Source organism: candidate division WOR-3 bacterium (genome assembly GCA_016867815.1).
Classification (GTDB): Bacteria; Hydrothermota; Tepidihabitantia; order Tepidihabitantales; family Tepidihabitantaceae; genus UBA2258.
Genome location: VGIR01000001.1, coordinates 1 through 115,343, shown reverse-complemented (window position 1 = coordinate 115,343; position 115,343 = coordinate 1). Strand labels below are relative to the sequence as shown.

General features: G+C 62.4%; 93 protein-coding genes and 1 tRNA gene (1 of these 94 running past the window's edge). 41 read left to right on the top strand and 53 right to left on the bottom strand.

The genetic code is table 11. The features are described from left to right. The 3 genes in view from rdgB to FJY68_00460 are tightly spaced (at most 41 nt apart) and all read right to left on the bottom strand, a layout consistent with a single transcriptional unit that may run on beyond the window. On the bottom strand, positions 1–363 hold the 5' portion of the coding sequence (gene rdgB / locus FJY68_00470; protein ID MBM3330307.1) for an RdgB/HAM1 family non-canonical purine NTP pyrophosphatase. It extends 192 nt beyond the left edge of the window; 363 of the gene's 555 nt are visible here — the first part of the coding sequence; the start codon lies at positions 361–363; the stop codon falls past the left edge of the window. A 41-nt stretch (positions 364–404) separates the two neighbouring features. Then, positions 405–1,478, bottom strand: coding sequence for a mannose-1-phosphate guanyltransferase (locus tag FJY68_00465; protein ID MBM3330306.1), 1,074 nt, complete (start codon positions 1,476–1,478; stop codon positions 405–407). Continuing rightward, positions 1,475–2,146: a DUF3108 domain-containing protein gene (locus FJY68_00460; protein MBM3330305.1), complete on the bottom strand. Its 672-nt coding sequence runs from the start codon at positions 2,144–2,146 to the stop codon at positions 1,475–1,477. The genes FJY68_00465 and FJY68_00460 overlap by 4 nt, the downstream gene beginning before the upstream one ends. A 289-nt stretch (positions 2,147–2,435) precedes the next feature. Here FJY68_00460 and FJY68_00455 point away from each other — a divergent pair, with 289 nt between their 5' ends. The 6 genes from FJY68_00455 to FJY68_00430 all read left to right on the top strand — a co-directional run bounded on the left by FJY68_00455 (position 2,436) and on the right by FJY68_00430 (position 8,225). Continuing rightward, entirely contained in the window at positions 2,436–3,587 is a 1,152-nt protein-coding gene (locus tag FJY68_00455) for a fibronectin type III domain-containing protein (protein ID MBM3330304.1), read from the top strand. Between the two features lie 84 nt (positions 3,588–3,671). Then, entirely contained in the window at positions 3,672–4,370 is a 699-nt protein-coding gene (locus FJY68_00450) for a hypothetical protein (GenBank protein MBM3330303.1), read from the top strand. 96 nt (positions 4,371–4,466) lie between these two features. Beyond that, on the top strand, positions 4,467–5,291 hold the full coding sequence (locus tag FJY68_00445) for a hypothetical protein (GenBank protein MBM3330302.1): 825 nt from the start codon (positions 4,467–4,469) through the stop codon (positions 5,289–5,291). Positions 5,292–5,376: 85 nt separating this feature from the next. Beyond that, positions 5,377–6,003 carry a hypothetical protein gene (locus FJY68_00440; protein ID MBM3330301.1) on the top strand — a complete coding sequence of 209 codons (627 nt, stop codon included), beginning with the start codon at positions 5,377–5,379 and terminating at the stop codon, positions 6,001–6,003. Then, positions 6,004–7,386 (top strand): Tol-Pal system beta propeller repeat protein TolB, encoded by a 1,383-nt coding sequence (gene tolB / locus FJY68_00435; protein ID MBM3330300.1) that lies wholly within the window; start codon positions 6,004–6,006, stop codon positions 7,384–7,386. Beyond that, a complete protein-coding gene (locus FJY68_00430) occupies positions 7,383–8,225 on the top strand; it encodes a PIG-L family deacetylase (protein ID MBM3330299.1) in 843 nt (280 codons plus the stop codon). Before tolB ends, FJY68_00430 begins: the two co-directional genes overlap by 4 nt. 3 nt (positions 8,226–8,228) lie before the next feature. Here FJY68_00430 and FJY68_00425 read toward each other — a convergent pair whose 3' ends face one another. The 7 genes from FJY68_00425 to FJY68_00395 all read right to left on the bottom strand — a co-directional run bounded on the left by FJY68_00425 (position 8,229) and on the right by FJY68_00395 (position 14,082). Beyond that, positions 8,229–9,467, bottom strand: coding sequence for a glycosyltransferase family 4 protein (locus tag FJY68_00425; protein MBM3330298.1), 1,239 nt, complete (start codon positions 9,465–9,467; stop codon positions 8,229–8,231). A gap of 302 nt (positions 9,468–9,769) precedes the next feature. After that, positions 9,770–10,342, bottom strand: coding sequence for a PDZ domain-containing protein (locus FJY68_00420; protein ID MBM3330297.1), 573 nt, complete (start codon positions 10,340–10,342; stop codon positions 9,770–9,772). Positions 10,343–10,350: 8 nt separating this feature from the next. Further along, entirely contained in the window at positions 10,351–11,418 is a 1,068-nt protein-coding gene (locus FJY68_00415; GenBank protein ID MBM3330296.1) for a hypothetical protein, read from the bottom strand. Next, a complete protein-coding gene (locus FJY68_00410; protein ID MBM3330295.1) occupies positions 11,418–11,987 on the bottom strand; it encodes a hypothetical protein in 570 nt (189 codons plus the stop codon). The genes FJY68_00415 and FJY68_00410 overlap by 1 nt, the downstream gene beginning before the upstream one ends. Before the next feature lie 132 nt (positions 11,988–12,119). After that, positions 12,120–12,662, bottom strand: a complete 543-nt coding sequence (locus FJY68_00405; GenBank protein MBM3330294.1) for an RNA polymerase sigma factor — start codon at positions 12,660–12,662, stop codon at positions 12,120–12,122. 155 nt (positions 12,663–12,817) lie between these two features. Continuing rightward, complete coding sequence (locus FJY68_00400) at positions 12,818–13,546, bottom strand: hypothetical protein (protein ID MBM3330293.1); 729 nt, start codon at positions 13,544–13,546, stop codon at positions 12,818–12,820. A 2-nt stretch (positions 13,547–13,548) separates the two neighbouring features. Beyond that, on the bottom strand, positions 13,549–14,082 hold the full coding sequence (locus FJY68_00395; protein MBM3330292.1) for a hypothetical protein: 534 nt from the start codon (positions 14,080–14,082) through the stop codon (positions 13,549–13,551). 112 nt (positions 14,083–14,194) lie between these two features. Between FJY68_00395 and FJY68_00390 the strand changes: the two genes are divergently transcribed. The 3 genes from FJY68_00390 (at position 14,195) to FJY68_00380 (ending at position 18,361) form a co-directional block, all read left to right on the top strand. Beyond that, positions 14,195–14,267 (top strand) — tRNA-Thr (locus FJY68_00390). Positions 14,268–14,565: 298 nt separating this feature from the next. Continuing rightward, a complete protein-coding gene (locus FJY68_00385; GenBank protein MBM3330291.1) occupies positions 14,566–16,518 on the top strand; it encodes a PAS domain S-box protein in 1,953 nt (650 codons plus the stop codon). 25 nt (positions 16,519–16,543) lie between these two features. Next, the gene (locus tag FJY68_00380) at positions 16,544–18,361 is read left to right on the top strand and encodes a hypothetical protein (GenBank protein MBM3330290.1); all 1,818 of its coding nucleotides are present in this window, start codon (positions 16,544–16,546) and stop codon (positions 18,359–18,361) included. On the opposite strand, the gene FJY68_00375 is transcribed toward FJY68_00380, so the two are convergent. The 15 genes from FJY68_00375 to FJY68_00305 form a co-directional block, all read right to left on the bottom strand. Next, positions 18,191–18,631, bottom strand: a complete 441-nt coding sequence (locus FJY68_00375) for an OmpA family protein (GenBank protein MBM3330289.1) — start codon at positions 18,629–18,631, stop codon at positions 18,191–18,193. The genes FJY68_00380 and FJY68_00375 overlap by 171 nt on opposite strands. A gap of 865 nt (positions 18,632–19,496) precedes the next feature. Continuing rightward, the gene (locus FJY68_00370) at positions 19,497–21,257 is read right to left on the bottom strand and encodes a PorV/PorQ family protein (protein MBM3330288.1); all 1,761 of its coding nucleotides are present in this window, start codon (positions 21,255–21,257) and stop codon (positions 19,497–19,499) included. Between the two features lie 3 nt (positions 21,258–21,260). Next, positions 21,261–24,458 carry a VCBS repeat-containing protein gene (locus FJY68_00365; GenBank protein ID MBM3330287.1) on the bottom strand — a complete coding sequence of 1,066 codons (3,198 nt, stop codon included), beginning with the start codon at positions 24,456–24,458 and terminating at the stop codon, positions 21,261–21,263. Positions 24,459–24,488: 30 nt separating this feature from the next. Then, positions 24,489–25,325: a metal ABC transporter permease gene (locus tag FJY68_00360; GenBank protein MBM3330286.1), complete on the bottom strand. Its 837-nt coding sequence runs from the start codon at positions 25,323–25,325 to the stop codon at positions 24,489–24,491. Further along, positions 25,318–25,995 (bottom strand): metal ABC transporter ATP-binding protein, encoded by a 678-nt coding sequence (locus FJY68_00355; protein ID MBM3330285.1) that lies wholly within the window; start codon positions 25,993–25,995, stop codon positions 25,318–25,320. The genes FJY68_00360 and FJY68_00355 overlap by 8 nt, the downstream gene beginning before the upstream one ends. 133 nt (positions 25,996–26,128) lie before the next feature. Further along, positions 26,129–27,631: a leucyl aminopeptidase gene (locus FJY68_00350; protein ID MBM3330284.1), complete on the bottom strand. Its 1,503-nt coding sequence runs from the start codon at positions 27,629–27,631 to the stop codon at positions 26,129–26,131. Positions 27,632–27,717: 86 nt separating this feature from the next. After that, on the bottom strand, positions 27,718–28,710 hold the full coding sequence (locus FJY68_00345; GenBank protein MBM3330283.1) for a hypothetical protein: 993 nt from the start codon (positions 28,708–28,710) through the stop codon (positions 27,718–27,720). A 4-nt stretch (positions 28,711–28,714) separates the two neighbouring features. Further along, positions 28,715–29,467 (bottom strand): UDP-2,3-diacylglucosamine diphosphatase, encoded by a 753-nt coding sequence (locus FJY68_00340; GenBank protein MBM3330282.1) that lies wholly within the window; start codon positions 29,465–29,467, stop codon positions 28,715–28,717. After that, a complete protein-coding gene (locus FJY68_00335) occupies positions 29,394–31,118 on the bottom strand; it encodes a hypothetical protein (protein ID MBM3330281.1) in 1,725 nt (574 codons plus the stop codon). Before FJY68_00335 ends, FJY68_00340 begins: the two co-directional genes overlap by 74 nt. Continuing rightward, positions 31,111–31,671, bottom strand: a complete 561-nt coding sequence (locus tag FJY68_00330) for a 2-oxoacid:ferredoxin oxidoreductase subunit gamma (protein MBM3330280.1) — start codon at positions 31,669–31,671, stop codon at positions 31,111–31,113. The genes FJY68_00335 and FJY68_00330 overlap by 8 nt, the downstream gene beginning before the upstream one ends. A 4-nt stretch (positions 31,672–31,675) precedes the next feature. Then, a complete protein-coding gene (locus tag FJY68_00325) occupies positions 31,676–32,536 on the bottom strand; it encodes a 2-oxoacid:ferredoxin oxidoreductase subunit beta (protein ID MBM3330279.1) in 861 nt (286 codons plus the stop codon). A 125-nt stretch (positions 32,537–32,661) separates the two neighbouring features. Beyond that, complete coding sequence (locus FJY68_00320; GenBank protein ID MBM3330278.1) at positions 32,662–33,768, bottom strand: 2-oxoacid:acceptor oxidoreductase subunit alpha; 1,107 nt, start codon at positions 33,766–33,768, stop codon at positions 32,662–32,664. Then, positions 33,765–34,076, bottom strand: a complete 312-nt coding sequence (locus FJY68_00315) for a 4Fe-4S dicluster domain-containing protein (GenBank protein MBM3330277.1) — start codon at positions 34,074–34,076, stop codon at positions 33,765–33,767. Before FJY68_00315 ends, FJY68_00320 begins: the two co-directional genes overlap by 4 nt. A gap of 149 nt (positions 34,077–34,225) precedes the next feature. Further along, positions 34,226–35,284, bottom strand: a complete 1,059-nt coding sequence (locus FJY68_00310; protein MBM3330276.1) for a DUF2254 domain-containing protein — start codon at positions 35,282–35,284, stop codon at positions 34,226–34,228. A gap of 402 nt (positions 35,285–35,686) precedes the next feature. Next, positions 35,687–36,304, bottom strand: a complete 618-nt coding sequence (locus FJY68_00305; protein MBM3330275.1) for a TonB family protein — start codon at positions 36,302–36,304, stop codon at positions 35,687–35,689. 111 nt (positions 36,305–36,415) lie between these two features. Here FJY68_00305 and FJY68_00300 point away from each other — a divergent pair, with 111 nt between their 5' ends. Together FJY68_00300 and FJY68_00295 are read left to right on the top strand one after the other, a co-directional pair. Next, on the top strand, positions 36,416–38,686 hold the full coding sequence (locus FJY68_00300) for a glycosyltransferase (GenBank protein ID MBM3330274.1): 2,271 nt from the start codon (positions 36,416–36,418) through the stop codon (positions 38,684–38,686). Beyond that, the gene (locus FJY68_00295) at positions 38,683–39,621 is read left to right on the top strand and encodes a glycosidase (protein MBM3330273.1); all 939 of its coding nucleotides are present in this window, start codon (positions 38,683–38,685) and stop codon (positions 39,619–39,621) included. The genes FJY68_00300 and FJY68_00295 overlap by 4 nt, the downstream gene beginning before the upstream one ends. Positions 39,622–39,854: 233 nt before the next feature. Here the strand turns inward: FJY68_00295 and FJY68_00290 are convergent, their stop codons facing one another. Together FJY68_00290 and FJY68_00285 are read right to left on the bottom strand one after the other, a co-directional pair. Further along, positions 39,855–41,735, bottom strand: coding sequence for a zinc carboxypeptidase (locus FJY68_00290; GenBank protein MBM3330272.1), 1,881 nt, complete (start codon positions 41,733–41,735; stop codon positions 39,855–39,857). A gap of 215 nt (positions 41,736–41,950) precedes the next feature. Continuing rightward, positions 41,951–44,194, bottom strand: a complete 2,244-nt coding sequence (locus tag FJY68_00285; GenBank protein MBM3330271.1) for a T9SS type A sorting domain-containing protein — start codon at positions 44,192–44,194, stop codon at positions 41,951–41,953. A 268-nt stretch (positions 44,195–44,462) separates the two neighbouring features. Between FJY68_00285 and FJY68_00280 the strand changes: the two genes are divergently transcribed. From FJY68_00280 to FJY68_00240, 9 genes are all read left to right on the top strand, one after another. After that, on the top strand, positions 44,463–45,614 hold the full coding sequence (locus FJY68_00280) for an acetyl-CoA acetyltransferase (GenBank protein ID MBM3330270.1): 1,152 nt from the start codon (positions 44,463–44,465) through the stop codon (positions 45,612–45,614). A 9-nt stretch (positions 45,615–45,623) separates the two neighbouring features. Beyond that, positions 45,624–46,784 (top strand): thiolase domain-containing protein, encoded by a 1,161-nt coding sequence (locus FJY68_00275; GenBank protein MBM3330269.1) that lies wholly within the window; start codon positions 45,624–45,626, stop codon positions 46,782–46,784. A gap of 8 nt (positions 46,785–46,792) precedes the next feature. Next, positions 46,793–47,356 carry a Zn-ribbon domain-containing OB-fold protein gene (locus FJY68_00270; protein ID MBM3330268.1) on the top strand — a complete coding sequence of 188 codons (564 nt, stop codon included), beginning with the start codon at positions 46,793–46,795 and terminating at the stop codon, positions 47,354–47,356. Positions 47,357–47,365: 9 nt separating this feature from the next. Continuing rightward, a complete protein-coding gene (locus tag FJY68_00265; GenBank protein MBM3330267.1) occupies positions 47,366–47,830 on the top strand; it encodes a Zn-ribbon domain-containing OB-fold protein in 465 nt (154 codons plus the stop codon). A gap of 111 nt (positions 47,831–47,941) precedes the next feature. Next, positions 47,942–48,493, top strand: coding sequence for a hypothetical protein (locus FJY68_00260; GenBank protein MBM3330266.1), 552 nt, complete (start codon positions 47,942–47,944; stop codon positions 48,491–48,493). 126 nt (positions 48,494–48,619) lie between these two features. Then, entirely contained in the window at positions 48,620–48,982 is a 363-nt protein-coding gene (locus tag FJY68_00255; protein ID MBM3330265.1) for a GxxExxY protein, read from the top strand. Positions 48,983–49,148: 166 nt separating this feature from the next. Continuing rightward, the gene (locus tag FJY68_00250) at positions 49,149–49,586 is read left to right on the top strand and encodes an HIT domain-containing protein (GenBank protein MBM3330264.1); all 438 of its coding nucleotides are present in this window, start codon (positions 49,149–49,151) and stop codon (positions 49,584–49,586) included. Positions 49,587–49,604: 18 nt separating this feature from the next. Then, positions 49,605–50,693: a hypothetical protein gene (locus tag FJY68_00245; protein ID MBM3330263.1), complete on the top strand. Its 1,089-nt coding sequence runs from the start codon at positions 49,605–49,607 to the stop codon at positions 50,691–50,693. A gap of 101 nt (positions 50,694–50,794) precedes the next feature. Then, positions 50,795–51,586 (top strand): class I SAM-dependent methyltransferase, encoded by a 792-nt coding sequence (locus FJY68_00240; protein MBM3330262.1) that lies wholly within the window; start codon positions 50,795–50,797, stop codon positions 51,584–51,586. A gap of 115 nt (positions 51,587–51,701) precedes the next feature. On the opposite strand, the gene FJY68_00235 is transcribed toward FJY68_00240, so the two are convergent. Then, positions 51,702–53,030 (bottom strand): hypothetical protein, encoded by a 1,329-nt coding sequence (locus tag FJY68_00235; GenBank protein ID MBM3330261.1) that lies wholly within the window; start codon positions 53,028–53,030, stop codon positions 51,702–51,704. A 200-nt stretch (positions 53,031–53,230) separates the two neighbouring features. Here FJY68_00235 and buk point away from each other — a divergent pair, with 200 nt between their 5' ends. The 3 genes from buk to FJY68_00220 are packed head-to-tail and all read left to right on the top strand — an operon-like array spanning position 53,231 to position 56,869. Continuing rightward, positions 53,231–54,547, top strand: a complete 1,317-nt coding sequence (buk, locus tag FJY68_00230; GenBank protein MBM3330260.1) for a butyrate kinase — start codon at positions 53,231–53,233, stop codon at positions 54,545–54,547. Next, entirely contained in the window at positions 54,519–56,291 is a 1,773-nt protein-coding gene (gene iorA / locus FJY68_00225; protein ID MBM3330259.1) for an indolepyruvate ferredoxin oxidoreductase subunit alpha, read from the top strand. Before buk ends, iorA begins: the two co-directional genes overlap by 29 nt. Continuing rightward, positions 56,288–56,869, top strand: coding sequence for an indolepyruvate oxidoreductase subunit beta (locus FJY68_00220; GenBank protein ID MBM3330258.1), 582 nt, complete (start codon positions 56,288–56,290; stop codon positions 56,867–56,869). Before iorA ends, FJY68_00220 begins: the two co-directional genes overlap by 4 nt. A gap of 79 nt (positions 56,870–56,948) precedes the next feature. On the opposite strand, the gene FJY68_00215 is transcribed toward FJY68_00220, so the two are convergent. From FJY68_00215 to FJY68_00185, 7 genes are all read right to left on the bottom strand, one after another. Continuing rightward, complete coding sequence (locus tag FJY68_00215; GenBank protein ID MBM3330257.1) at positions 56,949–59,672, bottom strand: T9SS type A sorting domain-containing protein; 2,724 nt, start codon at positions 59,670–59,672, stop codon at positions 56,949–56,951. Positions 59,673–60,155: 483 nt separating this feature from the next. Then, a complete protein-coding gene (locus FJY68_00210) occupies positions 60,156–61,439 on the bottom strand; it encodes a hypothetical protein (protein ID MBM3330256.1) in 1,284 nt (427 codons plus the stop codon). Between the two features lie 126 nt (positions 61,440–61,565). Continuing rightward, positions 61,566–61,937 carry a hypothetical protein gene (locus FJY68_00205; protein ID MBM3330255.1) on the bottom strand — a complete coding sequence of 124 codons (372 nt, stop codon included), beginning with the start codon at positions 61,935–61,937 and terminating at the stop codon, positions 61,566–61,568. Beyond that, the gene (locus tag FJY68_00200; protein MBM3330254.1) at positions 61,934–62,617 is read right to left on the bottom strand and encodes a sigma-70 family RNA polymerase sigma factor; all 684 of its coding nucleotides are present in this window, start codon (positions 62,615–62,617) and stop codon (positions 61,934–61,936) included. The genes FJY68_00205 and FJY68_00200 overlap by 4 nt, the downstream gene beginning before the upstream one ends. 87 nt (positions 62,618–62,704) lie before the next feature. Continuing rightward, positions 62,705–63,133 carry a hypothetical protein gene (locus tag FJY68_00195; GenBank protein ID MBM3330253.1) on the bottom strand — a complete coding sequence of 143 codons (429 nt, stop codon included), beginning with the start codon at positions 63,131–63,133 and terminating at the stop codon, positions 62,705–62,707. Between the two features lie 12 nt (positions 63,134–63,145). Continuing rightward, complete coding sequence (locus FJY68_00190) at positions 63,146–63,532, bottom strand: hypothetical protein (protein ID MBM3330252.1); 387 nt, start codon at positions 63,530–63,532, stop codon at positions 63,146–63,148. Continuing rightward, a complete protein-coding gene (locus tag FJY68_00185; protein MBM3330251.1) occupies positions 63,525–64,064 on the bottom strand; it encodes a hypothetical protein in 540 nt (179 codons plus the stop codon). The genes FJY68_00190 and FJY68_00185 overlap by 8 nt, the downstream gene beginning before the upstream one ends. A gap of 716 nt (positions 64,065–64,780) precedes the next feature. Between FJY68_00185 and FJY68_00180 the strand changes: the two genes are divergently transcribed. From FJY68_00180 to FJY68_00155, 6 genes are all read left to right on the top strand, one after another. Continuing rightward, positions 64,781–66,865: a hypothetical protein gene (locus FJY68_00180; GenBank protein MBM3330250.1), complete on the top strand. Its 2,085-nt coding sequence runs from the start codon at positions 64,781–64,783 to the stop codon at positions 66,863–66,865. A gap of 175 nt (positions 66,866–67,040) precedes the next feature. Beyond that, positions 67,041–67,799 (top strand): hypothetical protein, encoded by a 759-nt coding sequence (locus FJY68_00175; GenBank protein ID MBM3330249.1) that lies wholly within the window; start codon positions 67,041–67,043, stop codon positions 67,797–67,799. A gap of 883 nt (positions 67,800–68,682) precedes the next feature. After that, entirely contained in the window at positions 68,683–71,004 is a 2,322-nt protein-coding gene (locus FJY68_00170; protein ID MBM3330248.1) for a T9SS type A sorting domain-containing protein, read from the top strand. Positions 71,005–71,383: 379 nt separating this feature from the next. Then, the gene (locus FJY68_00165; protein ID MBM3330247.1) at positions 71,384–72,571 is read left to right on the top strand and encodes a hypothetical protein; all 1,188 of its coding nucleotides are present in this window, start codon (positions 71,384–71,386) and stop codon (positions 72,569–72,571) included. Positions 72,572–73,077: 506 nt separating this feature from the next. After that, positions 73,078–73,572: a hypothetical protein gene (locus tag FJY68_00160; protein ID MBM3330246.1), complete on the top strand. Its 495-nt coding sequence runs from the start codon at positions 73,078–73,080 to the stop codon at positions 73,570–73,572. 317 nt (positions 73,573–73,889) lie between these two features. After that, on the top strand, positions 73,890–74,345 hold the full coding sequence (locus tag FJY68_00155; GenBank protein MBM3330245.1) for a GNAT family N-acetyltransferase: 456 nt from the start codon (positions 73,890–73,892) through the stop codon (positions 74,343–74,345). A gap of 229 nt (positions 74,346–74,574) precedes the next feature. Here the strand turns inward: FJY68_00155 and FJY68_00150 are convergent, their stop codons facing one another. Continuing rightward, positions 74,575–74,913, bottom strand: coding sequence for a cupin domain-containing protein (locus tag FJY68_00150; GenBank protein ID MBM3330244.1), 339 nt, complete (start codon positions 74,911–74,913; stop codon positions 74,575–74,577). 229 nt (positions 74,914–75,142) lie between these two features. Between FJY68_00150 and FJY68_00145 the strand changes: the two genes are divergently transcribed. From FJY68_00145 to FJY68_00120, 6 genes are all read left to right on the top strand, one after another. After that, positions 75,143–75,883, top strand: a complete 741-nt coding sequence (locus tag FJY68_00145) for a hypothetical protein (GenBank protein MBM3330243.1) — start codon at positions 75,143–75,145, stop codon at positions 75,881–75,883. 308 nt (positions 75,884–76,191) lie between these two features. Next, positions 76,192–77,223, top strand: a complete 1,032-nt coding sequence (prfA, locus tag FJY68_00140; GenBank protein MBM3330242.1) for a peptide chain release factor 1 — start codon at positions 76,192–76,194, stop codon at positions 77,221–77,223. Continuing rightward, positions 77,220–78,125 (top strand): peptide chain release factor N(5)-glutamine methyltransferase, encoded by a 906-nt coding sequence (gene prmC, locus FJY68_00135; GenBank protein MBM3330241.1) that lies wholly within the window; start codon positions 77,220–77,222, stop codon positions 78,123–78,125. The genes prfA and prmC overlap by 4 nt, the downstream gene beginning before the upstream one ends. Before the next feature lie 35 nt (positions 78,126–78,160). Beyond that, on the top strand, positions 78,161–79,021 hold the full coding sequence (locus FJY68_00130) for an NAD(+)/NADH kinase (protein MBM3330240.1): 861 nt from the start codon (positions 78,161–78,163) through the stop codon (positions 79,019–79,021). Between the two features lie 134 nt (positions 79,022–79,155). Beyond that, positions 79,156–80,913 carry a DNA repair protein RecN gene (recN, locus tag FJY68_00125; protein MBM3330239.1) on the top strand — a complete coding sequence of 586 codons (1,758 nt, stop codon included), beginning with the start codon at positions 79,156–79,158 and terminating at the stop codon, positions 80,911–80,913. A 118-nt stretch (positions 80,914–81,031) separates the two neighbouring features. Then, a complete protein-coding gene (locus FJY68_00120; GenBank protein ID MBM3330238.1) occupies positions 81,032–81,661 on the top strand; it encodes a hypothetical protein in 630 nt (209 codons plus the stop codon). Between the two features lie 70 nt (positions 81,662–81,731). On the opposite strand, the gene FJY68_00115 is transcribed toward FJY68_00120, so the two are convergent. From FJY68_00115 to FJY68_00090, 6 genes are all read right to left on the bottom strand, one after another. Then, entirely contained in the window at positions 81,732–82,832 is a 1,101-nt protein-coding gene (locus FJY68_00115; GenBank protein MBM3330237.1) for an alanine--glyoxylate aminotransferase family protein, read from the bottom strand. Between the two features lie 18 nt (positions 82,833–82,850). Next, positions 82,851–84,152, bottom strand: coding sequence for a phosphomethylpyrimidine synthase ThiC (gene thiC, locus FJY68_00110; GenBank protein MBM3330236.1), 1,302 nt, complete (start codon positions 84,150–84,152; stop codon positions 82,851–82,853). After that, on the bottom strand, positions 84,149–84,946 hold the full coding sequence (locus tag FJY68_00105) for a hypothetical protein (protein MBM3330235.1): 798 nt from the start codon (positions 84,944–84,946) through the stop codon (positions 84,149–84,151). Before FJY68_00105 ends, thiC begins: the two co-directional genes overlap by 4 nt. Positions 84,947–84,954: 8 nt before the next feature. Beyond that, positions 84,955–86,244, bottom strand: a complete 1,290-nt coding sequence (locus FJY68_00100; protein ID MBM3330234.1) for a GWxTD domain-containing protein — start codon at positions 86,242–86,244, stop codon at positions 84,955–84,957. A 40-nt stretch (positions 86,245–86,284) separates the two neighbouring features. Next, the gene (locus tag FJY68_00095) at positions 86,285–87,487 is read right to left on the bottom strand and encodes a GWxTD domain-containing protein (GenBank protein ID MBM3330233.1); all 1,203 of its coding nucleotides are present in this window, start codon (positions 87,485–87,487) and stop codon (positions 86,285–86,287) included. Positions 87,488–87,622: 135 nt separating this feature from the next. Further along, positions 87,623–88,570, bottom strand: a complete 948-nt coding sequence (locus tag FJY68_00090) for a GNAT family N-acetyltransferase (protein MBM3330232.1) — start codon at positions 88,568–88,570, stop codon at positions 87,623–87,625. Positions 88,571–88,804: 234 nt separating this feature from the next. Between FJY68_00090 and FJY68_00085 the strand changes: the two genes are divergently transcribed. Both FJY68_00085 and FJY68_00080 read left to right on the top strand, forming a co-directional pair. Further along, a complete protein-coding gene (locus FJY68_00085; protein MBM3330231.1) occupies positions 88,805–91,576 on the top strand; it encodes a hypothetical protein in 2,772 nt (923 codons plus the stop codon). Between the two features lie 269 nt (positions 91,577–91,845). Next, complete coding sequence (locus FJY68_00080; GenBank protein ID MBM3330230.1) at positions 91,846–92,682, top strand: hypothetical protein; 837 nt, start codon at positions 91,846–91,848, stop codon at positions 92,680–92,682. A 128-nt stretch (positions 92,683–92,810) separates the two neighbouring features. Here the strand turns inward: FJY68_00080 and FJY68_00075 are convergent, their stop codons facing one another. The 8 genes from FJY68_00075 to FJY68_00040 all read right to left on the bottom strand — a co-directional run bounded on the left by FJY68_00075 (position 92,811) and on the right by FJY68_00040 (position 101,554). Then, the gene (locus tag FJY68_00075) at positions 92,811–94,067 is read right to left on the bottom strand and encodes an adenosylhomocysteinase (protein MBM3330229.1); all 1,257 of its coding nucleotides are present in this window, start codon (positions 94,065–94,067) and stop codon (positions 92,811–92,813) included. A gap of 9 nt (positions 94,068–94,076) precedes the next feature. Next, a complete protein-coding gene (locus FJY68_00070) occupies positions 94,077–95,264 on the bottom strand; it encodes a methionine adenosyltransferase (protein ID MBM3330228.1) in 1,188 nt (395 codons plus the stop codon). Positions 95,265–95,512: 248 nt separating this feature from the next. After that, a complete protein-coding gene (miaA, locus tag FJY68_00065) occupies positions 95,513–96,460 on the bottom strand; it encodes a tRNA (adenosine(37)-N6)-dimethylallyltransferase MiaA (protein ID MBM3330227.1) in 948 nt (315 codons plus the stop codon). Positions 96,461–96,564: 104 nt separating this feature from the next. Continuing rightward, positions 96,565–98,175, bottom strand: coding sequence for a DNA mismatch repair endonuclease MutL (mutL, locus tag FJY68_00060; protein MBM3330226.1), 1,611 nt, complete (start codon positions 98,173–98,175; stop codon positions 96,565–96,567). 30 nt (positions 98,176–98,205) lie between these two features. Further along, complete coding sequence (locus FJY68_00055) at positions 98,206–99,075, bottom strand: MBL fold metallo-hydrolase (protein ID MBM3330225.1); 870 nt, start codon at positions 99,073–99,075, stop codon at positions 98,206–98,208. A 316-nt stretch (positions 99,076–99,391) separates the two neighbouring features. Further along, positions 99,392–100,138, bottom strand: coding sequence for an MCE family protein (locus FJY68_00050; GenBank protein MBM3330224.1), 747 nt, complete (start codon positions 100,136–100,138; stop codon positions 99,392–99,394). After that, complete coding sequence (locus tag FJY68_00045) at positions 100,119–100,817, bottom strand: ATP-binding cassette domain-containing protein (protein MBM3330223.1); 699 nt, start codon at positions 100,815–100,817, stop codon at positions 100,119–100,121. The genes FJY68_00050 and FJY68_00045 overlap by 20 nt, the downstream gene beginning before the upstream one ends. Beyond that, the gene (locus tag FJY68_00040) at positions 100,814–101,554 is read right to left on the bottom strand and encodes an ABC transporter permease (GenBank protein ID MBM3330222.1); all 741 of its coding nucleotides are present in this window, start codon (positions 101,552–101,554) and stop codon (positions 100,814–100,816) included. Before FJY68_00040 ends, FJY68_00045 begins: the two co-directional genes overlap by 4 nt. Positions 101,555–101,687: 133 nt before the next feature. Between FJY68_00040 and asnS the strand changes: the two genes are divergently transcribed. The 3 genes from asnS to FJY68_00025 all read left to right on the top strand — a co-directional run bounded on the left by asnS (position 101,688) and on the right by FJY68_00025 (position 109,448). Beyond that, complete coding sequence (gene asnS / locus FJY68_00035; GenBank protein ID MBM3330221.1) at positions 101,688–102,977, top strand: asparagine--tRNA ligase; 1,290 nt, start codon at positions 101,688–101,690, stop codon at positions 102,975–102,977. Between the two features lie 174 nt (positions 102,978–103,151). Next, complete coding sequence (locus FJY68_00030) at positions 103,152–106,085, top strand: hypothetical protein (protein MBM3330220.1); 2,934 nt, start codon at positions 103,152–103,154, stop codon at positions 106,083–106,085. Further along, positions 106,086–109,448 (top strand): hypothetical protein, encoded by a 3,363-nt coding sequence (locus FJY68_00025; protein ID MBM3330219.1) that lies wholly within the window; start codon positions 106,086–106,088, stop codon positions 109,446–109,448. It begins immediately after the preceding gene. Between the two features lie 59 nt (positions 109,449–109,507). Here FJY68_00025 and FJY68_00020 read toward each other — a convergent pair whose 3' ends face one another. The 3 genes from FJY68_00020 to FJY68_00010 all read right to left on the bottom strand — a co-directional run bounded on the left by FJY68_00020 (position 109,508) and on the right by FJY68_00010 (position 113,714). After that, positions 109,508–110,548 carry a hypothetical protein gene (locus FJY68_00020; protein MBM3330218.1) on the bottom strand — a complete coding sequence of 347 codons (1,041 nt, stop codon included), beginning with the start codon at positions 110,546–110,548 and terminating at the stop codon, positions 109,508–109,510. A gap of 229 nt (positions 110,549–110,777) precedes the next feature. Beyond that, entirely contained in the window at positions 110,778–112,289 is a 1,512-nt protein-coding gene (locus tag FJY68_00015; GenBank protein ID MBM3330217.1) for a response regulator, read from the bottom strand. A gap of 156 nt (positions 112,290–112,445) precedes the next feature. Then, a complete protein-coding gene (locus FJY68_00010) occupies positions 112,446–113,714 on the bottom strand; it encodes a HAMP domain-containing histidine kinase (protein MBM3330216.1) in 1,269 nt (422 codons plus the stop codon). 114 nt (positions 113,715–113,828) lie between these two features. Between FJY68_00010 and FJY68_00005 the strand changes: the two genes are divergently transcribed. Next, the gene (locus FJY68_00005; GenBank protein ID MBM3330215.1) at positions 113,829–115,250 is read left to right on the top strand and encodes an exo-alpha-sialidase; all 1,422 of its coding nucleotides are present in this window, start codon (positions 113,829–113,831) and stop codon (positions 115,248–115,250) included. Positions 115,251–115,343: the final 93 nt, after the last annotated feature.

Sequence of the window (115,343 nt, the reverse complement as noted above, 5' to 3'; positions counted from 1 at the left end):
TCCCTCGAAACAACTCTCGCTGCCGGCGGGGTCGACAACGCACATCAGGCAGCGGAACCGAGCCGTGCGCTGCTCGTCCCGGACCGATACGAGCTTGCCAAGCACCTTTCGCATCAGCTCGGCATCGGTAGCCCCTGCGCCGGCATAACGGGCAGACATCACTCCCGGCTCTCCCCCGAGCACGTCTATCTCAAGACCTGAGTCTTCAGCCAGGGTCCAGAGATGGCAGTACTCGGCCGCGCTACGAGCCTTCTTGACGGCATTCTCACGGAGCGTGGCCCCATCCTCTTCGACGTCGGGCGCATTGACGATATCTGAGAGCGTTGTCACCTGCCAGACCGTGCCCTCAAGCGCCTGCCGCATCTCGATCACCTTGCTCCGATTCCGAGTTGCCAGTAGCAGTTTCACAGGAACCGCTTGCCCTTTGGCAGCGCGGCGATGTCGGCCAGCAGTTGCTTGATATCCCCAAGGCTCTTCTTCTGCGCGACGACAACCGCGTCGCCGGCGCGGACGATAACCAGGTCCTTGACACCCAGCGCGGCGACGATGCCGTGGTCCGAATCCACGACACAGCCCGACGAACCTCTGGCCACGAGCAGACCGTTGGCCACGTTCCCCGCTCTGTCGGGCTTGTTATGACGGCCAAGCGCGAGCCAGGAGCCGACATCGTCCCAGTCGAAAGAGCCGCGGACGCAAGCCACGTTTCCCGCCTTCTCCATCACCGCGTAGTCGATCGAGATGGACGGCACCCCGCGGTAGAGGCGGGCGAGAGCCTTCCTCTCTCGGGGCGTCCCTATCGCCCCGCGGAACCTCTCGAGTTCGGCATAGAACCCGGGCATGAACTCCCTGAACGCGGCAAGTATGGCGTCCACCCGCCATATGAACATGCCGCTGTTCCAGACATACTTCCCGGTCGCGAGGTATGACCGCGCCATGGCTGGACCGGGCTTCTCTCTGAACCCCATGACCCTGTGCGCGGTCAACCGCCCTTTGCCGAGAATTCGACTGCCGAGCTGGACATAGCCATATCCGGTGTCAGGCCGCTCCGGCCGTATGCCGAAGGTCACCAGCGACCCTTTCCGGACAAGTTCCATCCCCATCTGAACGGCCCGGAGGAAAGCGGCGCGGTCCTCAATCAGGTGGTCGGCAGGCAGAACCAGCATGGAGGCATCGGGGTCCTCGTGCCTCAGATACTGGGCAGCGAGTCCGATAGCGGGGGCCGTGTTGCGGCCCATCGGCTCGAACACGAGCCGCGCCGAGGCACCCAGCTGGCTGCGCAAGACCGGTTCGAACTCGGCCGGAGCAACGAAGAGCTGCCGCTCCGCCGGGCAAATGGGCAGGACCCGCCTGCTTGTCTCTTGCGTCAGCGACCGACGGCCGAACAAGGTTATGAACTGCTTGGGCAGGGCGCGTCGGCTCTTGGGCCAGAACCGTTCTCCCCTGCCGCCGCACAGGACGACCACGTACAGGTTCACTATTCCTCCTCAAAAGAGACCGAGCGCAGGAAAGCGCTCACAACCAGACCCCCGACCCGGGTCCGGATCGAGACCGGTATCCGTTCCGAGTCATCGGTCAGATAGACTGTGCCCAGCGGACCTCCGGCATTGGGCACAACCGCGATGCAGTCGAAAGCACCCGCCGGAGTGCTGACCGCCTTCGCGGCCCGGGCAACCGCGACCAGTTGGTAGTTACGCCGGTCAACGTGCAGCGCGGTTCTGACCGTATCCCCGGCCGCGAGCGACAGGGTGCGGAAGTAGTACCAGGTCGACAGCAGGTCGCGGGCGCCAGACTCAACGGAGGTGGTCCTGCCATCCGAGTAGTTGGCCACCGACTGGACCAGGTCGTAGTCCGCAGTCCACTCGGCCCGGTAACGAGGCTCGCGAGTCCGCTTGTATGACCGGAGCGTCACCATGTCCGAAGTCCGGCACCAGGTTTCCAGTCGGTAGTTGGCCCAGAAGACCCACGAAAACGACCGGGTCAGTTCCAGGTCTGCCCGGAAATGCCAGCACTCCTCGGTCCCGAGCGTCTCTGGTTGCAGCGTCTCGAGCCGGAGCCGGCCGATGGAAACCGGGCCGTAGCGCAGCCCGTAGTCGAGCCGTTCGCCCGGAACAAGGGCAACGGCCAACGCGGCGAGAACCGCTAGCATCGGGCTATCATAGAGGCGGATGAGGAATAGTCAAACATGGTAGACTGGCTCAAGCTCGAAACCGAAGATCCAGTGACGGTCGCAGCCCGAAGGACAGAGGCAGGTTTCCGCCCACGTTTCCCGTTTCCGAATCTCCCGTCGTCCGGGATTGGCTCGCTATCCGGGTTTCGAGCTTCAGTGTTCGGTCTCGCAAATACCTTCGAGACTTCGGTGCCGGTTCCGGGCCCGCCACATCCCTGCGAGGCAGGATTGACTCTCAGACCTCCGCCGCTAAGCTAGAGGCCGTCCTGTGTTGACTCTTCCAGGTCTCCTCCTCGCCGCCATTGTCGGACTGATGCCGCCGGCATCGTTGAAGGCGGTTGACGCGCCGAACGACCAAGGGCAGTCCATCATCCTGACCTGGACCGCTCCTGAGGGTGAATCGGTTCCAGTAACAGGCTACACGATTCTCCGCTCGTGCGCACCGGACACCGGATTCGCCGAAGTTGGAACCGAGCCCGCGGCCACCAGCGAGTACACCGACAATGACGTGATCGACGGCACCAAGTACTGGTACGCGGTCCAGGTGAAGAGCGGGGCGGATTCGGCCCGCAGCGCGGCGGTTGGCCCGGTCACAAGCAAGGCCCAGTGGTTCAATACCGCGCGCGTGAACATCCTCGTGGTCACCGTCGTGATCTGCGGGTTGTTCTTCTACTATCTGCAGCGGGCGCGCAAGGGCGCGAAGATGTACATCCGCAAGATCGCCGGGCTCGATGCGATTGACGACGCGCTGGGCCGCGCGACCGAGATGGGCAAGCCGATCCTCTTCAGCTTCGGCCTTGGCTACATCACCGACATGGTGGTCATCGCCGCCCTGCCGCTCTTGCGGAAGATCGCCAAGAAGTCGGCCGAGTACTCGACTCGGCTCATCGTGCCCAACTCCGACCCGATCGTGATGACCGCGGCGCAGGAAACGGTGAAGGAAGCCTACACCGAAATGGGCCGGCCCGATTTCTACAACCCGGACAACGTGACGTTCCTGACTTCGGACCAGTTCGGTTACGCGGCGGGCGTGGACGGCATCATCCTGCGCGAGAAGCCGGGCGCCATCTTCTGGTTCGGCTACTTCTACGCCGAATCGCTCATCATGGCCGAGACCGGCCACTCGGTCGGAGCCATCCAGCTTGCCGGCACCACGGAGACAACCCAGCTTCCTTTCTTTGTTGCCGCTTGCGACTACACGATGATCGGCGAGGAGATCTACGCGGCGTCGTGCTATCTGCGGCCCGAGCCGATAATGCTCGGTACGCTCAAGGGCGAGGACTTCATCCGTTTCTGGCTCATCGTGCTCGTCACCGCCACCGTCGTGCTGGGCACGGTCGCGGCGGTGCTGTCGAAACAGGCGCCGGTCCTGAACCAGGTATTCGAAACCGTGGTCCGCTGGGCGACGCCGGCGTACTAGAGTGAAGACAGGGTTCAAGGGTTCGCGGGTTCAGGGGTTCAGGTGCCGAACCACAACCAACCCCTCCAGCCAGAACCCCTTACTGTGAAACGCACGGTCCCGCTGGTTCTCGTCTTCTCGACCGCGCTGATGCTCATCGTGGCGTTCTTCATCCCGCACAGGCCGTTCGGCGACCTCGAATCGCGCTTCCTGAACTGGTACACGATCGTATCCGGGTTCACATTCCTGCTCGGGATCGACTCGCTTACCCGGCACCACCTGACCCGGGTCTTCCGCCGCGGTCAGGGATGGGGCTACAGTCTCGTGCTGGTACTCGCCCTGTTCGGCACAATGGCGCTCGGGTTCTACTCCTGGTTCAAGTTCCAGAGCCCGTTCGCTCTGCGAGCGCCGTTCATGTGGCTGTACACCTACATGATCATACCGCTCCAGTCCACGATGTTCGCGAGCCTCGCATTCTTCATCGTCTCCGCCGCGTACCGCGCGTTCCGCATCCGCAACTTCGCGGCCACGTTGCTGCTCGTGGCGGCAGTCCTGGTTATGATCGGTAACGTGCCTTTGGGCGGCTCGATCTGGCGTAGCATCGGTGCCCTGGTCCACGCGATAGTGCCCGCTGTTGACCTGGTGAAGTTCGGCAGGCTCGAAGCATTCGCGGCCGTCAAGGACTGGCTGATGTCAATCGCCACCGCCTCGGCCATGCGCGGCATCGGCATCGGCCTGGCCCTCGGCGGCATCGCCATGTCGCTCCGCATCATCCTCGGGATCGAACGCACCTACATGTCGTGAAGAGAAGTGCATGGTAGTGGTCAAGTGGTCTAGTGCTCCAGTGCGGGACGTCCGACACTTGAACACTGGACCACTGGAACACTCGACCACTCTACTATGAGATTCTGGCAACGCCTCTCCTCTGTCGACAGCCGCATCCTGTACCTGCTGCTGGCCCTGGCGGTCGCCTTGCCGCTCGTAATCAAGCCTAAGACCAGTATCCGCGTCTCCGAGCCGGTGCGCTCCGCATTCGAGGCAGTAGACAGGCTCGCACCCGGCTCGGTCGTCATGATTTCCATTGACTTCGATCCCTCCTCCGCGCCCGAGGTCCAGCCGATGCTCATCGGCATCCTGCGCCACGCGTTCAAGAAAGACCTGAGGGTCATCGTCACCGGCCAGCTCGCGCTCGGCCTGCCGCTGGCCGAGATCGCGCTGAACCAGGTCGCACCCGAAATGGACAAGGTCTACGGAAGGGACTACGTGAACATCGGGTACCGGCCCGGCGGCAGCGCGATGATGGTCGGTATCGGCCGGGAGATACGCGATTACTTCCGCACCGACTACCGCGGCGTGCCACTCGACTCGTTCGAATTCATGCGCAGAGTGCACAACTACAAGGACATCGGCCTCCTGGTCTCGCTCGCCCACGGCGCCGTCGCCGACATCTGGATTCAGTTCGTGGGTGGCCGGTACAACCAGGACATCATCGTCGGCTGTACGGGCGTCAACGCACCCAACCTGTACCAGTACCTGAACGCGGGTCAGATAGAGGGCATAATCGGCGGGTTGCAGGGCGCGGCCGAGTATGAAACCCTGATCGAGAAGCCGGGTTCGGCCACGCTCGGCATGCCGGCCCAGTCCTGGGGCCACGGCCTGATAATCCTGCTTCTCATCATGGGCAATGTCGGCTTCCTGCTCTCGCGGAAGAAGAAAGACAAGTGATGGTAGTGATCAAGAGGTCTAGTGGTCAAGTGACGGACGTCCGGCATTCCTACACTGGACCACTGGACCACTGGACCACTCTAAGATGCTCTTGAACATCATCGGCACCTGGGTCGCCGCCAGCCTGACCCTGGCCATTCTCTCCTTCCTCTACAAGGATAACCCCTTCTACAAGGTCGCCGAGCACCTTTACGTGGGCATCTCGGCCGGGTTTGCGGTCATCTACGCCTGGTCGTTCGACGTCTACCCGATGCTGGTGGACGCCTTCCGCAACAACCTGGCCCAGAAGAACTACCTGGAGGCCTGGATTCTCATCGTGCCGACGATTCTCGGCATCATGATGCTCTGCCGCTCGATTCCGAAGATCGCCTGGATCTCCCGCTGGCCGATGTCGTTCACGGTCGGGATCGGCTCCGGCCTCGGGTTGGTGGCCTCAGTCCAGGGCTACCTGCTGCCGCAGATATCCGCTACTCTCCGCCCGCTGATCACCGTCAACAACTTCGTAGTCTACGTCGGCGTCATTGCGACACTCTTCTACTTCTACTTCTCGAAGGAGCACAAGGGCGGGCTGGGCGTGGTGTCCCGCGTCGGCATCATCTTCATCATGGTGGCGTTCGGCGCGTCTTTCGGCTATACCGTGATGGCGCGTATCTCGCTGCTCATCGGCCGGTTCTACTTCCTGCTCCACGACTGGCTGCCGATCATACGCTGAATGGGAGTTAGCAGGTTAGCAGTTAGTAAGTTAGCAGTAGGACTCCTCACTGCTAACTGCTTACTCCTAACTGCCAACTTCGTCCTCGCCCAGGACCAGCCGCCGCTGACCCCGGCGCCCGCGGTCGAAGTGCCGGCCGAAGAACTCTGGTTGAAGCTGACCTCGAGCAGCGGCAGAAAGAAGCTCTCCCTTGTCATTGCCGACTTCAAGTCTCCGCCGGGCACCGACGCGCAGACCTCTGCCCGAATCAGAGACATCCGCTCGGTGCTCGTCGCCGACCTCAGGTTCTCACTCCACTTCACATTCGAGGAACCCGACTCCGGCAAGGCCTTCAACTTCTCGACCGACGAGAAGAAGCTGGACTACAAGGGCTGGGGCACGACCGGCGCCCAGATTCTCGTCTGCGGTGAACTGGTCACGAAACGGTCGGGTCCGCAGGTGCAGCTCCGCCTGTATGACCTCGACGTGAACCGGTTGATAGCCACGAAAGCATACGCCCTCTCTGAGCAGTGGCGCTGGCTCGCACACCAGATGGCCGACGAGGTCATCAAGCTGCTCACTCCGGACGACGGAGTGAACCGCACCCGCATCGCCTTCTCCCGCGCCATCAACCGTGAAACCAAGGACCTCTGCATTGCCGACTACGACGGCGCGGGGCCTGAGCAGCTGACACGCTCGGGCGGGCTCAAGCTCTTCCCCGACTGGGCTCCATCCGGAGCAGCTCTTGCCTACTGCACCTACGGCACCAGCACGCTCAACATCTACACCTACGCTCTCGGCTCGGGCAAGTCCGTGCTGGTCAGCGCGCGCACGGGACTTAACACCACACCTGCGTTCTCGCCTGACGGCCGCAGAATCGCCGCGTCCCTTGGATTCGAGGGTAACTCAGAGATCTACGTGATGGAGCCGAACGGCAAGGGCCTGAATCGGCTGACCAACAGCAAAGGCATCGACATATCGCCCTGCTGGTCACCCAACGGCCGCCAGATCGCCTTTGTTTCCGACCGCACCGGCACGCCGCAGATCTACGTGATGAATGCCGACGGAACCGACGTGCGGCGCCTGACATTCGAGGGTAGCTACAACACATCGCCGGCATGGTCGCCGCGCGGCGACCTCATCGCCTTTGTCCAGCGCCAGCCTGGCGGCACCAATCAGATCTGCGTAACCGACCTTGCCGGCGACACCTACATGCGCCTGACCTCGGGGATGAACAACGAGGACCCCTGCTGGTCGCCGGACGGCCTGCACATCGCCTTCGCCTCGAACCGCACCGGCCCGTTCGAGATCTACACGATGGACTGGACCGGCGCGAACCAGCACAAGGTCACGAACGTCGGTGGCGCCTATTCCCCGGCCTGGTCGCCCCGCTTGAGTCGTTGAGCGCCGAAGCGCCATCGGTCTCCGCCCTCCGCCTCAATCCGAACGAACGCATCATCGTCGTCGCTCCGCATCCGGATGACGAGGTGCTCGCCTGCGGCGGGATGATTCAGCAGGCACTCGCGCTTGGCAGTGCCGTCTGGGTCGTCTACGTGACTTCAGGCGAAGGGTCCTGGCCGGCCGCGTGGCGCGTCACCGGCCACATGCTCCCCGGCCCCGACGACTACCTGCAGCTTGGCCGTACCCGCATTGAGGAAGCCAAAGAAGGTGCGCGTGTGCTCGGTCTCGACCCGGGTCAGCTTAGCTTCCTTGGCTATCCTGACCACGGGCTCGCCCGTCTGCGCAGGCAGAATTGGACCACCCCCTATCGGTCAGCCTACACCCGATTGGACGCTGGCCAATACGGCGGAACCGGTCACGCATACACAGGCAGACAACTGCTGAGCGACATCGAATCTATCCTCGGAAACGTGAAGCCGACACGGGTATTCGCGCCGCACGCCCGCGAAGCGCATGCCGACCATCGCTCCACAGCGGCGCTTGTGGCTATGGCCTTAGAAGCCGGGCGGAGAACCGAGGGCGGCATCGGTCCGGAAGTGTATTCCTACCCTACCCGCCGACTGCCGTTTCCCCCTACTGGCACCGGCAGGAACGGTCATCTTTCACCGCCTGCTGACCTGGTCGGCACGGGACACCACTGGTTCACCTTCAGCCTCAACAGCGCCCAGCAACGCATCAAGAAGTCCGCCCTGCGCTGCCACAGGAGCCAGCGCGAAGCTTTCGGGAGCGCCCTTGGCGCTTGCCTGGCCGCCAACGAGCTGTTCGATCGCCCCGACTCCTGACCCCTAACTCCTGACTGCCCTCCGCTCGATGAGCGCCTGATAGAGATCGACCGTCTCGGCCGCGATGCGCGGCCACGAGAACTTCTCGTGAACGCTCACAAGCGCGGCCTGTCCCAGTTGCTTTCGTAGCGTTCTGTCTGATGTCAACAGCCCGAGCTTCTCCGAGAACTCGGCCGGGCTGCCCACAAGCAGGCCGGTCTCTCCGTCATCGACCAACTCCTTGACACCCCAGCGCCCGAATGCGACCGACGGAAGCCCGCAGGCCATCGCCTCCAGCAGCGATATGCCGAACCCCTCGCCTTTCGATGGGAATGCGTAGACGTCGAGCGCATTGAGCAGGGGAGCAACCTTGTCGAACGGCTGCGGCTCAAGCAAGGTGATCGCTCCGGATGAGGTGCGCGCCCGTTCTTCGACCGCGCCGCGCAGAGGCCCGGGCCCGGCCAGCAGCAGCTTCAGCCTCGAATCCTCCCGACGCAGTTGCTCGAACACCTCCAGTAGCAGTGGAATGCCCTTCGTCGTGTGCAGTCTGCCGACGAAACCGAGTACGATATCGCTGTCGCCAAATCCCAACTCTGAGCGCAGCCGCTGCCGTTCCGACGGCGCCGGCCGGAATTCGGTGGTGTCCACGCCGTTGGGTATGACCCGGATGGCGCCCGGGAACCCTGCTGACTCTTCGGCACAGGATTGGCTGACGGCTATCAGACCGTCTGCCCGCCTTGCCAGCAACTTCGTCAGGGACATCAGGAAAGGGCGGAATATCGCGGGCTTGTTCCGGACCATCGAATGCCTCGTCAGTACCGTGGCAATTCCGCGCCGTCGCGCTGCAGCCAATGCCTCGTAGACGAGGTACGAACCCTCGCTCTGACCGTGCACGATGTCGAACCGCGGCGCAGGGACATGACCGCAACGTCCGACATTGCGGATCGTATCCCGAGCCTTCGGACCCGGTTCCAGGCCGTCCAACAGCCGCTTGAACGATGAAACCATGCGTGGGTCGATGGCGATGTCGTGCTCGCGGTACACGAGCAGCCCGCCCGCCAAACGCTGAACCGGCACCGGCGACTCCACCTGGCGGGCAGCATGGTCTTGAACCGGCGGGAGTTTGTGAGTCACCACGACGACGTCGTGCCCCAGCCGTTTGAGCTCAGCGGAAAGGTACAGCACGTGGTTCTCCACCCCGCCAATCGACGGGAGGTACGCGTCGGTAACTATGCAGATGCTCAGTCGTTCGGGCATCGACATCCCTGCAATCCTACGCCCCACGGCTTGATAGTCAATCCGACTTCACCGCACAGATTCGGCAGTAGATAGTCACCACGCACGGAATAGAACTGACTCGCGACATGCTCCGCCCCCTCCTTTTCGTTCCCTCCCCCTTGAGGGGGAGGGAAGGGCGAGGGTCGCGGCATGTTCGCCTCGTGCCGGCAGCCGAGAGAGCCACTGCATGTAGGTGCTTGCTCTCGTGGACTAGCTACCGGCTCTGGGGCGGTGCACAAATGGAACGGGGCCCGATGGCCCCGTTCCTGACACAAGGAGGCGGACTTCTATTCGCCCTTCTGCTTCTCTGTCAGTTTCCTGCGCAGCTCGTTCAGTTCTTTCCTCAACTCATCCATCTGCTTGCGCAGGGAGTCAAGAGACAGGTCGGAGCGTTCGAGTTCGCGTTTGAGCTCCGGCCCGGCCTCGCGCAGGACCCGCTTGGCCTCCCGAAACGCTTCCTGGGGAATCGCCTGCCACTCGAAGTCGAATGCCTTCTCGGCTCCCTCCCGGGTCCCAAGTGTCACGTCCAGCTTCTTCTCTTTGCCGCGACGATGAACCTTGATTACCACATTCTTGTCCGGGCGGTCGCGCACTGCCCAACGCAGAGCCGAGCCGTCGGTCGTGGACTGCCCGTCGAGCAGGGTGATGACATCACCGGTTTCTATCCCGGCCTTCGCGGCCGGAGACCCCTCGGCAACGTCGGTCACGAGCACGCCGTGGTCGATGTCCAACGCCACCAGCATCGGCTTGCTCAGCTCGTCGGTGTAGACTCCAAGCCAGCCCCGTTTGGCTTCAGTTGAGTCACCGGCTGCGTACGCCAGAACGGGTACAAACACCGCCAGAAGACGCACAATCTTCACTGCCGCACCTACCTTTCAACGGTCGGCGCGTCCGGCGCAGGGTCGGACACGTCCCCGTGGATTACCAAGTCACTCCAGACACCCTGGATATCGATCTGCGGCCCGCCTGCGCCCTGCCGGGCCGACACTTCTTGAGCCGTACCCACGCTGCGGACCTCAAACGGCAGGCCTGAGACAATCCGCCCCTGCCGGGCCGTCGCGTCGATGCGGAACGGAACCTGCTCGCCCAGACTCAGGTTGACCCGGCCAAGCCGCGACATGATGCTGAGCGCGGCGAGTTCGGCGTCGTCCACCCAGGCATTGATGTCACCGTAGCGGTTGGCTATCGAGAGCGCGCCGCGGTCGGAACGGGCAAAGACGTTACCGAACTGGTTGTCGATTGTCACATCGTTGGTGGACTGCTCGGTGTGAACCGTCCCATAGCGATTCGTCACCTGTACCGGGCCGCCGGCAAGCCTCAGGTCCACGTCACCGAAGGAATTGCGCACCACGGTCAGGCCCCGGGTTTGGGCCAGGCGTACTCGGCCGTAGGAGTTCTCCACCACGCTCCGGTCGCACCGGTCCATCTCGACTTCGCCGAAGCGGTTCACGACCCGGCAGTCCCCATCCATCCCCACGACTCTCACGTCACCAAACGAGTTGCGCACCAGTGCAGCGACCCCTGCCGGCATCCTGATACTCATGTTCACTTCATAGCCGAGTTGCGGATCGAAGGGAACGTCTGACGGATAGACAGTGGCAATCACAAACGAGTCACCCTGCCCGGCCGCTTGAATCTCCACCTTGCCCGCAAACTCCTCGGCCAGCCTTCGGTCGCGGGCAGTCACGCGCACCAGCGCGTCGACCACTGCGTGCGCGCCGCCGGTCCCGATAACCGTGACGTCACCATACCGGTGGACAACGGCCGCCTTGGTGTGGCCGGCAAGCGGAACCCGCTTCTCAATCCTGCGCATTACCACCATCGGCCCGGCCGCGAGAACTCCGACCAGGACGGCCAGGCCAAGCGCGATCCTTCGGATGATCCTGCTCTCTGAACTCTGGATTCTGGACTCTGGACTCTCGACTCTGGACTCCACTACTGCCCCTCTGACGCGAGCCTATCCATCGCGCGCCGGCGGTCGGAACTGGCACCTGCATAGGCAGCGAGGACCCGCGCGTTGCCCGGGTTCTCATCGAGCGCGTCACGGCACTCGTCAATCGCGTGCTCGATCCCCCGGACGTACTCTCCGTACTCCTGCGCAGTCTGCTCTGCCGCCCTGTCCTTGCTCAGGTCGGACACGGCGGTGGCCATGCCCGCCGCCCCTACTCCCGACTCCCCACTCCCGACTCCCATTCTGCCGCCGATAACGACCACGACCAGCAGCATCGCGGCCAACGCCGGCACCCCGACCCAGAACAGCCGGGTCAACCTGCTCCGCCGCGTCCGGGCGCCGTGAGTGCGGGCCTGTATCGCGCCCCACACCCTGTCCGGCGGCATCAGTTGCTCCATCCCCGGCGCGGCGTCACGGATGGCGCGAACCTGCGCGAGCGATTTCCGGCAGACCTCGCATTCCGCGAGGTGCTCAGCCGTCCGGCCCGACACTTCAGATTCGAGGTCGCCGTCCAGATAGCCGCTCAGAATCTCTTCACTACAGTGTTGTTCCAAAACTCGCCTTTCCCACTTCTGCCTTCGCCACTGCCCGGCACTGGCCTATTCGTGTCTTGGTGTCTTGGTGGTAGAATCCCATCCGACACTTATGCCTTCTGCATTCTGACTTCTGCCTTCGGCCCTGCCCCACTACTCTCCCCTCACCCAGTGCCGGTCTTCCAGATATGGGGACAGCTCGCGCCGCAGGAACGCACGCGCCCGGTGAAGCTGCGACTTGCTGGCGCCGTCGGTTATCCCGAGTATCTTGCCAATCTCCTCGTGCTTCAATCCCTGGATGTCGTGGAGGACGAACACCTGCCGATAGCCTTCGGCCATCCGCGGCAGGCAGCTCTCAATCAACCGGGTCACGGAGAGCGGCGTGGAGCCGACCTCCATGCCATCATCCAGCGACACCGCCTGGCGGAGTCGGCGCCGACGGCGAAAATCCAGGCATGCGTTTACGGCAATCCGGTAGATCCATGTCGATACCGCCGAATCGCCCCGGAAGGACTTCAGCTTCTTGAAGACCTTAACGAATACGTCTTGAGTGACATCCTCGGCGTCTGGGCGGTTGGATAGCATCCGGTAGGCGGTACTATACACCCGACCGCGGTACGTTTCGTAGATCCGCTCAAAACACATCTCCGCGCCGCTCTGGCGTTCCGTATTGGTTGTCTGAATAGTATCGTTCACCGGTCTCGGAGGTTTAGACGCTCCCCCAGACTCGGGGTTGCCTCTGCCTTCTTGACGATGCAGCTCCGCCTGAAGGCGATCGGCATCGGCCACTGGACTGAGCTAACGCACTGACGGAACTTGCTTTGTACGGACAGAGAGCCGGCGGCTGGTCGCTATTGCTCGGACCAGTCTTCCTCCTCTTCTTCCTCTTCAGCCTTGAAGAAAGTCTTTCCGAGACGCACCCCGATCTGCAACGCGAACCCGTTCGGGCTGAAACGCGGCGGGGCATCGTCGCCGAACCACCCTGGCCCGGCCATCGGCATCAGGTAGCTCGCCTTGGCGAACAGGCCGACGTAGGAACCCTGCCCGGTCGGCAGGGCTCCCATCACTTCAAGTCCGGGGGCGGCGCTGAAGGTCCAAGCCGCGTACCACCGCTTGTACCACTCTCTGAAGTTGCCAAGGCCGTAGCCATACTCAACTGAGTGCGCGTAGACCACAAGACCTGTTCCAGCCAGGCCCAGGCATGGTCTGAGCCAGAACCACTCAACCGGCGCATACGGGTATCCGGCCTCGAACTCGGCCCGGATCCCCGCAAGTTCACATCCCAGGGAGTCTGCGTGGTTGGAGCGCACGGTGAATGCCCCGGACCCGCCCAGTGTTACTACTCCGACTTGTCCGCCCCCGTGCCCCCCGTACCACCACAAGGGTGCGCTGTACGTGAACTCGCTGCTGCCGCCAACTCCCGATGAATCAACAAGTGGAATCTTGTTGAGGGAATCAAGGTGGTGCTTCAACCCACTGAAATCAGGGAACCCTGCGGTGAAGTCAAGCCCGCCGTAGCCGTAGCCGATGGCCGCCAAGCCGAGGACGACGATGACCACTGTCTGAATAGCGCATTTCAAACCTACCTCCCTATCTGTTGGTTGAGAGAAACAGGATTGGTGAAGTCATACTCCACCGGCCCGACCCGCACCGCGTCGCCGCCGGAGCGCGCGGGTTTAAGCAGCTCGGGTAGCTGCGGGTCGGCCCATATGCCCAACCCGCGCCACTGCCAGAGCGGCCTAGTTGAATCCTCGACTGCATATGCCCAAATGACCCGCACCCGGCGCTTTCGGTGCCCGTTGTATTCTTCAAGAGTTGAGTACAGCGCCCAGTCCAATACTGCCTGCAGCGTCTCGGTCGGCATTCCGGGCAGCACCAGAACCGCCAGGTTGAGTCGCTCGACGCGACTGCTCGAGACATCAGTCACACCGACCACCCGGAATTCCGGGCGTGGCAGTGACGGGCGACTGAGTAGCGGTCGCTCAGGTTGTGACGGCCAGAACATCATGACCGCGGCGCCGACCGCGGTCAGCACCAACACGCTCAGCCAGTAACCGCGGGAGCGCGAACCACGCATCTGCCGTCCGAGACGGTCGGCCAGCGTCCGCTCGGGCATCTGCATGATCCTGATTCTAGTGGCCGAAGAGCGCCCGCGCAAGTCCGCTCGGAGTCGCAGCGACGGCAGCCCCGGCTTGACTCTCGCCTCGTGCCTGCTACAATCGCACGGCGCCGGCGTGGCTCAGTCGGTAGAGCAGCGGTTTCGTAAACCGCAGGTCGTCAGTTCGATTCTGACCGCCGGCTTCCTGTTCTCTTCGTCCCCGACCCCGGATCCGTTACTCAGCACAGGGCGCCTGCCGCATCATCGGATACCCAACCAAGACAGGTCCAGCCGAAGACGACGAGATAGACACCGATTGCGTCCCGACCCGAACCCAGGCAGAGCCCGCCCCGGGTGGCGCTTGACGATGTGGCACGGGATGCCGATTACACGCGACCCTGCGCTCCCTTTCCCCTCAGTGGCGAGTCCCATCTCGCTTCTCGGAACCAAGACCGACCTTGACTCTTGTCGCTTATCCAATATCCTGACCCTGACTTTAGCATGACTGATCGCGCCTCTCCTCACGACAAGCTGCTCTTCATCTTGTATCTGGCTGCAATGGTCGCGCTTGGAGTCGCGACACACGGGCGAGAGCGCGCGTTCGGGAGACTGACTCTGATACCTCTGGGGTTCGCAGCGATGCTCGCGCGCGGAAGGGATCCGCGTCGTGAGGCCGAGGAGCAGTCGGCCTTCGAAGAAGCCGAGCGCCGACGGGCCGAGCGGCGCGCCGGAGCAGCATTTGACAGCTTCGCCGACTCCAGTCCTATCAGCATCGAGATTTTCTCCCTTGACGGCAAGCCGCTTCGCAGCAACAAGGCGGCCGAGCGGCTGCTCGGGATGATCCCCCCGCCAGGAATCCCGCTCTTTGATGAACGCGGACTGAAACGCGCCGGATTGCTGGAACCGCAACTAAGGCGGGTTCTTGCCGGCACCCGCGTCGAAACGCCGCCGACATGGTACGACCAAACTGAGATCGGCCTGCCGGGCATACCCGGCCGCAAGGTCTGCTTCCGCGCCACGGTTTTCCCGATACTGGACAACGAAGGGCAGGTAACGCGCATCGCCGTGATGCACGAAGACCTGACCGAGCTCAAGAAACTCGAACAGGAGGCCAAGGAAAACGCCGGACGCTTCGCCTCCGCCCCGGCGGTATTCGAAGCCGAGCCGCCGCCGGGCACCGACGCCCGCGACATTGAGTTCCAACGCCGGAAACTGGAAGCCGCCCTGCGCGAGAATGAAGAGCGCTACCGATCACTCGTCGAATCGACACACGGATATGTCATCGCGCGCTTCTCTGAAGACGGCCACATACTGGCCGTAGGCCCTGAGGTCGAGACGTATTGGGGCATCAAGCGCGACACGATAGTTGTGGACAACCTCGCCTTCTTCAGCCGCATTCACCCCGATGACATCGAACTGGTCAAGTCGACAGAGGCGACGGCGCGCAAGACAGGGTCGTACCCGGACGCCTACCAGTTCCGCGTCGTAAACATGACGACGAACGTCACGCACTGGCTTGCGGCCCACGGCTCGGTCAGCACGTACGCCGGGAAACGGGTATTCGACCTGCTGCTGGTCGACATCAGCGAGGCCCGCAGGCTGGAGGACGAACTGCATGAGCGGGAGAGAAACGTCGCCGCCATGATAGCCAGCACGGGTGACGGTGTGTTCACGGTCGACAAGGAGTGGGTCATAAAGAGCTGGAGCCCGGGTGCCGAAAACGAGACCCGGGTAGCCGCTGCAGAAGCAGTAGGAAAGCGGCTCTGGGAGGTCTATCCCGACCTGGAGAAGAGCGGCTTCGGCCCGGTCTACCGCAAGACCCTGCTCGACCGCACGCCCCAGTACTACGAAGGTTTCTATCAAGATGGTCGTGAGAAGTACGCCGGGTGGTTCGCGGTTTCCGTGTACCCCAGCGGTACCGGCATGATGGCGCTGATCCGCAACGTGTCACTCAGGAAGCGGGCCGAACTGGCCTGGCGCGAGGCGGACGCCAAGCTCAAGGCGCTGCTCGAGGCCCCCGGTTTCGGTGTCACCATCAAGGATCACAACCTGCGCTACACCCTGGCCAATGCGGGCGCGATGAAGATGATGGGACCGAATGCTGGGGACTCGGTCCTGGGAAAGACCGACCTGGAGATATACAACGCCAAGGTCTCGGCGCTCATGGCCTCCCACGATCGGCAGGTGATGGAACGAGGACAACCGGCGGAACTGGAGGTCGCCCTTCCCGATGGGACCAGCGCCAATGCGGCCTGGTACCACATCAGCAAACAGCCGCTCTCCGGTCCGACCGGCACAGTCGTAGGCATCCTCGACGTTGCCTGCGACATCACCAGCCGCGTGCGCGCACAACAGGAACTGCTCCGCCGCAGGGAGTACCTGGAGAAACTATTGGGCGAGCAGGGCCAATCATTGCGCAAGGCACAGGAAGAACTCACACGCTGGACCCGCTGATCGGCGCGTTGTGAGGACGATACACATGGCCCGCGGTGCTCGCAACAGGTCGGAAAGAAGACCCGCCGCAGACACGCCGTCATCAACAAGCGATTCGCCCGAACTCCAGCCTCTTGGCCGGTTTGCTGCCAAGTACTGGCTGCCCCTTATTCTGCTCGTGATGATGGGAGCGCTGGCGCTGCGTGCCTCGGACCTGAAGGCTGACCCTCATCTGGACCAGCGTGAGGGCTTGGTCTGGAGCTTCGGACCGTATACTGATGAGGGACTCGATTCGTATTCCGCCCGCAATATGGTCCTGTATGGAAGTTGGCGGGTGGATGACCTTTTCCCTTTGGTCGTCTATCCGCTCGTCAACTACCTGATGGTGCTGGTCTTCAAACTGCTCGGCATGGGGTTCGTCCAGGTAAAGTTGCTCTCGCTCCTCGCCAGCGTCGGCTCGGTATTCGTCATGTACCTGCTCGTGAAGGACGACGCCGGGCCTGTTGCCGGCCTGCTGGCCGGGCTGGTGTTCGCCACCTGCTTTCCTCTGACCATGTACGGCCGGCTGGGACTGGTCGAGCCGGTGCAGATTCTCTTCCTGCTACTCACTGGCCTCTGCTACGTGCGCGGGCTCAGGCGCCCGCTGCTGATGGGGGTCGCCGGGCTGCTCGCGGCCTCCGCCATACTGCTGGTGAAGGCATCAGCCGCGTTCATAGCGCCTGCGCTGGTCGTCGCTTTGATCTGGGAAATCCTCGCCGTCCGCAAGGACCGGGCTGCAGTGCGAAGCATGCTCCATGGAATCGGCTGGGGACTGGCTGGAGTCGCTGGCGCAATCGCCATCTGGCTCGCCATCGTGTTTCTGCCCCACCGAGCCGACTACGTCCAGTACGTGCTCCGCCACTCGCTGGAGTCGCCCGCCGGACATCCCCGTGGGATTGTGGCGTACCTACTCAACACGTTCACAGTTGGCTACTGGACCGGACTCGTACCGCGTCTCCCGTGGGTTGCAGCCATCGGGTTCATCACGCTACCGGTGTTGTCGGCGGGCCGCCGTCCTGCCCTGCGCTTCCTCAATCTCTGGTTGATTCTGGCCCTGCTCATGCTCGGGTACATGAACTACCGACCGGACCGCTACGAACTCGTTCTGTTGCCGACGTGCGTCGCCGGTCTTGCCGTTGCCCTGGCTCGAATCATCGAAGCCGGAGTCCTGCTGCCCAAACTGCGGCCTACCATCGTCAAGACCGGCTTGTACGCCATCTGGCTCTGGGTACTGGTCACGCAACTCGCACTCTACACGCACGGTTTCTGGGGCAAACTGCAGCCCCGGACCGATCCCGGTCTGCTCTTCCTGACATTGGTCTTGTCTGCTGCTGCCAGCATCGTCTGCTATGCTGTCGCCCGGATCGTGCGCCACGGAGTGATCGTGCGGCACCTGGCCATACGCCTGACCATTGCCATCATACTGCTCACCCTGGTGGTGCGGTTCGACCTCGTGCAGTTCTCCCGCTGGTTCAGAGCCCGCACGCATGTCATGGTGGAATCCGGGGCTGACCTGGACAGGTCCCTTCCCAAGGACGCAGTACTGGCCGGCAACTGGGCACCGGCACTGCTCATCGGATCCAAACGCCGCGCCGTGGCTGTAACTGACTGGGCGAATGCCGACGACCCGGTAGGGAGATTCGGCGCCACGCATCTAGTTACCGTAGCCAACGGGTTCGACATCAAGCTGTTCAGCCGACTCTACCCGGAACTGATAGAACGGGCGCTGGTCTTCCGGCGATACGACGTCAACGGAACCCCGTTGCTGGTCTGCGAATTGCCGAAGCGCAGTGAACAGCCACCAACATCGAAGCCCGACCGTTAGCTGCTGCTGCCCGGCAATCCGGAACTCGGTACGCCGATTCCTTGCCACACCCTCTTCTGTGTTGTTTGGCGCAAGCGGCTGCGTATCAGCGTAGCCGTGGGCGATCAATCGCTCCGCCGCAATCCCCCACTTGACTTGCAGGTACTGCCTTACTGTCTCTGCCCGAGCCTGTGATAGCTCCCAGTTCGACGCAAACTGCACGGCGGCAATCTCGCGCGTGTCGTTATGCCCGGCCAGTTCGACGATGATCCCGAGGTTGGTCTTGAGAATCTCGCCGGCCCGGCCGACTCCGTGGGCAGGCCAGGTATCCCATGTGCTGCTCCAGAGTCACGACCAACCGCCTGCGGATTCGGTCAGTCTTGCCTTGACGCACGAAGTCGAGAACATATTCATCTGCACTTCCAGCGAGAACCCCAAGGCCACAACGTATGAACATCGCAAGAGTGCGCAACAGAGATCTGAAGAGACCGGGCACATGGCGGCCCGGCTTGAATGCCAGCGGCGACGCTGACTTGCCGTTCGCTACAGACTGCTTGCTACGTGTTGAAAGATCCAGACTCGCGCCCAACTCAGCAGAGAAGTCGAACATCTCCGGCGAAGACTTTGTCCGAGGCCAATTCTACAATATCGTAGATTTGCCGTAGAGCCGGGAAGTGCCACAACAGGCCGTGCCAAAATGACTTATGCCGTGATGCCCCAAACCACCCCTGCACGGGTCCCGCAGCTTCACCCGTTGCAGCTCAGGCCGCAGTTCCTGCTGCGGCTCCGGCTGCTTCACCCGGAGCGGCTTCTGTTGCGACCTGCGCTACGACGCCTGCTATGACTCCGGCTGCGTCATCCGCTATGACTCCTGCTGCGACGCCCGCAATGACGCCTCCAGTGACACCTGCTGCCGCTCACGCAGCGACTCCTGCCGCGACTCAAGCAACAGCTTCAGTTGCGGCTCAGGTTACGATGCCGGCTACGACACGAGCTACGGCCCAAGCAACGACCTCCGCTGCGGCTCCCGCTACTAGTGAAGCCGCGACTCCAACCATGACTCCTGCCAAGGCTCCCGCCCGGCTTTCCGCAACCGATCTGTCAGGCGTTTCGCAATCCGTGAGCGGTCTACCCGCCGCCGCAGTCCGGCCAGGAGTCACTGCTGCCCGGCAATGCGGAACTCGGTTCTTCGGTTACGGGCCATGCCCTCTTCCGTGTTGTTCGGAGCGATCGGCTGTGTGTCAGCGTAGCCGTGGGAGGTGAGTCGCTCTGGCGCAATCCCCCATTTGATGACCAGGTATTGTCTCACCGCCTCGGCCCGCGCCTGCGACAGCTCCCAGTTCGATGGGTACTCGGTGGTCGCGATTTCTCGCGGGTCGGTGTGCCCGGCCAGCTCCACCATGATGCCGGGGTTCATGCTGAGAATCTCGCCGGCCCGGGCGAGAATCGAGTCGAACTCGGGCAGGAGGGCCGCCTTGCCGGTCTCGAAGTTCACCCCGTGCAGCACAATCGTCTGCCGGCGCCTGACCAGATAGAAGTCCTTGGTCGTAATCCGGCCCGGCTCTACCCTCATCGAGCACGTCTGCGCGACATAGTCGTCGGTCGGCCCGGACGCGGTCAGGCGGTACTGGCCGGCAGGCAGGCTGCGCAACGTGTAGTTGCCCAGCATCGAGTCCGCCCCGGTGCTGCCCTGAACTGCCCCGCTGTAGGCGACCCTGCCGCCGATCGGCTTGCGTGTCTCCGCGTCGGCGATGACGCCGGTGATGGCGCCATAGGTCAGTGGACTGAGCGCGATGGTAGCGCTCTGCTCCCGGTCACCCGCAATGTACATCGAGTCCACTCGAGGCAGGTAGCCTTGACGGCTGGTGTAGATGACAAGCTCACCCGCCGGGAGCCGCGTCAGCATGACCTCACCCGATATCCCGGTCCGGCCCTGGTAGGACTTGGTTCCGGTCGTTGTCACAGCGGCCGACAGCGGGTCCATGCTCGTGCCATCGACGACCTTTAGCCTCAGGCTCCCTGCACCTCTGGCGGATAGCGCTGTTGCCAGGCCGATCCGGTGCGAAAGGCCAAGCTTGCCATAGGGATCTATCGCGTAGTCCAGGCTGAACGGACCCACACCCACGCCTAGCCCGGCAGTCAATCCACTTAACGCTCCCAGCGTACCCAGGTCCTGCGGCCCGGTCCTGTAGCCCAGCCGGAGCGCCAGCTCAGGTATGGGCTTGTACTCAACGCCGGCACGCAGCGACACACCGTTGTCAATCGGCAGGACGAAATCCAGCACTACATTTGCCGGGCCAAGGGCGAAGCCTCCGCCAACTCCAGCCTCAATGGGCATCTGCTCAAGACCCGGACCGTACATCGCGACGCCCAGGTTGCGTGCGACAGCACCCAGGCTGAGGAACGGAAGCGGCCGGCAGGCAAACCCTATGTCGCATGCCCCACCATAGCCACCCGACGTGTAGAGACTTTGGTAGAAGCTCTTCACCGCTGCGCCGACATGCCAGTCCTTTGCGACCGCAAAGCCATAACCCGCGGTCAGCACACCATTCCAGGTAGAGAATGTGTCACCGGGGAAGTTATTGTGGTCCCAGAACTCTATTCCCGGCTCACCGCTGTATGTCAACCCCAGGCCGATCGCGCCCAGGCCGGAAGGCAGTGCGGCGTGGAGGACCTCATCCTTGATGCCGGCAAACCACTGCTGATGCGAAAGCGCGAAACTCGTGCCCGACACCCGAGCCAGACCGGCCGGGTTCCAATAGATGGCGCTTGCGTCTCCAACCAAAGCGATTCCGGCCCCACCCATCGCCGCCAGACGCGGTCCCTGCTCAATCCTGAGCACAGGCATGACTGCAGTGCCGCTTCCAGCCGCACCGAACAGGACGGCCAGCAGTGCCGAAGAGGCGAGATAGCTCATCTGCTACTCCCTTGTTATGACCAGCCGTTTGCGGATTCGGTCGGTCCTGCCTTGATGCACGAAGTCGAGAACGTACTCATACGTGCCGGGCGCAACTCCACGGCCCCGGTCGTTCACTGCGGCCCAGGGTTCAAAGTGGACTCCGGTCGACATGGCGAACCGTTCCAGAACCCGGCACACCCTCTCACCCGCCCGAGTGTAGACTGTCAAACTCACTTCGCCGTCAGCAGGCAGGCCGATCACAAACGTGGTATGGTCGCTGAACGGATTGGGGAAGTTGTGGACCGAGAAACCCGGCACCAGAGTCAGGTCCAGTAGCGCGGTATCGGCGACCAGCGAGTTGCTGCCCAGGTGCCCGGCGATGATGAACGTCTTTTGAGCAAGCGACGAGGTATCACCACCCAGCCTGGAGGGCGCCGTCACATCGAGAGAGAAAGCCCGGCGCATACCCGGCGGCACGAAGCCAAGATCGGGAGTGCCGTCCGCGTCAGTGTCACCTAACTCGCTCGCGCCGGCCGAGTCACAGAGCCGGACAGTCCAGCCGGTCGGCGCCGACGGTCTGGCTACCTCGACAACTCCCCCGGTCTCGCCTTCGAGCAGAGCATAGAACTGATAGAGCTTGCCCTCACCCGCCTCCAACCGGTCCGACTGGTCAGGCTCAATATGCAGTTGTTGTTCAATCACCCGCACCGAGGATGTCACCTTATCGTTGGCCCGGTTCCCATCACTGGCCAGCATCGTCGAGCAACTGACCGCCCAGTCGCCCGCTGCCGCCACCCACGCCGGAAAGGTCAATTCCACCGTCGAGTCGGATCGCACGCTCTGCGTTACGTTGACGGTCCGGTCATAGCCCGTGCCTGTCTGGAACCGCACATAGAAGAAACGTTCTGCCCGGTTGCCGAAGTTCCTGATTCGCGCCCTGGGTATCACCGTATCTCCCGCCTGCAGCGTACCGGTTGGAGACACGATAGCCACCGCACCGACGTCATGCACAGGCGAGCCAAGGACCGTCACAGAGCCTCTGATGGTATCGTTGGCCGGATCCTCGTCCCCGACCAACGCCGTGTAACAGGTGACCGCATGCGACCCGACCGGATCCGCGGTCCAGGACGGAAACACGAGCGTGTCAGACAACCCGGGCATCAGAGTCTCCTGGACCGTCTGGGTGTAGCCGGCACCTATGATCATGGTCACCGGGAACGCGGCAGCGGTACGACCAAGGTTGCGGACGACCGCACTCGGCACGCAGGCCGTACCTGAATCCGGCGTGCCACTGGGCGAGAGTATCTGAAGCGGGGCAACATCCAGATTCAGCACCCGCCGCACGCGCACCGAGTCCCGGATGGTATCGTTCGCCGGATTCTCGTCCCCGACCAGGCCCGTGAAGCAGACGATCGACTGCAGCCCGACCGTTCCGGCGGTCCAGGAGGGGAAACGGACCGTATCCCTCTCACCGGGGGCAAGTGTGTCGACCAAAGTCCGGCTGTAGCCGCTGCCAATGTTAAGAGTCGTGGGAAACACGGCGCTACTCGTCCCGAAATTGCGCACGACGACCTCCGGCGCTACCTGCGTGCCCGAGTCTACCGTACCGGATGGCACCAGAATAGCTGTCGGACCTACGTCATATGTCAGACCCGGGCCATAGTCAATACGCACTTCGAACAGCATCGGGAGCGAAGCCGGATTCTGGTACTTCAGGGCTGCCCGGTACTGGATGTACCGCGAACTCAGTGAATCCGGCACGGTATCACCGTCTGCAACCGCACACCAGCCGCTCCAGCTCGAATCAGGCAATCCGGTATCACCGGTCCGCACTGCCAGCTCGACAGATGAACCTCCCGAGACCGAGTCATCCCACCATACTGCATGCCAGTTGGTAGTACTGGAGGCATCAAAAACAGAGGATACGTAGTCCTCACGGTAGGAACGGTCGTAGACGTTGCCGATAGGACGAGCCATTCCGTGGTGACCCGAATTGCACGGAAGTTGCGTGACCGTGTTCCAGTCCGGCCCCCAGAATACCTTGGCGGAGTCGCTCGGGCGAAAGTCGTCGAAGTAGATGTCGACACTGCCGTCGTTGTTGAAGTCCGCAACGCGACCCCCGGTCGAGTTCATGGCTAGATTGCCAATCGTGGACGACTGCGCGTCGCTGAAATACGGGAAGGACCCGGTGTTGTAACAGATGATAGGCTTGAACTGCGATGGCGAGTAGTAGGAACCGCGGAAGAAGAGCAGGTCCAGCAGACCGTCGCCGCTGAAGTCATAGGCAGCGCTGCCGCCAAAGCAACGATTCGTATTGAGAATCGTGCGCCGTTGTATACTGAATCCAGAATCTGCTCCCCAGTAGACCCATGCCTGTGTCACGTTGTTGTGCCCCGTGTACACGATGTCCAACCAGCCATTCTGGTCCAGGTCGGCCACCGTGACTCCCTGAGCGTTGAAACCGTCACCGGCAGAGAAATCGAGCCACTCGATACGATAGGTCCGGTTGGGTCCGAAGTAGAAGATCGGCTGGAGTGTGTACGAGTTACAGCAGCAGGTTAGCAGGTCGAGGTACCCGTCCTTGTCCATGTCGGCCGTCACCCAGTTGTGGCCGTTGTCGGTTGTGATGTCCAAGGGCATGACGTTCATAGGCGCGTAGCCGGTGGCGCTGCCCCAGTAGATCTGGCTGATGTGATCCTCTGAGGCAAAGGCAAGATCGAGATAGCCGTCGCCGTCAAGGTCGGCCGTGGCCACGGCCTCTGAGCTGCTCACCGGCAGTCTCGTGGTATCCGTCGGGTCAGGACCCGAAGCTGTTCCCTTGTAGACGGTACCGTAGGACTGGGCGCGCCAGCCCGCGTGCACCAGTTCGGCATTGCCGTCGTAGTTCACGTCGGCGATATCGCATCCGCCGCCACCGGAGACCGGAAAGGACCGTGAACGGCCCGGTGAGAAACCCGACGAGTCGCCGAAGTAGACATGCACGTTGTCGCCGTAGCCCTCCGAGCACACCAAGTCCATCCAGCCGTCGTTGTCCAGGTCGAATCGAGGGACGAATTCGACGGTACCCGCGTAGCGGAATGAAGCGAACAGGTTGCTCTCGAACCGGCCGTCGCCAAAGTCCTGCCGTGATGTCTCTATCCAGGTCGCGCCGATAGCGACCTCGGCTATTGACACTATGACAACAAGCCACGCGGCAGCCTCTCGCCTCATGCTGCCCATGCACGAATTGTAGGTCGGGTCAGACCGGTGTCAAGACGTGGATTCGAGACCGCAGACACGGCACTTGCGCCTCTTCGGCGAAAAGAGCGCTGCAAGAGCGAAGAGCAAGGTCGCGACGATAACGATAGCGGCGCCCGACGGAATCCCGAGCGCGTACGAGATGACGATCCCGGCGACACAGGAGGCTACGCTCGCGATCCACGAGAGAACGAACATCATCCCGTAGCGGTAAGTCAACTGGTAGGCGGTGGCGGCCGGCGTTACGAGCAATGCTTCGACCAGGATCATGCCGACTGTCTTGAGTGACACAACAACCGTCAGCGCCAGCAGGGCGAGCAGCAGCGCGGCCAGAAACCCGGTGGGGAGGCCGCTTGCTTCAGCCATCTCCTCGTCAAAAGTGAGGAACTTGAGCTGCCGGTACAAGAACCCGATGGCCCCGATGACTACCAGCCCCAGTACCGCCATCAACACCAGGTTGCCGGCGGTCACACCGAGGACATTGCCGAATAGGTAACCGTACACCCGCGCATCGTAGCGCTTCATTAGGCCCATGAACAGCACCCCTAGCGCCATGGCAAAAGCGAAGAAGATACCGATGGCCGCGTCCATCCGGAGCTGCGCCCTGCGGCCCGCAACCTGAATCAACCCGGCCGTGCCGAGACAGAACAACACGGCCGCGAACAGCGGGTTGATGGCCAGAAGAAACCCCAGCGCTACCCCGCCGAAAGCGGCGTGTGCGAGACCCGAGCCGGCGAAGGCCATCCCGCGAAGAACCACAAAGACCCCGATGAAAGAACACGTAGTGCCGACTATCAGGGAACTCAAAAGGGCCCGCTGCATGAACCCGTAGTGCAGGAAGTCAAACATGGCTGTCCCCGACGATGACGTAGCGACGCCCGCCGTCCTCGGCGAAGACAACGCGGCTGCCGTACAGCGACTCCAGAGTCTCGCGGTTCAGAACCTGCTCGCGGCTCCCGAAAGCCCGAACCGTGCGGTTGATGTACAGCACCTTGTCAACGCAGGGCATGACTTCATCGACATCATGGGTTACGTAGAGCGTAGTCAGCCCGCGCTCGGTATGGAGCCGAAGCACCAGGTCGACAATCGCCGACCGCGTGGCTACATCAACCGCCGATGTCGGCTCGTCCAGGAGCATGATTCGCGGCTCCTGCACCAATGCGCGGGCGATGAGCAGCCGTTGTTGCTGCCCGCCGGACAGGTGGCCCGCAACGTGGTCCGCGGAATCAATCAAGCCGACCGCCGCCAGTGTCTTTTCGACCCGCCCGCTGTCGTCAGCCGTCAGCCGCCCGAAGGTACCCAGCGTCGGATACAGCCCCATCACCACCGCGTCGCGCACGGAGATCGGGAATTGCGGGTCGAGAGTGCGACGCTGCGGCACGTAGCCAATCATCGTCCGGACGCCCGCAAGCCCGCGTCCTGCAGCGCCCAGTATGGTCACGCTGCCTGACGTCGGCCTGACCAGACCAAGCACCGCACGCAGCAGCGTGGTCTTGCCCGAGCCGTTCGGACCGATTATGCCGAGGAACTGGCCATGATTGAGCTCGAACTAACATCTTCTATTCCTACCGACTGCTGGTAGGTCACTGTGACGCGTTCGAACCGAACCGAATGCTCGGTTGGAGAGGTCAAAGGCGGTTCCCCAGTGCCTGCTAAAGCCCCTTGAGCAACGCCACGATAGTCCGAACCGGCACGCCGGTGGCCCCGGCCGGCGCGTAGTCCCAGTCTTCCCTGGTGAACGACGGCCCGGCAATGTCGATGTGGACCCACGGCACACCCTCGCCAACGAACTCCTTGAGAAATAGGCCGGCCGTGATCGTACCGGCAACCCCGGGCTTACCCGTGTGTTTCAAGTCCGCGACCTTGCTCCTCAAGTGCGACATGTATCTGGAAGGCAACGGCAGCTGCCAGAAAAACTCGCCCTGCTGCTTACCGATAGCGACCAACCGGTCAATCGTCCGCTGGTCGGTACCAAGCAGCGCCGAGTACTCATCTCCCAGCGCAACCACGCAAGCTCCGGTAAGTGTAGCGATGTCAATCATCAAGTCCGGCTTCAGGGTCGAGCCGTAGGCAAGGCAGTCCGCCAGCAGGTGCCTCCCCTCCGCATCGGTGCTTATCACCTCAGCGGTCTTGTCGTTGAAGTGCCTAATGACGTCGCCGGGCTTCTGTGCTCCGCCGCCGGGCATGTTCTCTGCGAACGGGGCCAGCCCGTGGACTGTGACCGGCACATCGACCGAACCGAGCCACTTGAAAACCCCGAACACTGACCCGGCCCCGGCCATGTCGTCCTTCATGGCTTCCATGCCCGCCGAGGGTTTGATGGAGATGCCGCCGGAGTCAAACGTGATGCCCTTGCCTATGACCACGATGGTCTGCTTCGACCTACCCGCTGGCGCGTAGGTGAGATGGACCAGGCACGGCGGCTGGTGGGAACCGGCGCCTACGCGCAGGATGCCGCCCATTCCCTGTTTCTCCAGCTCGGCCTTGTGCATCACCTGCACCGTGATGCGGCCCTTCTTTGCCAAACTCGCGGCGATCTCGGCCATCTTCTCCGGCGGCTTCGGGCTGGGCGGCTCGTTCGCAAGGTCCCGAGCAAAGCAGACCGCCTCGGAGCGCACCGTCGCCTCGGTGACGGCCTTGCGCATCGCGGCCGACAGGTTCTTGGTGTTCGCGAACACGAGCACTAGTTCGCCGACCGGCTTGGCCTCATCCGGCTTCGGCGTCCGATACTTGTCGAAACGGTAGCTTGACAGGATGGCGCCTTCGACTGCGGACGCAACAAAGTCAGCCAACTCGCCCCTGACTTCCTTGGCATCGTGAACGAGCAGGCCCACCGACTCGGCGCCGATATCCTCGGCCCGCTTCAGCGCCTTGGCGGTAGCCGAACGAACCCGGTCAAGCTCGAACTCCTTCCGTTTCCCCAAGCCGGCGAGAATCAGCTTCGCGGCGCCGGCCTCGGCACGCAGCAGGCTAGTCTTCTTCAACTGGCCGGTGAACTTCTCCCCGGCCGCCACTGCGGCGAAACCCTCTCCCTCTTCTCCCGGAATCGCCAGCGGTGTCTTATCGCCTTCGAACATGAACCCGACCAGCACTCGGCCGGTCCAGTTCTTCCTCGCAGTCAAGTCGATTCTCACGTCAGCTCCTTCTGCAGGCATACCGCCTGCGCGTCAATTCTAGGTCGCAGTGAGGCACTTTGTCAAACGGCTCCCCTTGTCCGCTCATCAACACGGCAACCTTCGGTTCATGTCTGTCCTTCAGCCTTCGGCTCGGGCAGCTTGGTCGTGCCGCCGTCCTTCAGCACTTTGCTCAGCACCCATGTGACCACGATGGCCAGCACGATTCTCGGCACCAGGATCCAGAACATGTTCGCGCCCATCACCAGGAATATCGCCGTGTCCTCGAACAGTCCGTGGCACAAGGCCAGGAAGGTGGCAACCAGCGTTACCTGCTTGGAATCCAACCGCCCCTCTCGCGCTGTCTCGATGACGACTCCGGCCCCGAACACGATTCCGAACACGTTACCGGCCAGCCACGGCATGCCTGACTCCGGCTTCAGGCCGATGAAGCGGGTAACGCTGCCGACTACCCGGAGCGTCTTCTTGAGAATTCCGTAGCGCTTTCCCCATTCCAGCAGAATGAAGATCCCGACCAGAACCAGGAGCATCTTGATGCCGGTGTCGGCCAGGCCGCGCGCCCAGTCGGCAAGCGCCGGTGCGATGCCGACATAGCCCTTCTGGGCCATCTCGGCCAGGCGGGCCACATCGGCAGTGCCCGCCGGACCGGTCTTCACGATCAGCCGGCTCAGTCCCGCCCCTGCGATCGCCGACATCATCAGCCGGATGAGCCACAGCAGCCACCACTTCGCCCGGATCTGGAAGAAAACTGCGGTTTCCAGTATCTGCGAATGCGAGAGCAACAGCATCAAGCTGAGCACGGTCAGCTGGTCTGTCGTTATCATGAGCGCCGTCACCGCCCCAAGCCCGGCATACAGATTGACAACGTTGCCGATGATCAGGGCGAGAGCGGCTTCGCCGGGCAGTCCGAAGTGCTTCATCAGCGGCGCCATGAACTCGGCAAAGACCCTGATTGCCGGCGTGTACTTGAGGACCGTGACAAGGGTGTAGACCGGCGCCACAATGAGCATCAGCTTGAGGAAGGCCCGGATGCCGTGCCAGGCTCCTAGCGCAGTGGTTCGACCGAATGACGTTGGTGTCGCCGGCATCGACGACGACATCCTGCTAGCTTTCCTCGAATCTCTGCAGTGACGCGACTCCGTCGCGGATGACGCCGTAGGTGAAGTGAGTCATCCAGTCACCCACGTTCAAATAGACTCCGCCCGCAAGCCGCCTGACTTCGGGCACGTGTGAATGCCCCATGACGACGATGTCGAAGCCGGAGGAAAGCCTGCCCTCGGCGAATCTGGCCATGTCTTCGACGAGACTCGGCTTGGAGTTCTTGACCCGGTTCGCCCTGGCAACGGCCAGAGCGAGTCCGATGCCGATGTCCGGATGAAGCTGCGAGTAGAGCCATCCGTTGAGCCGGCTGCGCATCAGCACCCGGAAGAGACGCGGCACGAACGACCGGTCCAGGGTGTCGCCGTGGGTTAGGAAGACCCGCTTGCCGTCCAGCACGACGTCGAGCTCGTCCGCCGCCTCGGCCCCGAGCTCGCGCTGCCAGAAATCCTTGAACCAGAAGTCATGATTGCCCTTCAGGTAGCCGATACGGGTGCCGGTTCGGTTCAGCTCGGACAGCTCAGCCAGCGCTCGAAAACCCGGTTTGGGAATCGACCGGCCATACTCAAACCAGAACTCGAAGAGGTCGCCAAGGATGTAAAGTGAGTCTGCTTTGCCGCGGATCGACTCGAGGAACCAAAACAGCCGCTGTTCGGCGTCGGGATTGCCGCCGCCTATGTGGGCGTCAGATGCGAAGTAGTGCGCGCTCAATCTTGGCCAAGGACCGCCCCAAGGGCTCACTGGTGTCGACGCGGACAATCCCGCGGTTGGGCCTTGGCGGCTTGAACCGGCTCTTCATTTCCAGGTATACGTGCAGCTTGGCGTCCGACACTGAGTACTCGCCGGACCGGCGCCGCAGCCGCGACAGCACTACCCGCTCCGGGCAGTCGGCGAAAACAAAGGTGACCGGCACCTTGACCCGGGCCGCCGTCTTTCGTGCCTGTTCACGCGACTCATCGGTCAAGAAGGTCGCATCCAGAATGACGCTCTGCCCTGCCGAAAGGAACATGCCGGCCCGCCGCATCATCTCGCGGTAGGTCCTACTGCCGATGCTGTTCTGGTAGATTCCCTTGCCGAAGGACTCGAACCTATGCTGGCTGACCGGGACTCCCAGCAACTGCTTGCGGATGGAATCGGAAAGGAAGTGAAAGGCACCGGTGCGTTCGGCCAGCCTTCGCGCTACGAAAGTCTTGCCGACTGCCGGCAGCCCCATCATCACCACGAGCTTCGGCTCGACCGACATGCCGGTCGCGTAACGGTGGGAGAGCTTGAAGTACTCGGCTGCGGTCTTCGCGGCCTTGGCCTTGTCAGCCGGGCCGACGCCTGGGTCGTTCAGGACAAAGCTCGTCACCTTACCGCGGACGTATGCCCGGTAGCACTTGTAGAAGTTGAGCAGACGGAGCAGGCCGGCATCACCCGTATGGACTACATAGCGCTCAACAAAGAAGTCCGCGAGGTCCTTGCGGCCCCAATAGTCGAGGTCCATTGCCATGAATGCAATCTCCGACGCCACGTCCGAGCAGGAGAAGCGCGGGTTGAACTCAATGCAGTCGAAGATCCGGACAGAATCAGGACTAGGGGATTCCGGGGGCCGGGAGGCGTGGCCTGAACCCGCGAACCCCTGACCCCCTGGACCCTCCCTAATGATGAAGATGTTCTTCGAATGCAGGTCACCGTGACAGCGGCGGACGAAGCCACTCGCGCGCCGGCGCCGGAACAACCCGCGGTTCTCGGTGATGAACCCCTCAACCGCCGTCTTGATCTCGTCGAATTCACGGTGTGTGATGGTCTTCGCTCGGAACTCCATCGTTTGCGCGAAGTTCTCGTCCCAATTCAGACGGATGATCTCAGTGCTACCGTACTGCGCGACCCCACTGCCTCGCTCTGCCCGTGCGTGAAAGTCGGCGATGGATCGGGCGATCTGGTCGATGTGCTCAAAGGTCACGCGGTCGCGCTTGAGTTGCTCGGTCATTATCCAGTCCTGTGACAACTCCCTCATCTCCAGGCAATAGTCGACGACCCGACCCCGGCCTCCGAGCTTGAGCCTGCCTTTGGACTCGGTGATTGGCAGTACCTTGATGTAGATGTCCGGCGAGAGAAGCTGGTTGAGTCGGAACTCCTCATTGCAGAAGAACCGGCGCGCGGACAGGTCAGTGTAGTCAAGGAAGCCGAAGTTGACCGGCTTCTTCACCTTGTAGGCGCGGGTGCCGGTCAGGAACACCCACGATGTGTGCGTCTGTAGCATCCGGACCTGCTTCACGTCCCTGCCGTAGAGTTTCGGGTCCATCATCTCGTCGACGCGGCCCGCGATTGACGGGGCCGGGGGTTCATGAGTCTCAAGGTTCGGAGTGACTTCAGGCTCCGGGGACTTGGCTCTGGACTTCTTCGTCCGCACTTCAGCCCTATGCATTCTGGATCCCAGCTTCTGACTTCGTTCTTCTCGCGCCAAGCTCCCACCCCAGTGCCAACGCCCTTTTGTTCAGGTCAAGTGCCTTGGCCGGCACGCGGTTGGCGACAGATTTCTCCAGAGACTCAAGCTCCACCACTCCGGTGATGCGGGCGAGCGCGCCCAGCGTCAGGATGTTCGTGAACAGCTCGCGCCCGAGCTCATTGCGCGCGGTCTCGGTCATGGGCAGGCAGATCGCCCCTTCGCGCGGGCACTCCCGCACATAGAAGCCGTCTATGATCGCGATTCCATGGACTTTCAGATCATCGAAGTACTTGTCCGCGGCTTGCTGAGAGAGACTAACCAGGACGTCGAGCCGGCGCGACTTCGGATACAGAATTGGCTCGTCCGCAATGATGACGTCGGCCCGCGAAGCACCGCCTCGCGCCTCCGGGCCGTAGCTCTGCGTCTGCACCACGTGCTTCCCCTCGTGGACGCCTGCCGCCTCCGCAAGAATGACGCTGGCCAGAATCACGCCCTGCCCGCCCGTACCGGCCAGCCGGATCTCGGTCTTCATCGTCCTACGATATCCCGGCGCCCTTGCCGGGCAGGCCGAGGTCCTTGCACCCAGCGCTCTGCTGACGCAGCCGCCGCATGTTGGCATACAGCTCGGAATAGGGCGGCACCTCTTCGCGATCGTGCAGGACGCCGATCACGAACTTGTCTTGCACCACCCACGGGTCCGTCACCTTGCTGACGTCTATCGACCGGTCCTTGATCCACTCGAGCATCTTCACCGCGTCGCCCATGCTCTGATGGCGGCCGAAGAACGTCGGACACTGGGAGATGATCTCGACGACGCTGAAGCCGCGCTTGCTCAACGCCAGCTTCGCCATCTTCTTCAGATGGGCGACATGGAAGGTGGTGCTGCGGGCAACGAACATCGCCCCGGTCGCGCGCGCCATGAAACACGTATCGAAGTCCCGCTCCACGTTGCCGAACGGGGCGGTGGAGGCCCGCGCGCAGGTTGGAGTGGTCGGAGAATACTGACCGCCGGTCATTCCGTAGGTGAAGTTGTTGAGCACGAATACCGTCACGTCGATGTTCCTACGCGCGGCGTGGATGAAGTGATTGCCGCCGATCGCCAGCATGTCACCATCCCCGCCGAACACCACGACCTTCAAGTGTGGTTTGGCCAGCTTCACGCCGGTTGCCGCCGGCAGGGCGCGGCCGTGCAAGGTGTGGAATGTGTCGCAATCCAGGTATCCGGAAATCCGCGACGAGCACCCGATGCCTGAGACCACGCACAACTCATCCTGGCTAACGCCGGTCTCGATGAACGACCGCACCACGGTGTTCATGGCCGTCCCGATCCCGCAGCCCGGACAGAGGATGTGCGGGAACCGCTCGTCTACACGGAAATACTCCAGGAACCGGTCCACGGCCTCGTGCTCAGCCAACCGAACGGGTTCAGGGGTCCCGGGGTTCAGGGGTTCAGGCATCGGCCTGTCCGCAGTTCGTCATTCGGACTTCAATCGTCATTCTGACTTCGTACTTCGTCATTTCCCTAGAGCGCCTCAATGATCTCTTCCGGCGTCAGCATCTCGCCGTCATAGCGCTGGACCGAAACTACCGGCACGTTCCGGCTCACACTCCGCTCGATGGTCCGGCGCAGCTGCCCCTGATTCATTTCCGGGACGATGACCCGGCGGGCGCTCTTCATCAGCGCGATCATCCGCTCCATCGGGAAAGGCCAGATCATCCGCAGCCTGAGGATGCCGACCCGGCGCCCAGTCTTCTGCTCGAACTGCCGCTTCGCCTCCATCGCCGATCGGGCGGCGCTCCCGTAACAGACAATGACCGTCTCCGAACCCAGGTCCTCGTAGGAAATATCCCAGAGCCACGACCGGTTGTCGTCGATCTTCTTCCGCAGCCGGTCCATGTTCCACTTGATGATCTCCGGGTCGTCGGTCGGGAACCCGTCCTTGCGGTGGGTCAGCCCGGTCAGGTGCACGCGGTAGCCTTCGCCGAAACTGGCGATCCGGGCGTCGTAGTTGTTCGAATCGTCGTAATGATAATAGTCCGGTGCCGCCACCTTGGCGCGCTGCGACTCCCAGAGCTGGATCTTCTCCGGCAGTTGCACGGCCTCGCGCATGTGCCCGACGATCTCGTCCATCAGCAGGATCACCGGGATTCTGAGCCGCTCGGACAGGTTTACCGCCTGCACGGTCAGGTCGAAACACTCGCGCACGTTCCACGGACAGAGCGCCACGATCGGGTGGTCGCCGTGCGTGCCGTGCCGCGCCTGCATCACGTCGGACTGCGCGGTACGGGTCGGCGTTCCGGTGGCGGGCCCGCCCCGCATCACGTCAACGATGATGCACGGCAGCTCGGCCATGATCGAATAGCCGATCCCCTCCTGCATCAGCGAGAAGCCGGGGCCGGACGTGGCGGTCATGGCCTTGATCCCGGCCGCAGTCGCGCCGTTCATGCAGCAGATGGACGCGATCTCGTCCTCCATCTGGATGAACGTCCCGCCGATGCGCGGCATCTCGCGCGCCAGGTACTCCGCGATCTCGGTCGAGGGCGTTATCGGATAGCCGGCGAAGAACCGCACGCCCGCGCGCACCGCACCAACCGCGCACGCCTCATTGCCCGACAGCAGTTCGGTCACGGCTTCGCCCCGCTCTCGGCCCCTTCCGCGTCGTTCAGCGCCTCCGCACTTCTTCCTTCTGCCTTCTGACTTCTGCCTTCTGACATCGGCCCTTCCTTTGCTGCCCACTTCCTGACGAAAATCGCCATATCCGGGCACCGCAATTCGCACATCCGGCAGGCGATGCACTTCTCCGGGTGCGCAACTGCAATCTTGAACCGATCGTCGAGGTCGAGCGTGCCGGTCGGACAGAATTCGACGCAAATCCGGCAGCCCTTGCAGAACTGGCGGATGATTGTGTGCTGATTTCCCTTGGGGCCGACCGACAGCACAGGTTCCTGCTTCAGGAACTTCTTCACGAGATCTCCAGTACCAAGCGTAGCGCAGCCGAGATGTCGTGAGTGCTCATTGGCGTCAGGGAGGCTATTCTATAGCGGCGGGTCGGCTGGTCAACCTTGGGAGAACTGACGGCTACCAGCTAGCTGTCAAGAACGCTGGATATCTCGACCCGGCAGGAACTCATCGACGTCTCCAATTCCGCCAGCCTCGCCGCGTGGGCGGTGTCGCTGAAGCGGGCACTGGCTTCTTTCCAGATATCGCCTATGGCGGCATTGAGTTCCTCGGCGAACACTCGCCGGTCGGGACGTGCTCCGGCCCGGCAGACGAGCTCACGCAGGCAATCAACCACCTGTTTGACGGCTCCGATGTCACCACGGTCGCTCGCAAGCCAACCCAGGTCGCGGAACTCTGGACTTACCGCGCGCTGTAGTTGATCCAGACCCTCCTCGCCGAGTGCAACATCGGCGAGCAGCGCCGCGACCCGGCGCCTCACCTGCGCCATCAGCAACTCCAGAGTCCGTTCATCCCGGCTGACAATGGCCTTGCGCGCCATGTCAAAGACCGGACCAATGCGCACGTGTACAGCTGCGGTGTCACTCGACTCGAGCTGCTTCACGCTCAGGCCTGCAAGCAACGCAGCAGCGATACTGTCCGGGGCCAGCAGCCGGAGGGTCCTGACTGCGAAGGGAATCAGCAGCACCAGGGCTGAGACGAACCAGACAACTGCCAGGTCAACCCACGGATGCCTGTCTGTTGACTGTATACTCCGGTAGGAAGCCAGCAGCACCGCGATGAAGACCATGGCCAGCAGCAGCATGGCGAATGTGAACACGAAGACCACGGAACGGGTGTGAAGCCAGATCACCCGGTGCGTGTAGCTCTGAGCAGCGAGTTGCAGGGCGATAAGCGTGAGCGTGAAGGCAATACCCAGAACCGCAGCCAGGGACTGCAGGAACGAGCTGAGCATGAACAGACAGCTACCGTTGACGTCGCCGGCGAAGAAGCGGACGGAACCCGAGAGAACGAGCATGGTTGCCAGCGCTATCGCGGCGACCAGCAGCCAGAACAGCCCCAACTCCCACGGCTGGCGTTCCTCCTGGCCCTTCGGTCTTCCAATGTTCACCCGGCCATTCGAACTGCCGGATGCAGGCAGCTTGCCGTCAACTCCTGACTGCCGTTCAGATCGCCTTGTGCCCATACTTCTACATCCGCCCACCCGATTGTCACGCCGGGAACGCTGGCTGTCTCCAGCTTGCAGGCGCGAGGCCGTCAGTCGCCCCGGTCCCACCCGCACGCCAAGCCTCGAATCAGGAACCGGAGTCTCTCTCCAGAGCTACTGACCAACCGACGCCGCCACGTTGGCGGCCACCAGACGGGCTACCCGGACGCGGCCTTGGTAGTCCTCAGGTCTTGCGCCTTACCCCGAGACGCAGCCGCTCCGTGACCTGCCACTGACATAGGGCGGCAACTCCCCTTCGCTTCTTCTGCGCCTTTCGACGCACGCCTCCCTTGGCAGTCCGCCACCGAGCGCAGTCCACACGCCTGCAACTTGGAACCCACCTGACGTCACTCCCGCCGATGAACTCCGCGTCTGACTGCGCTATTGCAGCCGGAAGTTGAAGGGCAGAACAACGTTACGCACAACGACCGGCCGATCACGCTGATATCCGGGAACAAAGCCGCACCTGTAGGCGGCGCTGACTGCAGCCTGGTCGAGCAAGGTGTTGCCCGAGGTCGCGTAGACCTCGGCCCTTACCACGTTGCCGAGGGTATCCACCACCATCGACACCGCCACCTTGCCCTCGATGCCCGCTGCCCGTGCCATCTCCGGGTACTCGGGTTGCGCCACCCGTTGCAGCCTGGGTTTGTGTTCCACTATCATGAACGGAACTTCTGGCAGTTCGATTCTGCCGACGTCCGGCTTCAGTTCGTGGAAATCGGTGTTGGGCCCGATGGTCAAGACCTCGGGGTTGTCGCTTGCGACCGGCACCCCTCTGTGGACCGGTTCCATCGGCTCGGGAGGCGCGTAGACCAGTGGCGATGGCTCCACAGGAGTGAAGTCCACCACAACGGGCCCGCGCAACTTGTATGGCACTACCTTCGGCTGAGGCAGGAAGAGGAATCCCGCGATGACCAACCCCAGCGCGACCGCAGCGGCCATTCGTATGTCACGACCGTATTCACGGTCGTAGTCAAACTGTGCAGTTCTGGTCTTCATTGTTGACCTCCTGTGTCTATATATACCACGTGCTTGGCGGCCGGATTCCACCAACCTCGGTTTGACTCTGGGCGGCAGCGCGGATAGTATGACATGAAACTCGCCCTAACTATGAAGAACCGTACTGCCCAATTCAGCAAGATCGCATTCATCGGCAACTACGTGCCGAGGCGCTGCGGTATCGCTACTTTCACAACCGATATCTGTGAATCGGTTGCCCGCGAAGCTCCGGACGCCGAGTGCGTGACCGCGGCGATGAATGATACGGTCGAAGGCTACGACTACCCGGACCGCGTGCGCTTCGAGGTCGCCCAGAACGACCTGGACGAGTATCGTCAACTTGCCGACTTCCTCAACCTGGGCCGGGTCGACCTGGTCTGCATGCAGCACGAGTATGGCATCTTCGGCGGCTCGGCCGGCAGCCACCTGCTGCTGACCCAGCGTCGCCTGCGCATGCCGGTCGTAACCACGCTGCACACAGTGCTACGGGAACCGGACGACATGCAGCGCCAGGTGCTGACCGAGATCTGCCACCTCTCCGACCGCGTAGTGGTGATGAGCGAGCGTTCCCGTCAGTACCTTGCTGACATATACGAGGTTTCGCCCGCCAAGATCGACCTCATTCACCACGGCATTCCGGACATGCCGTTCGTCGACCCCAACTTCTACAAGGACCTCTTCGGGGTCGAGGGACGACGCGTCATCCTTACCTTCGGCCTGCTCTCGCCCAACAAGGGCATCGAGAACGTCATCCGCGCGCTCCCCGCCGTTGTCGAACGATTCCCGGACGTGGTCTACATCGTGCTCGGCGTGACCCATCCACACGTACTGCGGGAGAAAGGAGAGGAATACCGTATCTCCTTGCAGCGGCTGGCGCGGGAACTCGGAGTCAGCGACCACGTCGTGTACTACAACCGGTTCGTCGACATCAAAGAGTTGTGTCAGTTCCTCGGCGCCGCCGACCTCTACGTAACGCCCTACCTCAACCCGGTTCAGGCCGTGTCCGGCACCCTCGCCTACGCGACCGGCACCGGCAAGGCGGTCGTCTCAACACCCTACTGGTACGCCGAGGAGCTGCTGGCCGAGGGCCGGGGCCGGCTCGTCCCGTTCAACGACCACCCGGCGATGGCCGAGACCGTGGTCAGGCTTTTTGCCAACGAGGCGGAACGTCACGCGATGCGCAAGCAGGCGTACGCCTACGGGCGCCAGATGATCTGGAAGGAAGTCGCGCGAAGCTACCTCGATACCTTCCAGCGCGCCGCCGAAGAGCGTGTACGCGGTCCGGTCTTCGTCGATCGCGTCGCGGTCGAGAGCCCGCTGGATATGGAACTGCCCAGGATCGACCTCAAGCATCTGCTCACACTCACCGATGACACCGGTATCATCCAGCACGCCCGCAATACAGTACCCAATCTCAATGAAGGCTACACTACTGACGACAACAGCCGGGCGCTGATCGTGGCCTTACGCGCTCTCGAGCACGAAAAGGACACCGCGATCCTCCATCGTCTCGTCGGTCGCTACCTCGCTTTCATCGACTACGCCTTCAACCGCACCAACCGTCGCTTCCGTAACTTCCTCGGGTACGACCGCCGCTGGCTCGAAGACACCGGGTCGGAAGACTCGCACGGCCGCGCCCTCTGGAGCCTCGGGACCGTGGTCGGGGCCTCGCACGATGACGCCTTCGTCGCCCTGGCCATGAACCTGTTCGACTCCGCCCTGCACGCCGTCGAGCTGTTCTCCAGTCCCCGCGCCTGGGCCTACACACTGCTCGGGGTCTGTTCCTATATCAAACGGTTCCCCGGCGCAAGCAACGCTCGCCGGATCCGCGACGCGCTGGCGCAACGACTACTCGAGATGTATCGCACCGCTGCCAGCGACGACTGGCCGTGGTTCGAGCGTTCTCTCGCCTACGGCAACGCCCGACTCAGCCACGCGCTGATCCGTGCCGGCGCCGATACCGGAAACCAAGAGATGACTGCTGCCGGCCTTCGTTCCCTCGACTGGCTGTTCCGGGTCGAGACCGCCGAGGCGGGCAACTACTCGCCGATTCCCAACTCCGGCTGGCAGCGGGGTGCCCCGAGACCCCGATTTGACCAGCAGCCGATTGAGGCGCAGTGCATGGTAGAGGCCTCCTTCCGGGCCTGGCGCGTCACCAAGGACCGCCGCTGGCGTGAGGCGATGACCACGACATTCGAGTGGTTCCTCGGTCGCAATGACCTCGGCCGGCCCGTCTACGACTACGCAACCGGAGGCTGCCACGACGGCCTGCATCCTGAAGGCGTGAACTCCAACGAAGGGGCAGAATCCACCCTGGCCTTCCTCGGCTCTCTTCTCACCCTGCGCCGCGCCGAAACCGTGGGCGGCGAGGGGGACCGTTGACCGCACATGACAGCCTGTTCCGGCGCTGCACCTGCAACCCGATACTGAGTGCCCCGGACTGGCCACACACAGTCAATGCCGTCCTGAACCCCGGCGCTGTCAGGCTACCTGACGGGACCACGTTCCTGCTCTGCCGCGTCGAGGACCGGCGCGGCATCTCCAGTCTGTGGGCGGCACGCTCCGGCGACGGCGCCACAGGCTGGCGTATCGACGACAAGCCGTGGCTGCCGCCGGACCTCGCGAACCACCCTGAAGAGACCTGGGGAGTTGAGGATCCGCGAATCACCTGGCTCGACGAGATCCAGAAGTACGCCGTCACCTACACCGCCTACTCGCCTGCCGGGCCGGCCGTGGCGCTCGCGCTCACTCCCGACTTTGAGAAGTTCGAGCGTGTCGGCATGGTTATGCTGCCCGACAACAAAGACGCCGCGCTCCTACCGCGCCGCATCAACGGCCGCTGGCAGATGCTCCACCGACCTCACGCCGGCGTCAGCACTGACATCTGGCTGGCCGAGTCACCTGACCTGAAACACTGGGGCGGATACCGGCGCGTGCTCGCTGCCCGCCACGGCGCGTGGTGGGACGCCTGCCGCATCGGACTTGGCCCTCCGCTGATCGAGACCGAACGTGGCTGGCTGATGATCTACCACGGTGTCAGACAGACCGCGGCCGGCGGTCTCTACCGGGTCGGCGTAGCGCTACTGGATGCCACAGACCCATGTAGAGTACTCCGGCGCGGCGACGAATGGGTCTTCGGCCCGAACGAGGACTATGAACGCCAGGGCGACGTCGGCGACGTCGTCTTCCCCTGTGGCACGACCACCGGACCAGACCTCGATACGCTGAACATATACTATGGCGCGGCCGACACCTGCATCGGCCTCGCCACCGCCAGCATCTCCGAACTGCTCTCCTGGCTCGACCGCCACTCCTGATCTCCCACGACGCTCTCTGGCCGCCGCCCTGCTGTAACTAGCAGACAATCGCGACTCGGTCGATTCCCTCTGGCAGAAAGTGACCATTCTCTCCGCCTACCGGGATGGCGGGTCTGAACGTGGCGTCACTGCGGCCGAGTGCCTTCGGCCCGGCTGCAAACGATGCTCCCGTCCGGACCCGGAAAAGTCCGGGGCGCGGACAAGCCGCGCCCCGGACACAGAAACTACCTATCCTAGCGGATGACCAGCAGCCTCCGGAATGCGGAGACGCCGCGTGCCTCGCCGCCGGCCGTGAAGTAGACACCGGTAGAGAGACGGCTCACATCGTTGGCTCCCGGCATCAGAACCATCACTCTGCGGCCGAGCGCATCGCGCAGCGCCGGCCTAGTTTCGGTCCGACCCTCCTGGCCGGAAAGGAAGAGGACGCGCCCAATGACCGTGGCAGGCATCACGGCCGAACCGCCCTGGCTGTTGCCAGCTTCGTAGATGCCAATCACGTCCTCACCGAGCACGACCTCGGACGGAACCAGCATCACCATGGTGTTATCGGCGTCGGTGTACGTCACTTCGAGTCGGAACCGGACCGTGTCGCCCGGATGCCCGAAACCTGATGCCCTGACCACGAATTGGTCCGCGATGTTGTCGACGTTGCTCCTACGTTGGACGCTGGGAAATGCCTTGACCGAGTCGATCACGGCAACGAGCGTGTCCAGCGATATCAGTCGGGCCGAGATCGAGTACGCCGAGTCGAGCGGGTGGATGGCCTGATTACGGATGGTGAACCAGATGTTTGCCGTCTCGCCCGGGTCGAGCATGCCGGTCGCGTTGCCGAGGACTGAATCATTGACAGTCACAGCAATCGGGATGAGATAGGCACCGGCGATGCGGGCGAGGTAGAAGAGACCCGGCACGTTGCCTTCGACTTCCTCGCGCATCAATGCGGAGTCGTTCCAACAGGCGTAGAACCACGTGTCGGCCTCAATGTCGAACGAGTAGGTCATGAACTTGCCGGCCGTGTCGGTGAGCGCCCAGTCAGGCTGAGTGCCGTTGCAGGGGTAGAATGCGCGCGATATCTGACCGGCTTGACTCTCCGGATAGCCATTGTACATTCGGAGGGAGTCATTTGCTTCACGCAACGCCGCCTCATCCGGCGGCGTAAACGTATCATAGGACCAAGGGTACATGTTCCACCGGCCGTACGCGTGGAAGTCCTGCTCAGTGCGGAACCGATGCGATAGAGACAGGTCGCGCGCCGCGCTCGCCTCGGCGTCGCTCCAGGGAAACGGACCGCGATAGGCGTGAGCCGCTGGGTTGGGCGAGGAACCGACGTCGTCGTAGCCCCACTTGAAACCATGGTTGCGCGAGGGGTCAACGCCGATGTTCGGCGGTACGACCACGCGGCGGTTCTTGCGCCAGTAGACTCCGGCGCCGCCCGAGTCGGAACAGTAGATCGAGCAGTCCGGGTTGAGGATGGGCACTGTGTATATCTCGCGGTTGTTGACCAACCACGTGCAGAGCGAGTCGGTGCCGTATCCGGCCAGGATCTCCTCAAGGAAAGCCATCACGATAGACGTGCCGATGGGTTCGTCGCCGTGGCAAGCACCGGAGAAGTAGCAGGCCGGTTCGTCCTCCTCGGTCGCGGCGTTACCCGAGACCTTCATACACAGGATGTCGCGGCCCTGCGAGGTCACACCGATGGCAAAGAGGCTGCAGACCTCGGGGTGGGCCGCGGCCAGGGCCTCGAGCGAATCGCGCATCTCCCAGTAGGTGAAGTAGTACCCGAAGGTCTGTAGTCGCAACGCATCGTGAGGGTCCACGCCGGTCAGCAGCTTGAATTTGTCGTCCAGGTTGGCCCAGGTCACCGCGGTCTCCAGGCCGCAGTCCCGGATCCGGCCAAGCTGGTCGGCATCGGTGACAAGGACCAGATACGTACCTTTCTCGTCCGCACCTCGGGAGCAGATGTAGAGGTCACCAGCGATGGTACCGAGGTGGTCGAGGTCCTGCACGTCGCTGACGTAGAGCTTCGCCTCCATCAGCACTGGAGCGGACGGCCCGCTCCATGCCAATCCGGCTACGGTCAGACACGTCAGAGCGAGCAGCATCAGTCGGTGCATGTTGTCTCCTTGGGGCGAGACGGCGGCTCGCTGCTCGTGCCACGTCTATCGAGCATGGTGAAGTATACACAAGACACAAGTGCTGGCAAGCCGCTGAAGACGCCCAGAGTGGCTGGCGACTTCACCCGTCGCCAACAGAACCAAGACCCAAGCTGCCGCCGCCCGCAGCAAGAGGGGCGCGGGCAAGCCGCGCCCCGATACGGAAGCTGGCTGTCCTAGCGGACGACCGTCACTCGCGCAGTCGATGTCCGGTCAGCCGAGAGCCGGACGTAGTAGACACCAGCCGGGACCTGTCTGCCGCCAGTATCCCTGCCGTCCCAGCTGACCGAGTAGACGCCGGCCTTGAGCTTGCCCGAAACCAGACTCCTGACCCGCCTGCCCGCCGCATCGTATATCGAGAGGTCCGCCGCGCCTGCGCGCTCTAGTGCATAGCTGATCCGCGTTCCGTTGATGACCGGGTTCGGGCCGACCTCGCGCACCGAGGTGATGACCGTGCCGGTCGGCTCCTGCGTCCCGCTCAAGCCTACCACCAGGATGTCCTCCAGCGGCCCCTGGTCGTTCCATCCCCAGGTCGCGTTGTGTCCGCGTACGCGGTAGTAGTGAGTCCCGACCGTCTCGGCCGTCACGACATAGAGTGTGTCGGTGATGCTGTCGGACAGCACCGTGCGTTCGGCGAACTCGGGCACCGGCCAGACGTCGTCAATGTAGACGCCGGACCCGGTCGTTCCGTCGTCGGTCATGTACCGGAAGCGGATGAACACTGAACTGCCGACCCACGGCTCCAGCGGAAAGGCCTTGTACAGCCAGCCGCTGGAGTTCCCGGTGAAGCGGTCGTGAAGCTGGTACCATTCCCTCCCTTCAAGCGACACCTCAGCTACCGTGACGTCGTAGTTGTTCTCGGTGTTGTACCAGATCCAGTACTTGAGCGAGTCGCCGGGTTCGACCGGGTACGGGTCTTTGGTCATGCAGTAGTTGGCGATGTTGTCGCCGTTACCGAGAGATATCGAGTAGACGCCACCGTGCTTCTGGGTCGAGGATTGGCTCGCACCCTGTAGTACCCACTTGGACAGATCTGCCTCCATGTTGTCCGTGACCACCGAGAGACCTTTGAGTTCTTCAATCTCCCAACGGTCCGGGTGACTGTGCTGAGGCCGGATCGGAGACCAGTAGACCGTATACTGCGCGGTGACAGCCGAGTCCATCGGGGTGAGAATCGGCCGCGGAACCTCGCCCTCCAGAGCCATGTCGATCGACTCGGCTCGTGAGAACATGTAGAAAAGCCCATCGAACACCTCACTCTGTATCGCTTCGAGGTCGCCGGTCGGCTGGTAGAAATCGGTGCCGACTTCGATGCAGTACGTCATGCACGGGAACCCACCGATCCAGTGACTCCATCCGTACATCCAGTCAGTCGACCCTCCGGCCGTGGGGTACAGATAGTTCGACTGCTGCGGCGTGTAGGTGCCGCCACCCAGTTTCGATATCTGCGCCGCAGTCCCGATGGCGAGACTCGCAAGATAACTGCTATCCGGCGCGAGCGAACCCGAACCGAATGGCCAGATAACGAGTTCGGAATACGAGTGCAGTGTGACATCGGCCAGGAACGTGCGCGTCTTGAAGAACTCGGAGAGAGCATTGACTTCGACCCCCCACGCCCCCTTGGCGCCGAACCACGTGATATCGCGTGGTCGGTGCGAAGTATTCGACCCGTTCACCAGTGAGCCCCAGTCGTCCATCCGATTCCCGTTGCAGGCGCCGTTGTAGTCACGGTTCAGGTCACAGCCGGTCGATGTGCCGAACGGCTGCCGGTTCTTGCGCCAGCTCAACTGACCGGGGTAGTCATAGGTGTAGCCGTCCGGATTTATGTGAGTGAAGACCCATATCTCGTGGCCGTCAATGAACTCCTTGAACGCGGCGACGGAGTCGTAGTTGCTGAGCAGCGTATCCACGAAGAAGCGCGCCACTTCGGGAGTCGCCCATTCCCGCGCATGGTGCAGAGCTTCCAACAGTACCTCCGGCTCGTCCTCGTCGACCGTCGGATTGTCACTGATCTTGAGACCAAGGATGTAGCGGCCTTCAAACGAGGGACCGATGCTCTCGAGTTTGCAGATTGACGGGTAGTCTGAGGCGAAGCCGCGCAGGATGACCTTCATGTCATCGTATGTACGGTACATCCCGAACTGCGTCGCCTCGCCCCTGCGGGTATCCAGGTCGTCGCAGATGACCGTCACCGGCAGGCCGCAGGCCGCAACCGCGCCGAAGTCGGAACGGTCAAGCAGCAGGTCATACGATTCGCCCGGCTTCGCGCCGGCTATGTCGATCGACGTGCCCTTCAAAGTGATATGGGAACGGAGTTCCTGGTAGTTGTGGGCGCCAACGCGCACCAGCATCGGACCGGCGGATGCCGCTCCAACGAGCAGCACCAGACAGAAGAGAATCCCAGACAAGCGATGAAGCATCGAGCCTCCAGTTAGAAGGTGTGTCAAAGTCAGAAGACGGCCCTTCAGTGAGTCGTTCCCTGCCACGACTGGACTTGGAGCGACCACTGCCGCTCAAGGGCCACCATCCAATTCTAGGCCAACCAAACAGACTGTCAAACGCGGACTTGGTCTGCCAACGGCCATTTGACAATCGACTCTGCGACGCTATGCTACACCGAAAGCCCGGATGCGCTGCCTGCGGGCGATGATTCGAAGTCCGACCCTTATCCCTGAACTTGGAGGTGCAATGTCAGAACGAATAGCGGTAGTCGGCATCGGCGCGACCCAGTTCCGGACAATCACTCCGGACGTGTCGTATAAGGAGCTGATGTTCGACGCCGCGGTGCGTGCCTACGCCGACGCCGGGATAAACCCGCGCACGGAGGTAGACACATTTGTAACCTGCGCCGAGGACTACATCGAAGGCACATCTATCTTCGACGAGTACGTGCCCGACCAGTTGGGCGCGGCCCTCAGGCAGATGCATACCATCACCGGCGACGGCCTGCACGGCATCGCCACGGCGGTCATGCAGCTCAGAACCGGCAGGTTCGGCACCGCGGTTGTCGAGGCCCATTCCAAGGCATCAAACATGTTGACGCCCGACGGTATCGCGGCCTGCGCCCAGGACCCGGTAACCGTCCGTCCCCTGTGCCTGAACTCAAACTTCATCGCCGGACTGGAGATGAACCGGTTCTGTGCCGAGAACGGCATCACCCGGGACCAGTGCTCGGCGGTTGCGGTGAAGAACCGCTCGAACGCGCTGGTGAATCCGATTGCCGGTCAGGCAGCGGGGCTCTCCCTTGACGACTTCAAGTACGCGAAGCCGGTGTCGTTGCCCCTCACCGACCTGGACATCGCCCAGCCGGTGGACGGGGCAATCGTCATCGTGCTCGCGACCGAGTCAAAGGCAAAGGAGCTGCGCGGGAAGCCGGTATGGCTGACCGGTGCCGGCTGGTGCAACGGCTCACCCAACCTCGAGACCCGGGATTGGAGCGCGCCCGAGTACGTGACCAAGGCAGCAAAGATGGCCTATGGTCAGGCGGGTGTCACCGACCCCAGGCACTACTTCGACTTCGCTGAAGTTGACGACACCTACACCTACAAGGAGCTGCAACATCTCGTCGCCCTCGGTCTGGCCAGTCCCTGCGACGTGGGCCTGAACACGGAGCAGGGCAAGACCGCCCGCAACGGAAAGCGACCGGTCAACGTCTCCGGCGGCGCCCTAGGCATGGGATACATGTACGAGGCATCCGGTCTTGCCCGTTTCTACTGCGCGGTGCAGCAACTGCGCGGGGAGGCCGGCGCGATGCAGCTACCCAAAGCCAAGACCGCAATAGTCCAGGCCTGGCGGGGAGTGCCCACTGCCAGCACCGCGGTCATAACCCTAGCCGCATAAGGAGCAATCATGGGAAACAGAGTAGCGATAGTCGGCGTAGGGATGACCAAGTTCGTCCGCCGCGCGCTTGAGACGGGTAAGGAGCTTTCCTGGCTCGCCTCCAAAATGGCGCTCGATTCCTGCGGCATGACCATGAACCAGATCGACTCAGTGGTAATGGGTACGGCGCCCGACACGTTTGATGGCGTCCACATGAAGGGTGAGTACCTGTCAGACGGAGCCGGCGGGTTCGGCAAGCCGTACATGCGCGGTTTCGTCGGCGGCGGGACCGGCGTCTTCTCAGTTGCCCAGGGCTGGTACCATGTGGCATCCGGGATGTTCGACACCTGCCTCGTGGTCTGTGAGGAGAAGATGTCAACGTTCCAGCCGCACGCGCAGGCCGCGTTCGTCACCATCTTTGACCACATCATTGAACGGCCACTCAAGCCGAATCTCCTCTGGATCTTCGCGCTGGAGATGAACCGCTATATGACCACCTACGGGCTCCGCAAAGAGGACATCGCCAGGGTCGCAGTGAAGAACAAGACCAACGCGCTCTACCACCCCTGCGCGCAGATTGCCGCACCGGTCACGGTCGAGGACGTGCTCAATTCCGAAGTCCTGGCCTGGCCGGTGCAGCGGTTGGACGTGAGCCCGGTCTCTGATGGCGCGGTTGCGGTGATCCTGGCCAACGAGAGCGTGGCCCGCCGCGTGACCGACAAGCCGGTCTGGGTCGAGGGCTGCGGCTGGGCGCTCGACACGGCATACTGGACCAACCGCGACCTCTGCTATCCGCGGTATGTGGAAGAAGCGGCACGCATGGCCTACAAGATGGCCGGCGTCACCGACCCGCGGCACCAGATCCACGTGGCCGAGCCCTACGACCCGTTCGACTACAAGGAGCTCCACCACATGGAAGGCCTGATGCTGTGCGGTCGCGGCGAGGCGCCACAGCTGACTGCTGACGGCGTCACCGCCCGCGACGGCGAGCTGCCGGTCTGCCCGTCGGGAGGTCTCCTCGGCGTTGGCAACCCGATTGCGGCCGCCGGGCTGATGAAGATCGCCGAACTCTTCTGGCAGTTGCGTGGCGAAGCCGGCAAGCGGCAGATCGCCCGCAAAGCCAAGCGTGGCGTCGCCCAGGCTTGGGGCGACCTGATGCAGGTGGGCACGGTCGTGGTGCTCGGAGTCTAGGAGGAAGCATGGCAAAGTCCAAAGTCCAGAGTCTGAAGTCCAAAGTCCATGGTCCGCGTCCCGTTCCCGACGCTCCTCCATACGGCCCGATTGCCACCGGCCTGTCCGACGACGACTTCAAGCATGGCAAAGTCTGCACGACGCGCTGGACCCACGACGCGAAGTACGCGTGGGACCGCGGGGTCGCCATCGGCAAGTACCTTGCCGGTCTGAAAAGGGGCAAGATACTCGCGGTGACGTGCGGTTCGTGCAACCGAACCATGGTTCCGCCCCGTGCGTTCTGCGAGTGGTGCTTCAAGCCCATTGACGGCTGGACCGAAATCAAGGACACCGGCGTCATCAACACCTTCTCTCTATGCTACGTCACTTGGGACGTCAAGCGCATCACCGAACCGCTCATCCCGGCAGTCATCGAGATAGACGGCGCGTCCAAAGGCATGGGCATCATGCACCTCTTGGGCGAAGTGGACCCCAAGCAGGTCAAGCGAGGTATGAAGGTCAAGGCAGTATGGAAGCCGGCTGAAGAGCGCGAAGGCGCCATCACCGACATCCTCTACTGGAAACCGGTGTAAGGAGGAACCATGGCACTCAAAGAACGACTCTCCCTGCCCGCTGAAGCCAAGACCTGGCCCGGCGAACTCCCGGTCCAGAGCCTCTACACTGCCGGCGCTGCCGGCGACCGGTTCTTCAAGACCCTGAAGGAGAAGGGTCAATTCCAGGGCGCGGTGTGCACGGCCTGCAATGAGGTCTATGTGCCGCCCAAGCTCTACTGCGAGAAGTGCATGGCCAAGCTTGACGACTGGGTCAAAGTCGGACCGACCGGGATCGTCGAGTCTTGGACCGAGCTCCACGTTGGCCTGGACGGCAAGCCGCTCGAGAAGCCCCAGTTCATCGGGCTCATCCGGCTCGACGGTGCAACCACAAGCATCGTTCACCGGCTGACCGAGAAGCCCTGCTGTATCGGGATGGAGGTAGCCGCGGTACTCAAGCCCACGGCCAAGCGCGAAGGCGCCATCACCGACATCCTCCACTTCGAGCCCAAGTAGAGTTCTGAGTCAGCAACCCAAGGGGCGGCGCAAGCCGCCCCTTCTGCTTGACCGTGCGCGTCACGACGGCTATGATTCAAGCCGCCGACCGAAAGGAGCAAAACCACCCCCATGAAGAAACTGAATCCCAGAGCACTGACCCGGGCCACGCTCAAGGCTGCAGTTGAGCGAGCCGAAGCTCTCGGCATCAAGCACCTCGTCGTCGCCTCCACTTCCGGAACCACCGCGCTCGAACTGGCGCGGATGCTGCCGCACGGCCTGAACGCAGCCTGCGTGACGCACCACGTCGGATTCCGCGAGCCGGGCAAGTCCGAGCTGTCGGAGACAACCGAGAACCGCCTGGCGGAGGCCGGCATCCCGGTCCTGCGGACGACGCACCTGTTCGGCGGCGTCGAACGTGCCGTCCGCCTCAAAGTCGGCGGCCTCGGGACGGCCGAGACGATAGCGTTCACCTACCGCACGCTGGGCGAAGGCACCAAGGTCGCGGTCGAGATAGCGGTAATGGCGCTCGACGCAGGGCTGATACCTCATGGCAAGGACGTCGTCGCCATAGCCGGCACCGGCACGGGCGCGGACACCGCCATCGTCATCCGTCCCGCCCACTCGCGCCAGTTCTTCGACACCAAGGTTCGAGAGATTATCACCAAGCCTAAGGACTGGTAGCCACGAAGACACGAAGTACACGAAGAGAAACCGGATGGACGTATGTCATGAGACAGCCAGCCGTCACAGGGTCGGGAATGATAGCAGCCCTAGAGACAACAGACCCAAACGAGGAGAAGAACAGGATTGGAGTTTGATGCACTGTCGAGTCGGATAATCAGCTCCGCACTGAAGGTCCACAAGGAGTTGGGTCCCGGGTTCCTGGAGTCCATCTATCACAATGCCCTGCTGTTCCAGCTACGGGTTGACGGCATGCGGGCCGATTCCGAGAAGGAGATATGCGTGAGCTACGCCGGGACCGAAGTGGGCCTTCATCGCCTTGATCTCGTCGTCGACAACACTATCGTCGTCGAACTCAAGGCTGCCCAGGATTTCCAGGATAGCCACATGGCGCAGGTCATCTCGTATCTCAAGGCTTTCCATCTGAAGACCGGATTGCTGCTGAACTTCGGTAGGTCGAAGCTCGGAATCAAGAGAGTGGTCCTGTGAGTGCCCACGGGCTGTCAAGAGCCACTGGCGACCTAGACACTCCGAGATCACATGGATCTCCGACCGTTTCGTGTCCTTTCGTGCTTTCGTGGCTCAAGCCTTCCGCAGTCCGTTTCGTGTCCTTTCGTGCTTTCGTGGCTGTCAAATCTCAATAGAGGAGTGACTGATGTCTGAGTGCATATTCTGCCAAATCGTGGCCGGCCGGGCGCCGGCCCGGAAGGTCTACGAGGACGAGCACACGCTCGCCTTCCTCGACCTCCACCCCATCTCCCGTGGTCACTGCCTCGTCATTCCGAAGAAACATGTGGAGTGGTTCACGGACATTGAACCCGAGGACGGCATTGCCGGCCCGTTCCTCAAGACCTGCTACGTGATTGCGCGCAAGCTCAAGCACACTTTCGACTGCGAGTATGTCACCATGCTCATTCGCGGCACCCGGGTCCCGCACCTGCACATGCTCTTCATCCCCAGCATCAAGGGTGAAGAGAACCTGCTCGACAAGACTCTGGCCATGCACCACTTCGCACAAGTTCGCATGAAGCCGCCGTTCAGCGAGGCCGAATTGGACGAGATCGCTGAGAAGATAAGGAACACCCAAGACTAAGGCGCAAGGAGAGCAAACATGAGACTGCTGACCGCAATCGCCCTGACCGTGCTCGTCGGCTACGCCCAGCCGGCGCTGAATGAGCTTGACCCCAACGCCGGTAGCTTCCTCGACTTTCCTCTCGACTCCGTCAGCCGGGCGGCGAACGCCGCCTACCAGGCAGCCAGGTACAATGAAGCGGCACGCCTGTACCTGACCGCGCTCGAGCACGACATCACCAAGTCGAGCGACATCTACAACCTGGCCTGCTGCTATGGACTGCTGAAGCAGGACTCGCTGGCCGCACTCTACCTGAGGCGCGCGTTCCGCGCCGGGTTCGATGACATCGGTCACGTGAAACAGGATCCGGACTTCGACTCGGTCCGCACCCGACCGGTATTCGCCACGCTGGTCGAGAGCCTCGCTTCTCACGCCGAGAGCGCGCAGGCTCGAACCGGCACGCAGGTACTCGTAGAGGCGTCGAGCTTCATCCCGTGCTACGTCCGGCTACCCGCCGGCTACGACTCGACTCGCGCCTACCCACTTGTCATCGGTCTTCACGGCTTCGGCTCGGACCCGAAGTCGTTCGCACGGCTCTACGAACGCGCCGGCAGTCCGGACCTCATCTTCGCCTGCCTGCAGGCTCCATACCAGTTCGGCGCCGGCCGTGACCTCGGCTACTCCTGGTCGACATGGAGCAAGGACGACAGCATGGTCGGCCCGAGTTCAGAGGCGTTGGCCTGCAGCTTCGTCGCCACTGCGGCCGTCAGGCTGACGGGCCAATACAAGACAACCGGCACCTGGCTTCTGGGATTCTCGCAGGGCTGCGGTATGGCCTACCAGACCGGCATTGGCTACTCTGACTTCTTCCAAGGCATCATCGGCTTCGGTGGAGGTTTTGACTCCCTCGGGTTCACTGCGGCGCAGTACGAAGAGGCCAAGAACCTCAGTGTATTCATCGCCCATGGCAAGGAAGACCGGGTCGTTGAGTACAAGAACGGCAAGAACGCCCGTGACTTCCTCAAACGCAAGGGCTTCGACGTCACCTTCGTAGAGTTCAAGGGCGGCCACACCGTACCGGAACAGCAGCTGAAGCAGGCAGTGAAGTGGATGCTCGGTAAGAAATGACGAATGACCAATACCCAGTCCCTGGTCAACGACCGGCAAGCAAACCGAGCATCCGGAATAGACGGCCACGAAAAGCACGAAGCAGGATGAAATGAACTCAGATTCGAAATCCATCACTGTCCCCGTTTCGTGTCTTTCGTGCTTTCGTGGCTTCAGGGTCCTGGCCGAATAGGAATTGGGAGTTGCCGGCTAGAAATCCTGCCTCCGAGCTTGGCCGCTGGGGCGACGAGGAATTCGTCCGCGTCTGGGACAGCCAGCCGACGAATCCGCTCAAGGCTGAGCAGCTCGACGTACTCGCGGAGGTCATCAAGGAGAACTGGCGTCGCGGCGCCCGCATCCTCGACCTCGGCTGCGGGACAGGAAAGACTGAAGCCGTGATACTGGAACGGCTTCCGGTCGCGCGGTTCGTCTGTGTAGACCGTTCAGAAGTGATGCTCGGCTTTGCCCGGGAACGGCTGCAAGGGTACGGGTCGCAGTGTCGCTTCGTCAAGTCTGACCTCGACCGGCTGCAAGCAACTGGGGTGCCGGGCTCGCCATTTCGGTTCATCGTCGCTGTGGACTCTGTCCATGAACTGACCGATGCTGCCAAGGCTCGGCTCTTCAGGTTCTGCCGACGGCATCTTACCAATGACGGGCTGCTTCTCATACTGGACCGGATCGCGCTAGACCGGGCCGGGTTCGGCCGGCAACTGCGGAGCGTTCTTAGTCGGCTCCAGCACCTTCACGGCGTCCGCTCCGGCCAGTTCTCCGACCAGTTCATTGACCCGCGCAGCCCGGACCACGAGCATCCGCTCGCGCTCGAACCCTACTTCCGGCTGCTTCGCCGCGCCGGCCTCAATCCTGCCCTGCTGCATCTCCACTTGCACAAAGCTCTCATCGCGGCGAAACCATAGCCCAAGACCATCCGGCCTGTCAGGCGTTCCCGATTTCTCGTAGAGACGACCCCGAATAGCAGAGGCGGGCATTCGCCCGCCCGGTTGTTGCTGGCTCCTCGCTGCTGACTGCTCCTTACCTCGGCACAACGACCTTGGTTACGGCTGACGACTGTCGAACGAAGTAGATTCCCGCCTTCGGGCTAGCTACCCTCCGCCCCATGGGGTCGAAGACGGTTGAGCCCTCCGGCAGACTGCGAACGACCGTGGTGGACAGCCTACGGCTGGTGGCTTGCGGCTTTTGGGTCCCATCGGCCACGCCAACGTTGCCATCAGCGTCGGTCTTGATGAGATAGACGTCGCTGCCGCCCGCACCGTAGGAGCGTGTGGTCCCGGTCATGATGTAACCGCCATCGGCGGTCGGCTGGACGGACTGCAGGACTTCGTTGTCGGGACCGCCGAATATCCTCATCCACTTCGGGTCGCCACTGGCATTGGTCCTGACGAGATAGGCGTCGGTGCCCGCACCGGTGCAGCCGGCAATGACGAACCCGCTGTCATCGGTCTCGATAGCCGCGTACCCCATGCCGTCGCCGTACTTCCTTCCCCAGAGCGACTCGCCGTTTGCCCCGAACTTGACCAGACTCACACTGCCGCGGTCAGCCGATGCGTCGCCACCGACCACTGCAATCCCACCGTCGGCCGCCTCCAGCACGGCTTGGCCTCGGCTGTATTCCGGGCCGTAGCTGGTCGTCCACATTTCGTCGCCCTTGTCGTCCGCCATGAGAACGTAGGCTCGGCCTCCGATAAAGCCGTATGCTCCGCCGGCAATGACGTAGTTTCCGCCCCTAGTCCTCTCCATGGAGTAGCCGTAGTCCCAGTTGAATATGTCGTGGGCCTTCACCCAGTGAACACTACCACTTGAGTCGGTACTAGCGAGACACGGGTCGGCGTCGCTCCAACCGGAGTAGGAAACGGAGGAACCTCCGATCGTGAAGTCGCCGTCGGGGGTCTGCAGGACGGAGGTCGCCTCATCATCGTGTGGGCCCCCGAGCGTCCTGGTCCAAAGTGTTTCGCCGTGGGCATCGGTTCGAATGAGATACATGTCAGCGTAGCCGGCCCCGTACGACTCCGTGCTGCCGGCAACGATGAACCCACCGTCACTCGTCTGGCTCACGGAATTCCCGTAGTCGAGCGACTCGCCGCCGTAGGTACAGCTCCAAAGCACGTTGCCGCTGGAGTCGGTCCTTACCAGATAGACGTCTTGCCTGCCCGCTCCATAGCTTTCGGTGGTCCCGGCAATGACGTAACCGCCGTCCGCAGTCTGCCGGACGGAGCAACCGGAGTCTCTGCCAGGACCGCCAAATGTGCGTTGAAAGGTGGTGTGAGCCGCCAGGGTTGCGGGTATGAGAATCGCGGCCGCCACGAACGCGGCCATGATGGGCGTGAATCGCATGCGAACCACAGTTCCTCCTTTTCGCGCCGGGGCGAGTATAACGATGCAATAATAGACCCCATTCGGGGCTTGTCAACCCGCGTCCGCGAACATGCGGCCGCGAACAGCATCGTATCGGGCGATGTACACCATTGGCCTCTGCATCCCGGCACAACGGTACGCAATTCGAGTTTGGGAAAAGAGAGAAAAGTCCTCCGGAGCGCCGGAGAATGAGGGACACCACCTCGATGCGGCTGCGCGGGCCGCGCCTGGAGCATCGCACAAACGAGCGCCGCGACAGCATCCCTATCCTCATTCGGTACAGCCACGTTTTCCCGGCCCTCTTTTGTCTTGGCGGTGGAGCTCGAATCCGTCTATTGCTTTCGGGGCCTCCGTTTGAGCTCTGGTGCCGGGCACGCGGTTTGACTTGCCTAGGCAGCGGCGATAGACTGAAGGACATGCTGATTCTGGCCATCAACCCGGGCGGCGGGTCCACGAAAGTGGCGATCTTCGACGGCCCGAAGACAGCCCTTTCCGAGACCGTCGAGCACCCACCCAACCAGCTCGTCCGGTTCGGCCATGTGCTTGACCAGTACGAGATGCGCAAGTCCGCCGTTCTATCGGTTCTCGACCAGCACAAGTTCGACCGGACCAGGTTGCAGGCAATCGCCACGCGCGGCGGTCCTCTCCGGCCGCTTCCGGGTGGAGTTTACCGGATAACGCCGCGGGTAGCCGCTGACATCCGCCACGGGGAGTACCAGACGTTGCACGCATCTCTCCTCGGCCCGCTCATCGGGTTCGAGCTCTCCCGGGAGCTTGGTATCCCCGCGTACTTCGTAGACCCGGAGTCCACCGACGAATTCCGCGATATCGCGCGAGTCTCCGGATTCAAAGGCATCCACCGGGTAGCGATATCGCATGCCCTGAGCTGCCGCACCGTGGCGCAGGCGGCGGCGAAGAAACTGAAGAAACCGTACCAGAAATGCCGACTGGTGATCGCTCACCTCGGCACGGGCATCACCGTGGCCGCTCATGTCGGCGGCAAGCAGGTCGACGCCAACAACGCGAACGACGACGGTCCGTTCTCCCCGCAGCGGGCGGGGTCACTTCCCCTGTCCGGAATCGTCCGCGCCTGCTACTCCGGCAAGTACACCGAGGCAGCCATCCTGAGCCTGTTCAACAACAAGGGCGGGCTGGTATCCTATCTCGCGACCGACGACATCCGCCGGGTCGAAAAGGCGGTTGCCGGCGGCAACAAGTCAGCCGAACTGGTCTACCGGGCCCTCGTCTACCAGGTCGCGAAAGAGATCGGCGCCTACGTCGTTGCCTGCGAAGGCACGCCCGACGCGATAGTCCTGACCGGTGGCCTGACTCTCTCGGAGCGGTTTGTCACCGACCTCAAGAAGTGGCTTGCCCCACTCAAACTCAAGCTGTTCGTGTTTCCGGGCGAGGAGGAGATGTCGGCGCTGGCCTCCCGCCTTATCGCTGTCCTATCCGGCAAAGAAAAGGAACTAAGCTATGACAAGGAAACTGCTCTCCGGGGATGAAGCCGTAGCCCGGGGAGCCTGGGAGGCAGGGTGCCGCGTGGCTGCCGCCTACCCAGGCACACCATCGACCGAAATCCTCGAAGCCATCTCGACCTACAAAGATATCTACTCCGAGTGGTCGACCAACGAGAAGGTGGCGCTCGAAGTCGCGCTCGGCGCCTCGATATCCGGGGCGCGGGCTCTGGCAGCGATGAAGCATGTCGGCCTGAACGTTGCCGCGGACCCGTTCTTCTCCGCCGCCTACATCGGCGCGCTCGGCGGCTTCGTGATCGTGACGGCCGATGACCCGGGCCTGCACTCCTCGCAGAACGAGCAGGACAACCGCTTCTACGGTCTCATGGCCAGGGTGCCGGTCCTCTGCCCGTCGAACAGCCAGGAGTGCCGCGACTACACCATGCGGGCCTTTGCCATCTCCGAGGAGTTCGACCTGCCGGTCCTCATCCGCCTCACCACCCGCGTCGCCCACTCCAGCGGCATCGTCGAGGTTGGCGAGCGGACCGAAGTTCCGCTCAAGCCCTACGAGAAGAAAGTGACCAAGAACGCTATCCTGCCCGCGTTCGCCAAAGTCAGGCACGTCGACCTGGAGAAGCGCATCGACCGGGTCGCCGCTCTCAGCCTGCAGGATGAGTTCAACCGCATCGAACCGGGCAGCGTTGACCTGGGAATCATAAGCGATGGTGTCTGCTACCATTATGCGCGTGAGGTCTACCCCGACGCCTCATTCCTGAAACTGGGTATGGTCTGGCCGTTCCCCGGTGAGACCGTGCGCCGGTTCGCCGCCACAGTCAAGGAACTGCTCGTGGTCGAGGAAGTCGACCCTTTCATCGAACTGCAGGTCAGGGCGCTCGGGCTCAAGGTGACAGGAAAAGACCGGTTGCCGCGCACCAACGAAATGAGCCAACGGGCGCTGCGCCTGAGCATGGGTCTGCCTGCGGAGAAAGCCGAACCGGAAACCGGCGTGACCGCCCGGCCCCCGGCGCTCTGCCCCGGCTGCCCGCACACCGGCATCTACTTCGCCCTGCAGAATCAGAAAGCCTTCATCGGCGGCGACATCGGCTGCTACACGCTCGGGGTGATGCCGCCGCACTCGGGCATGGACACCTGCGTCGACATGGGCGCGTCCATCACCGTCGCCCACGGGACCGACAAAGCGCTCGGTGCCACCGACCAGCGGCCGCACGTCGCCATCATCGGCGACTCAACTTTCTTCCACTCCGGCGTCACCGGTCTCATCAACACCGTCTACAACAAGTCGAACGTCATCACCATCATCAGTGACAACCGCACCACCGGCATGACCGGACACCAGAACCACCCCGGCACCGGACAGACCCTGATGGGCAGCTTCGGGACCATCATCAAACCCGAGGAGATCGCCAAGGCCTGCGGAGTCAAGACCGTGGTCGTTGTCGACCCCTACAAAGTAAAGGAAACGCGCAAGGTCGTGCGCGAACTGCTCGCCAAGAAAGAACCGGCGGTGATTGTCAACCGCCGCGCCTGCGCCCTGCACATCCGGCTCCACAACCCGCCGTTCAAAGTGGACCCGGAGAAGTGCGACGGCTGCAAGACTTGCATCCGGCTCGGCTGCCCGGCCCTGTCATTCGATAACGGCAAGGCCCACATCACCGCGACCACCTGCGTCGGCTGCGGCATGTGCGCCGACGTCTGCCCCGAAGGAGCCATCTCCGCAAGTCCCAAGTCCAATGTCCAAAGTCCAAAGTCCTCTGCTGGGAGTCCCTCATGAACATCCTTGTCTGCGGCGTGGGCGGCCAGGGAGTGCTGCTCTTCTCCGACATCATCTCCAACCTCGCGCTCCGGAACGGCCTGGACGTCAAGAAGTCGGAAGTGCACGGACTGGCCCAGCGCGGCGGCAGCGTGACCAGCCACATCCGCTTCGGCCCCAAGGTCTATTCGCCGCTCATCGAAGAAGGTACGGCCGACGCGGTGGTGGCTTTCGAGAGGCTCGAGGCGCTCCGCTACGTCCACTTCCTGTGTCCGTCCGGACGCCTCTTCTACGACTCGCACCGCATCGACCCGCTCCCGGTCTCAATCGGCACGGCGGAAAGAGTGCCTGACGACCAGATCGAGGCCCGCCTCGCGGCCCGCGCGCCCCGACGGCAGATGGTGCCGGCCTTCAAGACCGCTCTCGAACTGGGCAACGTCCGGGTACAGAATACGGTGATGCTCGGGGCGGTCTCAAGCTGCCTCGGCTTCCCGGACGAGTCTATCAAACAGTCCCTGACCGAGTTGGTGAAGCCGGCGGCCCGGGAGCTCAACCTCAAGGCCTTCGCGGTCGGCCAAGCCATCTCCGCCTGCCCCTAGACCGGGCCGGCAGCAGCTCAGGCAGACAATCGCGGGCGGGAACCAACCGGTTCCCGCCCGCCATCTACAGCCGGAACGGCTAGCGCTGGATCACGATTCTGCGCGCCGCCTGCGACTGCGGGTCACGCACGAAGTAGACGCCGGGTGCGAGCCGGCTCACGTCATTCGCCCCGTTCTGCAGGTCCATCACCTTCTGCCCGGCGATGTTCACGAGGCTTGCAGCGGACAGCTTGCGGCTTGCGGCTTCCGTCAGGTACAGCACGCCGCGCACGATGCTGGCCCCTGACGCTACACGTGGCTCCTGCCGACCGCCGGCTTCCTCAATTCCCGGCACGTCGCCCAGTCTGCCCCACAGCCGGTAGGCGCTGTAGCGTTGGCCGAGCGCGGCTTCAGTCCAGCAACTAAAGAGCAGGAGCAGTTCCGGGCCACCGCCGTACACCGCATCGAACCCGAGCTGGTAGCCGGGCGCCGCAAACCACTCATCCTTGCGGACCAGGTTCCCGGCCGTGTCAATCCTCGCAACCGCGAAGTACGTTGAGTCCATGTAGCCCCAATAGCCCCAGAGGACTCGGAAGCCTTCGGCATCAGCGGTGACACGGGGAAGCTCGTTGTACTCGTTCGTCTTGTCCACGAGCAGGGCATTCGTGTCGAGGACCGTACCGTCGGCCTTGACCCGGGCCGCGTAGATCGCGCCGTCGTCCTGCACCCAGGCGACCAGCGAGTTCCCGTCGGCGCGTGCAACCGACACGGGCGGCGGGTAGCCGTGCACCGTCGCGCCCACGAGGTACCTCGGCCGGGTGATGGATCCGGCCGGACTGACCAGCGCACCATAGATGTTGTCGTCCGACGCGTTGTAGTGATATCCCTGCCAGACCACCAGGTAGTCGCTGCCGCTGAAGCAGACGGCCGGCAATGCGTCGTCAAACGAGTCGGAGGCCGCCACCGCGAAGCCGTTCGGGTCGAGCACGGTTCCGGCCTGGCTGACCCGCGCCGCAAAGACGTTGCCGCGCATGTCCGTGCGGTTGTCGTGCCACACGACAAGGAAGTTCGTCCCGTCGAAGCTGATGTCCGGGTAGTCCTGGTCGAAGGCCTCACGGCACACCGCGATGCCGCCCGGGTCGAACACGCTTCCGTCCGTGCCGACCCTCGCGCAGTAGATGTCCGCCCCGGTAGAATCGCGAACGTCAGACCACGCCACGAGGTAGATGGAATCGCCGAAAACGGCAGCCGTCTGCCACTTGCCGGTGAGAGTCGTGTCAACCGGGAATCCGACCGGGTCCAGCACGGTTCCGTCAGCGGCAATCCGCGAGGCGCTGACCGCACCGAACACCCCGCCTCGGTCCTCGGCCCAGACGGCAAGGAAGTCTGTCCCGTCCGACGCGCCACTCGGCCCGTGCTGCCAGTCCGCGCCCTGCGGCAGGACGATGCCGGAATCGAGCACCGCCCCTTGCGGGCTGATGCGCGTGCAGATGACGCCCATGTTGTACGTGAAGGTATCAGTGAAGCAGCCGGCCACGAAGAAATTGTCCCGGTCCGCTGACACGCTCGGGCCGTTGCACACATAGTCCCTGAGCCGCGGCCGGATGAAAGTGGAGTCGAGCGGCACTGCTTCAGCGCTGAGCCTCAGTCCGCAAAGCGCGCCCGAAGGCCAGGACTCCTCATCCTCTTCCCACATCACCAGGTAGTTGGTCCCGTCGTAGGCAATGGACGGAAACACGTCCATGTTCGGGTCGCTGCACAACTGGATGGCGACCGTGTCCATGATGTCCCCTGATGCCGAGACCCGCGCCGCGAAGATATCCGGCTGCTCCATGCCCTCTGCCCACGTCGCGAGGAAGCATGTGTCCCCGAACGCGACGCTTGGGAGTGCCTGTATCGCGCCGGCATCGTGGCGCAAGAAGATGGCTGTATCCAGTACCACGCCGCCCGCCGACACTCTTGTCGCCTTCACTGTAGCCGTAATCCCAAGCGTGTCCATCGCCATCCAGGCCACGAGATAGACGCCGCGGCCGAATGCAGCCGCAGGGAAGATATCGGAATCTGTGCGGCTCACGGCAACCGGGATTGGTACCGAGTCGAGCAGCCGGCCGCCGGTTGTCAGACGCGCAGCGTAGATGTCGGCATTCTGTTCTACGGTGTTGTCGGTCCAGACCACCAGGCAGGTCGAATCGCCATCGAATGCGACGGCCGGCAGTGCCTGGCCCTGGTCGCTGTCATACACGAGCAGCGAATCGATGACGTTCCCGGCCGAGTCGAGCCGGGCCGACCACAGGCTGCGGTTGTCGCCCGCGACCCAGACCGCGGTGAAGCCGGAGCCGGTGCCGACGATCGCCCGGGAGATGCCATTATTCTGCATTGACTGGTACTCGTAGCCGACGCGGTTGCCTATGGCATCGGTCGCGGAACCATCCGACCCGACACCGCTGGTGTAGACCGCCTGGGCGTTGTCGTCCGACCAGAAGACCCGCCAGCCGGAGTCATTCGTTGCCGCGCCGTACGAGAAGCTCATACCCCAAGAGAGCGGAGTCGGCACGATTCCGGTGTCCACCATGAACGCATCACCCAGTCGTCCGTCGACTCCGGCCCGGTCCGAATGAGCGCTTATCTGCTTCAGGTTGGGCCTCGCCGGCGGCCACGCGGATCTCCGTGCCCTGACCGGAAGGGGCCGCGCGCTCCGGCTGAGCTGCGAGTGTTGATTGACCAACTGCTGATGCCTGCCGGGAAGCGCTCTGGCCTTGCCGGCAATGGCAGGAACGAACATGGCGCACAAGAGCGCCACGCAGGCTGCCGCCCTACTGAACATCGTGACCTCCTTTTGCTGACTGCTGAACCGAACCTCGAGACTACGGCTTCGCCCGACGCCGCCGCGCCGCGCACGACCGAACGGGTGATTGTCGGAGGGAGTGGATTCTGACCGGCTCGGACTTGCGGACTGTGTCGTGAGTCTCACAACACATTCAGACTATCGGCTCAGGACCTCCTTTGGTGCTTCAGACCGCAGGGAGTATAGCCCCCCTCCACCCGCTGTCAAGTCAGGGACTTCACTCTGTCTCCCAGAAAGCGGGCGGGGTTCAGCAGCGAGTCCGCAGGACGGCTTTCGCCCCAACGGGGTGACGGGTGCACGTGCGGAAAACGGGGACTGTAACTTCGCAGGGCCCTTTGCGACTCCCAGGGACTGTCCCCTGTCTTCCGCGGCAGGGCGATAGCCCCTAAGGTGCGGGGCTTGGGGCGAAAGCGAGCGAGGCTCGACAACCAAGCCCCGCCAGCTGATTGTTAGCTCAGGTGACTAGCGCTGGATGACGACCTTGGTGACGCTTGGCGCATCACGCTCAACGCCAGACGCCTGACGCACGAAGAAGACGCCGGACCTCGGGTTCGCCACCCTCCGCCCCATCGCGTCGAAGACCACGCTGGATGCCAGACGCCCGACGCCTGACGCTCCGGACAGAACCGTCGCTCCGCCGTTCACCATTCGCCACTCGCTACCCGTAATTTCCTCGACACCCGACACCGAGTCGCGCAGAACCGAAATCGTTGAGTTGTATGAACTCGCTACGTAGACGCGGTTGTGCGCCGGGCTGTAGCACAGGTCGGCTGGATAGCGGCCGACCTCGATGGTCCGCAATAGAGTGTCTGCGGCAGCGTCTATCACCGCGACCTCCGTGAGTCCGGCACAGAAAACCTTGTTGCTCTTCGCGTTGAAGAGGATGGCCTCAGGACCATGATGAGAAGGAACCGCGGCCACGACCGAATCCGTCGCGCAGTCTATCACGCTGACACCGCCGTAGATCTGGGTCACGTAGACCTTGTTCCCCGACTGGCTGTAGCAGAGCTCGTACGTGTGTTCTACGTTCACTTCGCCGACAATCGAGTCGGAGTCGCCATCAATCACCGTGACCGCGTGTCCGCTAGAGGCCGAGCAGTAGACCTTGTTGTTCGTCGGGTTGTAGCACAAAGCCTGAGGATTGCTCCCCGGTTCCAGGGCGATCTCGGCCAGGAGCGAGTCGGTCGCGCCGTCGACGACACCGACGTGATCGCCGAATTGTGACGCGTAGTAGACCTTGTTGTTCTGCGAGTTGTGACAGAAGGCCAGGGGCGACCCCCAGGCTGGGACGGTGGCAAGCACGGAGTCACCTGCGCAATCCACGACGGTGACGTTCGGAGCATCGCGGCCACCATAGACCTTGTTGTTCAGCGGGTCATAGTACACGACATACAGCCCGCCGGCGTCGTCGATCCTGGCGACAACCGAGTCAGTCGAACCATCGATGACCGCGATGAAGCTGCCCGTGCTGCCACTGCAGTACACCTTATTGAGCAGCGCGTTGTAGCAGATGCTGTACGGGTGCTCCCCGACTCCGATCGTGGTGATGACTTCATTGGTCGCTGCGTCAATCACAGTGACGCTGTTGGCATTCTTGTTCGCGCTGTACACCTTGTCGTTCTGCGAGTTGTAGCAGAGCGACAAAGGAGTGGCACCGGAGTCCAATTGGATCGTCGTCTCCAGCCACTGGGCATCGACGGCTGTCACAAGGCAGCCCAACGCAAGCAGCACGATAGCACACTTCATAGTACCTCCCGAGTGGTCAATTATCGGCCGCTACCGTGTCTTGTCAATGCCAAGTCGAGTTCCGGCCTCCGCCGAGCGCGGGCGAGGTCCGGCAACGGAACCCCGCCCGCATCGCAGACCGAGCCGTCACGGAGCAACCGGCGCTACCACGTTGAAGACGTCGGTACGGATGGCCTGCAGCACGGCCTCGGTCAGGCCGCGCGCCTTCCACTTCGCCACCAGCACCGCCGCTTCCTTCGACATCGTTTCGCCGGAGATGTCCTTGCGCGTCAGCGCCCACATCTCCCGGCCGAAGCAGAGGTAGAACGGCAACTGGATGGTAGATACCCCGGCACCATCGCAGACCTGCTTGACCTGCAGCTCCATCGCGGTCAGCATCGGCTGCACCGAACTGACGTGCTCGAGCATCTTCGGCCGCTTCTTGTCGAGCCTCGTCTTGATGGTCGTGGTGTCGTACGCCGCATCCCAGTTCTCGATCCTTCTTGCGGGGTCATTCATGAACAATCACCTTCCTCTCCGCCCAGCAGGGCCGCAATCTTCTCTCTTGCATCCGTCATTACAAAGGAATTGCGGAAAAAGGCGGTTTGTGGTCGAATCCACGTGAAAGCCACGTCATTGAGTCGACGCCGCAGGTTCTGTTCGCCCTGGTGGCGGCGATAGCAGACCCGCCGGCGCGGCATCCCCTGCCCGGCGGCGATCTCATCGTCGGTCCGGTCCTCATAGTAGTGCCCGGTGACCGCCGCCCGCTGCTCTGCCTCCAGGTTCGCCACCTCCTCCTGGATGCGGCCCACGACGTAGTCGTCCATCGGCTCGGTCAGCGCCGGCAGCATGTCCGCGACGATCTCGTCGTAGGGGAAGTCCGCCCGGTCCAGGCTCAGATCATGGATGTGCTTGATCAGCGCCGAACGGCAGACCATGTGCGCCCAGGAGCAGAACGCCGAACCCTCGGGACGGTACTTGGGCAGTTCCTCGAAGAGCGTCGCCAGCATGAAGTCGACGCACTCCTTCTCCCAGGCGTCGAACCGGAGCCAGCGCCGGACCCAGTTCCTGAAGATGTTGTGATAACGGTGATAGAGCTCCACTTGCGCGGCGATATCCCATGCCCTTGCTCTCAGGGCGAGGTCGGCGTCCCGCCGGTTGCCGGCGGAACGGTCGCGCGTCTTCGCGTCAGCGGCCATATGGCCCTCCTTCGTCTTCCTTTCCCGATCCGGGAGCCCGCACCTGCCCACCCGGCGATGCCCGGTTCAGTTGACCGGCCCCCGTGCCTAAGTATCGCTTGCCATGCGCCCTCTGTCAATGGGTCTTGCCGCCGCTTCCTGGTTCCGGGACTCGAGCAGTGGCGGGAGATTGAAGACGTTGGTCGCGATGTCCAAGAGCACCTCGCGGCTCAGCCCCCGCATCACCCACTTATCCACCCTCCACATCATCTCCCGCTGCTGCCTCTCCAGCGACGTCTCCTCGCGCGTCAGCTTGCCCAGCTCCCGACTGAAGGCATGGTAGGCCGGAAAGATGATCGTATGCACCCCGTGCAGACAGAGCACCGCGCGGGTCTGGTTCAGCATGCTCTCGTCGCGCGCCGCAGAGATGCTGAACCGCGCCACTCTGGTCTGGATAACACGCTCAGTCAGACGGCCTGCGGACCCCAGCCGCAGCATCACTTCATAGTTGCCCACCATCCGATCCAAACGGCTCATCTTATCCCTCCTCTAGTCCGCTACCTTGCCGGTGGCGGAGTCGTGAAAGCGCCTCCCGAGCAACCCGACCCCAATCCGCCACATCAGGTTCCCGCGCAGCCCCCTCCGAAACCACTTCAACACCACCCGCTTGGTTCTTCGCGTGAAGTCCGGGAACGGCACGATCTGTCTAATCTGTGTAACCTGCGGATGGTCTCCGGTCCTCACTCTGGGCTCTGGTCTCTGGATTCTGGACTCTGCACTTTCCGACGTTCGGGCATGCCGCAGCGTCGCGTACAGCTCGCGAGCAAACACCAGATACCGCTCCTGCTCCTCCTCCGGCACGACGGCGCTCACCACCTCGCGCAGCATCTCCCCCGAATGCCGGTGCGGCTGCCGCCCCCTCATCCTGCTACTCATCGCCTCCTCCCACCGCTGCCACCTCGTCCCTCGCGCTTCGTCCGCTGTTCGGAGCATTCGGGCTTCGAGTCTCGTGTCCTTCGTGCTTTCGTGGCGGTACGTTCGGGTTTCGAGCTTCAATCGTCATTCGCGCTTCGGACTTGGCCGCTGCCCCTGTCTGACAGTGCGGGCTTTCCTCTATCGCCTCCGGCGTCATCACCGCAATGTGCTCGTAGCATTCGCTCAGCAGCGCCTGCAGCAGCTCCGAATCCAGCTTGTACCCGGCCCACTTCCGCAGACAGATCTCGAGCTCAAGTGCCAGGTCCCAGCCGGTCCTGGTACGGAGCAGCCGGGACAACTCCCGCAGATACCAACGATAGGCGTTCTGCTCCACGAGCCGAAGGCCCTGGTGGTCTAGTATGGTCCGGCCGATCTCCCACACCGCCGCTTCGGCCAGGTCGGAAGGCATGTCGAAGAGCGACAACACCTTACGCTTGTGCCGCACCCGGTCCAGCAGGTCACGCGCCCGCTGATTCAGTTCGATCTGGTTCACGGTTCACTCCTTTGCACGGCTCAGTAGATTGCCGTCACTAAGGAATTGCGGGTTTCCGTCGGTTTTGGTCAAAGCGACATCGCGTAAGTCACGCATTCCACGTCCAGGGGTCGCTGGGGGGGATACTCCCCCGGAGACTCTCCCTGCATATCCGGGGGCATATCTCCGTGCATCTGGCTGGGCATCTGTCCCGGCATCCCTCCCGGCATCTGGGAGGGCATCTCTCCGGGAATCGGACTCAGGCACTGGGCAGGGTACTCTCCCCGTATCCCGGTGGGAATCTCCCCTAGCATCTCGGAGGGGAACTCTGCCCGCATCTCCCCCGGCATCTGGGAGGGCATCTCCCTCGGTATCTGGGAGGGCATCTGGGAGGGCATCTCTCCCGGTATCTGGGAGGGCATCTGGCCCTGTCCGAGACCGCAAGACACCGCCCAGCTATTTCCACAACATTTGACAGGACCTCGGTTCCTGCCGCCTGCAGAACCGGACAACGGCTGTGGCTCTCGGCTTGACTGCGGGTCTGTAATGACTATCCTCAGGAACGATGGATGTCGGATTCACCCCAGCATTGACGGAAGTGAGATAAGTAATGCGTCCCCGTTTCTGCCCCTGGCATGAGAGCCATGTCCGCTTCCATCCCCACGACGGAATACAAACCAGCGACCTTGACGTAATTGGGTTGAGTGAGAAGCAACAGATACCCGAAAGGAGGTTCCATGAGACAACTCGCGAATGCCGCGCTGAAGGCAGCTAGCTACGCGGAAGCCGTGCAGCTGCTGGAGTCTAGACTGAGCGATTGCATGGATACGTACGCTGACGACGTATCCAATGAGCATCACGCATTCGACTTCCTCGTGGCCGACCTATTCGAGACGACCGACCCGCTGTACTTCACGTTCACGGACGCCAAAGGCGACAAGGGCGTTGATTTCTACGTGAAACGTGATACCGACTATGCGGTCTACCAGTGTAAGATGCCGGGAGTCGCGACACTGAAGAGGAACCCGTCTCCCATGCTGCTAGATTCTCAGGCGGTCCTAGAGCTAAGGGAGACCATCGAGTACATGCTGAGTGACTCGGAGCCAAACTCGGGAAACGCGGCGGTCCGCGAGCTCCGTTCGAAGTTCCACCAAGACATGGCCTTAGAGCCGGAGCGTACGCATGTGCGGTTCGTGCTCAGCCTGTTCAGCAACCTCAACAGGGATGGTCTGGATGTGTATGAACGACTTCTGAAGGCCTACAGGTCCAACGATCGTGTCAGCATAGAGTTGCGTCTCTGGGACAGAATCACCGCCGAGCTCACGGCACCGTTCTCTGAGGCAATTCTCCCTCAGGAGGTGACGCTCCACTACTCCGAAGGAGAGATTCTCTCGCGGAGCGATTGGGCCTACCTGCTAGCGCCTTCAGTTGACCTGCTGGATGCCTTCGAAAGAAACCGATTCGCCCTGTTCGACCTCAACGTTCGGCACGAACTGAGGCAGTCTCCAGTAAATCAGAAGATCATCGACAGCCTCAAGCACGCCAAGTCGCAGCGCAACTTTCACCACCTCAACAACGGCGTTACGATAACCTGCAGCTCATTCAAGGTGTCAGAATCATCTCAGAAGGGGCGTGTGGTGACGGTTTCGAAACCTCAAGTAATAAATGGCTGCCAGACCGTACTATCGATATACCGAGCTCACCGGAGCATGTCCCCTGAGGAACAAGAGGGATTCCGCAAGCACTGTTGCACGCAAGTACGGCTTATCAAGACAGATGACCAGAGCTTCATAGGCGACTTGGTCGTAAGCACGAACAACCAGAATCCGATGACAGCGCGGAACCTGAAGTCGAACGAAGGCGTTCAGAAGTCCATCACGGCGCAGTTCAAGGCCCTTAGCCCTGCGTGGTTCTATCAAAGAAAGGACGGGGAAAGCGACAGCCTCTGGCACTTTCCGCCGCAGAGCTTCAGGAAGAAGGTGTTCGAAGACGCTGGTAACCGCAAGCGCATAGCGGATAATGAAGAAGTGGCCAGGGCTTGGTACGGATTCTCGGGCTTCTCGTCCCTGGCATCCGAGAGAGCCAAGCTGTTTGAAGATGGAGAACCTCACTACGACCGGATCTTCAAGAGAGTGCCACTCGCGGCAACTTGGAAGGATATCGCTGACCCGGCGATGCAATACAAGTACAAGGAAGACGACTACCAGGTCGCAACTCCTACGGCAGCTATGTACCTGTTGAGCTACCTAACCAGCCAGTTCGTCAAGAGATATACGTTGTCTAATCGCCTGAACCGGGAGCTGGCGATCGAACGACTCGGGCTAGGCCTGCCATCAGAAGGCGGAGGGTTTGACCCCGACAAGGTGGATGAAAAGCTGAAGTCTGATGACGAGTTCCTGGTGAATCAGATGCTCGCCAACATGAAGGAAGTCTTGGTCGGGCTCTACGCAACGGTGTACGTGTGGAAGTTTGGCCCTATCGATGGTAACCTCGCCCAGAGACTTCTTAAGAGTCCCTGCTATGCTCGGCTAGCGGAGTCACCCGACTTCGGCGGCTACGCCAAGGAGGTGCAGGACGGAAAGCACCGCTCGCCAGACAACCTACTGTACGCTATATATGAGTTCATCCGAACGGCCATGTACAACTTCCTTGGCAAGTACCGGGACGCATATCTGATGGCGGAACGCAAGATCAGATACCTGCACCGTGAGGAGACCATACAACACATGAAGCAAGAACTCCGCGCCCTGAACCAGAGGTCAGCGAGGCTGACCGAGGAATGGAAGACACAAGGCAAGACGTTCCTGGACAGCATGCCATAACGTGGCCGCGATGGTGAAGAACGGCCCACTTCTATGCTCCTGCACGAGGTTCGCGAGCTACGTGCTTGGCTTGGCAGAGCCCATCCTCCAGCCAGGAGGGCCGCTCGATCTACTTAGGATGAAACTGAGCCGCGAGCCATCCATACGAGGCGGCAAGTGACGCACTAGAAGGGCCATGCGCAAGATGCTAGCCTACATCAGGCGGAACTGGTGGATCCTACTGCTACCGGCCGCGATGCTTGGCCTGAACTACTGGGCATGGCGTCACTCGCTGGTGCCTCTGCCACCGCTGTGCGTACCCCATTCGACGGAGCCGCCGGGCGCGTCGCTCGTTGAAGTTGCTAAGGCGTTCGCGGACATCACTAAGCCGATAGTCGACATCTCTACGATACTGGCCCTGTCGGTAGGCGGCATCTGGACGTACTTCCTCTTTGTACGAAAGAGAGCGAACTACCCACAGGCGAATGTATCCCTGAAGGTGTCCCATGTCCGTCTGACCGACCACATGCGCCTACTACGGGTCGGAGTCCAGTTGGAGAACAAGGGCAACGTTACCCTCGCGCCCAGCCGTATGTTAGTGTGGGTGCAGCAGGTTCTGCCCTGGCCCGCCGCGGAACTCGGCCAAGCGCCCAACGCGGATCTGGTTGCTGACCAAGAGAGCGAGATCGACTGGCCCTTGCTCTACGAGAAGGAGCTCGCCGCACCAGGACTGCGCTACATGAGGCTAGAACCCAATGAATCGGACGACAGGCAGTTCGATGTTCTGCTAGCGGACAACGTCGACACCGTGCTGATCTACACTCATGTCAAGGCAGGTCGAAGGAGCCTGTTCGGGAAGAGCGAAGGCGAAGCCAACGAAGTCGGGTGGACGGCCTCACGACTTCACCGCTTAGTTGACCGATTGGAAAGGAGCACAAATGCCACGCAACCCTAGTCATCGTGCCCGCAAGAGGACACCGACCGGCGGAGTGACCAAGCAGGCAAAGGTGAAGAGGCGTCCCGCACCTTCGGGCAGGGTCGCCAGCGTCAAATTGGCGCGCGTCCGACTGGAGCAAGCACATCGCGCTCTGATAAGAGCCGGCATGCCGGCTGAGGCAAATGCCGTCCGTGTGATACTCAGACAAGTGCTGGGCCCGAGGGTGCCTTCAGATATCTGCGGCGACTCCATGCTTCTGGGATTCCGCGCGGAAATGTGTCGTCTCGCGTCTCTCCCGTCTCACATCCCTTCTCGCCAGTCCAAGAAGAAGAAGCCGAGGCAGATGACTGCCTCAACTACCACTTCCGGAGTCAAGGAACACCGTGAAGACTAGACAGCAGTCCCCGAAGCCCAAGCCGAAACCAGCACCTACTCCCACGCCGAAGCCAGCGAAACAGAAGTAAGAGCCTGGCGGTGCTAGTCTCTCACTCCACAATGGGAGAAATGAGGAGAAATGAGGGACAGTCACCTATTCGGCAACAGTGAACCACGGCCACGCACCCCATTTCGGGAAGCTTCGGGACATCGCGCTGCCGCAGGCAGCGAGTTAGCAGTTAGGAAGGTAGCAGTGAGCAGTTGTCCGGCTTACAGCTTCAAGCCGCAAGCATCAAGCTAGCCCAGGCGCAGGTCCGAGCCGGCTGACGGCTTCCGGCCACTCGATCCTATCCCCTGTGCTTCTGACTTCTTCAATCTGGCTTCTGACATCGTCTGCCTCAGACCGCCGTCCCTAATCCCCAGCCCCCAATCCCTCGTCCCCAGCCCTCTGCCAGCTTGACTCGACTCTGATACGTGCAGAATTGACAAACATCAGGAGTGTAGTATCATGGTTTAAGGAGGTGCGATGAAGAGAAGCGCACTGCTCGTTTTCGTCATCGCGGTTACATCCATTTGCTCCGGCCAGTGGCTGGAGCGCCAAGTCGTGATCGGCGACACCCTCGGCGGCATCAGCCTGACCGGCGGCATCGTCGTCAACCCGATATCCGGCAACGTCTACATCGAGTCCAGCCCCATACAGGTATTCAGCCCCGTAACCATGGAGAAGATTCGCGGCCCCGGCTCGACGGGCTTGGTGATTTTCTGTCCGCCGAGCGGCAAGGGGTATGTGTTGCGGGATTCGGCAGTCATACTCGATGCCGCTGCGGACACGGTCCTGAGCGTGACTGCTCTGCCCTTCAGACCGAGTTCACTCGCATACAGCCCGGCGTCCGACCGGCTCTACCTGGGGTCGACGTCCTCGGAGACGCTCTTCGTGTTCGACCCCGACGGCGATTCCGTGCTGACCGCCGTTGGAATAGGAGCCGACGTCTCGGCTCTGCTATGGGATTCAGCCTGGAATCGGCTGTACGTCGGAACCCAGTCGAATTCACTCAGCGTGGTCGACTGCACCGCCGATACTTTGCTGGCGAGTGTTCCGGTCGGAAACGACGACGTATCAAAGCTGGCACTGAGCACCGTTTCGCACAAGCTCTACTGCGTGGCCGGGGACACCGGGCTGACCATAGTGAGCACTGATTCGCTGAAGGTAATCGGCGTGACACCGGCGCTCGAGCTGGATGAGCTTCTGGCGCTGGTCTACAACCCATTCACTGACCGGTTGGCGTGTCTGGTCACTGACTCGTTGTGCGTGATAGATTGCCAAACCGATTCGACACGAACCCTAGCTGCAGGATCGCTCTCGTCCGTCGCGGTCAATACGGCGAACGGAAGTACCTATCTGGGCTGGTACGATCCTACCGAGGTGCTTGTGACGGACTCGAACGACCACCTTGCGGCTGTGGTTCCCATCCCAACCGTACCCACTCACGACATCGTGGCCCTTGCATTTTGGCCAAACAGCAATGAAGTATACGGAGTGACATCCCCGGGCGATCTCGCCTTCGCCATCGACGCCGCGGTCGACTCGGTCGTGGGCACTGTGAACTACGCTGCCTATCTACCCCGGCAGATGGTCCACAACCCGGCCGGCAACAAGCTCTACCTGCTCTGCACTGGGCACGATGAGGTCCTCATCCTTGACAGCACATTCGGTACGCCGAAGCACATTCCCGGCGGGGTCTACGGCACATACGCCCAGCCGGTGCTGAACCCGGCCCTCAACCGTCTCTACGTGGCTGACTACGGCACGCTCCGAATCATCGACTGCAACGCTGACAGCCTGGTCAGGACCCTGGCGATGGCCGCCATCGACCGCCCCAGGCCGGTGATGGTCCCGTACCTCAACAAGATGTACATCTTCGACGGCTCCGATGCCGACTCGGTATACGCCTACGACTGCCTGCGGGACACCGCGATCCCGCTCTTCGAGCTGGACGACCACGTTCCTTGCGCGGTCTACGACCCGCGCTCCAACCGAGTTTTCTTTGCCTGCGGGGACAAGCCGACTGTACGCGCCCTTGACCCGGTGGGCGACTCTGTGGTCAAGACCTTCGACCTTGTGGGCGGCTCCTATCGTGGTAAGATGACCTTGAATCTCGACCTCGGCCTGCTCTATTACATCGACCAGTCGCCGACGATGATGTTCACCATCGATGTGCTGGGGGACTCGGTCATCTCATCCGAGATCCTGCCCTGGATCGTCGACGCCATGTTCCTGAACCGACGGCTGGGCAAGCTCTACATGTGCGGCAGCAGCCAGACTCTGGTCTTCGACTGTGCCCTGGGCGCAATCGTCGATACGATCGATGCCGGATTCACCTACTCAGGCCTGATGGACGACCGGAACGACAAGCTCTACCTCAGATACGGCGCGGTCGTGGATTGTCGCTACGACTCGGTCGTGACCCGGCTTGACCCCATCAATTCTCGCAGCATGGCGTGGGACGCCATCGACAACCGTGTGTTCAAGGCGACCACAAGCAGGCTCTACGTCTACCGCGACGACCCATATAGTATCGAGGAACAGAAACCCGGAGTCCTGGGGCCGATGCTGTCCGTACTCGGCAATCCCGCCAGAAGCGGGGTCAAGGTGCGACTCCAGATTCCGCCCGGCCAGACGGGCAGCCTGACCGTGCACGACGTGGCCGGCAGGCTGATCCGACTGCTGTCGGTTGCCCGGTCTGCGACGCTCAACGTCGACCTGAAATCGGTGCCGGCCGGGGTCTATTTCGTCAGCCTCGAAGTGGGCCGAAACAGGACCAAAGATAAGGTCATCGTCCAGCACTAAGCCATCTTGAGAGCACGGCAGCCCGGTATCAGATAAGCGGCTCGGTCTCAGACATTGCCGCGATACTGAGCTGGCCGTGACTCTCTTTGCGCCTGGCGCAGACGCAGGCCATAGGCCACCAGCTGGCTGCGGAGAAATGGGGACACGATGTGTAACGAGAGATGAGGGACAGTCACCTATTCGGCATCAGTGAGCCAGGGACAGGCTCCCCATTTCGGGAAGCTCCCACGAGGCATTTCGGATTGCAGACTGCAGATTGCAGATTGGCCAGACCGTCAGCAGCCGACCACTTGACCACTGGATCACTAGACCACTGGATTCCTCGACCCCTCTCCCCTTCCATTTGACACCCCCGCCCGCCAGTCCTAGAATCCCGCCAATGAAGATGCGAACCGACTCCATGATGCCAATCCGAGTGTTGTTTGCCTGCGCGCTTGCGGCTCTCTGTTTGCTGGGGTGTGGAGACAGGAGCGCGCCGCCGATCGATCCGGCACTGAAGGCGTCGCTCGCGTCGTGGCTGGCCGAGCACAGTAAGCCTCCCACGGACTACGTCGTCGGTCTCTTCGGCAGCCACGATGTTGTCTTCCTGGGTGAGGCGCACTACCTGAAGCACGATCTGCTCTTCGTCCAGTCGCTATTCGAGCCGCTCTACCGGGCCGGTGTTCGCACCTTCGCCACCGAGTTCGCCCGCCGGGAGGACCAGGCCTTGATCGATTCGCTCCTTGCCAAGCCGACGTGGGACGAGGGGCTCGCGCGCACGATCGTCTTCAGCCAGTTCGTGCTCTGGGGCTACCAGGAGTACGTGGACCTGTTCCGGGCCGGCTGGGAGCTGAATCGGAAGCTCGCGCCAGGCGCGCCGCGATTCCGAATCCTGGGCGTAAATGACTCGCCGGATTGGAGCTACTTCCGGACACGCGCGGACATGGATGTGGACTCGCTCAAGGCCAAGGTTTGGCGCGGCGGCGGTGAAGAGCACTGGGCCCAGGTCATCCTCGACGCGGTCGGCGCGGGCGAGAAGGTGCTGGTCTATTCCGGCATCCACCACGCGCTCAGCGGCTTCCTGCACCCGATTGTCATCGACGGCAAGTTCGTGCGCTTCGAGGATCGGCGCATGGGCAACTTCGTCTACCGGAAGCTCGGCAAGCGGGCGGTCACTGTGTTCCTGCACGCGCCGTGGCCGGGTCCAAAGGGAATGGACGACAGGTGGGTCTGCGCCGCCGACGGCGTGATCGACGCGCTCATGCAGGGCCTGCCATCGGGACCGCGTGCAGTCGGATTCGATCTTGCCGGGTCCCCGTTCGGGAACCTGCGGGTCAGGAATGCCCTCTATGCGAGAGGCTACGATGACTTCCGTCCGTCGATGTTCTGCGATGGCTGGATCTACACCCAGCCGATCTCATCGAACCAGGGCGTGACTCCCATCCAGGGCTGGATCAATGCGGGAAACCTGGAGCGGGCGCGCGCGCAGTCTCCGAATCCGGACTGGCGGCAACTCACTGCCTCGGAGTTCAACGCCCGCATCGCACAAGCGGCCGACGTCCGGAAGCTCTGGGGCCACTTGAGATGATCGCCAGGAGGAATCTCGGCAATGTCGAACCTGGTTTGACCCGCGGTCTGGAAGCCAAGTATGACGGACAGGCACGCAGTTTCGGGAAGCCTCGGGACACCCGAGCGGCTGCGCCGCGGAGCTGGAGGTTGACGGACGGAAGCAGGGACGGGCACTCCATTTCGGGAAGCTCCCACGAGGCACTTCAGATTGCTGACTGCAGATTGCAGATTGGCGCGGGCGTAGCCCGCTAGCCTCAAGCTGCGAGTATCAAGCTAGCCCAAGCGCAGGCCCGAACCGGCTGACCGCTTCCAGCCACTCGTTCCCTTGCTGCCTTGATCCCTTGGTCCATCTCCCCTCTGATTTGACACCCGCGCCCGCTTCGGTTCACCCCAAACCCCGCTCCTCAGGGGCTCCGCCCCTAAGGCGGTGTACGCGGCTTCCTTTGGTCGCCGCACGTGCACCTGTAACCCCTTGGGGTGACCCTGCGGCTTGACTGCCCCGCCCGCGAGTCTATCATCTCCGCGATGAAGGCTCGACGCCACCTGGGCGGAGACGAAACGCGGGCGCGTTCCCGCAAACTCCCCGCCAGCAACAGCCTATCGAGGGGATTCGAGGCCTTGTGCCCGGTTGCCGACCTGTTCTCCACGTTCACAAGGCCTTGGTACGTTGCCGGCGGGTGGGCGCTGGACTTGTTCCTCGGACGCGTCACGAGAAAGCACCATGACATCGATGTGGCGATCTTTCGAGAAGACCAGATCAGGTTGCGCGACCATCTCGCAGGCTGGCAGTTCCAGAAGGTAGTCAAGCGCCGCAGCCACATGCTCGAATCATGGGACGAGCGCGAGTGGCTCAGCCTGCCCGTCCACGAAGTCCATGCCCGGGGTCCGGGCGGAGACCCGGAAGTCGAGAACTTCTCAACGAATCCAGGGAGGAGAACTGGGTCTTCCGCCGCAATCCCGGAGTCACGCTCCCGCGGTCAGGCCTGGGCAGGCTGGCGCAACCGGACACTCCCTACTTGACGCCGGAGGTGGTGCTGCTCTACAAGGCCGCTCATCCTTCGGCGGCTGGCGAAGAGGACTTCGCCGCGGTCGTCGAGGCGCTGACTGCCGGCCAGCGACGCTGGCTGGTCGATGCTCTCGGAGTCTGCCATCCCGGGCATCACTGGCTGCCCGCCCTCTATGCATTCACTGGCTGAGTTGTCGGGGAGTTCCGGGGTCGCAGCATGGAATTTCCGGTCGGCGATGTCGAGACTGCCCACCACAGATTCCGGCCGGCTGATGCCGACCACTACTCCGCGCACGTTTGACGCCGGCTCATCTCCGTCTGGAATCGGGCCATGACCGCACCGGGGGTGGTGTTCAGCCTGCGTCAGGCCACCTGCGACGACAGTGAGTTCGCATTCGAAGTGAAGAAGCTGACGCTGGGCGGCTACGTGCGCCAGGTTTGGGGCTGGGATGAACAGGAGCAGCGCCGGCTGCACGACAGACGGTTCGGGTCTCAGGATTTCCAGGTCATCGAGTCATCAGGGTGCAAAATCGGCATCCTCGCCCTCTCCCACGAACCTGGCTGCCTGAAGGTCAACCAGCTCCTTCTGCTGCCCGAGCACCAGGGCAAGGGAATCGGCACGGCCTGCATGAGCCGAGTCATCGCGCAGGCGGCCAGCCACGGCTTGCCCGTGCGGCTGCAGGTTCTGAAGGTGAACCGGCGGGCGGTTGAGTTCTACTGCCGGCTGGGTTTCCGCGGTGCCGGTGCAGACGGCACGCACATCCGGATGGAGAAGCCGGCGCGCTGACAAGCGAGTGGCCCGTGGCAACCAGAGCAGGGAATGGTTGTCTCGGAGGCGCGTCAATGGGAAGAGAGACAGGCTCCCCATTTCGGGGAGCTTCGGGACATCGCGCTGCCGCAGGCAGCGAGTTAGCAGTCAGGAAGGTAGCAGGTAGCAGCTGTCCGGCTGACTGCCCCAAGCCGCAAGCATCCAGCCAGCCCAGGCGCAAGCTCAAGCCGGCTGCCCGCTGCCGGCCCTACTGCTTCGGAATCACGCAGATGAAGCGGAAAGGCCTGTCGCCGGTGTTCTCGAATCCGTGCTCTTCGCCCGCGGGAATGTACGCGAAGTTGCCGTAGGCAACCGGCTTCACACCGTCCGGGCTGACTATGTTTCCCTTTCCCTCGATGATGAATACCTCGTGCTCGTAGTCGTGGTGGTGCAGCGGTATCTTCTCTCCGTTGCGCTTGATCTCGATTACCCGCATGGCGAAGTGGGGCGCCCCGTCCTTGGCGGCAATGAGCCAGCGGATGGTCGCCTGCATCCCGGCCAGATGCGGCTGCTCTTCCTTGACTTCGGTGAAATGTCCTGTCAGCATAGACCATTGTACCACATGCAAGACCCGCAGCCAAGGTCGAGCAAGACCAGGGAAGCCGGATTCGTAGCTAGCCACCAAGACACAAAGAGGATCGAAAGCCTCTCCATCTGCTCATGTCAGTCCGAACCTTGGTACCTTGGTGGTAGACTTCCGTTCTAGTTCTGGCGGCGCGGGGACCGCAACATTTGGCCGCGGCGGTTCGTCCCATCTGATGTAGCCAAGGAGTATCATGACTAGACACTTCGCCTTACTGTCCGTGGTTCTTGTGCTGACCATAGCCGGCTGCTATGTCCCGAGCCCGAAACTCACAAAGACCGAGATCGCCCAAGAGAAGGTTGGCCTTGCCGGAGCTGAGTCAGTCAGCGTATCCGTCACGCTCGGTGTAGGCAAGCTGAAGCTGGCGGGCGGTGCCGACTCTCTGCTCGACGCCCGGTTTGAGTACAACATCCCGGACTGGAAGCCTGCCGTGTCCTACAGGGTCGAGGACGGCCGGGGACGGCTCCTCGTCGAGCAGCCTTCGCGGGTCGTCGGTGCGGCCTGGCCGGGCAGCGTCCGCTACGACTGGGAACTGAAGCTGAATTCCGGCCTGCCGCTGGAGCTGGAGGTCGACATGGGCGTCGGCAAGAGCGAGGTCGACCTGAAGGGCCTTAGTCTGCGCCGGTTCAGCCTCGATGCCGGAGTCGGCGAGGGTACGATAGACCTGTCAGGCCCGCGGCCGTCCGACCTCGAGGCGACCATCCAGGCCGGAGTCGGCAAGCTGACTCTGGTCCTGCCCTCCGATGTCGGAGTCCGGGTCAAGGCTCAGGCCGGTCTGGGACACGTGAACTCGGACGGGCTCAGAGCTGACGGCGATGCCTGGGTCAACGAGGCGTGGGGCAAGACCAGGACGTCGGTGCGGGTCGAGGTCCAGGGCGGCATCGGTGAAGTTGAGATGCGGCTTGTCGGCGACCCCGCCGGCGGGAGCATCTAGCAGGGCAGCGGACTCAGGGACTGGCCACGAAGAGACGAAGAAGACCGCGCCCGATCCCCTCTCTCTGTGCCTTTGTGTCTTTGTGGTAGACTCCGGTCCTTTCCGGCTTCTGTCCGAACTGCTTGACAGTCGCGGAAAGGCCGGGATAATGGCCCGTGGTCAGTAGACAGACGCTTGCCCCTTTGCGATTGACCAGTGGCCGTTCGCGGCGCTCGTCGGTCACGAGACGTCGTTCGACCCTCCTCTAGCCCGACAGCTTTCCATCCATGCCCACACCATCCTTTGAGTTCAAGCGCAGGCTGGAGCCGATGCGCCTGCGGGCAGCGGAACTGGAGCAGCAACTCGGCGACCCGAAGGTGACGTCCGACATTCCGCTGCTGAAGACTCTGACGCGCGAGTTCCGGACGGCGACGGCGGCACTGGAGCAGTTGCGGGAGTACGAACGCATAGAGAAGGAAGCACAGGAAGCGGATGAGATGGCCCGGGGAGCCGATGACGCGGAAATGAAGGAACTGGCCCATAAGGAACTCGCCGACCTGAACCAGCGCATAGAAGCGCTCAGCACCTCGCTGGAGGCCGTGCTCCGCCCCCGCTCCCCGGATTGGGACAAGGGCTGCATCGTCGAAATCCGGGCCGCCGCCGGCGGCGAGGAAGCAGCTCTCTTCGCGGGCGATCTGTTCCGGATGTACTCGCACTATGCCGAGAAGCACGGCCTGAAGATCGAGGTCATGGACTCCCGCCCGAGTGAACTGAAGGGCTTCAAGGAAATCGTGTTCGCGGTCGAAGGCGACGAACCCTACCGCTACTTCCGCTTCGAAAGCGGAGTCCACCGGGTCCAGCGGGTACCCGAGACCGAAGCCTCGGGCCGGATTCACACGTCCACGGTCACTGTTGCCGTGCTGCCCGAACCCGAGGAAGTCGAGATGATCATCAACCCCGACGACCTGCGCGTGGACGTCTACCGCGCGGGCGGGCACGGCGGCCAGGGCGTCAACAAGACCGAGTCGGCCGTGCGCATCACCCACATCCCGACCGGCCTGGTCGCCCAGTGTCAGGATGAGCGGTCGCAGCAACGGAACAAGGCAAAGGCGATGAAGGTGCTGGCCGCGCGCCTGCTCGAAGCCAGAAATCTCCAGGACCAATCAAAGATGACCGCGACCCGACGCAAGCAGATTGGCGGTGGCGACCGCAGCGAGAAGACCCGAACCTACAATTTCCCGCAGAACCGGCTAACCGACCACCGCAACGGCGTGTCCGTGCACAACCTCGACTCGGTCATCGAAGGCGAGCTCGACGCGCTGTTCACGACGCTCGAGAAGGCCGAAGCCGCAATCGAGTGAGCGAGCCGAGCCGCAGAACTCGGAATCTAGCCACCAAACCACCAAGACACAAAGGGCCCGAAGTCCGGATCGACTCAGCCGAACTCCTGAAAGAAGCGTCCGGGGCGATTCCCCGGTCGGACGCGGAGTACTTACTGATGCATCTGCTCCAGGTTCCGCGTCATGAGCTGTATCTTCGACGCCCCGTCACGGCAAGGGAGGCGGCGCGCTTTCGACGCCTGGTTTCTCTGGCCCGCAGCGGCGAACCGGTCCAGTACCTGACCCACTCTGCCCCTTTCCTCGATTTCCAGGTTCAGGTAGACCATCGCGTCCTCATACCGCGACCCGAGACAGAAGAACTTGTAGCCAGGACTTTGTCCAAACTCAAGTCAGAAGCCAGAAGCCGGAAGCCAAAGGCCAGGACCATGGCGGTGGACTTCGGAACCGGGTCAGGGTGCATCGCGATTGCGCTGGCCCGGGCGCTTCCGCAGGCAAGCATCCTGGCAGTTGATGCTTCAGTGGCCGCGCTCGCTGTCGCAAGACGGAACGTCGTTCGGCACAGCCTCGGCGACAAGGTCAGGCTGGCGCAGGCGCGAAACATGGATGACCGAATCCTGTCACGACTGCGCGGACGACTCGACCTGCTCATCTCCAACCCGCCCTACATACCCACCCGCCGGCTGGCGCGACTGCAACCGAGCGTCCGCCGGGAGCCACGGCTGGCACTTGATGGAGGGCCAAAAGGGGCTAATATTGTCGCGATGTTGGTTGCGCACGGCCCCACATTGCTCAAGCCCGGTGGGCTGCTGGCAGTCGAGGTCGACGCGACCCACGAGTCAGCCGTCCGCAAGCTGGCCCCCCATACCGAGGTCGAGCGTGACCTCGCGGGAAGAGTCCGCTACGCCTTCCTGAGGAGGAGCTAGCGGTCAGGTGCTAGCAGTTAGGAGTCAGGAGACCAATGTCCAGTAACAGCAAGCGCATCGGGTTCATGGTCAACCGGGACAAGCCTCTCGCAACGAAACTGGTTCCTGACCTCGTACGTTGGCTTCGTGCTGCCGGGCACGTGCCGCTCCTGTCTGCGGGCACCGCGAAGCTGCTCCGAGTCACGGCCGAATGCGGCCCCGCCGCAAAGCTGGCTGAGAAAGCCGACCTGGTCGTTGCCTGCGGCGGCGACGGAACGCTGCTCCGGGCAGCGCGACTGGTCGGCAGTCGAGACGTGCCGATAATGGGCGTCAACCTCGGCGGCCTGGGATTCCTGACCGAGTTCTCGACCGCAGAGGCACAGGCCGGCATCGAAGACTTCTGCCGTGGCGCCCACTCCGAGGAGCGCCGGATGGTCCTTGCCTGCCGGTACGGCCGCAAGTCGGGCTTTGCGCTGAATGATATCGCGGTCAACATGGGCACAGCCAACCGCGCCATCGAACTCGTGGCCAGCTCCGGCGGTGTGCTGGTCACTCGGTACATCGGCGACGGCGTGGTGGTGGCGACCCCTACCGGCTCTACTGCTTACTCACTTGCGGCCGGCGGCCCGGTTGTCTACCCGACGATGCAGGCGATTCTCCTGACCCCCCTCTCCCCTCACGCGCTCGCATCGAGGCCGATGATCCTGCCCCCTGACGCGAAGGTAGAACTGGAACTGAGCCGGCGCTCCGAGTCGGCCATCCTCAACCTCGACGGCCAGGAGCGCTGGATAGTCAGGCCCGGCCGGCCTCTCCACATCAGCCGCGCCGATTTCACGATCCGACTCGTAACCCCGAAGGACAAGACCTATTTCCAGATTCTGCGCGACAAGCTGAAGTGGACCGGCAGCCAGCGCTGACGAGGACTTCAGATCCGGAACTCGAAGCACGAAACGCGAGTGAGCCTAAACTCCAAACCCTTGGATTGCTCGTTTGCCTCCATTCAAGCTTGAACCGGACTTCGAGCTTTCTCATCCGAGCCTAGCCTTCACTCATGCTCTCCGAACTTAGAATCCGCAACTACGCCCTGATTGAAGACCTCACGGTCCAGTTCAGCCCCGGTCTGAACGTACTCTCGGGCGAGACCGGAGCCGGCAAGTCTATCATCATCGGCGCGCTATCGCTTCTGCTCGGCGACAAGCCGGACGCGGACATGATCCGCGCCGGTGCAGATACCGCCCAGGTCGAGGGCCGGTTTGACGCTGGCAAGCAACTGGCCGCTGAGTGCACCGCCCTCGGCATTCCGCTGACCGAAGATGGGGCTCTGCTCCTGCGCCGTCGTGCCGAGCGCAGCGGCCGCGGGGCAGCCTACGCCAACGACTCCGGCATCACCATCGCCGCGCTGCAGAGACTCGGTGACCGGCTCGTGGATTTGCACGGCCAGCACCAGCACCAACTGCTGCTGAAACCTGAAATTCACCTCGACATTCTCGATGAGTACGCCGGGCTCAGTTCCGAACGCGATGGCTTCGCCGAGCGGTTCCACGCCTTCGACGAGAAGTCGGCAGAACTCGCCCGGCTCGACCAGCAGCTCGCCGAACGCAGATCCCGGCAGGAACTGACCGAGTTCCAGTTGAAGGAGTTGGGCGGTGCGGCAGTGAAGTCCGGTGAGCTTGCCGGGCTGAGCCGCGAACGGGAACTGCTGCAGAGTGCCGAGCGGAGGTTCACCCTTGCCCGGCAGCTTGAAGAACTGCTTTCAGAACAGGAGGGTTCAATCATCGGCCTGCTCGGGATCGCCGGCAAGACCCTGAACGAACTCGCGGAACTGGACCCGGGCCTGGCCGAGCGCCGCGCCCTGCTCAGCGAGGCTCGCGCCGGCGCCGACGATCTGTGGCGCGAACTTGTCCGCTATCGAGAGTCGATAGAATTCTCGCCGGAGCGAATGGAGGAGGTCAACTCGCGCCTGTTCCTGATCGAGAAGCTGGAACGCAAGTACGGGCTTCGCGCCGACGAACTCGCCTCCCTCGAAGCCAGACTGAGGGCCGAGCTCGACTCAATCGAGCTTGGCGCCTCGCACCGGGAAGAGATGGTCGCGGAACTGTCCGCGCTCAGGCAGGATTTGATGGCGCGCGCGGATGCGCTCTCCCGCAAGCGCGGCCGGGCCCGGACCGAGCTCGAGAAACGGCTGAGCACGGAGTTCGAGGCTCTGGGACTCGGCAAAGCCGTGCTCTCCGTCAGCATCGGGCGCGTTCTCGACCCGGACGGCGTCCACCAACGCGGCAACGAGCGCTTCCGGATGACGCCGGCCGGCGTTGATACTGCTGAGTTCCTCTTCTCCGCGAACCCGGGCGAGGAGCTGCGTCCCTTGCGCAAGGTCGCCTCGGGCGGCGAGCTCTCGCGCATCATGCTCGCCCTGAAGAGCGCGCTCACCCGAGCGCGGGACATGACGGAAATGTCCGACATTTCGGATCGTGTCCCAAGCGGAGGAGTTGCGACACTCGTATTTGACGAAATAGACGTCGGCATCGGCGGCAAGGTCGCTGAGGCCGTCGGCAAACGCCTCGCCCGGCTCGGCAAGAACCACCAGGTCATCTGCATCACGCACCTGCCCCAGATCGCGAAGTACGCCGAACGCCATCTACTCGTCGCCAAGTCGGTCCGCGGCAACCGGACCCTGACGTCAATACGAACGCTCGACCCTGACTCCCGGGTAGAAGAACTCGCCCGCATGACCAGCGGCGCGACGGTCACCAAGGCCAGCCTTGCCCACGCCCGCGAGATGCTCGAATCCACCGGCTCTCTTCGAGAATAGAGAATGGTGAATAGAAAAGGAAGAAATCCCAGCCCCGCCTTGCGTGCTTCTCTCCTCTGTCTTGAATCCTACCCGGTCTGCTTTCACTCCTCTCTCTTCACTCCTCGCTCTTCTCCTGGTGCACATGACTGACCAGCCACCCGCATCGGCAGACCGGCTACCCGAACACAGCAAGAACGGCCACCCGACCGCGGCCCGCATCGTCACCGTCCCGAACATACTCAGCGTGTCGCGCATAGTCTTGCTGCCGATCGTGCTGCTCCTGCTCTTCAAACGCCAGAACGTGGCCGCGGTCGCGGTCATGGCGGTTTCGTGGACCACCGACGCGCTCGACGGCTACATCGCCCGCAAGCTGGGCCAGGTCTCGAATCTCGGCCGCGTCCTCGATCACCTGGTAGACAAAGTCTGGGTGGGCTCGGTACTGGTGACGCTCGTGTACATCCGCAACCTGCCCTTCTACCTCGCCGCGGCCGTCATCCTGCGCGACCTCCTGATACTGGCCGGCAGCGGCGTCATCATGAAAGCCCGGGGCCTGTTTGTCCAATCCGATGTCGTCGGCAAGATAACCGGGTTCGCCTTTGCCCTGATGATCGTCTTCTACACACTGGAGGTCACGCCGCTCGTGCAGTACAAGTCGGCGGTCGATTTCGTCGTGACGGTGCTTGTCGTTGTGTCGTTCCTGAACTACCTCACGGTCTTCCTCCGCCGGATGGTGCGATTCCGCCTCCCCGGCGAAGAGACACAGTAGCCGCCCGGGCTTTCGCCCGGGCGGCGGCATCGAAACGGCACGGGCGTGGCGCCCGGCCGGAAACCTGGGTCTACTTCTTGGCGCGGCCTCGGACTTGTTTCAGCGCACGCTGGAAACAACCGAACACTTTGGCCATCTCCACTTTTGTGACCGGTCCCATATGCCCGATTCTTACAATCTTGCCGCGCATGTCGCCCTGACCGTTGGCCAGCAGTATCTTGTCGCGCTTCTTGCAGATGTCAACGACCTTGACGCCGTCTACGCCCTGGGGCATCTTCATCACGGTCAGGGAGTTCGAGGCCCGCTTGGGGAAAAGCTCGAGGCCGAGGGCCGTTGCCTTTGCCCGCATCAAATCGCCGATCTCCCGGTGAGCCTTCCAGTACTTCTGCATGCCGGTTCGATTCAAGCGCTTGAGACTCAGGTCCAGAGCGTAGATGATGGAGATAGCCGGGGTCCAGGAAGTCTGTCCCTTGGCCGCGTAGCGTCGAGCGATACGCAGATCAAAGTAGTAGCGCGGCGCTCTGGCCCGATCGACTCGCTCGGCCGCGCGCTGGCTGAGAGCAACGAACGACACGCCGGGAGGCACCGCCAGCCCCTTCTGGCTTCCGCCCACCACGACGTCGACATGCCAATCATCCATCCGCAGCTCGTCGGCCCCGAGACCGGCAACCGCGTCGACGACGAGAATGCGGTTGAGCCGGTGGCATATCTCACCGAATGCCCGTACGTCGTGCAGAACGCCGGTAGAGGTCTCGGTCAGGGTCGTGAAGACACAACGGGCCGAGTCGTTGGCAAGAAGCCTCCGCTCCAACTCCTCGGGCGGGATCGACTCTCCGTAAGGCCGACTCAGTTCGTCGACAAAGGCCCCGAACCGCAGGTTTATCTCCCGCCACCGCTCGCCGAAACGGCCCGCGGTTGCCACCAGCACCTTCTCGTCCGGGCTGATCAGATTTGATACCGCTGCCTCCATTGCCCCGGTACCGGACGCGGTCAGCACGTGGACCTCACCCTTGGTGAGCATCATCTTCTGCAGACCGCTCCGGACCGACTCGTAGATGGCTGCGAACGAGGCTTCCCGGTGGTAGACCAGGCCGCTCGCGAGCTCTTTCAGGAACTCCTGCGGCACGTCGACCGGCCCGGGTGTGTAGAGTTTGTACTTGGGTCTAACCATGACTCGAACCTCCTATGTTCATCTTCGTGTTCTACCCCTGCGTCGGGCCCGCTTCGGACTCGTGCCGGGCGGCGCCATGCGACGGATCGCACAGAACTCCCCGCACATCGTACAGGCGCCCTCGGTATGTGAGCGGGCGGCCGAAAACACAGCCTGGGCGCGCTGCGGGTCAACGCAGCCGGCGATCATTCCCTTCCAGTCCAACGCGGCCCGGGCTTTGGACACCTTCAGGTCCCAAAGGACCGCGCCCGGATGATGGCGTGCCACATCCGCGGCATGGGCGGCAATCCTCGAAGCAACAACTCCCTGCCGCACGTCTTCGATGGTCGGCAGTCCGAGATGCTCAGAGGGCGTCACGTAGCAGAGGAAGTCCGCCCCGTGCCAGGCTGCCAGGGCGCCGCCGATTGCGCCCGTGATGTGGTCGTAACCGCACCCGACGTCGGTCACCAGAGGACCGAGAAGGTAGAAAGGCGCCCCGTCACAGACGGCCTTCTCCAGCTTGACGTTGGCCTCGATCTGGTCCAACGGGACGTGTCCCGGCCCCTCGACCATCGCCTGCACACCGGCGGCCCGGGCCCGCGCAACGAGTTCGCCGATTGTCAGAAGCTCCGCTACCTGTGCGGTATCGGTTGCGTCCGCCAGGGCTCCCGGACGCAGCCCGTCCCCGATAGAGAGCGCGGCACCGTGGTCGCGAGCCATCGCGAGCAGCTCGTCGTAGTACTCGTAGAGGGGGTTCTCTTTGCGGTTACGCCGCATCCACTCGATGGTCATCGATCCGCCGCGGCTGACGACTCCGCATACCCGGCGGGCCTTGGTTAGGATTTCCACGTTCTGCCGGGTAATGCCGCAATGGACCGTGACGAAATCGACTCCGTCGCGCAGGTGTTTTTCCACCCCGGCGAGCATCTCCCGGGCGCTGGCGTCGACAAAAGACTTGCCCCGACGACGGGCATCAAGCGCCGTCTGGTACACGGGCACGGTTCCGACTGGAATCGGCGACTCGGCAACTACGGCCGCGCGCACCTCATCGACATCTCCGCCTACCGACAGGTCCATGACGGTGTCCGCACCGGCTGCGACTGCCGCGCCCAGTTTAGCCAGCTCATTCTTCAGGTCGCTGGCGTCTGGTGAAGTACCGATGTTGGCATTGACTTTCACGGTCATGCCCTTGCCGACTGCCAGCGGTGCGATACGCCGGTGCCTGGAACGGAGGATCGTCACCTTGCCCTCGGCGCAGTGCTTCGCAATCAGCTCGGGGCTGACCTGCTCCTGCGCCGCGACCTTGGTGAGCCAGGCCGGCCTCTGGCTTGCTTGCTTCATCTTGAATGCCCCGCCTCTCGCCCCGGCACCAACTCCTCAAGCGCGACCGATTGCTCGGTGCCATCCTCATAGCGCACGGTGACGCGGCGCTTGATTGCGTCATGACTTGTTACCACGGCCGGACCGTGTTCGGTCTTGACAGTGATCCCGTTCGACGGCATTTCCTTCAACCACTGCTGGTAGCTCTGGTCCTCAAACGCCAGGCAGCACAGGAGCTTGCCGCACACACCCGAGATCTTTGCCGGTTCCACAAACAGGTTCTGTTGCCTCGCCATACGCAGTGCGATCGGCTTCAGCTCACGCACGAAACTGCGGCAACAGAGGTCCCGGCCGCAAGGTCCGAGCCCGCCCAGAAGACGGGCGTGGTCTCGCACCCCTATCTGCTTGATGGAGACGCGCGTGTCCAACGCGGTGGATACTGCCTTGTGCAGCGCCCGGAAGTCGAAGCGTTCCTCGGAGGCAAAGAAGAAGCATATCTTCTTCCGGTCAAGGCGCCAGTGGGCTCCCACCACGCGCATGCCGAGCCCGTACTCATGCTTGAGCCGGCAGAAGACGGCCAGGGCCTTGCCGGTTTCGGCGTCGAGTTCCCGACGGCGCCGGAGGTCATCATCGGTGGCGGCCCGCAGCACCACGCTCCGACTCTCATCCGAATCCTCGTACGAGACAATCCGGCCGACGTCCTCACCATCCTCGTCCTGCACCACGACAGCGTCGCCCGGTCTGACCGCGACTCCGTCCGGTATGTCGCACAGTTCGGACCTGAATGGATGTGTCTCGACCAGCACCACTGCCATATCTGAGACTACTTGAACTGGCTCTGTTCTTCCGGAGTCAGGTAGGACTCCAAACCGGTCTTCGGTTCGTCTTTGGCATTGGTCCAGGCCAGCCGATAGTTGGCATCACCCCGGATGTCAATGAAGACGAAAACACTGCCTGTGTTGTAGTAGTGCCAGTACTCGCGGGGTCGCGTCTCGGCCTCAACCACCTTCTGCTCGACCGCATCCGGCTCTCCATACTTGACGTAGACCCGGCCGCGGTCGGTATTGTAGCCGGCGACCTTGGGCTGCTGGAATCTGCCCGCAGCCGTCTCCATCCGCCGACTGAACTCCTTCAGGTTTCGAACGCCCCAGAACTTCGCCAGGTATGACATCTTGCCCGTATCCGACAACGCCTTGTAGTATGCTACCTGTTTTGGAGTCGCCAGGTACTGGATCTGGTCGTAGTACTTGCGTTCGTACGGACCCAGGCTGTCGAGGCCTGGCCCGGACACACCTGTCTCCGGCGCCAACGAGCCGATGACAAACTCCCGGCTGGCGGTCACGGAACGCCGGGTAGCGACATCAGTCAACTCAAGACCAAGAGTGTAGGCTCCGGGGTCTACGCCCGCCACGCTCACCCCCAGCGCATATGCTACAGCCGTTCCCTGCTTCGGCTTTGACAAGAGCGGGGTCTCGACCAACGTGTCCTCTTTGCCCTCCCGGCTGCGAAAGATTGCCGCCCTGACTCGATAGGTTGCGCTCTCGGGACTCAGGTCATAGCCTTCGTAGTAGACGTACAGCGCCTCGAGCCCCTTGTCCGAAAACCTGCGCGTGGGATTGGGTATGACCGAGACCGCGCCCGTGGCGGTGTCGGTCAGAGCGGTAGAGCCGACCTGCAGCGAACCCAGGGCGAGACCGCCGCTGAATCCCTCCAGCAGGATGGTATCCTCACGGATGCCATCGGTCTGACCGGACGAACTCGTTTCGGCAACTGCTACCGTGAACCGGTACCTACCCGGGGGCGCGGTTACGCTGAAACCATCGACGAAGTTGCGCTGCGCCGCAAACGCCTCCTGGAAACTCCGGATGCGAGCCCGCTTCAGAACCGTGCCCTCCTGGCGGAAGCTGTTGTCCAGACCCGCGAATTCAAGCCGCACACTGAACTCGGCCACCAGTCCGCTGTCAGCAGTCTGGGTATACAGCAACTGGTCGTAGGGTATCGCGTAGAAGAACTCAACCCGACTGGAATCCACCCTCTCCCTGAATGCCGACCAGTCGACGCTGAAATCGAGCGCCCCGGTGAAAGCCAGACAAAGAATGAGGCTCGTGCTCATCGCCGTAGCCTCTCTGGAAGCTGTTCGCTGCAGGCGATTGTCAAAGTTCCTCGCGGTTCCGCAGGACGTACTGCCCTGCTCCGAACTTGTCTATGAAGTAGAACTCTTTATTGGTCTGGTAGTAGTACCAGATCTCGACAGCCGGCGAATCGATGTCGAATGGCCGCGACTCGACCTGGTCGGGCGATCCGTAGATCACGTAGACGTGACCACGGTCGCTGGAGTACCCCCGGTCTCCGTGCCCGAACTGCTGCTGCGCATACTCTATCCGCTCGAAATACTCAGCCTCGGTCACGTAACGCCCTTTGATCGGAGACTGTGCCTTCTGCTTCCAGAAATCGCTCCACTCCCGCTGCCGCTCGCTGCGCGACACCAGGCGGAGGCGTCTCAGGTCCTCGCTTCCTGCCACGTACACCAGCTGCTCTACCCGCTGCAGGTACGCGGAATCATCCAGAAAGAACGGAACCTCGATTCGAAATCCCACCGTCGCGTGCAGTTCCCGCGCCGCGCCGAATCCAGTGACCTCCAGCACGTAACTGCCGCCTCCCAGGCGCGCCATGCCAGCCGAATCCCCGACTATGTACTCGAACCGCGCCTCCGGCCTCGCGAGTCGAACCTCTTCGCTGCTTCCACTCGCGGCCGGAACTTCCTTCATAGTCGTTTGGACAGTCGCGCCGGTCACAACGTGCCGGTCGCGCTTCAGCACAAACCTGCAGCTGTCCATCCGATCCTGGTGACTGGTCGCTTCGGCCACCGCCACCAGCGTGTCACCGATCTGGTACTTGCGCACCGCGACCGGCTTGCCCGAGCGGTAGAGCCTTGCGGTGATACCGCCGCTAGACCGCTCAATCCCAAACCTGGCCAGCGCCGACCGTTCGCTTCCGAGATCGTTGACTTCGACCCGCACGTCAAGTGCCCTGCTGGGCACGACCAACCTCACCGTCCCGGCCTCGACCGAATCACGAGCCACGGTCGGGCCGTAGCCCTGCGTCCGCACCACTCCTTGCCAGAGGTCTCCGGCCACCACATCTCTTCGCTTGTCGGACGCTTGAACGCCAATCTGGTAGCGGGCGGCAAAGTCGCTGCCCTCCCGCAGGAATGCGAGGGAAGTATTGGGTATCTCGTAAGATATCTCAAGCATCGTAGCAGAATCATCGACCGGGTAGGAGTACTGCTCCAATGTCAACTTGAGGTCCCCTTGCAGCGAAAGCGCGGACAGGAGCAGAAACGGCACAAACCACATGGGCGTAAAGTGTATGCACCAGCCTCTGGAAGTCAAGCTGCCAACCCGCCGAACGAGAGCAGCCGGTCGCGAACCCCGCTGCCAATCGTCTCCCAGCCTCCAGTTACCAGTCAAGAACCGGTCACCGATGCTCGGTCATGCCTCTCCCGGTGTTGGCGAACAGCCGCCCGCCCCGCGCCCGAGGTCACAACGGAAACTACGCAGCGTGCCGCGATGCACGTACGTGGCCCGTTCGAGCTCCGCGCAGAATGGCAGGTTCTCCGAATCTGTCTCGGCCACGACTGTGCCGAATCCGTTCTGCTGGAGCATTGCCGTCCCCTTCACGAGCAGATCAAATCCGTACCCGTGACCACGCAGTTCCGGAACCACGCCGATGTATTCAATCGTTCCTTCCCTTTTGTCCATCCGCTTCGGTACCACCAACCCGCAGAGTCTTCCGTCGGCAAGATAGCCGAGCAGCCACTCGGACGGTTTGAACTCCCCTTCCCTTAGAATCCGCATGTACCAGCGGGCCGTCTCCGCCGCGCCGTGTTTCCTGATGCGGACTCTATCCTGACGATCAAGCGTGCCTACAGTAACCCGTCCGACTGCGGCGGCGAATGCGTCCTCGCCTTCGTCGGACATGGGCCTGAACTCAAGCCTGAGCCGAACCCGGAGTGCGGAGCCGGTGTTCTGCCAGACATAGCGCTTCTTCTCCTGGCGCTGTCTGAACCCGACCGCCTCAACGAGCGCCTTGTACAGTGTCGGGTCAGGGTCGTAGACATCATGGATGGCGTACTCGACCCCGGCTACTCCCCTCTCACTCAACCTGGCCAGCGCCCCGTTCAACAGAAAAGTACCGGTCGCAAAGAAATCGACTGACGAGCCGATGTGCGTTCCGAACATGGCCATCTCGGTGGGTGACGAACGGCGGTGAAAGAAGACCCTGCCCACCGGCCTGCCGCCGTCTTCGGCGACGAAGGAAAGCTCGGGCGAACTCGTCCCCTCTTCCCAGATTCTCCCGACCACGTTGGCCAGCCAGCCGGTACCGCCAAAGGCACAGCATGCCTCGAGCTCCTCGGGCCGGATAGACCTGATCTCCATTGCCAAGGATAGCCTTCACTCCATCCCTGTCAAACAATCGCCAACCGAGCATCAGAACGCGCTCTCTGCTCCGCTTCCTTGACTCTACCGCGCCCGACTGGTATTGTTTCTCAGGCCGGAATCCGCGACCCTGTGGTCTATTGTGCCCGGGTCGCACAGGCCCCAAGGTGCCGCACAACAACACCCAAGGGAGCTTGACTCCGGCGTGAACCTTACCGGCTAGTAGGAGGCTTGATGCGCACTTGCAGGTTATTCGCGGTCCTATCGCTACTCGCGGCGGTTGCTGCTGCCGGAGGCGTCAACCCGGCCTGGATCAAGCACTATGTCGGCCCCAGTCAGAGCCAGTTCAACGAAGCGACAGACAGCTACCTTGACACCCTGACCGGCAACCTTCTTGTCGTCGGAGCCGGCGAGCTGGCCGGCAATCCCAACGGGCTTGATTTGGTGGTGATGAAGTACCGGCCGGATGGAACCCGTGCCTGGGTGAGCGGTTTCAGCGGCACCGGCACCAGTTCCGGGGACATTGCGCAGGCCGTTGCCGTCGACTCGGCCGGCAACATCTACATCGCGGGCAGGGCGAACAACACTGGCCACGACGACGCCGCCTGGGCCAAGTATGACTCGAACGGCGTGGAGCTCTGGCACAGATACTCGGGGCTCGGTGGCGATGACGAAGCCTTCGACATTGCCATCGGCAAGTCGGGTGATGTCTACATCTGCGGTTCCGACTCCGGGTACGGATTCCTGACCGGATACATGGTGGCTCGCATCAACCCATCCAGCGGCGATACGCTCTGGACGCGAACCTATGTCCTCGACACAACGGCGTTCGCCCGGAGGAACCGGGGAAAGGACCTCCACCCCGACTACTTCGACGACTACAGCCTCTATGACAATGCGGCTGTTTCGTTGGCCGCGTGCCCGGACAGCGGCATCGTGACCACCGGCCACGGATCGGATTTTGACTGGATGCTGGAGTGGTGGACCATGAGGTTCACTCCCTCGGGAGTTCGGTCGTGGGCCGCCGTCTACCACAACCCGACGACAACAATGGACAACGGCGACGATGACGTCGCTTTCGACGTCAAGGTGGCAAAGAACGGTGACATCTACGCTGTTGGTTTCGACTACCAAGACAATGGCTCAACCTCTCAGGGTTACAACTATGCCGTTGTCCGCTACAGCCCATCCGGCAGCCGACTAAACTATCGCAGCCTCAACGTTGCATCGGAGCACGGCGACGACTATGCTTTCTCAGTCACGCTCGACGACTCGTCCACACAGAACGTCTACGTAACCGGTACCCTGGCGTATCCGTATCCCCTGAATGAACAGGTGTCGACCATGAAGTTCAACAGCACTCTGACGTCGCGCTGGGGCACGGCCGGCGCCACGTTCGGCTCCACTGCCGACGACCGGGGGTACTCGGTATTCTACCGCAAGGGACGTGTCTATGTCGCTGGCCGAAGTGGCAACGACATCATCGTTCTCGGCTACACCGCGACCAACGCTGCCAGCAAAGATACACTCTGGACCTATCGCTTCGATGGCAACGACCAGATGATCGACTTCGGAACGACCATCTGCGCTTCCGACACCGACCATGTCTTTGTATCGGGCGAGGTCTCGCACACTGGCGGGTGGACCAGCATCTACACCGCCCGGCTCCGCTACGGCCGTCCGGAAATGGAAGTGAACGCAATCGTCGCTCCGCAGGGCTCCTTTGATCACTACGACACAGTGATTCCGCGCGCCCGCATCAAGAACAACGGTGATGTCATTCCTCCGGTCAACGCGTTTATGTACATCGGCCTGCCCTACGGCGATACAATCCAGGTCTTCGACGGCCCGGCTCCGGGGCAGTCGGCGGTCGTTTCCTTCAAACCATGGGCCGCACACCCGACCGGGCTCGTGCAGGTACGCTGCAGCATAGAGGTCGAGGGCGACACCGTTCCGTCCAACGACTTCTTCACCGACACCGTGCAGGTGATTCCGATCGATGTCGCCTGCAGGCAGATAGTAGCGCCGGTAGGGCCGCTCGATTCAGGAACCAGTGTCACGCCGACAGCCCGTTTCAAGAACCTTGGCACCACAACGCAGACGTTCCCGGTCTGGTTCCGGATCGAGACAGCAGCCCGGGCCGCCTGCGGGGACACTAGAAGGAGGGCGCGATCGCTCACTGCCGGGAAGGTGGCGCAGGTGTACGAGGACGCGGACACCATCACCCTGAGCCCGCAGGAGAGCACAAATGTGTCTTTCGCTTCCTGGTTGGCCGCTCCACAAGACACCTACCTCATGAAGGCATTCTCAGCCATACTGGATGATGGCCCAGCCAACGACACGGCTATCGCCCTGCTGGTCGTGCGCCGACCGCGTCACGATGTCGGCGCTTCGGCAATTCTCGCCCCGCCCGACACCGTTGACTCGGGCTCCGTCATAGCGCCTCGCGCGGTCATCACGAACTTCGGCGGTGCCAGAGACAGCTTCCGCATCCGTTTTGCCGTCGGCTCCTTCTTCAGCCGCGAAACCGTAATGATCCTGCCCATCGGTAGCATCGATACTGCCGAATTCGCACAATGGACTGCCAACCAGGTCGGCACCCATCTTGTCCGGTGCTCCACCATGCTGGCGGGAGACAGCAATCCCTCCAACGATTTCACACAGCGACAGGTGGTAGTAAGACCAGCGCCGGGAATCGAGAGTCCCGACGAAATCTCCGTGATTCCTCGGGAGTACTCCCTTGGCTCCCCTCGTCCCAATCCCTTTGTGGGCCGAATCCACGTACCATTTGCGTTGCCGAGGAGCTCGCGCGTCCTGTTGCAGGTGTACGACGCGGCAGGAGCACTCGTCCGCACTCTGAATGCGTCTGAACTGCGGGCAGGGTTTCACCACGCCCGATGGAATGGTACCGATGAGCGTGGATCGCCCGTGAAGCCAGGGACGTACTTCTGCCGAATGCAGACCGCAAGTTATACACAAATCGTGAAGCTGGTGTTGTCGCAGTAGCCCTGTTGCCGGCCTACCACAGGCGACCGCACAACCGAATCGCCTGTCACGCGAGATTATCGCGCGCTACGACGTGACACACTAAACTCATAGCCAGTCAAGAGCAAGTGCCGCACAATACGGCAGTCGACAAAACGAGAGGGTATGCGTGCTGCCGCAACAACGCGACACGATGAATTGTCGCAGTATTTAAAGCGTTATTCTATAGTAAATTACGGCAAGGGATACAATGATGCCCCGTGGCACACGGCGTGCACATTGCAGTGCGCATGCCTCACCACGAATGGTCCCGCGACAACTCCTCCTCGCAACTCTCGGCTGGTCAACTCCAGAGTACGGAGTCGCAAGTCTGGTCTCCTCACCGTATCGGTCCCCGTTTCGCATGGCTCGACCATGGCCACATACTGATAGTGGATGGACGGCTGTCGGAACGCCGCTTCGAGGTAGTCACCGACATTCAAGCAGACAACGCAGTTGTCCGGCTGCGCGAGGATGGGAACTTTGCCGGCATGATAAGCGTGGAGCGCTCCCCATCAAGCAAGGGCGTGACTCTCGCAAACTCAGCAGTTGGCCTGCGTTATCGGCGTGGCGGCCTGGCAGCGATAATGACGTGGTGCGCGTTCCGTGAGTTGTTGGCCATGCAGGAATCAGCGACCTTCCGTATCCGCATGGCCCGTTCGGTCAATCCTCACGCAAACGACACCGAGATCAACAGCATTGGGGTGGGCGTAATCGCTGCCAGGCTAGGGTTTCGGCCCGCGCTGGCCACAGAAGGCCTCATAGAGAAGGACAACATCGTCGCCGTGATGCCGCTGCCGGGTGGAAGAGGCAACCCGCCTTCGGTCAGAATCTCCCTTCGCAGCTACCCGTTCATCTTGAACGCATTTGCCCTGAGCGAGGATACCATGCGTCCGCTTCTGGATGTTGGCCACTATCAGCAGGCCGTCCGCGACGTGCATCAGATCCGGACCTGGCTTCGCCAGGGACTCCTGCTCATCGGAGAAGACTACTCCCTTGGTCAGTCGGGAATTGAGCGCTTTGTCAACGCCCTAGCAACCGATGAAGACGAGGCGGCCGAGTTCCGAAGCAAGATCCTCCCGCTCTAGGCCCGTTCCCCAGCAGCCGTCATCCCTGCACCGGCAGCCCTGGTACCCCTTCCTCGGACGCAAGGACAAGTCGGCCAAGAACAGAACGGGGCCACAGGCCCCGTCCCCTTCACAAACTCCTGCCCGGCCTATGTTCCGTGCTGCCAAGAAGATATGTATGCGGCCTGCTCGGCAGTCAGCTTGTCTATCTTGATCCCGAGCGTCCTTAGCTTGACCTCGGCGATACTCCTGTCGAGCTCCTCAGGCAGCTTGTAGACACGGTTCTGCAGCTTGCCTTTGCTCCCCAGGATGTACTCGGCGGCCAGAGCCTGGTTGGCGAATGACATGTCCATCACCATCGCCGGGTGGCCTTCGGCCGCGGCCAGGTTCACGAGTCTGCCCTCGGCCAGGAGAATCAGCCTGCGGCCGTTGCTGAGCGTGTACTCGATACATGACGGACGCAGTTCGCGTCTCGACTTAGCCATCTCGTCCAAGGCGGCTTTGTTGATCTCTGCGTCGAAGTGGCCGGAGTTACAGACTATGGCACCATCCTTCATCGCCAGCAGGTGCTGCCGGTCAACTACGTTGATGTCACCCGTCACAGTTATGAACACATCCCCCGTCTTGCAGGCCTCGATGAGTCGCATCACCCGGAACCCGTCCATCCGCGCTTCCAGCGCTCGCACCGGGTTCACCTCGGTCACGATGACGTCCGCGCCCAGACCCTTCGCACGGGACGCGACACCGCGGCCGCACCAGCCGTAGCCGCACACCACGAGCGTCGAGCCGGCGAAGAGCACATTTGTTGCCCGCAGGATGCCATCAAGCGACGACTGGCCGGTTCCGTAGCGGTTGTCGAACATGAACTTGGTTTCTGAATCGTTGACCGCGACTACGGGGAATGCGAGAACTCCATCCTTCTCCATGCTGCGCAGGCGGATAACGCCGGTCGTCGTCTCTTCGGTGCCACCGAGGACGGATGCGAGCCGCTTCCCCTTCTCCTTGTGCAGCGTCGATATCAGGTCAGCGCCGTCGTCGGTAGTAATCACCGGCCCGTGCGAGAGCGCCTGCTCGATGTGCCGGAAATAGGTAGTCCGGTCCTCGCCATTCACCGCGAATACCGGGATGCGGTAGTCCCTCGCGAGCGAAGCTGCCACCGCGTCCTGAGTCGAGAGCGGATTTGACGCGCATAGACGCACGTCCGCGCCGCCGGCCTTGAGCGTCAGGATCAGGTTCGCGGTCTCCGAGGTAACGTGCAGGCAGCAGCTCATCTTCACGCCCTTGAGGGGAAGCTGCCTCTCGAATCGCTTCCTGATCTCAGCCAGGACCGGCATGAACCGCCCGGCCCATTCAATCTTCGTCTTTCCCGTCCTGGCCAGACTCAGATCCCTGACATCACAATCCATGTCATCTCCTCACTTGAGCGCCCGGCGCAACTCAGCGGTCTTGTCGGTCTTTTCCCAGTTGAAGAACTCCCACGTCTGCTTGCCAGCCTTCTTCACCTGTGGTTCGCGGCCGAAGTGGCCGTAGGCGGACGTAGCCTGGTATATCGGCTTCAGCAGATTCAGGTGACGGATCATCTCCCTGGGTCTCAGCGGAAAAACGTCTCGAATCAGTCTCACCAGTTTCTCGTCTTCTATCAAGCCGGTGCCGAAGGTGTCGACCGACACGTCGGTAGGCTCCGCCACCCCGATAACGTAGGCCAGACGGACGACGATCTCCTTGCAGAGCCCCGCAGCCACGCAGTTCTTGGCGATGTACCGTGCCATGTACGTCGCCGAACGGTCCACCTTGCTGGGATCCTTACCCGAGAACGCGCCACCGCCGTGAGCGATCCTACCGCCGTAGGTATCGACGATTATCTTGCGGCCGGTCATCCCTGTGTCGGACTGCGGACCGCCGACCACGAATTTACCGGTCTCGTTGACGTAGAACTTGGTGTTCCGGTCGATGTACTGGACAGGTACCACGTGTCGCGCCACGGTATCAATGAGTTCCTGCCTTGCCGACTTGGTGATGTGGTGGCCGGTCTTGTCGAGAATCGACTCGTCGTGCTGGGCCGCGATGACGACGCTGTCCACTCGCACCGGCAGGCCGTTGTCGTACACAACCGTTACCTGGGACTTCCCGTCCGGGCGGAGATAGGGCAGGGTACCATGCTTGCGCACGTAGGCGAGGCGTTGGGCGAGCTTGTGCGACAGCACCATCGGGAGCGGCATCAACTCGTCGGTCTCCTTGCAGGCGTAGCCGAACATCACGCCCTGATCTCCTGCCCCACCGGTATCAACGCCCTGCTTGATATCGGGAGACTGCTTGCCAATGGCATTCAATACCGCGCAGCTATCGCAGGAAAGACCGCTCTGCGCCGTAACATAGCCGATATCGCGGAGCACGCCTCGAACCAGCCGCGGCAGGTCGACCCATGCATGGGTCGTGATCTCACCGCCGACCAGCACCATGCCGACGGTGACAAACGTCTCACAGGCTACCCGGCCATGCGGGTCCTGGCGCAGGACCTCATCCAGCACCGCATCCGAAATCCGGTCACAGACCTTGTCCGGATGGCCCTCGGTCACCGACTCGGAAGTGAAAGTTGTGCGCATCAGACCAATCCTCCTCTAGTGGGAAGTCTCGACAGAATAGCTTCTGGGCTCAGAATGTGTATATTACCCAACTGCCAAGCGCGGTCAAGTCAGGCAGACAGAGTCCGAAGCCCGAAGCACGAATCCCGCAGTCCGATTCCGCTGCGAAACCCGAATGAACGACTCGCAGCCACGCGATGGTGCGCGGCCGTTCGTGTTCTGATCATTCGTGTTTCGATCCTCATTCGAGCTTTGGACTTGGAGCTTGCCTAGTGCTCCGCGAGCACCTGCTGCAGCAACGGCCCTACCAGACGCACAGCATCGGCGGTATCCTTGCACTCGAACCAACACGCGTCCTTGAGCGAACGGAACCATGTCATCTGACGCTTGGCATAGGCCCGGGTCTTGGCCTTGGCTTCGGCCACCGCCCGCTCCAAGACCAGCTCTCCCTCCAAGTGCCGCAACAACTCAGCGTAGCCGTAGGCATTGGCCACGTAGGTATCCCGGCCGAAGCCCGACTCGCGCAAACGGCGGACCTCATCCAGCAAGCCCGTGCGCATCATCGTATCGAACCGCTCGTCCAGCCGCTGGCGCAGCGTTTCACGCTCCATGGTCAGAACAACGTAGACCGGCTCGAACTCAGTTTTGGGTCTTGTCGCCCTGCTGAGTTCGGTCATGGTCTTGTTGGTGGACTCGTATACCTCCAGCGCCCTGATTACGCGCTGCCGATCGTTCGGATGCAGCTTGGCCGCCCGCTCCGGGTCGATCTGCTTCAGACGGTCGTGTAGCAGGAATGACGATTCGGCCTCCAGCCGCTGCCGCAGCACCGGGTCGGGCTTCGGTGCCTCGAAGAAAGGCTCGAACAGCGCCTTCAGATACATGCCGGCGCCTCCAACGACAGTGAACCGCTTCCCGTCCCGCCGCAGATGTCTCATCACTACCAGGGCATCGCGAGCGAAATCAGCGGCCGAGTAGACTCGGTTCGGCTCGACCATATCGACCATATGAATGCCGACTTCTCGGCGCAGTTCAGGACTCGGCTTGGCTGTGCCGATGTCGAGCCAGGAGTAGACTTGACGCGAATCAGCCGAGATGATCTCGAGCTTGTACTTCCGCGCCAACTCAACCGCGACCTCGGTCTTGCCGACGCCGGTAGGACCACATAGCACAAGAACCTTGAGCTGGGTCCTGCCGTCAAGCCTGTCTGCGCTGGTCATGTTGTCCTGTATCTATCGCTGGTCAGTGACGAATGACGAAGCCTTAGTGACGAATCAAATGCGAAGGCCGGACCATTAGGAACTGGCAATTGGGAATTCGCTGCCTAGGTTCTGCCGAACCTGCGTTCCAGCTCTCCAACCGTGATCTTGATAATCGCCGGCCGGCCGTGCGGACAGAAGTACGGCTCTTTGCAGGCGAAGAGCCGGTTGATGATTGACTCCATCTCCGGGGTGGTCAGCCGCTGGCCAGCCTTCACCGCGCCCTTGCAGGCAATGACCTTGGCCAGCTCGGTTCCGAATCCGGCATCGCCCGGTTTCACCTTGGCGAGGTTGGCGAACAGCTCCTGCACCTCCTCCCTGCCCATGAATGACCCGGCCGGAACCGTCTCAACAGCCACGGTGCGGCCGCTGTAGGGTGCGACCTCGACGCCCATCTTCGCCAGCCGGTCCTTTGCCCGCTCGTAGGCTTCGAACTCCTCTGCCGTGAGTTCGAGGGTGATCGGGAACAGGAGCCCTTGCGGCGCGACGTCTTCCCGGCCCTTCATCACCTCTTCGAACAAGATCCGCTCGTGGGCAGCATGCTGGTCCACTATCACGTACCCGGAGGTCACCTGCGCGAGGATGTAGGTGTTGTGCAGTTGCCAGAACTCCTGGGGCGCCGCGTCCTCGGGCACGAATCCTCGCTGGTAGAGGAAGTCGGCATCCGCGGTCTCCTTGCCACGCTGGATTCCGAGTCCCTGCCTGACCGCCTCGGATACGAAATCGAACAGGAATCGTTCGTCCGCGAACCTGATCTCCTGCTTGGTCGGGTGCAGATTCACGTCGAGCCTCGATGGGTCGGTCTCAATGAAGAGCACGAAGTCCGGGTTGTTGCCGGTAAGCACCGGACCGTAGCCTTCGTACACCGCGCGCACAACGGTCGGATTCCGCACCGGGCGCTTGTTCATGAATATCGCCTGCACCTCGTAGAAGCTGCGCGACCGGGTCGGCTCGGCGAGGAACCCGGTGAGCGAGAGCAGCGGGTTATCGATCTTCATCTCGACCAGGCGCTCGACCACCCGCTTCTCGAACAGCGCCTTGATGCGATCCTTCACGCTCGCGGCCAGGCCGAGGCGCATCACCTCGCGGTCGTTTGATATCAGCGTGAACCCGACCGTGGGAAAGGCAATCGCGTAGTTGCGCACCGCCTCCACGACCAACCGAGACTCATAGTTGTCCGACTTCATGAACGCCCGGCGCACCGGCAGGTTGAAGAAGAGCATCCGGGAAGTGATGGTAGTGCCGCGCGGCCGGGCAATCTCGTTGATGCCCTTTGTCTCCCCGCCCTCGACCTCGACCTGCGTTCCCGGACCGGCCTCGTCCGCGTTCGTCTCGATGGTCAGTCGCGTGACCGCACCGATGGAAGCCAGCGCCTCGCCGCGGAAACCGTAGGTGGTAATCCGCGTCAGGTCCTCGGCAGTGTTCAGCTTGCTGGTGGCATGCCGCGCGACTGCCAGCCTGACGTCATCGCGCGTCATCCCGCAGCCGTTGTCACTGACCTTGATCAGGTTCTTTCCGCCCTGCTTCACCTCAATCCGGATTTCGGTTGATCCTGCATCCAGCGAATTCTCAATCAGTTCCTTGATGGCATTGGCCGGCCGGACAATCACCTCTCCCGCCGCAATCCGCCTCACCGTTTCCTCGGGCAGCAGCTTAACCCGCCTGCGCTCACTCACCTACGCCGCCCCCGATTTAGGCATTGTCAATTAGGAGTTGGGAATTGTAGCCTTGAGCGGCTCAAGGTCTATCAGCATTCCGTCCGCCGCCGCCACCACCTTGCACCCGGTCCTCTCACTCATCTCCCGCGCGACGACCCACGGTTTGGCAGCCAGCATCCGCATCCCGAAGTGAGTGAGCAGGGCCAGTTTCGGTCGTATTGCCTTGACCAGTTCCTCTGCGTCAGGTGCGTGCAGGTGGTCGAGACCCGACGGCTGAGGCCGCACCACGTTCATGATCAAAACGTCGGCCCTGTAGTGCTCGGCGAGCTCGGGAAAGTACCTCGTATCCGCGATGTACGAAATGGTGAGGAAGGGATCAAGGGATCGAGAGATCGAGGGATCAAGTGGCTGACCGCTCGTCCTCACTTCTGCATTCTGCACTCTGACTTCTGACTTCTGAGCTCGGTCGACGCTGAACCTGAACCCGTACACTTCGCCCCGGTGCTGATGCCTAACCGGACAGATGAACCTGACACTGCCCAGTTCGTACGAACCGCCCTCCTCGATTGTGACCGTCCTCTCGAGGAACGGCCGCACGTACTTGAGCACGACCGGATCGTCACCAACAAGCGCATCCGAAGGCGCGAACAAGGCTCCGCGCGGCTCGGTCCCGCCCATCGTCATTGCCTCGATCATGTTGTTCACGTCTCCGGAGTGATCGAGATGGCGATGAGAAAGGAGTATGCCCGACAGCTCCGTCGGGTTGAGGTGGTGGCGAGAGCCGGTCATCCGCACCAGCGAACCCGGCCCCGGATCCAAAAGGAAACGCGTTCCCCCAAGCGAGAACCAGATGCCACCCGAGGCCCGCAACTGCTTGGCGACAACAATCCTGGCTCCGCCCGAGCCAAGTATGACCATCCGGTCGCCGGATATGTTGTCCACGGCGACAGAAGATAGCACACGCTTGACAAGAGTCAACCGAGGCACGCCCGTCGCGCCGGTGTCGCTTCATTCGCGGGTTGCGTGGGGAGTGCCTGGCTGTCGCAGCTTCTCTGGTGACCTCCCTGCAGCTGCCTCGCCGGACACCGTAATGGCTGCCAGGAAGGGTTCAATCGCGGGCCGGGTTGCCCTTGCGTAGTCTGAATTGGCTGTGCCGGTCGAACTCAGCTGGCTCACGTTGACAACACGCCGCCAGCGGCTGCCCGCGCAGAAGTGCCTCAGGAGATTCTCTGACCTACTTGAACAGGCTGAACTTCACCTTCACGTACTTGTCGGGATGGGCCCTTATGTCAGCAATCAGGTCATGCAGCTCGATGTTGGTCTGGCGGACTTCTTCGTATAGCGAGTCGGAGCGCACGAGCTTGCCTGCGGTCGAACTTGCGTCGACCAGCTGAACGAAAGTGTCGAGCCGGGCCGCGAGCCGACTCAGATTGCCCGCCGTGTTTGTGAAGTCACCTGTGACAGTTGCGAGTTCGGTACGGATGGTGCCGACAAGGTCGCTGGCCGATTTGCTCAGGGCGCGGCTCAGTTCGGTCGGGTTGAGCTCGGCCAGAAGTCGGTCGAGTTTGAGGAATGTCGTCTCCAGTTCGAGCGATTCATTCACTCCCCGGAACACGTGGTTCGGTGCGGCCGCACCCGAGTCACCCGGCGTGACCATAAGGTAGCGGTCCCCACCGAGGTAGCTGACCGAACGGATCGCGAACCGCGTATCCAGCGCAGGCTGGTAGTCACGGTCCAGAAGGACCTGGACTTCAACGTGGTTACTGGCGAGGTAGATCTTGGTCACTCTTCCCTTCTCGATGCCGAGAACCTGCACCGGGTCTCCGATCCTAAGCCCGGCAATGTCACGAAACTTGACGGTATAGATGTTGCGGCCGCGTCCGGTGAGTCGGCCGGAGAACCAGAAGTAGGAGAAGACCGCGAGCCCGATGCCGCCTAGAACGAATGACGCCACAACCACGTCACGAATGCGCCTGCTCATAATGTTCCTTTCTCACGCTGTCTGCCCGAACCAGCTTGCCGGCGCGGAGCATGTACGTGCAGTCGGCAAGCAGGCCTGCGGCTTCAAGGTCATGCGTAACCACTACCAGAGAGCGGTCGCTGCGCTCGCGAAGCTCGGTCATCATCTGGTAGACCCGCTCACGTACTGCCGGATCCAGTCCGGTAGTGGGCTCATCGAAGAAGACGCAGCGCGGATCCCCGACCAGCGCGCGCGCGATGGCCACGAGCCGCGTCATTCCACCGGAGAGGGCTCGCGGATAGAGACCTGAGTGTTCGACCATGCCCACACGCCGCAAAGCCGCATCGGTCCGTTCACAGATTTCCGTCTGGGCCAGTCGAGTAGTCTCCTCAAGAACCAGGGCCACGTTCTCGGCCACGGTCAGTGAATCAAACAGCGCCCCGCCCTGGAACACGTACCCTAGCCCGCCGCTCGGTTCCTGCTTGTCCGCGAACCGCCCGAAGTGAACACGGCGGCCGTCGTGGAAGACGCGCCCCTCATCCGGCCTCACCAAGCCGGCCATTATCTTCAACAGCACGGTCTTGCCGATACCTGACGGACCGAGAATCACGGTCGTGGCACCGTCCGAGACGTCGAGGCTCACATGATCGAGCACGACTCTCTCCCTGAAACGCTTGCTGACCGCCTCGACTCGGATCATATTCTGAAGAAGAAGAACGCAATGACGAAGTCAACCAGTAGAATCAGCACTGCGGACAGAACGACCGCGCGGGTCGTTGCCTGTCCCACTGCCTCGGCCCCGCCGTGAACGCCGAACCCGTAGTAGCAGCCGCTGTTACCGATGAGGAGGCCGAACAGGACGGCCTTCACGATACCGCCGGTGAAGTCACGCAGCATGAAGAAGTGCGTGACGCCGTACGTGAATGAAGCAGCCGGCACGTTGAGCATGCTCGACGAGATGTAGAGGGCGGTGAACACAGCCACGACTTCGGTCACGACCACCAACACGGGCAGGCCGATAGTCGTCGCGAGGATCCTCGGCAGGCACAGGTAGCGGTACGGATCCACTCCCATGACGTCGAGCGCATCAATCTGCTCGGATACGCGCATTGCACCCAGCTCCGCGGCGATGGCCGAGGCCGAGCGACCGGCGACTATGAACCCGGTCAGGACCGGGGCCAGCTCGATCAGCACCAGTCGGCCCACACCCATACCGACGAAGTACTTGGGCACCACGCCCATCAGCTGATAGGTGGTCTGGACCGCGGTTGTCAGACCAATGAAGATGGAAGTGACTATGACGACCGGCAGCGCTCCGACACCGTGCATCGACAGCTGAGCGATGAACCGAGGCCAGGTACGCCGCAGATCCCACGAACCCACCAAACACCTTGCCAGGAATGCAAGATAGTCGACTGGCGCAAGCAAAGGGCTCACCAGCGGTATGCTAGCTCGAGGCGCGGCCAAGTCAATCCTACCGGCGGCGATGTCCTACCGGCGGCGATGCCGACGGCCGCGGCTTGCCGCCCTCGGCGCTTGACTTGACTGACTCGCGCCCTAGAATCCGTCTGTGGATACAGTGATAGAGCGAATCGGCACCTCAACCGGCCAGGAAGTGACTCTCACCGGCTGGGTCTACAACAAGCGGTCTTCGGGCAAGGTCAGGTTCGTGATTCTGCGCGACGGAACCGGCATCATCCAGTGCGTATTCCTCAAGAACCAGGTGCCGGAGGCGGCCTTCGAACTGGCCGACTCGGTTACGCAGGAATCATCAGTTGCGATCTCAGGCACGGTGCGCGAGGAGAAACGTGCTCCTGGCGGGTACGAGCTGACCGCCACGAACTTGAAACTCATCCAGATTGCCGAACCGTACCCGATCACGCCCAAGGAACACGGGATCGAGTTCCTGATGGAACATCGTCACCTTTGGCTGCGCTCGGCCCGGCAGAACGCCGTTCTCCGCATCCGCTCCGAAATCGTCAAGGCGATGCGCGACTACCTCGACGAGAACGGGTTCATACTCGGAGATACGCCCATCCTGACCCCGGCCGCTGGCGAAGGCACCACCACGCTCTTTCCGGTGGACTACTACGGCGAGCAGGTCTACCTGGCGCAGACCGGCCAGCTCTACAACGAGGCGATTGCCGCTTCGGTGCGCAAGACATACTGCTTCGGCCCGACCTTCCGCGCCGAGAAGTCGAAGACCCGCCGCCACCTGATGGAGTTTTGGATGCTCGAGCCCGAGGTCGCATTCCTCGACCTCGCCGGCGACATGACATTGGCCGAAGAGCTGGTCGCCTACACGGTACAGCGCGTGCTCGCAAAGCGCCAGCCCGAACTGGCCGTACTCGAACGTGACCTTACTAAGCTGGAGGCGGTCAAGGTGCCATTCCACCGCATCTCCTACAAGGAGGCGATTGAACTGCTCCAGTCCAAGGGGAAGGAAGTCAAGCTCGGCGACGACTTCGGCGGCGACGAGGAAACCCTGCTGGGCGAGTCGTTCGACCGGCCGGTGATGATCCACCACTATCCGGCGGCAATCAAGGCCTTCTACATGAAACGGGACTCTGCAGACCCGTCGCTGGCCCAGTGCTTTGACATGATTGCCTCGGAAGGCTACGGTGAGATTGTCGGCGGATCCGAGCGGGAGGACGACCTCAAGGAGATGGAGAAGCGTATCGAAGAGAACCGACTTCCCCTCCAGGCCTACGGTTGGTACCTGGACGTACGCCGTTACGGTTCCTTCCCTCATTCAGGATTCGGGCTCGGGCTGGAACGCACTGTGTCCTGGATTTGCGGTCTCAAGCACATCCGCGAAACGATACCGTTTCCGCGGATGCTGGAGAAGGTGTACCCGTAACCAAGTCGGGCGTAGACCTCTTCCGGCGCTCCTGTCCGGCCCGGAGCACAGAGAGATGCTGATTAGATAGGCCTTCGAAGGTCAAGGAAGCAACAAGGAGAAACATGCCAAGAAGCAAAATCAAGGTCCGCCGCATGCGCCATCGCCGGATAGTCAAAGCCAGGCGCCGCAAGGATGCGCGCAAGCTGGCGGCCAAAGCCAAACCCAAGTCCTGATCCCGAACCGGCCGGCTTCGATCCGGCCTGGCCACAGGTGAGAAAGCTCTTTCTCGCGCCGTTCGGTGTGCACGACGTCGGCGAGCGGTTGCTCGATGCAGCCCTCGGGACCGGCGTCGTGCCCGCCGAGATCCTCTACCTCTGCCCCAACCCGCGCCGGCTCCGACTGGCCGAGGCCGAACTGCTCGGCCGCCTCAGCAAGGACGCGGTAGTCCCACCGCGCTTCGCGAGCCTGACCCAGCTCGCGCGCGACATCCACGACCGCCTTGGCACAGCCCGGCGCCTTCTGCCCGAAATCAAGCCCCTCTTTGTCCAGCAACTACTGGCTGCGGAAACCGCTAGCCCCAATCCTCAAGCCGCGGGCGGGAAGCGCGCCTTTGCTCCTTCCTCCCAAGTCCCTCATCCCTTGCCCTCCATCGGCTACTCCCGCGCCGTCGCCGGGTTCATCACCGAGGTCCGGCGCTACGTCCCAGCCACGGAGCGCGCAACCCTGCGCCAGCGAGTGGAGCGACTGCTCGAGGGCTTTCCAAAACCACTGGCTCGCCTGCTCGAGTGCCTCGACTGCCTGGACCGCTACGAGTCCGAGCTGGCCCGGCTCGACTGGATCGACGACGAGGGAATCATGGCCGAGGCAGCGCGGCTCGTGGCCAGGGCCGACCTGCCGGGCGTACTGGTGCTCGACAGCTTCGTCGCACCCAACCGGCTCGAATCCGACCTCCTCCGGGCGCTCATCGAGAAGTCGGAGTCGTGCCTCGTGCTCGGCCACGCGGGCGACCCGAAAGACCCCGACTACGCGCTGCCAGGCAAGTTCGCGGAGTTCATCTTGTCCTGCGGCCGGTTCGAGATCGAGCACCTGCCCGAACCGGCGCCGGTATTGCCATCGTTCCACGAGTACCCGGATATCGAGGAAGAAGTCAAAGCCGTCTGCCGCGCCATCATCACCCAAGGCGACGGCGCGCGAGAGACGTTCGTCGCGGTTCCCAGGCTGGCTGACTTCGCCCCGCTCATCAAGCGCGTGTTCGAGGCATACGGAGTAGACGTGACCGTATACCCGGAGAACAGCCTCGCCATTTCGCCGCCGGTAGTAGCGGTGCTCGAGTTGCTCCGCGCCCACGACACCGGATATGAGCGCATCGCCACCGCCGCCGCATTCGGTTCGCCGTACCTGCCCGGCCTGCTCGCGCTCGAAGCGGACAAAGACTCGGCGGCCCGCGACCGCTGCGCCGCCGCGCTCAACCACTACTCGCGCAAAGGCCGCATCATCAAGGGTCGCCGCGACTGGTGGCGTATCGCCGACGGCGTGCAGGCAACCGAGGAGTACGAACTCGACGCTGAGGAACGGAAGTTCCTGCTCGACATCCAGTCCCGGGTCCGGCACGCGCTTAGCCTGCTGGACGAGACTATCAAGGCCAAGGACACGCCCGGCGCGTTCGCGCACAACCTGAAGCAGTTGCTCGGCCGCGCCGGCTTCCTGAGCAATGTAGACCCGGCCGTTGGAACCGAAGCCGACCTGCTCGCTGACCGCAAGTCGCTGTACGACGTCCTCGATACGCTGGCCGACTTCGGGACCCAGTTCGGCGGCCGCGAGGAGCCGCGCTCCCGGCTCATCAAGACCCTGACCTACCTCGTCGAAAACTCGATGCGGACCACAAACCACGACCCGTCCGGCGTCACGGTCGTGGACATGACCGAAACGCTGGGCATCCACCCACCGAAGCTCTTCTTCTGCGGCCTGACCGAGAAAAACCTGCCCTCGCCGTACTCACCCGACCCGATTCTGCCCGACCGCGTGCGTAAGGCGCTAGGGATGCCCGACGTGGACTGGCACCGCGACCACGAGCGGTTCCACTTCCGCCGCACCCTCGAGTCCTCGCCCACGCCGCCGGTCCTGAGTTTCCACTCCTCGCGGGACGGCCAGCCGGTCCTCCCCTCGCCGTTCCTCGCCTTCAAGCCCGAGAAGGTGAAACGGCCGGACGCCTTCTTCTCAGACGCCGAAGCACAGGTAGCGCAGGGCAGGGCGGCAGGCAAGCCGTTCGCCGAGGCCGCGCATGAGGTGGACTTCAAAGACGACAAGGAGGTACTGGCCGAACTGGCGAAGAGCTTCGGCCCGGCGCGGCCGGTATCGGTCACGCGGCTGGAGAACTACCAGCGCTGCCCGTACGAGTTCTACATCGACCACGTGCTCGGCATCGAGACGCCCACGGAACCGCGCTACGACATCGACGCGCGCCAGTGGGGTCTCGTCATCCACCTCGTGATGGAGAAGCTGTACGCGGACGGGCCAGTGGCCGTCAACAAGCTGGAGCCAGCCGCGCGCAAGGCGCTCGACGCCACGCTCAAAGAAGTGGACCTGCCCCCATTCTGGACCGAGGTTGCCCGCCGCGTCTTTGCCGGGCTGCTGCCCGAGATCGTCCGCACCGAGGAAGAGTTGCGTGAAGGCGGGTTCATGCCGGGCCGGGCCGAGCTCAAGCTCAAGGGCAGGCTGGGCAAGGATGTCAATCTGAAGGGCCGTGCCGACCGCGTGGACACCGCGGGCAAGCTGTTCCGCGTCCTTGACTACAAGACCGGCGCCCCGCGCATCTACGGCGGCAAGGCGGTGCTCGAAGGCAACCACCTCCAGCTCCCGCTCTACGCGTGGATGTACGAGCACGGCAACAAGCAGGCGCAGGCGGACAACTTCGGCATCTATGGGCTGCGCGACCCGGGCGTTTACTGGTTCGCGGGCAAGAAGTACGACGTCAGGCAGCTCATCGAGGCCGCGGTCGCCAACGCGGTCGGAGTGGTCGGCAAGATACGCTCGGGCCGGTTCCCGGCCCTACCCGACGACGACAACGCCTGCGAGTACTGCGGCCTCGGCCACACCTGCGGCCTCCGCGAAACCAGGGAATCCTAGGTGCCTGGCTCCCCATCCGTCATTAGGAATTCGGGCTTCGACACTCCCTTGAAGCACAGGGTCGTCTTCGCCCCGGCCGGCTCCGGCAAGACCCACGCGCTGAGCCAGCGCTACATCGACCTGCTCATGTCCGGCGTCGCGCCCGAGCGGATACTCACTTTGACATTCACCGAGAAGGCCGCCGCCGAGATGAAAGAGCGCATATTCGGCCGTCTCGAAAAGGAAGACCCGGCCCTGCACAAGGTCCTGCGCGACGACGTGCTCAAACTGCGCATCTCGACCATCCACTCATTCTGCCTCTCGCTGGTCAGGCGCTTCGCGCCCCTACTCGACCTCGACCCGCGCGTGGACGTCCTGTCCGACACCATGACCGCGTGGGAGAGCGCCAAGTACGACGTGCTGATGAGGGTCGCTGAGGACGAGCGCAGCTCGAAGGACTACGCGGAATTGGTGGACTTGGTCACCCGCAACCAGATGCAGGGCTGGGGCAAGCTGTCAGAGCTGCTGGACAGCCTGTTCGCCAAGCGGGTCGCGGTCCAGCGCGGACGGATGGTCGGAGCGGAAGCCGGCATCGCCGAAGCCGCGTCGCGCCTCCGCGCCAACCCGATCGGCCGGGCCAGGATCGACGGCTACTCGCGCCTGTTCCCGCGTTCGCTCGAAGGGTCAGGGCTCGACGAGGTATTCCGACTCCTCGAAGAGCACGCCGACGTCTATCGCACCGGCTCCGGCACCCCGCGCATCCGCGGCTGCGACGAGAAAGAGCAGGCGTGGAACCAGGAGATGTGCGCATACCGCGACCTCGTCGCCACCGCGGTGTGGGAGGCCGAGTTCGGCCGCGCCCTCGCGATGTTCCAACAGCGGTTCCTCGCCCATTACACGCAGGCCAAGCGCGCCGCCGCCTTCGTGGACTACGACGACATGGAGTACCTCGCATGGCAGGTCCTGCGCAACGAAGAGGAATGGCAGAACATCCTCCACGCGTTCGACGAGCACACCGACCACATCCTCGTCGACGAGTTTCAGGACACCAGCTTCCTCCAGTGGGGCATCATCGACAAGCTGACCGAGGAATGGCGCTCGGGTGAAGGCGCCAAGACGGACCGCAGCATCAAGCCGACCATCTTCATCGTCGGCGACGAAAAACAGTCGATATACATGTTCCGCGACGCCCAAGTCGAAGTCTTCGCCACCGCCGCGGACAAGATCGAACTGTGGGTAGGCAAGGACCAGTTGGAGCGCGAGACCCTGACGAGGAACTTCCGCAGCCTCCAGTCCATCATCGACTTCAACAACGCCCTGTTCTCCCGGCTCATGAGTCCGACCTCCGAGATTCCGCCTTCACCCTCCGCTCCTCCTTCCACATCTGGGCTCCATCCTTCATCCCTCATCCTTCATCCTTCTGCTTCCTCTCCTAGCCCCCAATCCCCAGCCCCTAGTCCCTGTCCGTGGCAGACCCGCTACGCGCCGTTCACCCGCGAACGGAAGAACGACAACCCGGGCCGGGTCGAGCTGATACTCGCGCGCTCGGACGAGAACGTCGCGGAACGCCGCAAGCTCGAAGCCGCGCTCATCGCCAAGCGCATCCTCTCCATCGTTTCCTCACCCCAACCCTTGCCCCCTGACCCCCGACCCCTGACCGTCTACGACAAGGAAGGCGACGTGGAGGTCGGCCGCGCGTGCGCGCTCAGGGACATCGCCATCCTCATCCGCTCCCGCAACCAGCTCCCGGCCATCGAGCAGACCCTGCGCGACGCCGGCATCCAGTTCCTGGTCCTCGGCGGCTCCGGGTTCTACGAAGAAGACGAAGTCCGCTACCTGCGCAGCCTGCTCAGCTTCCTCGCCGACCCGACCGACGACGTCTCGCTCTACGTAACCCTGCGCGGCCCGTTCTTCGACGTTCCCGAACGCGACCTCTTCTTCGCCAATTGCGGGTCCGCGTTCGACGTTCGGAGTTCGGCGCTCGACGTTCGCCAGTTCCTGTGGGACCGCATCCGCTCCTCGGCCCTGCCCGACCTTGCCGCACCGGTCGCCGCGCTCGATAACTGGCTCGCCCGCGTCCACAAAGAGCCGCTCGCGCGCATCCTCTCCCACGCCCTCGACGAACGCAAGGTCTGGGCCCGGTTCTGGGAACCCCAGCGCGAGGCGAACGTCCGCAAGTTCCTCACCATCATCGAGGATATGGAAGCGGACGGCAACCACCCGCTCCGCCTCCTGAACGCGCTAGAACAGGCCGGAGCCGACGAAGCCAAGGCCGACGTCCGCGCCGACGACGTATCCGGCGTGCAGGTCCTCACGGTCCACGCGGCCAAGGGCCTCCAGTTCCCGGTCGTATTCCTGCCCGGGCTCGACGCGGGCATCCGCTCGGCCGGCTCGTCCGGTGACAAGCTGGTAGTCGAGGAAGTCAGCCAGGACGAAGTGCAGGTCTCCTACATACCCGACGCGGCCATACGGCGCGAGCATCCCCTGCACCGGGAATTCGTGGCCAAGGAGTACGAAGAGGAAAAGCGGGTATTCTACGTCGCCTGCACCCGCGCGCGCGACGCCCTGTTCCTGACCGGTACGTGGAACGAGCGGGCGCAGAAGAAGACCCGGCTCGAATGGCTGGTCCAGAGCCTAGGCCTGCACGAAACGGAGCATGGCTTCGCGCTCGAACCCTCACTCCCGGGCGTCGCGTGCATCACGCCCGACGACATCCCCGAAGTGCAGCCCGCCGCACCCGTGGTCAAGGAAGGCCCCAAGCCACAAGCCGCAAGCCGCAAGCTCAGTCCTCTCCGTCCCTCCGCCCCTGGAACCCTTGCCCCCTTGAACCCTAGACCCCTTCCTTCCGTCCGCTCCGTCACCCGCAACCTCGCCATCGACTTCCAACGCTTCGGAGAAGACTCGGTCGGCCTCGGCGACCTCATTCACAGACTACTCGAGGAGATATCGAACGGGACGCTGACCACCGCTCCCCAGCCGCTCACCGCTGAGATCCAACGACTCCTGCGCCTCGCAGGCTTGGACCTCTCCTTGTTCACCAATCTGCAATCTGCAATCTCGAATCTGCAATCTGAAGTCGCTGTCTGGGAGGTCATCAGGCCCCAGCCCTCGTCTCACGCCGAACTCCCCATCATGTACACCGATGCCGGCACGACCTTCACCGGCCGCATCGACCGCGTGATAGTCACCGAGACCGAAGTCCGGCTCTACGACTACAAGACCTTTGACGTCAGGAAGAAAGACATCCCCGAACTTGCCCGCAAGTACTACGACGGCCAGCTCAAGCACTACGAGAAGGCGTGCAGCAGGCTATGGCCGGGCAGGAAGGTCTCAAGCTTCCTCATCTTCACCGCCCTGCCGCTTATCCAGCCCGCCAAACAGTAGCCCGGCGCAAACAGAGGCGGCCGGGTCTCCCCGGCCGCAACACTGCCCGGCCGGCCCGGCTACTTCGTTTCCAGTGACCGGACCCGTTCCATCAGCCGGTCCACCGCAATCCTCGCCGCTCTGAGACGGGCCGCCGCCGCGTCCTTCGCCTCCGAACCGAGGGTTGTTCCCGGCGCGGTCGCGGCCGACTTGTCTATCGCCTTCGAATCGAGCCCGAGTTGGCTGCAGCCCCGCATCGCCGCCTCCCACTCGACCAGCGCCTGCTCGCACTCGGCCAACGCGCCGTCATACTTCCGCGCCTTGTCCGCGTCATACCGTGGACCGGACGGCTGCGCGTAGGCCGGCGGCATCAGCGACAGAGCCGCAACGGACAGGTCCCTTTCCAGCCTGAAGGAGTCGAACCGCTGGATGTCGGACTGACTCTGGTCCTTCGCCGGGTCAAGTCCGAAACGGTACTGAAACGACTTCGGCAGGTAGCCGTAGCGGACGAGCGTGAACGAATCGCCCAGAACGTAGCCCCGCCTGTAGTCGGAAGAACGAAGCGGGTAGGAGAACGTCAATCCCGTAGCCGGAACCGCGCCTACCAGCCTGCCAGCCACATACGCCCGCGCGCCCGGCGGCTCCGAGGTCACCGTCAGGTACAGCTTCCGGTCCCACTCCAGAACGACCGGCTTCTTGTACCGGTACCAGCGCGCGAGGTACGGCTTGCCCTCAAGCGAGTCGTTCGCCCAGCCCGGTTCCGCGCTCCCGGCGTCCTGCGGGGTCATCTCCTCCCAGGCCGACGCGTCCAGTCGCGCCCGGTCGAACTCAATCGGCGGCAGACTGAACTCGCCCCCGACGTACAGCTTCTTCGCGACGACGAGCGTACCCAGCTCAATCCTGCCCTCCCGCAGCTCGGATTCGCTCAACCACCGGCACAGCACGGGGTACTCATACCACGTCTCCGCGCCGTCCTTGAACGACATCCCGTCCGGGTCCGGGTTGAGATTGAACGTCAGCTTGACGAAGCGTCCCGACGACGCTGCCCACGCCAGCGAACCGGCCAGGCACAGCAACACCAATGGGCGCATGTGACTACGCGCCGCGAAGATCCGGTTCATGACTCATGCCTCCATATAGCAGCTCAACCGCCTCAACACACACCGACTCTCGTCGTCGGTCGGCGGGTTATGCCTCCCGACGAAACCATCGTAGGCCGAGGATCCAGCCTGTCAACCGGCAATCGAGTGACACCTGTAGGCCACTGCTGCCGCCTGCGTGCACGAGTCCTGAAAGCGGCCGACCACCGACTGAAGACCACGGACTGTGCCCCGCGCCGCCAGCATTCACCTATCGACGCGGTTTGAGGGTTGCGATGGGCACGACCATCTCTTCCAGCGAAACGCCGCCGTGTTGAAAGGTGAATTTGTAGGCCTTCTCGTACTCGCGCGGCTTGGTCGGATAGATGAAGTAGTAGTCGTTCTTGGCGATGGCGAACTTCGTACCGAGGTGGTCGGACGGCAGCATGAAGGTCTCGGGGTTGTTGAGCAGGATAGCATCTCGGCCCTCGACCCGGATTGCCGCGCCGTGTTTGTACCTTAGGTTGGCCGATATCTCGCGGGAACCGTAGATGAGCGTGGGGCGTTTGACCCGGATGAAACCGTGGTCGCTCGTGACTATGACCGTGCAGTCACGCCTCGCCAGGGTCTTCAGGAACTCAAACACCGGTGAGGATGAGAACCAGACCCGGGTCATACCGACGAGCGCGGCGTCGTCCGGGATGATCTCATCCAGCAGCCTCGTGGTCTTGATCGAATGGATGAGCAGGTCGAGGAAGTTGATCACCACGGCCGCAAACCGGACGTTCTTGTCGAGCAGCGCGGCTCGCGCATTTTCGAGTTCGTCGCCGTGAGAGATCTTCAGGTAGGCATGGCGGCCATCGAACCTCATCCGGCGCAACTGCTCAGCCAGCAGCTCTGATTCGAACCGGTTCTGCCCGGTTTCCTCGGAAACCCAGTACTTCGGGTAGCGGCGCTGGATCTCGAGCGGCAGCAGGCCCGAGAAGATGGCGTTCCGGGAGTACGGAGTGGCGGTCGGGAGTATTGAGCAGTAGTAGTCACTGCTGACGTCAAAGTAGTCGGCAAGCAGCGGGACGATGGCATCCCATTGGTCGGCGCGCATTGAGTCCAGAACGATGAGAAAGGTATTCGGGCTGGTCCAATGCTGCCGGACGAACCGATCCACAACTTGGTGCGACAGGACTGGTCCCCGGCCCGCGAGCCAGTCCTGGTACTCACCCTCGACGAAACGGTTGAACTCTCCGTCAGCGTCGCGGCGGCGATCCATCTCTACGTCCCGCATGCCGGTATCGGCGTATCTCCCCAGGAGACGCTGCCAGTTTCCGAGCAGACGGTAGTAGCTGACCCAACCGTCCCACGAGCCGAGGTCGTGCTGCTGGTTCATGGCCGCCATGTACTCCTGCGCGATTCGGTTCGACACCAGCTGTTTCTTCTCGAGCAGGCGCTTGATGACCGCAAGCAACTGCACCGGTGTGAACGGCTTGATGACGAAGTCATCCACCAGCTTGCCGAACGCTTCGTCTATCAGCGCCTCCTGGTCGGACTTGGTGACCATCGCCACCAGCAGGCTCGGGTCAAGCTGCTTCAGACGACGTAAGACCTCGAGCCCGTCCATGCCGGTCATCATCTCGTCCAGCAGTACCAGGTCGAAGTCGCGAGCCTTGGCCAACTCGATTCCGTCCGGACCGTTGGTCGCGGTCTCGACTTCATAGCCCTTGTCCTTCAACGCGTAGACGAATGGCCGGAACATGTCTATCTCGTCGTCAATCCAGAGTATCTTCACGACTGTCCTTTCTCATCGACTCCCAGGCAGATGGCCACGAAGACACGAAACCGGAAGAGACGATCCGAAGTATTCCGTTCAGACATCCTTCGTGCCTTTCGTGCTTTCGTGGCTTCAGTCTCTGCGTTGGTTCTGTGACCAGGACGGCGAGATGCGCTAGGACTCCTTCTCCGCACCGCGATTCACCGGCAGGAATATTGAGAAGACCGTCCTCCCGGGTTGGGATTCCTTCAGCAGCAGCTTTCCCTGGTGATAGCTCTCGACGATTCTCTTAGCCAGAGTCAGGCCAACGCCCCAGCCATACTTCTTGGTCGTGACGCCCGGCTCGAAGAGCCGTTCGGTCTTAACCCCTTCGCCGGAATCGGTAACCTCGATTTCCAGAAACCTCCGGTCCGCGGAAAGCGCGCAGCGAACCCTGACTTCACCCAGCTTCGTGCCGATTGCGTCAACGCTGTTCTTGAGCAGGTTCTCCAGCATCCATGAGAAGAGAACGTCGTCGACGCGAACCGTCGCGTCGTCAACGACCTCGGCGACGAATGCCACGGTCTTGGGTGCTCTGCGCCGGACGAATGCGACCGATCGCTCGATCGCCTCGCCCACCCGGTGCGGGGTGAGTTCCGGCGGCAGGCCGATCCGGCTGAAACGATCAAGGACCTCCTTCATTCTTATCAGGTCCTGCTCCATCTCCACTGTGACGTCCGGTGCGCGCTGGCGAAGCACATCCAGCCAGGCGCTGAAGGATGAGAGCGGTGTCGCCATCTGGTGCGCGGTCTCCTTGGCCAGGGCGGTCCAGATGTGCTCCTGCTCCCGACGTTTGTAGGAGAGAATCCCCCAGATCCCGACAATCACGAATCCGACCAGGAGCAGCACCTGCAGCACCGAGAAGACGGTCAGCGAGCGAACCGAACCCACGAGGCTGGCGTTCACTTTGCGGAGCGTCGCGGCCGACGACGACAACCCATAGTGGATCTCACCGAGCTTGCGCAGGGAGTCGCCTTCGGCGACTGCCAGCGGGACCGGCTCGTGCTCGCTGTCCAGCACGTACATTAGCCCGATGAGTCGCGCCGAGTCAGGGGTCTCAACCGGCAGGTTGCGCCATGAAGTTGGCTTTCCCTTGGCGTCGGTTATTATCACCGGGAAGTCGATCTTCCTGATGATCTCGTCAAAGATAATGTCGAGCTCCGGTGAACTGCCTTCGGAAGGTTCGGTCGCCCGGGACATGAACTTCGCATATATGCGCGATCGCAGCTGGGTGTCGCTCTCAAGCTGCGCCGAAAGGGTCGAAACATACCCCTGCCAGGACCGCGACAGCCGGATAAGCAGATACTGGGAGTAGAAGAACCAGACACCGGCCAAGGCCAGCAGCCCGATTGTGAAGTATAGCTGCAGCAGCCGGGCGCCGAATCTGAATCCAGACTTGTTCAAGAACGTTGTGTTTCGAGTAATGGTAAGTACCGCAGTATCGAAGTCAAGCTATCCGGTTTGACATCCGGCACATGCTGGCCTAGCATAGATACGAGAAACCAACCCGGAGGACTGATGAAGTACTTCGCTCTGCTAGTTCCCCTGCTGCTGGTGACCGCGGCGTTTGCTGACCAGCCGTGGGGTGCGAACGTCCGTGCCGCCGACGTCGGCGATACCATCAATGAAGGCGAGTCCTGCATCGCCTCTGATGGTGACTACGTCTACTGCGTCTGCAACTGGGCCGAACGGTCCCGCTACGCCGGACTCACCTATGGCCGTTCGACCAACGGCGGCACAACCTGGACCTCGAGTGTCTGGAAGGACACATCCGTCGGCATCGACTGGCACACAGACCCACTAATCATGGTCGACGACTCTCACTACGTTCACCTCTACTGCCAGTTCTCGACGACCGTGCTGAATCACTACCTCTCGACCGACCACGGCGTCACCTGGTCGGACACTTCAGATGTGTCGGAGTTCCTCCCGAGCGGAACAGTCGACAAGCCCTGGGGCGTCGTCCGCGGCAACAACATCTACATCGCCTGGCAGCAGTGGGACGCTCCCCAGCAAGGTATTGTCTTCGCCAAGTCCACCGACCGGGGCCGCACCTGGAACCGCACCGTCGCCGACTCTACCCGGACCGGTATCACCGGCATATGTCTCAGCCCTTCCGGCATCATCTACCTGATGAACCGCTACTGGGGCGGCGACGGCGTCTACTGCACGCGTTCCACCGACCAGGGCACAACCTGGGCGCCGTGGGTGACCGTGGACCCAACCTGCTCGTACACAGATGGCTATGGCGACCGCGCCCCGCTACCCTCCATTGCCGCACCCACCGACTCCAATGTGGTCATCACCTGGGTTGACGACGGCCTCGGTAACTGGGACATCGTCTACTCCCGCTCAACCGACAGCGGCCAGACCTGGAGCGCCACCACTCGGCTGCCTGACTCATCTGCGGGCGGCCAGTGCAAGGGCTGGGTCACAGCCGACTACACGGGCAGGCTGCACTTCATGTGGTACCATACGCCATCCTGGCCGACCTCATCTTCCAGTCGCTGGTCAATGCGCTACACGTATTCCGACGACTACGGCGCGACCATCAGGTCCAGCATTAGGATCACAGACACCACATTCACCAGTCCGGTCTCGTTCCTCGGCGAGTACCACATCATCGTCACCGACTCGACCTATGCCCGCGCCATCTGGGCCGACGGCCGCGGCGGCGACAACGACCTCTTCTTCGCCGAGGCCGCCCTCACCGACCTCGGTCTACAAGAGAATCCGTGGCAGGTAACACGGTTGCCGGAACTCTCGCTCGAATTGCCCGCCATTGCGCACGGTTCTGCCCTAGCGGTCAGCTTCGCCGTACTCAGGCCCCGCAGGCTCACCCTCGCCGTGCTCGACGCCACCGGACGCATTCTGAAGACCGTGGACATGGGCAAGCGCGAAGCAGGTACTACGGAGAGCACTAAATGTTTGACAGCTTGAGGTCATGTTGCCGCATATCGGACGTGCTCTTCCGCAAAGTAACTCCTGACCACTTCTGGCTGGCGTTGCCGGCTGCGTAGGTAGGATCGGGCC

Bases quoted from the DNA above. Each gene is read 5' to 3' on its own strand.
- FJY68_00460 (MBM3330305.1), bottom strand. From the start codon at position 2,146: ATGCTAGCGGTTCTCGCCGCGTTGGCCGTTGCCCTTGTTCCGGGCGAA.
- FJY68_00445 (MBM3330302.1), top strand. From the start codon at position 4,467: ATGAGATTCTGGCAACGCCTCTCCTCTGTCGACAGCCGCATCCTGTAC.
- FJY68_00440 (MBM3330301.1), top strand. From the start codon at position 5,377: ATGCTCTTGAACATCATCGGCACCTGGGTCGCCGCCAGCCTGACCCTG.
- tolB (MBM3330300.1), top strand. From the start codon at position 6,004: ATGGGAGTTAGCAGGTTAGCAGTTAGTAAGTTAGCAGTAGGACTCCTC.
- FJY68_00425 (MBM3330298.1), bottom strand. From the start codon at position 9,467: ATGTCGATGCCCGAACGACTGAGCATCTGCATAGTTACCGACGCGTAC.
- FJY68_00395 (MBM3330292.1), bottom strand. From the start codon at position 14,082: ATGCCCGAGCGGACGCTGGCCGACCGTCTCGGACGGCAGATGCGTGGT.
- FJY68_00385 (MBM3330291.1), top strand. From the start codon at position 14,566: ATGACTGATCGCGCCTCTCCTCACGACAAGCTGCTCTTCATCTTGTAT.
- FJY68_00380 (MBM3330290.1), top strand. From the start codon at position 16,544: ATGGCCCGCGGTGCTCGCAACAGGTCGGAAAGAAGACCCGCCGCAGAC.
- FJY68_00370 (MBM3330288.1), bottom strand. From the start codon at position 21,257: ATGAGCTATCTCGCCTCTTCGGCACTGCTGGCCGTCCTGTTCGGTGCG.
- FJY68_00365 (MBM3330287.1), bottom strand. From the start codon at position 24,458: ATGGGCAGCATGAGGCGAGAGGCTGCCGCGTGGCTTGTTGTCATAGTG.
- FJY68_00360 (MBM3330286.1), bottom strand. From the start codon at position 25,325: ATGTTTGACTTCCTGCACTACGGGTTCATGCAGCGGGCCCTTTTGAGT.
- FJY68_00350 (MBM3330284.1), bottom strand. From the start codon at position 27,631: ATGCCTGCAGAAGGAGCTGACGTGAGAATCGACTTGACTGCGAGGAAG.
- FJY68_00345 (MBM3330283.1), bottom strand. From the start codon at position 28,710: ATGTCGTCGTCGATGCCGGCGACACCAACGTCATTCGGTCGAACCACT.
- FJY68_00335 (MBM3330281.1), bottom strand. From the start codon at position 31,118: ATGCATAGGGCTGAAGTGCGGACGAAGAAGTCCAGAGCCAAGTCCCCG.
- FJY68_00330 (MBM3330280.1), bottom strand. From the start codon at position 31,671: ATGAAGACCGAGATCCGGCTGGCCGGTACGGGCGGGCAGGGCGTGATT.
- FJY68_00310 (MBM3330276.1), bottom strand. From the start codon at position 35,284: ATGGGCACAAGGCGATCTGAACGGCAGTCAGGAGTTGACGGCAAGCTG.
- FJY68_00305 (MBM3330275.1), bottom strand. From the start codon at position 36,304: ATGAAGACCAGAACTGCACAGTTTGACTACGACCGTGAATACGGTCGT.
- FJY68_00300 (MBM3330274.1), top strand. From the start codon at position 36,416: ATGAAGAACCGTACTGCCCAATTCAGCAAGATCGCATTCATCGGCAAC.
- FJY68_00290 (MBM3330272.1), bottom strand. From the start codon at position 41,735: ATGCACCGACTGATGCTGCTCGCTCTGACGTGTCTGACCGTAGCCGGA.
- FJY68_00285 (MBM3330271.1), bottom strand. From the start codon at position 44,194: ATGCTTCATCGCTTGTCTGGGATTCTCTTCTGTCTGGTGCTGCTCGTT.
- FJY68_00280 (MBM3330270.1), top strand. From the start codon at position 44,463: ATGTCAGAACGAATAGCGGTAGTCGGCATCGGCGCGACCCAGTTCCGG.
- FJY68_00275 (MBM3330269.1), top strand. From the start codon at position 45,624: ATGGGAAACAGAGTAGCGATAGTCGGCGTAGGGATGACCAAGTTCGTC.
- FJY68_00270 (MBM3330268.1), top strand. From the start codon at position 46,793: ATGGCAAAGTCCAAAGTCCAGAGTCTGAAGTCCAAAGTCCATGGTCCG.
- FJY68_00265 (MBM3330267.1), top strand. From the start codon at position 47,366: ATGGCACTCAAAGAACGACTCTCCCTGCCCGCTGAAGCCAAGACCTGG.
- FJY68_00260 (MBM3330266.1), top strand. From the start codon at position 47,942: ATGAAGAAACTGAATCCCAGAGCACTGACCCGGGCCACGCTCAAGGCT.
- FJY68_00250 (MBM3330264.1), top strand. From the start codon at position 49,149: ATGTCTGAGTGCATATTCTGCCAAATCGTGGCCGGCCGGGCGCCGGCC.
- FJY68_00245 (MBM3330263.1), top strand. From the start codon at position 49,605: ATGAGACTGCTGACCGCAATCGCCCTGACCGTGCTCGTCGGCTACGCC.
- buk (MBM3330260.1), top strand. From the start codon at position 53,231: ATGAGGGACACCACCTCGATGCGGCTGCGCGGGCCGCGCCTGGAGCAT.
- iorA (MBM3330259.1), top strand. From the start codon at position 54,519: ATGACAAGGAAACTGCTCTCCGGGGATGAAGCCGTAGCCCGGGGAGCC.
- FJY68_00220 (MBM3330258.1), top strand. From the start codon at position 56,288: ATGAACATCCTTGTCTGCGGCGTGGGCGGCCAGGGAGTGCTGCTCTTC.
- FJY68_00215 (MBM3330257.1), bottom strand. From the start codon at position 59,672: ATGTTCAGTAGGGCGGCAGCCTGCGTGGCGCTCTTGTGCGCCATGTTC.
- FJY68_00210 (MBM3330256.1), bottom strand. From the start codon at position 61,439: ATGAAGTGTGCTATCGTGCTGCTTGCGTTGGGCTGCCTTGTGACAGCC.
- FJY68_00205 (MBM3330255.1), bottom strand. From the start codon at position 61,937: ATGAATGACCCCGCAAGAAGGATCGAGAACTGGGATGCGGCGTACGAC.
- FJY68_00200 (MBM3330254.1), bottom strand. From the start codon at position 62,617: ATGGCCGCTGACGCGAAGACGCGCGACCGTTCCGCCGGCAACCGGCGG.
- FJY68_00195 (MBM3330253.1), bottom strand. From the start codon at position 63,133: ATGAGCCGTTTGGATCGGATGGTGGGCAACTATGAAGTGATGCTGCGG.
- FJY68_00190 (MBM3330252.1), bottom strand. From the start codon at position 63,532: ATGAGTAGCAGGATGAGGGGGCGGCAGCCGCACCGGCATTCGGGGGAG.
- FJY68_00180 (MBM3330250.1), top strand. From the start codon at position 64,781: ATGAGACAACTCGCGAATGCCGCGCTGAAGGCAGCTAGCTACGCGGAA.
- FJY68_00175 (MBM3330249.1), top strand. From the start codon at position 67,041: ATGCGCAAGATGCTAGCCTACATCAGGCGGAACTGGTGGATCCTACTG.
- FJY68_00170 (MBM3330248.1), top strand. From the start codon at position 68,683: ATGAAGAGAAGCGCACTGCTCGTTTTCGTCATCGCGGTTACATCCATT.
- FJY68_00165 (MBM3330247.1), top strand. From the start codon at position 71,384: ATGAAGATGCGAACCGACTCCATGATGCCAATCCGAGTGTTGTTTGCC.
- FJY68_00160 (MBM3330246.1), top strand. From the start codon at position 73,078: ATGAAGGCTCGACGCCACCTGGGCGGAGACGAAACGCGGGCGCGTTCC.
- FJY68_00155 (MBM3330245.1), top strand. From the start codon at position 73,890: ATGACCGCACCGGGGGTGGTGTTCAGCCTGCGTCAGGCCACCTGCGAC.
- FJY68_00150 (MBM3330244.1), bottom strand. From the start codon at position 74,913: ATGCTGACAGGACATTTCACCGAAGTCAAGGAAGAGCAGCCGCATCTG.
- FJY68_00145 (MBM3330243.1), top strand. From the start codon at position 75,143: ATGACTAGACACTTCGCCTTACTGTCCGTGGTTCTTGTGCTGACCATA.
- prfA (MBM3330242.1), top strand. From the start codon at position 76,192: ATGCGCCTGCGGGCAGCGGAACTGGAGCAGCAACTCGGCGACCCGAAG.
- FJY68_00130 (MBM3330240.1), top strand. From the start codon at position 78,161: ATGTCCAGTAACAGCAAGCGCATCGGGTTCATGGTCAACCGGGACAAG.
- recN (MBM3330239.1), top strand. From the start codon at position 79,156: ATGCTCTCCGAACTTAGAATCCGCAACTACGCCCTGATTGAAGACCTC.
- FJY68_00115 (MBM3330237.1), bottom strand. From the start codon at position 82,832: ATGGTTAGACCCAAGTACAAACTCTACACACCCGGGCCGGTCGACGTG.
- thiC (MBM3330236.1), bottom strand. From the start codon at position 84,152: ATGAAGCAAGCAAGCCAGAGGCCGGCCTGGCTCACCAAGGTCGCGGCG.
- FJY68_00105 (MBM3330235.1), bottom strand. From the start codon at position 84,946: ATGGCAGTGGTGCTGGTCGAGACACATCCATTCAGGTCCGAACTGTGC.
- FJY68_00100 (MBM3330234.1), bottom strand. From the start codon at position 86,244: ATGAGCACGAGCCTCATTCTTTGTCTGGCTTTCACCGGGGCGCTCGAT.
- FJY68_00095 (MBM3330233.1), bottom strand. From the start codon at position 87,487: ATGTGGTTTGTGCCGTTTCTGCTCCTGTCCGCGCTTTCGCTGCAAGGG.
- FJY68_00090 (MBM3330232.1), bottom strand. From the start codon at position 88,570: ATGGAGATCAGGTCTATCCGGCCCGAGGAGCTCGAGGCATGCTGTGCC.
- FJY68_00085 (MBM3330231.1), top strand. From the start codon at position 88,805: ATGCGCACTTGCAGGTTATTCGCGGTCCTATCGCTACTCGCGGCGGTT.
- FJY68_00080 (MBM3330230.1), top strand. From the start codon at position 91,846: ATGCCTCACCACGAATGGTCCCGCGACAACTCCTCCTCGCAACTCTCG.
- FJY68_00075 (MBM3330229.1), bottom strand. From the start codon at position 94,067: ATGGATTGTGATGTCAGGGATCTGAGTCTGGCCAGGACGGGAAAGACG.
- FJY68_00070 (MBM3330228.1), bottom strand. From the start codon at position 95,264: ATGCGCACAACTTTCACTTCCGAGTCGGTGACCGAGGGCCATCCGGAC.
- miaA (MBM3330227.1), bottom strand. From the start codon at position 96,460: ATGACCAGCGCAGACAGGCTTGACGGCAGGACCCAGCTCAAGGTTCTT.
- FJY68_00055 (MBM3330225.1), bottom strand. From the start codon at position 99,075: ATGGTCATACTTGGCTCGGGCGGAGCCAGGATTGTTGTCGCCAAGCAG.
- FJY68_00050 (MBM3330224.1), bottom strand. From the start codon at position 100,138: ATGAGCAGGCGCATTCGTGACGTGGTTGTGGCGTCATTCGTTCTAGGC.
- FJY68_00045 (MBM3330223.1), bottom strand. From the start codon at position 100,817: ATGATCCGAGTCGAGGCGGTCAGCAAGCGTTTCAGGGAGAGAGTCGTG.
- FJY68_00030 (MBM3330220.1), top strand. From the start codon at position 103,152: ATGCGCGCAAGCTGGCGGCCAAAGCCAAACCCAAGTCCTGATCCCGAA.
- FJY68_00020 (MBM3330218.1), bottom strand. From the start codon at position 110,548: ATGAACCGGATCTTCGCGGCGCGTAGTCACATGCGCCCATTGGTGTTG.
- FJY68_00005 (MBM3330215.1), top strand. From the start codon at position 113,829: ATGAAGTACTTCGCTCTGCTAGTTCCCCTGCTGCTGGTGACCGCGGCG.